We start from the raw sequence: 111767 nt of genomic DNA on the forward strand, positions 1-111767 counted from the left end.
GACAGCGCCTGACCCACGCCGGAGACCACGAAGAACACCGAGACCAGCAGCCCCAGTTCGGAATAGCTGTAGCCGAACTCCGCGATGAGGAACGGAAACAGCGGCGGCAGCAGCAGGTGAAAGAAGTGCGAGGAGCCGTGCGCAAGGCCGATCAGGCCAATGGTGCGCGCATCCTGGCGCAGGGTGGGGACAGCAGTCGTCATGGGCATGATCTTAGGCAAGGCAGCCGCGGCCGATATACGATAGTCGGCCAATTGCTGTCGCGATCATGCCAAGCCCGTCCCTTGCCCGCCCTGCCCCGCCGCCTGCCGAGCCCGTCGCGGCCAGCACCGCCGGCCGCGCCGCGCGGCCGGTGCGCGTGCTGTCGTACGTGGAGTCGCTCACGCCGCACCTGTTCGTGCCCAGCCGGGAGCGCCCCGTGCGCGCCAAGCACCGCGAACTGCGCGCCGACACACAGGTGCGCCCGCACAGCCATCCCTGGGCGCAGGTGGCCATCTCCACCACGGGCGTGCTGCGCCTGACGGTGCCGCGCGGCACCTACATCGTGCCGCCCTCGCGCGCGCTGTGGATCCCCCCGGGCGTGGAGCACGCCGTGACCATGGTGGAAGACGCCGACCTGCGCACGCTGTACTTCTACCAGCCGCCCGGGCGCTGCGGCCCCGCCGTCGCGCGCGCGCAGGAAGAGCCCTGGCGCCAGTGCCGCGTGCTGGAGGTGTCCGAGCTGCTGCGCGCCGTGGTGCGCGAGATGCCCACCGACCCCGACGACGGCGCCCCACCGCCGCCCGAGCTGCTGCACCGCGAGCGCCACCTGAGCGCGCTGATCCTGGACGAGTTGCGCCGTGCCAGCAGCGTGCGCCTGGGCGTGGACCTGCCGCGCGACAAGCGCCTGCGCCACCTGTGCGAGGCGGTGCTGGCCGATCCCACGCGCCACGACACGCTGGCCGACTGGGCGCGCGACACCGGCGCCAGCCCGCGCACGGTGGCGCGCCTCTTTCGCCAGGAGCTGGGCAGCACCTTCACGCAGTGGCGCCAACAGGTGATCCTGGCGCGCGCCGTGGCGCTGGCCGCGGGGCGCAAGCCCATCAACCAGATCGCGGCGGAACTGGGCTACAACAGCCCCAGTGCCTTCAGCGCCATGGTGCGGCGGGCCGTGGGGCTGGCGCCGGGACGCTTCCTGGGGTCGCCGTAGATCTCAAGGCAAATAGGGCTCCAGCGCTTATCCCATAAGCGCAAGCAGCTCTTTTTTCAGGAGCACTACGCAGACAGCATGCCCGTGGCGGCGGCCAGCCGGGCCAGCGTCCAGCCCCGGCCCAGCAGCAGGCGGCGCGTGGCCAGGGCTTCCTGCACCCGCGCATCCACCTGGCGGCCCAGGTAGCGCGGGGTCTTGTGCTGCAGGCAGACATAGCCCTGCGGGTAATCACGCCCCAGGCGCTGCCACAGCGCATGGGCCCCTGTGGACTGGCGCGCGCCGGACACCAGGCACTGCCCGCCGTCCAGCGCCCAGCGGTACACGGCCGTGGCAAGGCCCCGGCGCTGGTAGGCGGGCGCGTAGCGCGAATGCGGCGCGCGCAGGTGGCGGTCGGCGCGGCGGTTCAGTTCGACGAGGCGGTTGAAGACCGTGGTGCCCGCCAGGCACTGGCGCAGCGGGTCTTCGATGTAGACGTACAGCTCGCCATCGGCCACGCGGCTGCGCACAAAAAGGCCGGGGTGCCCCGGCAGCGGCGTGGAGGGCAGGCCATGCAGGGCGTCACCGGGAGAGTGCAGCCGCTGGTGCAGGGCCGAGAGTTCCTGCTCGATCGTGGCGTCGGGCGGGTCCACGTCGATGCGCAGCTCGGCGGGCTGCGCGAGGCGGCGCGCCTGGCGCCGGGAGACATCAAGAAAGGAGGAAAAAACGCCAGAAGCGTCGGGGGCGGGTGGCGGCTTGGGGCACGCCAGCCATGACGACCAGAACGGCGGCAGGGACAGGTACATGGAACTGCGGCAATAACAATGCGGCGCGCATGCTAGGCCACCGCGCGCCTGACGGCCAGCCCCGCCGGCGATACCGCACCCCGCGGGTGCGATACCGTGCCGTTCATGGTGTTTTCGGGCTATAGCCCTTGCAAGAAAAGCGCTGGCAGCTATGAATAACGAAGCACTTCCCCCATAAAGCGCCCACGAAAAAGCGGCCCGAAGGCCGCTTGCTTGCCGGGGGCCAAGCCCCTTGCGCCCCGCTCAGCGCGACAGCGCGCCGGCCGTGGCCGAGTCCAGGCGGCCGGTGACGGGCAGGCCCTGGGACTGCTGGAATTCGCGCAGCGCCTTGGCCGTTTTCGGGCCTGCGGAGCCGTCGGGCGTGCCGACGTTGTAGCCCATGGCGTTCAGGCGCTCCTGCGCCTCGCGCACCGACATGGCTGCGCCCGCCCTGGTTTGCGACGGAGCCGCCCCGCCGTCCACCGACAGCTTGCCGCCGCCGCCCAGGCCCTGGCCCTGCACCGACTGCGCCTTGTAGCTGCGCAGCGCCACAACCATTTGGTTGTAGGCATCCATGAACGCAGCGGTGATCACCTTGCCTTGCGCGGTGTTCTGGTAGCCCCCCAGGCCACCGCCGGCCGAGCCGCCGAACAGGCTGCCGAAGCCGGCAAAGTCGCTCTTGGAGGCGCTGCCTTCAGAGGCCGCCACCTGCACGCCCGAGCGGTTGTCCACCAGGGTCAGCATGGCGCTGGCCTCGCGCGTCTTCAGGCCGCCGCCGACGGCCGCCAGCGCACGGCCGCTGCCGCCGCCGATCAGGCCGCCCAGCACGCCGCCGATGGCGCCTGCGTCGTTGTTCGAGAAGATGATCTCGGGCGACAAGCCGTAGTCGGACGCCACCATCTGGCCCCGGCCAAAGTTGCTGCCGCCGCGCATCTCGCCGGAGCCCATGAGCTGGCGCTCGCGGTCCATGGCGCGCATGCCGGCTGCGCCGCGCTCCACCACGATGAAGCAGTTGGACTGCTGGATCAGCAGGCGCAGCAGGTTGGCCGTGGGGGGCAGCTTGTACTCGTTGCGCAGGATGGTGTACCAGCCGGCGTCCTGGTTCTCGACCAGCGACACGGTGCCCAGGGGCGACTGGCAGCGCTCCAGCTGGCCGCTCTCGTTGGCGGCGCTGCCGCCGGCGGCAGCGCCGGTGGCCACGGTCTTGGACTCGGCGCTGCCCATCCGCATGTTGGTGGTTTCGCAGCCGGTCAGGGCCAGGGCGGCGCAGGCGGCCGCCAGCAGCGTCAGTGGTTTACGGGACATAGCTTTCCTTCCTCTCTCTCTTTTCTTGCATTCCGGGGTGTGTGGACACGTCTCAACCGAGCGGTCTGCGCACCCGGTACAGGACCGGCGTGGCCGACGTGAATGCAAAATCATACCGATTCGGCAGTTTTTGCAACCGATGTTTGCAAGTTGTTTCGTTTTAGTGTGGCGCAGCACCGTCCCCCGGCAAAGGCAATTGGTAGATCCACACCGCATGGCCGGCGAAGGAATCCAGCCGCGCGCTGGGGCACACGCCCGGCACGGCGAACGCCAGACTCACGAGCCAGCTGCCCGGCGCCATCTCCGCGCGGGCCTTCGCGGCCACACGGGCCATGCTCTCGGGCCGCTGGAACACGTACACAAGGTCGTAACCGCCCCAGTCTGCGGCCCAGAGGTCACCGCGCCGCACGCGCGCCCAGGGGCAGCGCAGCCGGCACAGCAACGCCAAAGGTCCGCTCCACTCCAGGCCGTGCAGCCGCGCCTGCGGATAGGCCGCGCGCAGGGCCTTGAGGCCATCGCCCAGGCCGCAGCCGGCGTCCAGCACGGCAGCACCCGCGGGCAGCGGCGCGGCGTCCTGCAGGCCGTGCAGCGCACCCGGCGGGGTGGGAAACAGCGGCGCATCACGCCAGGCGTTGAGCGGATACACCAGCAGCAGCAGCGCCAGCGGCAGCAGCCAGCCCCAGGCCGGTAGCGCCACCGCGCCGCCCAGTGCCGCCGACAAGGGAAAGCCCAGCGCGATCAGGCCGCGGCGCCACCAGCCCTGCGCCAGCAGGCTGCCCGCCACACCCACGGCGCAGGCCAGCCCGAGCGCCGCCAGCGGGGCCACGCTGCCGCGCAAGCCCGCGAACAGCAGCCACGCCGCCGCCCACACCAGCACCGCCGGCAGCGGCCAGGGCAGGACGATGCGCCGCGGCGGCGGCGCGTGCAGATGATGGGGTCGGCGGGGCCGGCGCGGCATGGGCACGGGCCGCAACGATGCGGCGTCAGCCGCCCCGCAGGCGCTCGATGAGGCCGTTGAGCGCCTCCAGCGAGCCAAACTGGATGGCCAGCTCGCCCATCTCCTCAACCCGGCTGCCGCGCTTGACGCGCTTCTTGACGCGCACCTCGACCTCGGCCATGAGCAGGTCGGACAACTCTTCCTCCACGCGCTTGAGGTCGCGCGACTTGTCCTTCTTGGGCTTTTGCGGCGTGAGGGCGAACTCCGCACCCAGCTTCTTGACGAGGCTCTCGGCCTCGCGCACCGACAGCTTCTTCGCCGCGATCTGGTTGCCCGCGGTGATCTGCGCCGCGCGCTCCAGCGACAGCAACGCGCGCGCGTGGCCCATGTCGATGTCGCCGGCCATGAGCATGGTCTGCACCGGCTCGGCCAGGTTCAAAAGGCGCAGCAGGTTGCTCGCCGCGCTGCGCGAGCGCCCCACGGCCTGCGCCGCCTGTTCGTGGGTGAGGCCGAACTCGCGGATCAGGCGCTGCAGGCCCTGGGCCTCTTCCAGCGGGTTGAGGTCTTCGCGCTGGATGTTCTCGATGAGCGCCATGGCCGCGGCCGCCTCGTTGGGCACGTCGCGCACCAGCACCGGCACCTCGGCCAGGCCCGCCAGGCGCGAGGCGCGAAAGCGCCGCTCGCCCGCGATGATTTCGTACAACGGCCCACTGGCGCTGAGGGCACCCATCGCTGCCGAAGCCCCCTGCGATGCACGCTCCTGGCGGCGCTGTTGCGCCTGTTCGTCGTCAAGGCGACGCACAAGGATCGGCTGCATGATGCCCTGGGCCTTGATGGATTCGGCCAGTTCGTACAGCGCGCCCTCGTCCATGCGCGTGCGCGGCTGGTAGATGCCGGGCACGAGACGGTCCAGGGCCAGCGTGCTCACCGGCCCGTCTGCCGCACCCGCTGCGTTGGCGCCGGCGGGCGCCTTGTCGGCCACCTTGGGGCCCAGCAGTGCTTCCAGGCCGCGTCCCAGGCCCTTGGGTTTCTTGGTGACCATGTGTCTTCAGTCCTTGTTCATCAATGCGCGCAGCAGTGCGTGCCCTTCGGGCCAGTCGCCCAGGTCGGAATCGGCGTTGATATGGCCGCGGGGCCCAGAATCCACGAAGCGTGCGCCCCATGCACCGGCCAGCGTCTGCGCACGCTCAAAGCTGCAGTAGGGATCGTCCTGGCTGCCCACCAGCACGGCCGGAAAGGGCAGCACCTGGCGCGCGATGGGCGCCCAGCCGGGGATCTGCGCGGCCAAGTCGGGCCGCTCCACATCGCCCGGCGCCACCAGCAGGGCGCCGCGCACCTTGTGCGCGTGGCGGGTGTGCGCCGCCCACCAAGCGGTGAGGATGCACCCCAGGCTGTGTGCGGCCAGCACCACCTCGCCCGGCGCATCAGCCACGACCTCTTCCAGCCGCGCGGACCAGTCGCCGCGTAATGGACGCATCCAATCGTGCTGCTGCACGCGCTGGTAACCATGCAGCCGCTCCCACTCGGTTTGCCAGTGGCCGGGGCCGGAGTTCTGCCAGCCGGGCAGGAGGAGGATCTGCGAGGGATTCATGCGGCGTTACTATGATTTATATAGCTTATAGCGCTTATCCAATAAGCCTTGGAGTCTATTTTGACCTGTAAGACCTTGGCCAGGCATCACATGCGCTTCACGCGCTCCACCATCTCGCGCGCGAACTCCAGAAAAGCCTGGCTGCCCTTGGCCGCAGGATCGAACACCACGCCGGGCAAACCGTAGCTGGGCGCCTCGGCCAGGCGCACGTTGCGCGGGATCACGGTGTCGAACACCTTGTCGCCGAAGTGGTCCTTGAGCTGCTCGCTGACCTGGCTTTGCAGCGTGATGCGCGGGTCGAACATCACGCGCAGCAGGCCGATGATCTGCAGGTCGGGATTCAGGTTGGCATGCACCTGCTTGATGGTATTCACCAGATCGGTCAGGCCCTCCAGCGCGAAGTACTCGCACTGCATCGGCACGATGACGCCGTGGGCGCTGCACAGGCCGTTCAGCGTGAGCATGGACAGGGAGGGCGGGCAGTCGATGAGCACGAAGTCGTAGTCGGAGTCCACCGCCGCCAGGGCGGCTTTCAGGCGGCGTTCGCGCTGCTCCAGCGGCACCAGTTCCACCTCTGCCCCGGCGAGTTCGCGGTTGGCGCCCAGCACGCGGTAGCCGCACTGCTCCGACAGCACGGCGGCCTCCGGCACCGAGGCCGACTCCAGCAGCACGTCGTACACCGACAGCTCCAGCGCGCGCTTGTCCACGCCCGAGCCCATGGTGGCATTGCCCTGCGGGTCCAGGTCCACGAGCAGCACGCGCTGGCCGATCTTGGCCAGGCCCGCGGCCAGATTGACGGAAGTGGTGGTCTTGCCGACCCCACCCTTTTGGTTGGCAATGCAGAATATCTTGGCCATGCGGGGCAATTCGCTATTACTTGGAAATGGCCAGCTTGACGCCGAAGCCGATGAGGAACACGCCCGCCGTTTTCTCCAGCATGCGCGCCACCGTGGGGTTGGCGCGCATGCGCTCGGCCAGGAAGTGCGTGAGCAGCACCACAACCAGGCTGTACAGGAAGGTGAGCGTGGCGATGGTGGCAGCCATGGCGGCGAAGGTGACCAACCCGCGGTGCGTGGCCGGGTTCACGAACAGCGGGAAGAAGGCCATGTAGAACACGATGGCCTTGGGGTTGAGCAGCGTGATGACCGCCCCCTGGCGGAAGTAGTGGCGCGGCGCGATGTTCAGCACCGGCGCATCCCCCGGCTTGGCGGTGAGCATCTTGTAGCCCATCCAGCCCAGGTAGACGGCGCCCAGCCATTGCACGGCATGGAATGCTGCCGGATACGCTGCCAGCAGGCCCGCCACGCCCGCCACCGCCATCCACATGAGCACCTGGTCGGCGGCGATCACGCCCATGCAGGCGGCCATGCCGGCGCGCACACCGCCCTTGCCGGTGGAAGTGATGAGCGCCAGATTGCCCGGCCCCGGGATGGCGAGGAACAACACGATGGCGGCGACGAATGCGCCGTAGTCTGCAATGCCGAACATGGGAGCGCCTTGCGAAGCGGGAGGGGGCTTGAGTTTACGCGACGGGGCGCAGCCAGAGGATGCAGCGTTCGGCCTGCAGGCCCGGCACAGTGAGTTGTTCCACGTGAAACACGCTTACGTCCGCCGGTAGCGCGGCAATCTCGTCGTGCGGGTGCTTTCCCTTCATGGCCAGCCACACGCCGTGCGGTGCCAGTGCCTGGCGCGACCAGGCGGTGAAGTCCGCCAGCGCGGCAAAGGCGCGGCAACTGACCACATCGAACGGACCGGCCAGCGTTTCCACGCGCGCATGGATGCCATGCAGGTTGGACAGACCGAGGGTGCCCGCCGCCTGCTGGATGAACGCTGCTTTCTTGGCCACGGTGTCCACGCAACTCACATCCACTTCCGGGCAACAAATGGCGAACACCACGCCAGGCAGTCCCCCGCCTGATCCCACATCCAGCAGCCGTGCGCCCGGGCGGGCCGCACTGCCCTGCGCCCTATGCGCGACATGGCGGCGCAGCGGCGGGACGGCAGCCAGGCTGTCCAGCAGGTGGTGCGTGAGCATTTCCTGCGGATCGCGCACCGCCGTGAGGTTGTAGACCTTGTTCCACTTTTGCAGCAGCGCCAGGAAGTCCAATAGCTGTGTGATTTGCGCCTCCGACAGATCCAACCCCAAGGCGTTGGCGCCCTCACGCAGGGTGTGCTCAAGGCTTGTGTTCGACACCACGCTCATGCGACCGTCTCCATCCCATCCGCCGGCTGCGGGGCAAACCCTTTAAAACCGCCCTTCTTCAAGTGGACCATCAGCAGCGAGATCGCCGCCGGTGTCACCCCGGAAATGCGCGACGCCTGGCCCAACGTCTCCGGCCGGTGCTTCTGCAGTTTTTGCCGCACCTCGATCGACAAGGCCGCCACCTGCATGTAATCCAGATCTTCAGGCAGACGCAGCTTCTCGAAGTGCGCGGCGCGCTGCACCTCGTCCCGTTGGCGGTCGATATAGCCCGCGTACTTGGCGGCAATCTCGACCTGCTCGATCACGGGCGCGCTCAGCTCGCCCAACGTTTCACGTGAAACAGCCTCGCTTGCATACTTGCCGCCATCCATGGTCGTCAGTGCGTCATACCCCACGTCCGGACGGCGCAACAGGTCGAAGAGGTTGTATTCATGTTCGATGGCTTTACCCAGCACGCGCTCGGCCTCCACCGTGGGCAGGTTGCGCGGGTTCACCCATGTCGATTTCAAACGCTCTGTTTCACGTGAAACCGCATCGCGCTTGCGGCTAAAAGCGTCCCAGCGCGCATCATCCACCAAACCCATGCGACGCCCCGCATCGGTCAGGCGCATGTCGGCGTTGTCCTCGCGCAGCTGCAGGCGGAACTCGGCGCGGCTGGTGAACATGCGGTAGGGCTCGGTCACGCCCTTGGTGATCAGATCGTCCACCAACACGCCCAGATAGGCCTCGTCGCGCGCGGGCACCCAGGCACCCTCCCCTCGGCATTGCAGCGCGGCGTTGATACCGGCGAACAGGCCCTGCGCCGCCGCCTCCTCGTACCCTGTGGTGCCATTGATCTGGCCGGCGAAGAACAGGCCCTGGATCTGCCGCGTCTCGAAACTGCTCTTGAGCGAACGCGGGTCGAAGTAGTCGTACTCGATGGCGTAGCCCGGCCGCAGGATGTGCGCGTTCTCCAGGCCGCGCATCGAGCGCACCAGGTCGTACTGGATGTCGAACGGCAGGCTGGTGCTGATGCCGTTGGGGTAGAACTCGTGGGTGGTCAGCCCTTCCGGCTCCAGAAAGATCTGATGGCTTTCCTTGTCGGCAAAGCGGTTGATCTTGTCCTCCACGCTGGGGCAATAGCGCGGGCCCACGCCCTCGATCTTGCCGGTGAACATGGGACTGCGGTCAAAGCCGCTGCGGATGATCTCGTGCGTGCGCGCGTTGGTGTGCGTGATCCAGCAGGGCACCTGGCGCGGGTGCATGGCCGCCCCACCGTACGCATGCGCCATGAAGCTGAACACCGGCACAGCACCCTCGTTCACGCCGCCGGGCATGCCGTCGCCGGGCTGCTCCTCACACTGGCTGAAGTCGATGCTGCGCCCGTCGATGCGCGGCGGCGTGCCGGTCTTCAAGCGCCCCTGGGGCAGCTGCAGCTCCTTCAGGCGTGCCGACAGGCTTACGGCCGGCGGATCCCCCGCGCGGCCCGCTGCGTAGTTGTTCAGACCCACGTGGATCTTGCCGTCCAAGAAGGTGCCCGCCGTCAGCACCACCGTGCGACTGCGAAAGCGGATGCCCACCTGCGTGACGGCGCCCACCACGCGGTCGCCCTCCACCATCAGGTCGTCCACCGCCTGCTGGAACAACCACAGGTTGGGCTGGTTCTCCAGCATGCGGCGGATGGCCGCTTTGTAGAGGATGCGGTCGGCCTGCGCGCGCGTGGCGCGCACGGCCGGACCCTTGCTGCTGTTGAGAATGCGGAACTGGATGCCCGCCTCATCGGTCGCCAGCGCCATCGCGCCACCCAGCGCGTCCACCTCCTTCACCAGGTGGCCCTTGCCAATGCCGCCGATGCTGGGGTTGCAGCTCATCTGCCCCAGCGTCTCGATGTTGTGCGTGAGCAGCAGCGTGCGGCTGCCCATGCGTGCGGCGGCCAGCGCGGCCTCGGTGCCGGCATGGCCTCCGCCAACGACGATGACATCGAAATCCTGGGGGTACAACATGGTGGGGTGCTCCGGGCCCGCTGCGGCCCTGTCAAACGGTGAACAAGCCCGGCTTTCACGGCGCCGGTACCGCCCCCACCCTCGCGCCTGCGCTGCCGGCCCGGCGGGGAACCCGTGATTTTCCCATCTTTGCCACCCCGATGCGCAGCGGGGTTTGTTTCACGTGAAACCGCGCAGGAAAAGTGTGTCCAGGCTGTGCTCCAATCCCGCGCATGAAGTTCCTCGTGTTCGCGGGCAGCACCCGCACCCAATCATTCAACCGCCGCCTGGCCGCCGTGGCCGCACACATGGCGCGCGACGCCGGCGCCGAGGTCACGCTGCTGGAGCTGGCCGACTTCGACATCCCCCTCTACAACGCCGACCTGGAGACCGCGGGCACCCCGGCCGACGTGATCCGGCTGAAGGAAGTGCTGGACGCCCACCCCGCCTGGGTGATCTGCTCGCCCGAATACAACGGCAGCTACACCGGCCTGCTCAAGAACACCATCGACTGGGCCTCCAGCCCCGTGGCCGGACACGCGGAATGGAGTGATGGCACTCGCCCGTTCGCGGGCAAGGTGGTGGGGATGCTCAGCGCGTCCAACGGCGCACTGGGCGGCCTGCGGTCGCAAAGCCACCTGGCGCCGCTGCTGCTCAACCTGGAATGCTGGCTGGCGCCGCGCCATTTCGCGCTGCCGCGCGCGGCCAGTGCCTTCGACGCCCAGGGCCAGCTGGTCGACGCAAGCCAAGCCGCCCACGTGCGCGGCGTGGTGGAGCAGGTCCTGTGGGCTGCCGGGCGGCTGCACGGCACCGCGTGACAGAAGCAAAAACCGGTACCAGCGCATATCCAGCAAGCGCTGACAGCTATGAATTAAATAGCGCCATGGATTGCCGCCCCGGCTGCGGCGCCTGCTGCACGGCGCCGTCGATCTCCTCGCCCATTCCCGGCATGCCGCACGGCAAGCCGGCCGGCATGCGCTGCGTGCAACTGGACGACGACGCACGCTGCCGCATCTTCGGCCGGCCCGAGCGCCCCACGGTGTGCGCCTCGCTGCGGCCCAGCCCCGCCATGTGCGGCGACAGCCGCGCGCACGCGATGCGCTGGCTGGCGTTCATGGAACAGGCCACACAGCCGTCCACGCCCCGCTGAGGCCGCCTTGCCCCCAGGCGCAGCGCCGCGGGGAAACGCCCCCACAAAGGCCTTGGCATGGCAGACCCGCGCAGGTCGGCATAGAATGCGCTGCGGAGATTTTCTTCATCACTCTCTTGAAAGGACAAGACCGCATGAAGCTCTACTACTCCCCTGGCGCCTGCTCGCTCTCCCCGCACATCGTGCTGCACGAAACCGGCTTGGCCAACACCTCGGTGCTGGCCAGCACCAAGAGCCACAAGCTGCAGGACGGCACCGACTACTACACCATCAACCCCCTGGGCTACGTGCCGGTACTGGAGCTGGACGACGGCACGCGCCTGCGCGAAGGCCCCGCCATCGTGCAGTACCTGGCCGACCAGGCGCCGCACAAGAACCTCGCCCCCGCCAACGGCACGCTGGCGCGCTACCGTCTGCAGGAGTGGCTGACCTTCATCGGCACCGAGATCCACAAGGGCTTCACCCCCCTGTTCAAGCCCACCACCCCCGCAGACTACAAGTCCCTGGTGCATGAGCAACTGCTCAGCCGCCTCAAGTGGGTGGACGGCGAACTGGCCCACAAGCCCTACCTCATGGGCGAGCACTTCAGCGTGGCCGACGCCTACTTGTTCACAGTGACCAACTGGGCCCCCGCCGTGAACCTGGACATCTCCGCACTGAAGAACCTGGCGGCCTACCGCGAACGCATCGCCGCCCGCCCCGCCGTGCAGGCCGCCATGAAGGCCGAGGGCCTGCTCAAGTAAGGCCCACATGGCCGCGCCCGGCATCTGCGGGGCGCGGCTTGTGCGTGCCGGCGCCTCACCGCAAAAATCCCCCCGCGCGCCGCACGCCCGGCGCCATCCAGGGCCGCCAGCCGGCCCCACCGCCGTACCCCCTCCCTGTTTGACGTAGCACAGAACCCGTGGTTCTGCAGCGCCTGGGTGTACTGCACGCCCTGAGCGATACCGGTAACCTTTGATGCGTGCCGCACCTCCCGCGGTCCGCTTTGCAAGAAGGTACTGAAGTCGCATGACCACTCTGTTCGATCCCATCCAGGCCGGTGACCTGCACCTGGCCAACCGTATCGCCATGGCGCCGCTGACGCGCAACCGCTCGCCCCGGGCCGTGCCGCGCGACATCACCGCCACCTACTACGCCCAGCGCGCCAGCGCCGGCCTGCTGATCACCGAGGGCACGGCCATCACCCACCAGGGCCAGGGCTATGCCGATGTACCAGGGCTGTACGCCACCGAGCAGCTCGATGGCTGGAAGCGCGTCACCGCCGCCGTGCACGCACGCGGCGGCCGCATCGTGACCCAGCTCTGGCATGTAGGTCGCGTATCGCACCGCGCGCTGCAGCCGGGCGGCGCAGCCCCCGTGGCGCCCTCGCCCATCGTGGCCAAATCCAAGACCTATCTGGTCGACCCCGAGACCGGCGCCGGCCGGTTCGAGCCCACCTCCGAGCCGCGGGAGCTCGACGCCAGCGAACTGCCCGGCATCGTGCACGCCTTCGCCGCGGCGGCGCGCAATGCGGTGGAAACGGCAGGCTTTGACGGCGTGGAGATCCATGGCGCCAACGGCTACCTGCTGGACCAGTTCCTCAAGACCGGCGCCAACCAGCGCACGGACGACTACGGCGGCAGCATCGAAAACCGCGCCCGCCTCATGCTGGAGGTAACACGCGCCGTGGCCGATGCCGTAGGCCCGGGTCGGGTGGGCCTGCGCCTGTCGCCCGTCACGCCGGCGAACGACATCGTGGACGCCAACCCGCAGCCGCTCTACGAGTACCTGGCCCGCCAGCTTGCGCCGCTGGGCCTGGCCTATGTGCACGTGATCGAGGGAGCAACGGGCGGTCCGCGCGAGGTGGAAGGACGCCCATTCGACTACGCCGCCTTCAAGGCCGCCTACCGCGAGGCTGGCGGCCGGGGGGCATGGATGGTGAACAACGGCTACGACCGCGACATGGCCCAGGAGGCGCTGGCCAGCGGCCGCGCCGACATCGTGGCCTTTGGCCGCGCGTTCATCTCCAACCCCGACCTGGTGGAGCGCCTGCGGCGGGGCGCCCCGCTCAATGCCTGGGACAAAACCACGTTCTACGGCGGCGGCGAGCACGGCTACATCGACTACCCCGCGCTGGAGCAGGCCCCGGCCTGACGCAGGCGGCCCGCCAAGCATCACGCCCGGCGCCGGGCGTGATGCTTCATGGATGGATATAAAAAAAGGCTCCAGCGCTGATGGGCAAAGCGCTGGCCGCTATCAAAACAAAAGCGGGTACGCCCATGGACCCGCGGGCAGCAGGGAGACATGCATGGAGACACCGGCCGTCCTCGTCCTGGGCGCCGTCGTGGCGGGCTTCGTGCAAGGCCTGTCGGGCTTTGCGTTCAGCATGGTGGCCATGTCGTTCTGGGTCTGGGTGCTGGAGCCACACCTGGCGGCGGCGCTGGCGGTGTTCGGCTCGCTCACCGGCCAGGTGCTGGCTGCGGTGACCATGCGCCGCGGCTTCAATGCCCCCCTGCTGTGGCCGTTCATTCTGGGCGGTCTGGTGGGCGTGCCCGTGGGCGCCAGCCTGCTGCCCCACCTGAACGCCCATTGGTTCAAAGCACGCTGCTGGTGTGCTGGTGCCCCGCCATGCTGATGGCGCGCAGCCTGCCGCGGGTGCGTTGGGGCGGGCGCACGGCCGACGCCGTGGTGGGTCTGTGCGGCGGCGTGATGGGCGGCATTGGCGGCTTCACGGGCGTGCTGCCCACGCTGTGGTGCACGCTGCGCGGCCTGCCCAAGGACACCCAGCGCGCCGTGGTGCAGAACTTCAACCTGGCGATGCTGGCCGTGGCCATGGCCACCTATCTGGCCAAGGGTCTGGTCACGCGCGACATGCTGCCCGCCTTCGGCATCGTGGCTACGGCCGTGCTGGTGCCGGTGCTCCTGGGTACGCGGCTGTATATCGGCATCAGCGAGGTCCGCTTTCGCCAGATCGTGCTGGGCCTGCTCACGCTGTCGGGCGGTGCGCTGCTGGTGGCATCCGTGCCGCGCCTGCTGGCATCGGCATAAAAATCGGCTCCAACGCCCGCCCAGTAAGCGCTAGCAGCTACTTATTAAATAGCAATCTGCTAACTTCCTTGCGCGCCATCACAGGCCGCACAACCAAGGGGCAAAAAAAACGCACCCGAAGGTGCGCAAGGAGGGTTTGTTGAAAACTGGCGGCGGCGCCCGGCCGCCGCGTGCGTCATGCAGCGCTCAAGCGGCGCTCAGGCGCGGCGTGTCGCCGCCCCGCAGCGCGGGGGCCGGCGCGCCGGTGCGCGTGAAGGCCGCGGGCGCGTGGCCGTCGTCGGCCAACTGGAACTGGCTCACCACCTGCGACAGGCGGGCGGCCTGCTCGCGCAGCGACTCGGCCGCCGCGGCGGACTCTTCCACCAGCGCGGCGTTCTGCTGCGTCATGCGGTCGATCTCGCCCACGGAGGCGTTGACCTCGCCGATGCCGTCCGCCTGCTCGGAGGCGGCGGAGTTGATCTCGCCAATGATGTCGGTCACACGCTGCACGCTGGACACGATCTCCTGCATGGCCTTGCCGGCATCTTCCACATGGCGCACACCGCCGTCCACGGCCGTCACGCTGGAGCTGATCAGGCCCTTGATCTCGCTGGCTGCGGCCGCGCTGCGCTGTGCCAGGCTGCGCACCTCGCCCGCCACCACGGCAAAGCCGCGGCCCTGCTCGCCCGCGCGCGCGGCTTCCACGGCCGCGTTCAGCGCGAGGATGTTGGTCTGGAAGGCGATGGAGTCGATCAGGCCGATGATGTCGCCGATCTTGCGGCTGGAGGAGGAGATCTCGTGCATGCTGTTCACCGCCTGCTGCACCACCTGGCCACCGCGCGTGGCGATGCCCGAGGCCGAGGTGACGAGCTGGTTGGCCACCTGCGAGGACGACGCCGTCTGCTGCACCGTGGCGGTGAGCTGCGAGAGCGCGGCCACGGCTTCCTGTGCGTTGCTGGCGGTCTGCTCGGTGCGGGCGGACAGGTCCTGGTTGCCGGTGGCGATCTCCTGGCTGGCCGTGGCGATGTTGCTGCTCGCGTCGCGCACCTGCGCCACCATTGCGCCCAGGCCGTTTTGCATGTCCAGCAGCGCGCGCTGCAGGTCGGCCGCCTCGTCACGGCCTTCCACGTGGATGCGCTGAGACAGGTCGCCCCCGGCGATCGCCTGTGCCATCGCGCGGGCCACTTCCAGCGGGCGGCAGATGGACACCATGTTCAGCAGCGTGAGCGGCACCACCACCACCACAGTGATCAGCACCGCCAGGGCGAACAGCCACTTGGTCTGGTCGGTGACGCGGTCCTGGTGCGCAATGGCGCTGTCCACCTCGGCGGCCAGGCGCTTGTCCAGCGCGGCCACCTTGTCGGTGGCGATGTTGAACTGCTCCACCGCCTTGCCGCTCATGCGGTTGGCGATCGTGGCGGTGTCGTAGCCGCCGGCCTCCAGCTGACGTGCCACGTGCGCAAACTGCTCGCGGTAGGCCACCAGGTGCTTGGCGACGTCCTTCGCCTCGGCCAGGTCCTCGCCCTGCCAGATCTGGCCCAGCGTGGCCGTGACCTTGCCCGCACGGTCCAGCGACGCCAGCCACCGGTCGTGCGCGGCGCGCACCGACTCGGGGCGCTCGTAGTGGATGATCATGTCCTTCTCGTGCTGGCGGATCTCACCCATCTCGCTGCGCAACTGGCCCATCAGCTTCACCGCGGCATGCGGCTGGCTGATGAAGTCCTGGGCCAGCCCGTGGATGCGGAACATGCCCAGCATGCCGGCACCGCCCAGCAGGCCCAACAGGCCCAGTACCACGCCAATGGCGCCGATCATTCGCAGGCGGATCGTGAAGAGCCGCATGAGCGCGTAAATATTCATCACCGTTTCCTTGTCGTGTGCAGCCCCCGGCGGGCCACCCTCCCATGATGTGCGTCACGCAATCCGTCACCCTGTCAGGCGATGGCTTGCGCGTGACTTACGAAGAAGCCGCGCGCCAATATGCAACAAAACGTTGCAGTTTGCCAGAGAAATAAGAATCCTTTTGTCTCGTTTATCCCGCAATCACCCCCGCCAACGCTTGAGCAACAACGCATTCGTCATCACGCTGACCGAACTCAGCGCCATCGCGGCCCCCGCGACCACGGGACTCAGGTAGCCCAGCGCCGCCAGCGGAATACCGGCCACGTTATATGCAAAGGCCCAAAACAGGTTCTGGCGGATCTTGGCCACCGTGCGCCGCGAGATGTCCAGCGCCGCCGCCACCAGCTGCGGGTCCCCGCGCATCAGCGTGATGCCCGCCGCGTGCATGGCCACGTCGGTACCGTTGCCCATGGCCATGCCCACATCGGCCGCGGCCAGCGCGGGCGCGTCATTCACGCCGTCGCCCACCATGGCCACGACATGGCCCTGCGCCTTCAGCGCATTCACCGCCGCCGCCTTGTCGCCCGGCAGCACCTCGGCCATCACCTCGCCGGCCTCCGGCTGCAGGCCCAGGCGGCGGGCCATGGCCTCGGCCGCGCCGCGGTTGTCGCCAGAGATCATCACGCAGCGCACGCCCTGATCGCGCAGTTGCGCCAGTGCCTCGCGTGCGCCAGGCTTGGGCTCATCGCCAAAGGCCAGCAGCGCGCGCAAGACATAGTGCGCCCCCGCGCTCGGCACTATCGTGTCCTCGCTGCCCCCCAGGGGAGTGCTCGCGGCTTCGGGCGGCCGTGCGCCGCTCGGGTCCTGCGCGACCCGCTCGGCCACCGCGGACACGGTGGCGCCTTCGGCCTGCAGCGTGGCCGCACGATCGGCCAGCGGGCCCAGGTCCACGCCCAGCTCCTGCATCCAGCGCAGGCTGCCGACCAGATAGCTGCGCGCTGCCACCTCGCCCTCGGTGCCGCGGCCGGGCACGGCGCGCACTCCGTCGGGCGCAGGAACAGGCAGGCCACGCTCTTGGGCGGCGCTCACCACGGCGCGTGCGAGCGGGTGCTCACTGCCGCTCTGCACCGCGGCCACAGCCGACAGCAGTGCCGCCTCATCCACCCCTGGTTCCACGTGAAACGCCGTCAGGCGCGGGCGGCCCACGGTCAGCGTACCGGTCTTGTCAAAGGCCACGGTCTGCACGCGGTGGGCGGTTTCCAGCGCCTCCGCGTCCTTGATGAGGATGCCGTGCCTGGCCGCCACGCCGGTGCCCGCCATGATGGCCGCCGGCGTCGCCAGCCCCAGCGCACAGGGGCAGGCGATGACCAGCACCGCCACGGCATGGATCAGTGCAGCCTCCACGCCCGCGCCCGCCCACAGCCAGCCCAGCAGCGTGACGATGGCAATCGCCAGCACCACCGGCACGAAGACGGCCGACACCTTGTCCACCAGCCGCTGGATGGGCGCCTTGGCCGCCTGTGCCTCCTCCACCAGGCGGATGATGCGCGCGAGCACCGTCTCGCTCCCCACCGCCGTCACCTGCATCACGATGCGCCCATCGCCATTGATCGAGCCGCCGGTGAGCGCCCCGCCCTCCGGGCCATCGGCGCTGCGCGCCACGGGCAGCGGCTCGCCGGTCAGCATGGATTCGTCCACCTGCGTGTGCCCTTCCACCACCGTGCCGTCCACGGGGATGCGCTCGCCCGGGCGCACCACCAGCCGGTCACCCGCCATCACCTCGGCGATCGGCACGTCCACCTCGCCGTCCCGGCCCAGCAGGTGGGCCACCTCGGGGCGCAGCGCGTGCAGCGCGCGGATGGCGGCCGTGGTCTGGCGCTTGGCACGCGCTTCCAACCACTTGCCCAGCAGCACCAGCGTGATGACCACGGCCGATGCCTCGAAGTACAGGTGCGGCGTATGCCCCGCGCCATGGGTGGATTCGGCCGTGGCCCACAGCCACAGCGACAGGCCGTAGCCCGCGCTGGTGCCGATGGCCACCAGCAGGTCCATGTTGCCCGTGAGCGCCTTGGCGGCATGCCAGCCCGCCTTGTAAAAGCGCGCGCCCAGAATGAACTGCACCGGTGTGGCCAGGATGAACTGCACCCACGCCGGCAGCATCCAGTGCAAGCCGAACAGATCGCCCAGCATGGGCAGCACCAGCGGCGCCGATAGCAGCAACCCCACCGCCACCGGCGTGAAGCCTGCCCAGGGCGACTGCGCGCCCTCCTCACCCGCTTCCTGCTCCTCCACGCTGCGCGGCTCGTAGCCGGCATTGCGCACGGCGCGGCGTGCCAGCGCCTCTATGCCCCCGCCGCTGGCGGCGTCGAACACGATGTGCGCGCGCTCGGTCGCCAGGTTCACCGTGGCGTCCTGCACGCCCGGCACCTTGCGCAGCGCACGTTCCACCCGGCCCACGCAGCTCGCGCAGGTCATGCCGGCAATGCCCAGGTCCAGCGTGCCCGCGGGGGCGTCGCCCGATGCGGCAGGGGAAAGGGAAGCAGAAGTCATGAAAGCCACCTTGGAATCGATACAGGGCGCACCTTAAACCCTGACATGCTGGCAAGGTCAAGCGGTAGGCGCGTGTGTCCCCGCTTGACTTTGACACCATGTCAGGCTTCATGATGCAGCTGTCGGCCACCCGCTGGCCCGCAACCCATCCACCGCCCTTTGATCGAGAGGACCATCATGCAATACACATTTCAAGTCCAGGGAATGACCTGCGGCCACTGCGAACGCGCCGTGGTGCACGCCGTGCGCCAGGTCGACACCGACGCCCTCGTGAAGGTGGACCTGGCCACCGGCCAGGTCATCGTGGAGAGCGACAAGTCGCGCGAGGCGCTGGCCAACGCCATCCAGGAAGAAGGCTACAAGGTCGCCGCATGAGCACCGCGCCGCGGCGCCCCGCCCACCGCGGGCCCAGCGACGGCACCGGGCACGCGACCGCGCTGGACTGGCCCGTGGCCATCGGCACCGCCGCCGAGCGCGCGGGCGTCTCGGCGCGCATGCTGCGCCACTACGAATCGCTGGGCCTGCTGACCGGCGTGGCGCGCACCGACAGCGGCTACCGCCAGTACACCGAGGCCGATGTGCACACCCTGCGCTTCATCCGCCGCGCGCGCGACCTGGGCTTCTCGATGGAGGAGATCGCCACCCTGCTCGGCCTGTGGCAGGACAAGCAGCGCGCCAGCAGCCAGGTCAAACGCATCGCCCAGGCGCACATCGACAACCTGAGCGAGCGCATCGCCGCCATGCAGGCCATGCAGCGGAGCCTTCAGGCGCTGGTGCACTGCTGCCACGGCGACGACCGGCCGGACTGCCCGATCCTGGACGATCTGGCCATGGCCGGCATCCCGAATAGCGGCGCCGCCGACGTCGCTATTTAATTCATAGCTGCCAGCGCTTGTGAACAGGGCGCTGGATGCCTAAAACACCCCAAACCAACCCGCCGGCCGGGCCACAATGGCCGCCTTGACACACCCTGCAGGAGGCATGCCATGGCACACCCTTTCAAGGTGGGCGACCACGTCAGCTGGAACTCCGAGGCCGGCCGCGTCAGCGGGCGCATCACCGCCGTCCACACCCGCGCGCTGCAGTGGAAGGGCTACACCCACCACGCCAGCGCCGAAGAGCCGCAGTACGAGATCCAGAGCGACAAGACCGACCATGTCGCCCTGCACAAAGGCAGCGCGCTGCACCGCCTGGCCCGCTGAGCGGCACACGCCATGGCCGCGCCGCCGCTCTACACCATCGGGCACTCCACGCTGGCGGTGCAGGACTTCATCGCGCTGCTGCAGCGCGAAGGCGTGACACGGGTGATCGACGTGCGCGCCATCCCGCGCTCGCTGCGCCAGCCGCAATTCCACGAGGACCGGCTGCCCGGCGCGCTGGCCGCGCAGGGCATCGCCTACACCCACATGCCGGCGCTGGGCGGGCGCCGCCCTCTGCAGCGCGGCGTGCCGCCCACCACCAACGGCTACTGGGACAACCGCAGCTTCCACAACTACGCCGACTACGCGCTGCAGCCCGCCTTTCGCGCCGCGCTGGCCGCGCTGCGCACGGCCGCGGCACGCGAGCCCTGCGCCATCATGTGCGCCGAGGCCGTGTGGTGGCGCTGCCACCGCCGCATCATCACCGACCACGTGCTGGCCGCCGGCGGCGCGGTGCGCCACATCCTGGGCGCGCGCACCGAGAGTGCGACACTCACCCCGGCCGCGCAGGTCCACCCGGACGGTACGGTCACCTATCCACCTCCAACCACCGTATCTGCCCCATGACCCACCGCGAAGTCTTCATCGTCAGCACCGCCCGCACCGCCATCGGCACCTTCGGCGGCAGCCTGAAGGACGTGCCCAACACCCAGCTCGCCACCACCGCCGTGAAGGCCGCCATCGCGCGCGCCGGCATCGCGCCCGATGCCGTGGGCCACGTGGTCATGGGCAACGTGATCCCCACCGACACCAAGGACGCGTACCTGAGCCGCGTGGCGGCGATTGACGCTGGCTGCCCCATCGAGACGCCTGCCTTCAACGTCAACCGCCTGTGCGGCTCGGGCCTGCAGGCCATCGTCAGCGCGGCGCAGGCCATTGGCTATGGCGACTGCGACGTGGCCGTGGGCGGTGGCTCGGAATCCATGAGCCGCGGCCCCTACTTCGACCAGGGCGCGCGCTGGGGCCAGCGCATGGGCGACAGCAAGAGCATCGACTACATGCTCGGCATCCTGCACGACCCCTGGCAGAAGATGCACATGGGCATCACCGCCGAGAACGTGGCCGAGCGCTACCAAATTTCGCGCGAGATGCAGGACCAGCTCGCCCTGGCCAGCCAGCAGCGCGCCGCCGCCGCCATCGCCGCGGGTTACTTCCAGGAGCAGATCGTCCCGGTCGAAATCGCCACGCGCAAGGGCACCGTGCTGTTCCAGGAAGACGAGCATGTGCGCGCCGCCACCACGCTGGACGTGCTGGCCGGCATGAAGCCGGCGTTCAAGAAGGAAGGCGGCACGGTCACGGCCGGCAACGCCTCGGGCATCAACGACGGTGCCTCCGCCGTGGTGCTGGTGGCGGGCGACCGCCTGCAGGCGCTGAACGTGAAGCCCCTGGCGCGCCTGGTGGGCTATGCGCACGCTGGCGTGGACCCGGCCTACATGGGCATCGGCCCCGTGCCCGCCACACAGAAGGTGCTGCAGCGCACCGGCCTGAAGGTGCAGGACATGGACGTGATCGAGGCCAACGAGGCCTTCGCCGCCCAGGCCTGCGCCGTGGTGCAGGAGCTGGGCCTTCAGCCTTCCAAGGTCAACCCCAACGGCTCGGGCATTTCGCTGGGCCACCCCGTGGGTGCCACGGGCGCCATCATCACCACCAAGGCGATTGCCGAGCTGCACCGCACGGGCGGGCGCTACGCGCTGGTGACCATGTGCATCGGCGGCGGCCAGGGCATCGCGGCGATCTTCGAACGGGTTTGAGTCGTTCTGGCCTTCAGCGCTTGTCCATCAAGCGCTGCTAGCTCCTGATTGAGTAGAAACCAAACGATCCAACACCTTCCTCACGGCCGATCAGAACGCCGTCTGCACCTCTTGGAGCGGGCCAATGAACCAGCGGGTGCCCACCCACCAGCCACCCGGCGGGACCGGGTGGCTTTTTTTATGCCGCGGCTTCCGGCTTGTAGAACACCTCCACGCTGCCCTTGAGGGTGATGAGCAGCGGCCGGCCCTTGCGGTCCAGGGTCTTGCCGGCGGGCACCTTGATCCAGCCCTCGCTCACGCAGTACTCCTCCACGTCGACACGCTCCTTGCCGTTGAAGCGGATGCCGATGTCCGCCGCCTGCTGGAACACCGCCGCCACATGGTGCGGGCTGCGCGGGTCGATGGCCAGGCGGTCGGGCAAGGGGAGCAGGGCGGAGTCGGTCACAGGGAAAGGTCTCGGAAAGCAGTAAAGGGCCTGCATTGTCCCGCAATCCCGGGGCGGCTGTGGCCTGTATCGCGGTGCCACGGCTCCATCGCTCCTGAAAAAGGAGCTGCTAACGCTGTTTCAGCCTTCGCTTGCGCCGTTTTTGTTCGGCAGTCCTCCCCGGAAGGCCGCCTTGTGGATAAGTCTGCGGAGCGTTCTGGCACAACTGGCCAGTTATGCACAGGTGAGGGGCGCATCTGGGGCTTGTCCCCATTTGCGGTACAGCAGGCGCCTGCGGCCGTCCCCATGCTTTGGCGCAGCGCAAGTGCTTGATCTGTCAAACAAAAATCGGCTTGCCCACAGGCCGGGCCGCCCTCTACTACTACGACTATTCTTTATAAGAACTACAAAGAACAACCCGTGGCAAACCGCAGCGCCGCACAAAACCTCTTTCTCGGCCCCGGATTGAGGAGGCTTCGGCGTAAAAAAAGCGCCTTGTCAGGCGCTTTTTTTGGGAAAGAGGGAAGGTTGCGGTCAGCGCAGCAGCGCGTAGCCCACACCGATCGCGGCCAGCAGCCCCACGGCATCGGCCACCAGCGCGCAGGCCAGTGCGTGGCGTGTGTGCTTCACGCCTACGCTGCCGAAGTACACGGCCAGCACGTAGAAGGTGGTCTCGGTGGAGCCCTGCACGATGGCAGCCAGGCGCCCCACGAAGGAATCCACACCGTGCGTCTGCAGCACGTCGATCATCAAACCCCGTGCGCCGGCGCCCGAGAGCACCTTCATCAACCCCACGGGCAGGGCCGGCAGGAAGTCGGTGTTCCACCCCAGCGCCGCCACCCCCGCGCCGATGGCCGCCAGCAGCGCATCCATGCAGCCCGCGGCGCGGAACACGCCGATGGCCGCCAGGATGGCCACCAGGTACGGAATGATCTGCACCGCCACGCCAAAGCCCTCCTTGGCGCCGTCGATGAAGGCGTCGTACACGTTCACGCGGCGCCAGGCCCCGGCCAGCAGGAACAGCGCCACCACCCCCAGGATCACGCCCGCGCCGGTGGCTCCCGCAATCTGGGCGGCTTGCTCTGCGGGCAGTTGCGCCAGGCCCGCCACCGCCGCCGCCAGCACGCCGCCCACGGCCAGCAAAGGCAGCAGCAGGCGCGCGCGCCAGATCGGCAGGCGCTGAAAGAGCGCCACCGCCAGCACGCCCGCCAGCAGCGAGGCGAAGGTGACCAGCAGCGTGGGCAGGAAGATGTCGGCGGCGTTGAATCCCGCGCCCAGGCCCTGCTTCAGCGCCACGCTCTGGCGGATGGCGATGACGGACGTGGGGATCAGCGTCAGCCCCGCCGTGTTCATCACCACGAACATGATCTGCGCGTTGCTGGCCGTGCCCGCCGGTTCGCGGTTGAGCGTCTGCAACTCCTGCATGGCCTTGAGGCCCAGCGGCGTGGCCGCGTTGTCCAGCCCCAGCAGGTTGGCGCTGATGTTCATGGTCATCGCGCCCTGGGCGGGGTGGCCGGCGGGCACGCCGGGAAACAGCCGCGTGAGCAGCGGCCCGGCCAGGCGCGCCAGCAGCTCGACCATGCCCGCGCGCTCGCCCACGCGCATCAGGCCCAGCCACAGGGCCATGATGCCGGCCAGGCCCAGCGAGATCTCGAAGCCCGCGCGTGCGCCGTCGAACAGCGCCGTCAGCAGGGCCTGGAAGATGCCCGCTTCGCCCAGCAGCCAGCGCACCACGGCGGTGGCGAACGCCACGATGAAAAACCCCGTCCAGACCCAGTTGAGTGCCATGGAACTCGATGGTAGCGGCTGGCCCCATCCGTGCGCCGTGGCAGACTGCACCCCATGCCGCCCCCCACCCTGCTCGTTGCCGACGACCACCCGCTGTTCCGCGCGGCGCTGATCCAGGTGCTGCACGAGCGCTTTGCGCCGCTGCAGACGCTGGAGGCCGCCAGCGCCGCCACGCTGGGCCAGGCGCTGCAGGACCACCCCGAGGTGGAGCTGGTGCTGCTGGACCTGGCCATGCCCGGCGCGCGGGGCTTCTCGGCCCTACTGCACGTGCGCGGGGAGTACCCGCAGGTGCCGGTGGTGGTGATCTCGTCCAACGACCACCCGCGCGTGATCCGCCGTGCGCAGCAGTTCGGCGCGGCGGGGTTCATCCCCAAGTCGGCCCCGGCCGAGGACATGGGCGCGGCCATCCGGGCCGTGCTGGACGGCGGCAGCTGGTTTCCGCCCATGGCGGCCGAGCGCTCCGAGGCCGACGCCGCGCTGGCCGCCAAGCTCGCGCAGCTCACGCCGCAGCAGTTCCGCGTGCTGCTGTGCCTGGCCGATGGCCTGCTCAACAAGCAGATCGCGCATGAGCTGGGCCTGGCCGAGAACACCGTCAAGGTGCATGTGACGGCCATCCTGAAAAAGCTGGAGTGCTACAGCCGCACCCAGGCCGCGGTGCTGGTGAAAAGCCTGGAGACGGAGCCGGAAGCCGCGCCCTGAGCGCAGTACCCTGCCGGCACAAGTTTCAAGCCAAATCGGCCTCTAGCGCTTGTCTGACAAGCGCAAGCAGCTACTGTTTCCGTAGCATCATCTGGCTGATGAGCGCGCGCAGTGCGGACGGGCGCACGGGCTTGAGCAGGTAGCCCCAGCCGCGCTCGGCCGCCTGGCGGCGCAGGGTGCTGCTGCGCTCGGCCGTCACCAGCACCACCGACGGTGCCTGGCCCCACACGGTGCACAGCCGGTCGTACAGGTCGGGGCCGTGGAAGGGCCCCATGCGCACGTCCAGCAGCACCAGCTGTGGCGCGTTGCCGGGCGCGGCCAAGTCCAGGGCCGACTGCGGGCCGCCCGCCAAAGGCACTTCGCAGCCCCAGCGGCGCAGCAGCGCGCCGGTGGCCTCGCAACTGGGCGCGTCGTCATCGATGTACCAGGCCGTGGTGCCCTGCAGGGGCTGGTCGCCCTCGGGCGGGGCGGCTGCGCCCGCGGCGGCGGGGCGGGGTGCGGCGGCGGCATCGGCCAGCGGCACGCACACCCAGAACACGCTGCCGCGCCCCAGTTCGGAGCGCAGGCCAATCTCGTGCCCCAGCAGCTTGCCCAGGCGCTCGACGATGGCCAGCCCCAGGCCCGCACCCCGGTCGCCGTCCTGGCTGTGGCCCTCGCCCAGGCGGCGGAACTCCTCGAAGATCTCGCGCTGCAGGCTCTCGGGGATGCCGGGGCCCTGGTCGTGCACCTCGATGCGCAGGTACCGGCCGCGGCGCCGGCAGCCGATCAGCACGCGCCCGCGGGGCGTGTAGCGGATGGCGTTGGACACCAGGTTCTGCAGGATGCGCCGCAGCAGCGCCTCGTCGCTGCGCACCGCGTAGCGCGTGCCCACGGTGCGCAGGCGCAGGCCCCGGCTGGCGGCGATGATGCCGAAGTTGTGCTGCATCACCTGCAGCAGCGGGCCGAGCGCGAAGTCGCGCACATGCACTTCCAACTGGCCCGATTCCATGCGCGAGATGTCCAGCAGGCTGTTGAGGATGCCGTCCTGCGCGGCCAGCGCGCCGTCGATGCTGTCGGCCACCTGGCGTCCGGCGGCGTCGTGCAGGTGGCCGCGCAGCAGCGAGGCGAACATGCGCGCCGCATTCAGCGGTTGCAGCAGGTCGTGCACCGCGGCGGCCACAAAGCGGGTCTTGTAGCGGTTGGCGGCCTCGGCCTCGCGCCGGGCGGCGTCCAGATCGCGCGTGCGTTCGGCAATGCGCAGCTCCAGCGCGTCGGCCAGCGAGCGCAGCTCGCGCGCGGCGTTCTTGTAGCTGGTGATGTCGGCGTAGCTGGTCACGAAGCCGCCGTCGGGCAGCGGGTTGCCGCGGATCTCCAGCACCGTGCCGTCGCTCTTGGCGCTCTCATGCAGGTGGGGCTTGCCGCTGCGCAGGTGCTGCAGGCGCCGCTGGATGGCGTCCTCGGTGGGCGTGGCGCCCAGCAGGCCGCGGCGCGCGTTGTGGCGGATCAGCGCCTCCACCGGCGTGCCCACGCGCATCAGCTCGGGCGGAAAGCGAAACAGTTCCACGTAGCGCGAGTTCCACGCCACCAGGTTGAGGTCGCGGTCGATGACCACCACGCCCTGCGGCAGGTGCTGCAGGCTGCGCGACAGGCCGGTGTCAGCCTCGCGCGCGGCCTGCACGATGCCGTCCTGCGCGGTGCGCAGTTCCTGCGCGTGTTGGCGCAGCACGGTCTCCAGCTCCTGGCGGCTGCGCTGGCGCAGCAGGGCCAGGCGCTGCCGCTGGCGCACGAACAGCACCAGCAGTGCCAGGGCCAGCCACAGGCCCGCGGCCGCACCGGCCGCCCAGCGGCGGGCCTCGATGGCGCTGTCCGCGTGGTGCAGCAGGTGCAGTTGCCAGCCGGTGCCTGCCAGCTCCTGCGTGTGCCACAGCAGCGGGCCGGGCAAGGGGGGCTCCTGCGCGCGTGCCAGCACCGTGCCTTCGTCCACCCGCCGCTCGACCTGCAGGCCCAGCGGCGTGAGGGGCTGACCGGTGTACTGGCGCGTGGCCTCCAGCTCCTGGCGCGCCTGGGGCGTGAGGGGTACCAGCAGCCGGTAGCGCCAGGCGTCGCGGCTGGCGAGGAAGACCACGCCGTGCGCGTCCGAGGCCAGCACCACGTCGGGGCTCTGGCGCCATTCGCGCTCCAGCTCGGTCAGCAGGATCTTGATGGCCACCAGGCCCAATGTCTGCCCGTCATCACCGCGGATCGCCGTGGACAGGAAGTAGCCCGCCTCCCCCGTGGTCAGGCCGATGCCGTAGAACCGCCCGTGGCCCTGCGCCAGCGCCTGCTGCACGTAGGGGCGGAAGTGGTAGTCCTCTCCCACGTTGTTGGGGGTGTCGCGCCAGTTGCTGGCGGCGATGGCGCGGCCTTGCAGGTTGATGAGCGTGAGTGTGGACGAATGGCTGGCACCGTTGGCCTGCTCCAGCTTGCGGTTGAGCACGTCCACCTCGGCGGGCGTGAGCGGGTGGGTCAGTGCATCCCTCAGCTGCGCGTCCAGCGCCAGCACCTCGGGCAGGGTGCGAAAGCGGTCGATGCGCTGCTCCAGCGCCTGGCCGTACAGCGTGAGCTGGCGCCGCACCCCCTGGCTTTCGTCGTGCAGCGCACGGCGCTGCGCGTACTGGCTGGCCAATAGCATGCACACGGCCATGCCCGCCAGCACGAACAGTGCGACAAGCGCGGTGAGCAGCGGGCGGCGGCGGCGTAGCGGCATGGGCGGAGTGTCTCTGGGTTTGGTGTCCGTGGGCGGGGCGGGCGCGGCGTCTAATACCAATAGGTTATCGGCGTGGCGGCGATGCAGGGGTACAACCGCGGACTTCCAAAGATGCGCGGCATTGCACGGCCCTGGCGCGTCTTTTTTCGACCTCCGGAGACACGCCGCATGCATGCCATTTCCTCTGCCGCCCCCGCCCCGTCGGTGCGGCTTCCGTTCTATCGCCAACTGTATTTCCAGGTGGTGTTCGCCATCATCATCGGCGTGCTGCTGGGCCACTTCCAGCCCGAGTACGGCGCGGCGATGAAGCCGTTCGGCGATGCCTTCATCAAGCTCATCAAGATGATCATCGCGCCGGTGATCTTCCTGACCATCGTCACCGGCATCGCCAGCATGAGCCACCTGAGCGCCGTGGGCCGCGTGTTCGGCAAGGCCATGGCGTACTTCCTCACGTTCTCCACGCTGGCACTGGTCGTCGGCCTGGTGGTGGCCAACGTGATGCAGCCTGGCACGGGCATGCACATCAACGTGGCCGAGCTGGACCAGACCGCCGTCAAGGGCTACGTGAGCAAGTCGCACGAGATGACGCTCACCGGCTTCGCGCTGGACATCATTCCCAAGACGCTGATCAGCCCCTTCGTGGGCGACAACATCCTGCAGGTGCTGCTGGTGGCCGTGCTGTTCGGCGTGTCGCTGGCCATGGTGGGCGACGCCGGCAAGCCCATCCTGGACTTTCTGGACGGCCTGACCAAGCCCGTGTTCAAGCTGGTGAACATCGTCATGAAGGCCGCGCCCATCGGCGCCTTCGGCGCCATGGCGTTCACCATCGGCAAGTTTGGCCTGGGCTCGCTGGTGAACCTGGCCGAGCTGGTGCTCACCTTCTACATCACCTCGGCGGTGTTCGTGCTGGTGGTGCTGGGCGCGGTGGCACGGGCCTGCGGCTTCTCGGTGCTCAAGCTGATCCGCTACCTGAAGGCCGAGCTGCTGCTGGTGCTGGGCACCTCCTCGTCCGAGTCCGCCCTGCCCTCGCTGATGGAAAAGATGGAGAAGGCCGGCTGTGCTAAGTCCGTGGTGGGCCTGGTGGTGCCCACGGGCTACTCGTTTAACCTGGACGGCACCAACATCTACATGACGCTGGCTGCGCTGTTCATCGCGCAGGCCACCGACACGCACCTCACGCTGGGCCACCAGATCGCGCTGCTGCTGGTGGCGATGCTGTCGTCCAAGGGCGCGGCCGGCGTGACCGGCGCGGGTTTCATCACCCTGGCCGCCACCCTGGCAGTGGTGCCCGAGGTGCCGGTGGCCGGCATGGCGCTGATCCTGGGCGTGGACCGCTTCATGAGCGAGTGCCGCTCGCTCACCAACTTCATCGGCAACGCCGTGGCCACAGTGGTGGTGTCGCGCTGGGAAAACGCGCTGGATGCCGACCGCCTGCACCGCGTGCTGGACGGGGAGGCCGAGTTCCTGCCCGAGCCCGAACGGGCGGTGGAACCCGTCGTGCTGGCCCGCCACCGGGCCTGATCCGGCAGCGGCCTTCAAGCCAGGCCCCAAGCCCATGCACCGGCAACGGCGCGTGGGCTTTTTTTTCGTCAGAACGGCGCGTCGTCGTCGGGGCCGCTGGCCGCGGCATGCAAGGCCCCGGCGGTTGGTGCGGGGGCGGCAGCAGCGCCACCCAGGCTCGTGCGCCCCTCGCCGCCCAGCGCCGCGATCAGGTCGGGAATCAGCTGCGACAGCTCGCCCGTGGCGATCGCCACGTCGGCATCGAAGCCGCCATCGTCCTGCGTCTGGCCCTCGAACACCGTGTCCAGGAACGCCACCTTCTTGAGCTGCAGCCCCTCGGTCAGCACGAAGCTCACGCGGTCGTCCCAGCTCATGGCGAGCTTAGTGGGCAGCTTGCCCGCCTCGATGTGGCCCTGCACTTCCTCGATGTCCAGCGGGTGGCGGGCGTAGCGAACCACGGCCTTGGTCTCGTCGGGCGCCTTCAGCTCGCACTCGCGGTCGATGGAAAAGCCCGCCGGCGGCTCCTGCTCCTTGAGCCACAGCGCCATCGCCGCCTGGGGGCTGGTCTGCGTGTCCAGCAGCGCCAGCGACAGGCCGGGCAGGTGCTCCACCAGCAGGCTCACCACCTCGTCGGCACGGCCTTGGGCGCCCGTGTCCAGCACCAGCAAGTGCGCCTGTGGGTCGATCCATACCCAGGTGCCGCCCTGCTTGGTGAAGGCCATGGGCAGCAGGTCCAGCTTGGCCTCTTCCTTGAGCTCCTTGGTTTCCTTCTTGCCGGGCTTGCGGCCGGTCTGCTGCTCGATCTGCGCGGCCTTTTCCTTCACCTTGCGCGCCAACACGGTGGCCGGGAGCATCTTGGCTTCCCATTGGAAGCGCAGCATCCAGTGGCCGCCCACGCTCTCGGCCAGCAGCCCGTGGGCCTCGCCGCGCGGGGGCACCCAGCCGCTGGACTTTTCCTGCGTGGCGCCGCACTCCTGGAAGGGCGCCTTGGCCAGCGCTTCCTCCAGCTGGGTCAGCTCCACCTGCCATTCGGGGGCAATGCGGTACACGATCATGTTCTTGAACACGGGGAGATTCCTTTTGAAATGCCGGCCCCGCGCCAGGGCTGCACGACGGGCGGGGCGGTGAATGGTCCTGATTTGATAGCTGTCAGCGCTTATTGGATAAGCGCTGGAGGCACTTTTTGCATAAAACGACTGTAGCCGGCATGGTGGCGCATGCCGGGTGAATAGCCGAACTTTACACAGGCGCAGAATTCGCTCACGGGCGCGTTACACACGCGGCGCACACTGCTTTGCAAGCGCAGGGTGCAGTGTCCCCCATTCGGGTGGACCACCAGGCGCCCATCACTTCCTGTGTGAAGCAAGAAAGGAAACACCATGGCCCGTTTCAAGATCACCCAGCGCCTGGCCGCCACCGCCGTGGCGGCCGCTGTGCTCGCCGGCATGGCTGTGCCCACCCTGGCGCAACCCGGCCCCGGCCCAGCCGCCACCGAGCAAGGCGCATCCCAGGCGCAGCAGCGTCCGCGCCAGCGCGCCCTGACGCCCGAGCAGCGCGAGCAGTACATGGCCCAGCGCGCCGAGGCGTTCAAGCGCAAGCTGCAGCTCACGCCCGAGCAGGAGCCCGCATGGAACAGCTTTCTGCAGTCCATGAAGCCCGACGCCGACGCACGCAAGGCGCGGCTGGATTGGCAAGGCATGGACCAGCTCACCACGCCCGAGCGCATCGACCGCATGCGCGCGTTGCGCTCCCAGCGCGCGGCCGAGATGGACCGCCGCGGCGACGCCGTCAAGGCCTTCTATGGCACGCTGACGCCGGCGCAGCAAAAGACCTTCGACGCCGAAGGCAAGCGCATGTACCGCCACTGGGGCGGCGACCACCCCATGGGCAAGCGCTGGGGCAAGGACGGTGCGCGGGGCGACTTCCGCGGTGACGGTCGCGGCATGCGCCACCAAGGCCCTGGCCCGGGCGCAGGCGCTGCTCCCGGCGCGCCGCTGACGCCGCAGTAAGCCGGCCCAGGGCCGGGTGCGCATCCGCTGCGCCGGCCGCGGGCTGCGGGCTGCGGCTCCGGCCTACAGGGCGGCTGGGCAGTGGGGGGCTGCAGGGGTTATATAGTTATATATTCAGGTAACAACAACACCTCGCAACCATGCCTACCATCGCCCGCCGCAGCGCCTTTTTCCGGCGCACCGCCCTTCTCTCCCCGGTGCCTTTTCTCGCGGCCGCCGCCGCGTGCCTCACGGCCCCACCGGCCCTGGCGCAGCCGTCAGAGGACCGGGCCTACGCCCCTTCGGTCTACGTGCAGGGCGAATGGGCGCGGCGCCAGACGGATGCCATCACCATCGGCGCCACCCTGCCCTGGGGCACCTGGCGCCGCCCGCTGTGGGGCGGCGAGCTGCGCGGCCATTGGGATGTTTCACTCAGCCGCTGGTCCTTTGACGGCATCGGCGGGCACAACAGCGCGGTGGTGGTGGGCGTGGCGCCCACGCTGCGCCTGCGCCCCGACGAGGGCCGTTCCCCCTGGTTCTGGGAGGCCGGCATCGGTGCCACCGTGGCCAGCCACCGCTACCGCGTGCAGGACCATGAGTTCAGCACCCGCTTCAACTTTGCCTCGCACCTGGGCCTGGGGCGCAATTTCGGCGCACAGCGCCAGCATGAGCTGATGCTGAGCGTGCAGCACTTGTCCAACGCCAGCATCAAGAGCCCGAACCCCGGGGAGAACTTCCTGCAACTGCGCTACGCGTTGCACTTCTGAGCGGACTGTGGACAAGCCTGGGGATGCGGCGCTGGTCATCTGCGCCTTGTCCACAGCACCCGTCCCACCGGCGCAGTTGTACCCATTTCAGGCCGGACTTGACCCGGTGCCGGGACACAGACTTTGCAGTAGCGCAAGTACGCGCCGCCATTCAGAAAAAGCGGCTTGTCCACAAAATGGCGCGGGCTCTACTACTACCACTATGAAGTAATAGACACATTCATGAATAACCGGAGCGATGGCCGCGTGGGTCAGGCCGTCGGCCGGTGTGCTTCATTATTGATAGCTGCCAGCGCTTGCCCATCAAGCGCCAGCAGCCATTTTTCCTGCAAGCCGGGTTATTTGGCCAAGCCAAGCTTTTCGATGATGACCTTTTCGGTCTTCATGGTGTCCAGCGCGTACTGCTTGTAGGTGGCGCTGTCCATGTAGTAGGTGTCCATGTCGAACTTCGCCAGGGACTCCTTGTAGTTGGGCATCTCCATGGCCTTCTTGAAGGCGTCGTGCAGCACCTGGGTGATCTTCGGGTCTGTGCCCTTGGGCACCACCAGGCCGAACGGCGAGGTCTGCACCAGGTTGATGCCCACTTCCTTGAGCGTGGGCACGTTGGGGAAGCGGGCCGAGCGCTTGTCCCCCCAGACCGACAGCACGCGCAGCTTGCCCTGCTCCACGTACGGCGCCCAGCCGGGCGTGTCGGCAATCGACATCACATGCCCGCCCAGCACGGCCTGCAGCGACTCGGAGTTGCCCTTGTAGGGAATGTGGTTCAGCGTCACGCCGGCCTGCAGGGCGATGTTCTCCATCGTCAGGTGCAACGTGGTCAGCGCACCGGGCGTGCCGTAGTTCAGCTTGCCGGGGTTGTTCTTGGCGTAGGCGATGTAGTCCTGCATGGACTTGATGGGCGAGTCCGCGGGCACCACCAGGCCGAAGGCGTAGCCCGCCAGGCCGATCACGTATTGCAGGTCGGTGGCCGGGTTCCAGTTGATCTTCTGCGTGTAGGGCAGGCGGAACACCGGCAGCGGCACCTGTGCGAGCGTGTAGCCGTCGGCCGGGGTGCTCTGCATCATCTGCGCGGGCAGCACGCCGCCGGCGCCGGGCTTGTTCTCGATGATCACGGGCTGGCCCAGGATCTTGGAGGCGTTCTCCGCCAGCACGCGGAACGGCACATCGGTCGAGCCGCCGGCGGTGAAGCCGATCAGCACCTTGATCGGGCGGCTGGGAAAGCGCTCGGGTTGCGCCAGCGCGGGGCCGGCCACGCAGCCGGCGGCCAGCAGCAGGGACAGGGTGCAGCGGTTGAGCAAAGCATGGGTCATGGAGGGAGTCCTTGGGTCTATGGCCTCCGGCGCTGCGATCAACCCGCTGTGCAGGCCGTGTGCTGTGGAGGCCTTCAGGTAGCGTGGTTTCTCTGTGCGAAATTCATGGAGGCACGGGAGAAGTGGCGTGATTTCAGTATCCCCCTGATGAAAAACCCTTCTCGCTAGGGAAATCCATGAGTCGGTGCAGAAAAGTTGCGATGAAATAATTCCGCTAAGAGAAATTTACCTGGAGAGTGGGAATGGCGCGCACACGGAACATCGACTTCGACGAAGGCGCGGACAGCCGGCGATTCGTGACCGCGCTGGCCCGGGGGCTGGACGTGCTGGCGTGCTTCCAGGTGGACGAAAAATGGCTCACCAATGCCGAGATCGCCGCGCGCACCGGCCTGCCCAAGCCAACGGTGGTGCGCCTGGCCTACACGCTGTGCGTGCTGGGCTACCTGCGCCATTCGCGCGACAGCGGCAAGTACGCGCTGGGCGACAGCCTGGCGGCACTGGGCATCACCATGGTGTCCAACCTGCGGCTGCGGCGCATTGCACGGCCCTACATGCAGGACTTCGCGGACCGCTACGACATCTCGGTGTCGCTGGGCATCCGCAACGGGCTGTCGGTGCTGTACGTGGAAAACTGCCGCTCGGGCACGCCGCTGTCGCTGGGACTGGACCTCGGCGCGCGCCTTCCGGTGGCGGAGACGGCCATGGGCCACGCCTTGCTGGCCGTGATGGAGCCGCGCGAGCGCGAGCGGCTGCTGGCCGATATCCGCCAGGCCGAAGGCGAGCGCTGGCCGCAATTGCGCCAGGCCATCGAGACCGGGTGTGCCCACTGGCGGGCGCGCGGCTTCACGGTGGTGGTGCGCGACTGGCAGACAGACATCGCGGGCGTGGGCGCCGCCATCCGCCAGCCCGACGGCCGCGTGATCAGCTTCAACGCAGGCGGCTCGGCCAGCAAGTTCCCGCGCGCGCTGCTGGAGCAGGAGATCGGCCCGCAGTTCGCGCGCATGGTCAAGGGGCTGGAGCCGTTCGTGCGCAGCGAGGAAGCGTAAGCTATCGATTAGATAGCTGTCAGCGCTTGCTGGACAAGCGTTACAGGCCAATTGGGCTTAAAGAGGCGGCGTGCGGGCTGCGGCGATGTGGTCGTGCAGCAATTGCTCCAGCAGGTCCAGCGGCAGCGGCCGGCTGAAAAAGTAACCCTGGTACACCGCGCAGCCGGCGTGCGCCAGCCAGTCGCGCTGCGCGCTGGTCTCCACGCCCTCGGCGATCACCTCCAGGCCCAGGCTGGCGGCCAGGCCGATGATGGTGCGCACGATGGCCGCGTCGTTGGGGTCCGTGAGCAGGTCGCGCACGAAGCTCTGGTCGATCTTGAGCTGCCCGAGCGGCATGCGCTTGAGGTAGGCCAGTGACGAGTAGCCGGTGCCGAAGTCGTCCAGCGAAAAGCCCACGCCCAGCGCGCGCAGCGCCGCCATGGTGGCAATGGTGGCGGCCAAGTCTTCCACCAGCAGGCTCTCGGTCAGCTCCAGCTTGAGCTGGGAGGCCGGCGCGCCGGTGGCGGCCAGCACGCCCGCCACGTCGTCCACGAAACCCGCATCGCGGAACTGGCGCGAGCTCACGTTCACTGCCATGGTCAGCGGCGCCAGCGCCGGCACCCGCTGCCAATCGGCCAGCACCGAGCACGCCGTGTGCAGCACCCAGTGCCCCAGCGGCAGCACCAGGCCGGTCTCCTCGGCCAGCGGAATGAACTGCCCGGGCGACACCATGCCGCGCCGCGGGTGCGCCCAGCGCAGCAACGCCTCCACGCCCACGATCGCGCCCCGCGCATTGATCTGCGGCTGGTAGTGCAGCAGAAACTCTTTCTGCGCCAGCGCGTTGCGCAGGTCCGCCTCGAGCGAGGCACGCTCGGCCACGGCATGCTGCATGCTCGGGTTGAAAAAGCGCAGCGTGTTGCGTCCCGCGGTCTTGGCCTGGTACATCGCCAGGTCGGCCTGCTTGAGCAGTTCGCCCACCGTGGTGGGCGCGTGGTTGAACAGCGCAATGCCGATGCTGGGCGTGCTGCGGTACTGGTACCCGGTGAGCGCATAGGGGGCGCTGAGCACGGCGAGGATCTTCTCGCCCACGGCGCCCGCCTGCTCCGCCAGCGAGTCGCTGTGCGCGCTGAGCTGCTCCACCAGCACCACGAATTCGTCGCCGCCCAGGCGCGCCACCGTGTCTGCGCTGCGCACGCAGGTGTTCAGCCGCTGCGCCACGATCTGCAGCAGCTCGTCCCCCTGGTCATGGCCCAGCGTGTCGTTGAGGGTCTTGAAGTTGTCCAGGTCGATGAACAGCAGCGCCCCGCCCTGCTCCAGGCGCTGCGCCTTGGCCAGGGCCTGGTCCACGCGGTCCAGCAGCTGCACGCGGTTGGGCAGGTGGGTGAGCGGGTCGAAGAAGGCCAGGCGCTGGATCTCGCGCTCCTGGTGCTTGCGCGTGCCGATGTCGGCGTTGATCGCGAGGACCGACTCGGGCTCGCCACGGTCGTTGCGCACCAGCGTCCAGCGGCCCTCGGCTTCGAGGGTGCGGCCCGCGCGGTCGCACTGCAGGATCTCGCCGCTCCACACGCCGTGCTGCATCACCTGCTGGGTGGCGCGCAGGAAGTCCTCCGGGTTCTGGTACAGCAGCGTGGCGATGGAGCGGCCGAGGACCTCCTCGCGCGACCAGCCGTACATGCGCTCTGCGCCCTCGTTCCAGAACGTGATGCGGTGCTCCAGGTCGCGCACGATGATGGCGTCGCGCGCCTTGTCCAGCAGCGATGCCTGCTGGCGGATGCGCTGGTCGTCCGTCTGGCGCTGCAGTTCCGCGGCCGCGCGCGCGGCGAAGATCTGCAGCGTGTTGCTGACGAACCGGCTGCGCTCCAGCGCCTGGCGGAACACCACGAAGATCATGCCGATGGGCGTGCCGTCGCTGGCCGTGAGCTGCTGGCCCACGTAGCTGCGCGCGCCCGTGCGCGCGAGCACCGGAGCCCGCGGGAACCGCTCGCGCGCACGGTCGCGGATGACCAGCGAGCGCTGGGTCAGCAGCCGCTCGCTCGGCGTGCCTTCCAGTACGTACTCGGCATTGGGCTGGGCCACGCCATCGACCACGTGCGACGCGCGGCCGGGATGGCGCAGCGGGAAGGAACGAGAGGCGGCCTGGGCCATGGCGCGCGTCAGGAGCCGCCCAGGCTGGCACCGGCCAAGGGGCTCGGCGGTGGCGCGGCGGGGTGTCGGAAGAACATGGCGGACGCTTCTGGCCCGAAAGGCGGGCGGATGTGACTGATGGTACATGGGCGCCCTCCTTCTTTTCGGCCGCGACGGCGCCGGAGCGTGTCAGCCGCGCGTGCGGCGTTCGCGCACGGCCGCAGCCAGCTGCTGCAGTACCGGCACGGTCTGTGCGAAGCTGATGCAAGCGTCGGTGACCGACACGCCGGGTGTGAGCGGCTGGCCGTCCACGATGTCCTGGCGGCCCTCCTGCAGGTGGCTCTCGATCATCACGCCGGTGATGCGTGCATCGCCCGCGGCGATCTGCTGGGCCACGTCCTGTGCCACGTCGATCTGGCGGCGGTGCTGCTTGCTGCTGTTGGCATGCGACAGGTCGATCATCACCTGCGGGCGCTGGCCGGCCTTCTCCAGCATCGCGCAGGCGGCCTGCACGTCGGCCGCGCCGTAGTTCGGGGCCTTGCCGCCGCGCAGGATCACATGGCAGTCGTGGTTGCCGCGCGTCTCGAAGATCGCCGCCTGCCCCATCTTGGTCATACCCATGAAGGCATGCGGTGCCTGCGCGGCCTGGATGGCGTCGGCCGCCACCTTCACGCCGCCATCCGTGCCGTTCTTGAAGCCCACGGGGCAGGACAGGCCGCTGGCCAGTTGCCGGTGGCTCTGGCTTTCGGTGGTGCGCGCGCCGATGGCGCCCCAGCTCACCAGGTCGCTGATGAACTGCGGCGACAGCAGGTCCAGGAATTCCGTGCCCACGGGCAGGCCCAGCGCCAGCACGTCCAGCAGCAATGCGCGGGCGCGCTCCAGGCCTTCGTTGATGGCGAAGCTGCCGTCCAGGTGCGGGTCGTTGATGTAGCCCTTCCAGCCCACGGTGGTGCGGGGCTTCTCGAAGTACACGCGCATCACGATGAGCAGGTCCTGCGCCAGCGCATCCGCCTGCTCCTTCAACAGGCGCGCGTACTCCATGGCCTGGTCATGGTCGTGGATGGAGCACGGCCCCACCACGACGATGAGGCGGTCGTCCTGCCCGTGCAGCACGCGCGAGATGGCCACGCGGCTGCTTTCCACCAGCGTCTGCGCCGCCTCGGGCGCGGGCTGCCATTCCTGCAGCAGCGCGGGCGTGATGAGCGGGCGCACGGCTTTGATGCGCAGGTCGTCGATGCGCGTGGTGTCGTGGGTGGTGAGCGGGGATGCGAGGCGTTCGGTCAGGGTCATGGTGCCCCGATTGTCGCGCTACCCGCGTGAGCGCCTGTCCTGGGAGTCCGCCGCCCTGCCCCGGCGGCAGGTGGCGGTGAAGGAAGGTAACACCGCCTGTGGCCGCCGCAAGTGGCGCCGTGGAAGTTCAGGGGCGCCGGAAGCTCGCGAACTGTTGCGACCAGTAGCGCGACTTCAGGTGGTCCAGGCGCACAGTGCCGCCGCTGGACGGCGCATGTACGAAGCGCCCCTCCCCCACGTAAATGCCGGCATGCGTGGGCCGGCCGCGGCCGAACACCACCAGGTCGCCCGTGCGCAGCTCGTCCGCGTCGATGGACTGGCCGAAGCCGCTCAACTGGGCCACCGTGCGCGGCGGGGCCACGCCCGCGCGGCTGGTGTACACGTAGCCGATGAGGCCGCTGCAGTCAAAGCCGCTGTCGGGCGTATTGCCGCCGTAGCGGTAGGGCGTGCCCACCAGTCCCAGGGCATGGATGGCGATGTCGCTCGACTGCTCGGGCGACAGGCGGGAATAGGCGGCGTTGCGCGAGGCAGACGTGGGCGGCGTGGTGCCGCAGCCCGCCACCAGCAGGCTGGCCGCGAGCGTCAGGACGGGAAGGGCAAAGGCGCGCATGGGGGTCAAGCGTAGCAGCCGCGGCGCGATGGCGCAGCCAACACCCCGCGCCCGAACGCGCTTTCTCCTACTTTTGCAACGTTTTTTGGGGTCATTTTTTGCACTTTTCTCGGGGCGCCTCGCCGTGGGTGCATGCGCGAAGGGTGTGGGGCGCGATTGCAGCGACTGAGCCGTGCAGTACAAAAATTTGTACTAGTACAAACAATACAATGTGTGCATGCCATCGTTGTCTGTAGAAGGAAGCAATGCCAAAGACATTGCGGCAAGCCTTGAATATGCCATGCGCCGCGGCGCTCTGCCAAGCGGCGCCGCCCTGCCCTCGGTGCGCCATCTGGCCGCAGAACTGGGGGTGAATCCCAACACCGTCGCCGCCGCCTATGCGCGGTTGCGCAGCGCGGGCCGCGTGGTCACTGCGGGGCGCCGCGGCACCCGCGTAGCGGGCGAGCCGCCCCGCCCTGCCCCTTCGTTCGCTCCGCCCGAGGGCCTGCGCGACCTGGCCAGCGGCCAGCCCGATCCTGCGCTGCTGCCGCGTCCCCGCGGCGCGGCCTGGGCCGCTGCGCTGGGGCAGCCGGCAGCGGTGCCGCATGCGCCGCAAGCGGTTGCGGAGGCGCTGCTGTCGCAGGCGCGCCCCTGGCTGGAGAGCCAGGGCCTGCCTGGCGATGCCGTGGGGGTCTTCTCGGGTGCGCTGGATGCGATCGAGCGCGCCCTGCGCCAGCATGCGCGCCCCGGCGACCGCGTGGCGGTGGAAGACCCGGGCTGGCCACCGCTGCTGGCGCTGCTGCACAGCCTGCGCCTGCAGCCCGTACCTCTGGCCGTGGACGCGCAGGGGCTGTGCGTGCCGGCAGCGGGCGTGTTGGCGCAGTGCTGCGCCGTGGTGGTTACGCCGCGCGCGCACAACCCCACGGGCGTGGCCCTGGGTGCGGCCCGGTGGAAGGCGCTGCGCCGCCAATTGCGGGCCCATCCGCACACGCTGCTGATCCTGGATGACCATTGGGGCCTGCTGAGCCACGCCCCCCTGGCGATGGCCGGGGCCCTGCCGCCGCTGTGGCTGCATGTGCTGAGTGTGAGCAAGGCGTTGGGCGCAGACTGCCGCGTGGCCCTGGCCGCGGGCACGCCGGCGCTGGTGCAGGGCATGTGCGCACACCAGGCGCTGGGGCCGCGCTGGGTCAGCCACTGGTTGCAGGGGCTGGTGGCGCAGTTGTGGCGGCAGGCGGCGCAGGGACGTGCGCGGGGCTCATGGCGCCATGCCGCGGCCCAGTACGCGGCCCGCCGCGCGGCGCTGGCGGACGCGCTGCGCGGCCACGGGGTGGCGGCGCCCTGGCTGGAAGGCGAGGGCCTGCACGCCTGGGTTCCCGTGTCCGACGAAGCCGCGGCGGTGCAGGCCCTGGCGGCCGCGGGCTGGGCGGTGCAGGTGGGCGCGCCGCTGCGGCTGCACAGCGGGCCGGGTGTGCGCATCAGCCTGGGCGCCGTGGGCGTGCGCGATATGGGCCGGCTGGCGCGCGACCTGGCAGGGGCGCTGCGGCCTGCGGTCCGGGCGGTGTTTTAACGAACGCGAGCGCGCCGCGAATACGGCAGCGCTCCCGTGCTGCACGCCGCCCGTGGGGGGGAATATTGTCAACGTCCGCTTCTTGAAATCTCGCTTCTTGCGGAGGGAGGCGGTCCTTGGAACTGCCGCCACGTGGTCTGTGGTTGGCCTCTTTGCGGGCGACGAGCTAAGGGTTAAGGGCTACCTGTGTCGGGGCACGCCGCGGCTTGCGGCGCCCGCTCTCCGCTCCAGCAACGCGCGCTGGCAAGACAGACGCTCCTCGCGCAAACTGCCCCCGCGCGGGTTGGGCGCGCCGTCAATCCAGCGACAGCTCGCGGTGCTCGCCCAGCGGCTTGGGCTGCTCGCCGGTCAACGCGGCGGTGGCCAGTTGGTAGAGCTGGGAGAGCTTGCTGTCCTTCACGTCCCAGTATTCCGCATGCTCGATGCGGACGGCCAGCAGCACCAAGTTGGGGTCTGTGGGACCGTCGGGGAACCAGGCCTTGGCCAGCGGCGTCCACAATGCTTCCTTGCGCGCGGGGTCCTCGATGAAACCGGCCGTGCCCGACAGCGACACGTAGCAGTCTTCGCCCGGGTCGGCGTAGCTCAAATGCACCTGGCTGTCGGCCTGCAGGCGGCTGTGCAACTCGCTGCCGCGCGGGATGAAGAAGAACAGCTGGGACTGCGCATCGATGTCCTTGTTGAGCGTGGTCAGCGGGTGGGCATGCAGCCGGCCGTCGGCTGCGCGGTGGGCGAGCATGGCAAAGCGGATGTCCTTGATGCGGTTCCACAGCGTGGCGTGGGGGGAATCGTCGGGCATGGACATGGGAGAACCTCCGTGGGATGTAGGTAGGACGCAACGGCGCGGTGCGTCACGCACGCGCCGGGACGGGCATGCAACGCACTGTAGGGTGCGCTCGGGGTGCGCGGCGTCGGCCCCGGTCACGCCTGGATGTGCGCGCAATCCGACGCGCGGTATGAGTGGGAGAAGGATGAAAAATGCCCTGTAGCGCCCGCAACAAGGGCGGGGCAGCTACCCCATTTGCAACGCCGTTGGCGGCTGTTCGGCTGGCGCGGCCTGGCGGTGGTGCTGCAGCAGCTTGCCGATGGCAGGGCGTGCGCAGCGCTGCAACTGCATCAGCAGCGCGTGGTCCGGCCAGGCCAGGCCGAAGCGCTGGCACAGGTCGCTCTGCATGCAGGCCAGCAGCGCAGCGGCCATTTCCGCATCGGCCAGCGCGCGGTGGGCGCGGCCGGCGCGCGGCAGGCCGAGGTGGTCTGTGAGGCGGCCCAGGCTGTGGCTGGGCGCATCGGGGTACACGCGGCGCGACAGCAGCACGGTGCAGGCGAACGGATGGGGCGCGGCGAGCCCGGCGTACTGCAATTCGGCCTGCCAGAACTTGCGGTCGAATGCCGCGTTGTGGGCCACCATGGGCGCGTCGCCCACGAAGCGCGCGGCCTCGCGCATGACTGCGGCGGCATCGGGGGCGGCCTCCACCATGGCATTCGTGATGCCGGTGAGCTGCGTGATGAAGGGCGGGATCCGCACGCCCGTGCGCATCAGGCTCTGGTAGCGGTCCACCACGCGGTCGCCTTCCATGAGCACGATGGCCACCTCGGTGGCGCGTGCACCCTGGGCAGGCATCATGCCGGTGGTTTCGAAATCGATGACGGCGATGGGGGCGGACGGCATGCGGGACGGCAGGAAACCGGCCCCGCGCACCCCGTGCGATAGGCACGGGCCACCGGCACCGGTGCGTAATCGTAGCCGCCACGCACGAAGCGCCGCCGCCCCCAAAAGTGGGGGTGTCGGGCCAAGCAGGCCCCTGAAGGCCGGGCTCAGCCCGCGCCGCCTTGGTTCTTGCTGCCGCGGCGCGACTGCGCCTGGTTGCCGCTGCCCACCTGGTCCGTGCGGTCGCTGCGGCTGTCGGGCGTGCGACGCGCCTGGTTCAGGGCCGTGGGGGGCTGGTGCCCCTGCTGGTTGTGGTCGTTGGCCACCTTGTCGGTGGCGCCAGAGTTGTCGTTGGTGCGCTTCATGGCGGGCCTTTCAGAGATCGGTCCAGTCCACTCTAGGCAGCACGGCAGAGCGCGGGCGTCGGCGATGGGCCTGCCCGCCTGTGGGACGCGGCCCGACAGGCGATGCGGGAAGGGGTTAATGGTCCAATCGGGCTCCAGCGCTTATCCAGCAAGCGCCACCAGCTATACCAATAGGAGCAATCGGTCACCCTGCGGCCCGGCGCGCCAGCGTGAACGGCGGCAAGCCCTGCAGCAGCCGCTGGCCGTAGCCGGTGCGCACCAGGCGCTTGTCGTAGCAATACACGTGCGCGCGGTCTTCCTCGGTGCGGATGGCCCGGCCCACCCACTGCGCCAGGCGGATGGCGGTGGCCGGCACCACCAGTTCGCTGAACGGGTCGCGACCGGCGCCGCGCAGCCATTCGGCGCGGGCCTCGCCCACGGGGTCGTCGGGCGGGGCGAAGGGCAGCTTGGTGATGAAGAGCGATTCGCACAGCCTGCCGGGCAGGTCCAGCCCCTCGCCGAAGGATTGCATGCCGAAGATGATGGAGGGCTGGCCTTCGGCCACGCGCTCGCGGTGGCGGGCCAGCAGCTGTGGGCGGGGCAGGGTGTTCTGCACCAGCACGGCGCTGCGCATGGCGGTGGGCAGCATGTCCACGGCCTGGCGCATCTGCTCGCGCGAGGTGAACAGCACCAGCGCGCCAGCCTCGACCAGGGCCAGGTCGGACAGCAGCGCGTCCACCATCTCGGCGGTGAAGGCCTGCGCATCGCGCGGCTCGGCGCGGGTCTCGGTGGCCACCAGCGTGCCCTGCAGCGCGTAGTCGAACGGGCTGGGCACGGCCAGCGTGGTCACGGCTTCGTCGCCGAACAGGCCCGACTCGCGCAGGAAGAAGTCGAACTGCCCGCAACTGGTGAGTGTGGCCGAGGTCAGCACCGCGCCGCGCACGGCGGACCACAGGTGGTTGCGCAACGTATTGCCCGGCAGCACGGGGCTGGCATGCGCGCGCACGACGATGAAGTCGCCCTCGACCTCCAGCGTGAACCACTTGGCGGCCGGCACCGCGCCCTCGGGCGCGTCCTGCAGCAGCAACTGGGCGCCCGCGTGCACGGCCTCCAGCCGCGGCGCCAGCACGCCGATCTGCGCATACAGCTGCGACAGGCGCCGCGCCTCATCGGGCTTGTCGCGCATTTCGCTGCGCAGGGCCTTGGAAATGGCGCGCAGGGCGTTCAGGAAGCCCTCGGCGTGGTGCGCGGCCTGGCTGAAGGGCTCCACCAACGCTTCGGGCAGCACACCGCCGGCCACGCGGGCGCGCGTGGGCAGGCTGGATGCGAACTGGCGGCGCCCCGGCACGGGCGCACGCAGTTGCTCGCCATACACGTCCATCACCAGGCGCGCGGCATCCTGCAGCGCGGCGCGCAGGCGCGCGGCGTGGTTGGGAATGTCGGCAATTTCCTCGACCTCCACCAGCTGGCCGATGCGCAGCGCGCGGCTGGCCAGGCGGTCGATCCAGGTCAGGCGCGAGAGGTCGGCCTCGCAGGCGAACTGGTCGAGCGCGGTGGCGGGCAGGTGGTGGGCCTCGTCGATCACCAGCAGGCAGTTGTCCAGCTCGGGCAGCAGACGCGCGCCCAGGGACGACAGCAGCAGGTCGTGGTTGGCCACGATGACCTGCGCGGCCACGAGCTGCTTGCGCCGCTCGTAGTAGGTGCACTGGTTGAACACCGGGCAGTGCTTGCCGGTGCAGGAACTGGCCTCGGCCGCCACGGGACTCCAGGCCTCGGGCTCGGGCGGCGTAGCGAGCGTGTCGCGGTCGCCGTCCCATTCGCTGGTCGCCAGCGCGTCGGCCATGCTGGCGTAGAACTTCATGCGCGCCTCGGACTCGTGGCGCGGGCGCTTGCCGCGCCGCTCGGCCTCCTCGTCGGCGAACAGGTCGTCGTCGGGCAGGTCGCCGTCGGGCAGGTCGCCGTCACCGCCCGGGCCGGCCGCGCCGCCGCCGGCCAGGCGCTCCAGCTTGAGCTTGCACACATAGCGCCCGCGTCCCTTGGCCAGCGCGAACTGGAAGGGTTGCTCCATGCGCGCGGCCAGGGCCGGCAGATCCTTGTGCACCAGTTGCTCCTGCAGCGCCACGGTGGCGGTGGAGATCAGCACCCGCGTGCCGCGCGCCAGCGCCATCGCGATCGCGGGCACGCTGTAGGCCAGCGACTTGCCCACGCCCGTGCCGGCCTGCACCACGGCAATCGCGCGCTGGGGCAGGGCATCGTCGTCCTCCAGCTTGCCCAGCTGCGCCTGGCTGAAGGTCTGGGCCACCTGCTCGGCCATGCGCCGCTGGCCCTCGCGCACGCGAAAGCCGGCCGTGGATTGGACCACCGCCTCGAACGATTGCAGGGCCTGGGCGGCCCACTCTGTGGAAGACATGGAAGGGGAGATCAGGCGCGGGGCCGGCTTTGCGGGGCGTGCCACTGTAAATGCATAAGGGGTATCTATTTAGCTCCAGTGACGTGAGAATAGCTGGATGGAAACCCAGATGCTAACGCCAACTCCTGGAGGGGACTACCCCCGCACCTGGAACGAATTTCTTGACTGGTTTGCCACCGAAGAGGCTTGCCAGGCGTTCCTGGAGAAGCTTCGGTGGCCCCAAGGCTTCGTCTGCCCGCGTTGCGGCAACGCTGGCGATGTGTACCGCGCCAGCCGCACCCGCCTGATGTGCCGCTCATGCCAGTACCAAGGCACAGTGACATCTGGAACCATCTTTGACAAGACGCGCACACCGCTGCGTGTCTGGCTGGCTGCAGCTTGGTACCTGACCAATCAGAAACAAGGCGTGAGCGCCCTGGGGCTGCAGCGCGTATTGGGTTTGGGGAGCTACCAGACCGCCTGGACCATGCTGCACCGGTTTCGACGTGCCATGGTCCGCCCGGGCCGGGACAAGCTCAAGGGGCTTGTGGAGGTGGATGAAACGTACCTGTCCATCACGGATCGCAAGAATCCCGCCACCCCTGCAGGGCGCAAGAGCAGCACCACCAAAGTGTTGATGGTCATGGCGGTGGAGATCGTGGAGCCCAAGGGGTTTGGGCGCATCCGGTTACGCCGCATTGACCGAGACGCCGCCACCCACGTAATCCCCTTTGTGCAGGAGGTGGTCGAGCCTGGAGCCCAGGTACGCACGGATGGTTCGGCGGCATACCGCGCTCTGGGAGAACTGGGTTACACCCACCAGCGCACCGTCATGCTCGGCTCAGGCGTACCTGCCCATGTCTCCATGGCGGGAGTGCACCGGGTCGCCTCACTGGTACAGCGCTGGGTGCTGGGAACACATCATGGCTCTGTACAGCCAGACCACCTGGACGCCTATCTCGATGAATTCGTGTTCCGTTTCAACCGGCGCACATCCAGCTCACGCGGGATGCTGTTTTACCGCTTGCTGCAGCAAGCGGTGGTTACGCCGCCAGTGACGTATGGGGATGTCGTGAGCAAGAACACCGGGGAGAGCCAATCGGATACCATTGCTGGATGAAATCACAGTATCAATGGGGCTGCTGGAGCTAAATAGATACCCCTTAAATGCATCCAGGCATGTTAGCCGAAGCGGGTTGGGCACTGCTCAGGGCCGGCTATACACCCCTGGCCGTGCCCCCCAGGTGATGCGTGGTCGCCCGTGCGCCCAACGCTGATGCCGTCGTCCGCTCCCGGCCTACGCGGAACCGGGCGGGGTCTGCCTAGCATGGGGCGATCTGCCTTGCAGGCAAACGAGAGGTTCCCCATGCCATCCCATCGCGATACCCCGTCCCCTTCCAATGCCCCGGGCGCCGCGCCGCCGTCGCCGGGCGAGCACACCGATGTCCACGAACAGGGCGTGGACCTGCAGACCCCGCCCCAGCAGGAACGCGCCGCCGGCACCCCCGCCGCGCCCAAGCTGCCGCACGAGCGGGACCAGTCCGTCACCATGACCGGCGGCGAGCGCCATCCCGAGGTCGAGCAAGCCCACCGCGACATGGAACGCGGCCTGCAAGACACCGACCGTGGGCCGCCCGCCGACCGCACCTATCGCAAGCTCAAGGACTCGAAATAGCTATTAAAAACGTAGCTGTCAGCGCTTGATGGTAAAGCGCTAGAACCTGTTTTTATTGTTCATCCGTGGGAGCGCTGCACAGCTCCACGCGCAGCCGCCGCACCTGCGCACCCGTGTACGCCTGCAAATGCGCCGTGGCCTGTGCGGCCAGCGCATCGGGCGTCGGCGCGGTGAGCAGCAGCAACTCGGGCGCTCCGCCCGGGGTGACGGGTGCCGCCCACGTGCGGCGCCGCACCCTGACGCCATCGCGCGCCAGCGCCCGTAGCACTGCCGTTTCGCACAGGGCCGCACCGGGCAGCAGGCGCAGCAGGTGCGGCGTCTTCACTGGGGCCATCGGCAGTACGGCGGGGGCGTTGCCCGCGCGGCGGTGGGTGCCCAGTGTGGGCACGCCAGGGCCCGTGGGTGCCGGGGAAGAAACGGCCGGCAGGCGCGCCAGGTCGATCAGGTCCGCCAGCACGGCGCTCGCCGTGGGCTCGCTGCCGGCGCCCGCGCCGCTGAAAAAGGCGCTGCCGGCCGCGTCGCCGTGCACCAGCAGCCCGTTGGTCGCGCCGTCCAGCAGCGCCAGCGGGTGCCGCGCGGGCACCAGGGCCGGGTGCACGCGCAGCTGGATGGCCACGCGGCCCTCGCACTCCTGCTGCTCGGCCACGGCCAGCAGCTTGACGGCGTAGCCCAGATGCGCGGCGGCGGCCACGTCGCCCCGCTGCAGGTCGCGGATGCCCTCGACATGCACGGCGTCCAGCCGCACCGGCATGCCGAACGCGTTGGCGGCCAGCAGCGCCAGCTTGTGCGCGGCGTCGGTGCCGTCCACGTCGAAGGCCGGATCGGCCTCGGCATAGCCCAGTGCCTGGGCTTCGGTGAGCGCGGCGGCAAAGCCGAGGCCCGCCGCCTGCATGCGCGTGAGGATGTAGTTGCTGGTGCCGTTGAGCACGCCTGCCAGCGCGGTGATGCGGTTGGCCGCCAGCCCTTCGCGCAGCGCCTTGATCACGGGTACGCTGCCGGCCACGGCCGCTTCATAGGCCAGCACCCGGCCGTGGCGCGCGGCAGTCTGCGCCAGCGCCTCGCCGTGCGTGGCCAGCAGGGCCTTGTTGGCGGTCACCACATGCTTGCCATGCACCAGCGCGGCCTGCACCCAGTCGCGTGCGGCGCCGGTGCCGCCGGCCAGCTCCAGCACCACGTCCACACCGGGGTCGGCGGCCAGTTGCAGCGGGTCGGCCAGCAGGCGCACGCCGGGCGCGCCGTCCAGCGCCGCAGCGGCACGCGCGGTGTTGCGCGCGGCGACCGCGACGATCTCGATGGCGCGCCCGGCGCGTGCGTTGATGAGGTCCTGGTTGCGCCGCAGCACCCGCCACACGCCGCTGCCCACGGTGCCGGTGCCGATCATGCCCACGCGCAGGGCAGGGGGCGGGGCCGGGGCGCGGCGCGCACTGGCGTGCACCTCGGGTGAGGGGCTGAGCTGGGGTTCTACGAACATGTCTTTCTCCAAACACGGGCTGCAAAAGCCCACAAAAAAACCCAGCGACCGGGGCTGGGTTTCGTTCGGAGGGGGAAGAAGACACCAGGGGGCCGCCGGTGCGGCCACCCTGCGCGTGCGCTAGGTCGCCGCGGTGGTCATGGTGGTAATCATTCGTGCGTTCACGCCCGATGCGCAGGCCCGCGCCGCGCCGGTGGCGGGGGTGCGTGGGTCAGAGCAAAGCAGTGTGAACAGCATGCGTGCAGTGTAGCGCAGGTGACGGTGCGGCGTGATTTGCTCTTGATTTGATAGCTTCTAGCGCTTGATGGATAAGCGCTAGAGACGGTTTTGGTTTGAATGCCTCGGGATGGGAATCAGCAGCCCACGGCCTGGCCGTCGCGCCGGTGGTCGGAGCCCGCGGCGTAGGCGAAGCCGGTGCCGGGCGTGGCCTCCAGCCGGCGGATGATCTGTGCGCTGCCGAATTCCAGGCTGCCGGGCGCGGCCACCTGCGGGTCGTGGCCCAGGGCGCGCAGGCCGTCGACCACGGCGGCGGGCACGGTGTGCTCCAGCGTCAGCGCGCCCGCGTCGTTGATGCGCCAGCGCGGCGCGTCGGAGCAGGCCTGGGGGTTCAGGCCCTCCACGGCCTCGCGCAGCACCATCTGCACATGGCCCTGGGCCTGCATGTTGCCGCCCATCACGCCAAAGGCCATGTGGGGCTGGCCGCCGCGCGTGACGAAGGCCGGGATGATGCTGTGCATGGGCCGCTTGCCGCCCGCCACCTGGTTGGGGTGGCCCGGCGTGGTGACGAAGCCCATGCCGCGGTTGTGCAGCGCGATGCCCGTGCCCGGCACCACCACGCCCGAGCCGAAGCCCTTGAAGTTGGACTGGATGAACGACACCATGCGCCCCTCGCTGTCGGCTGTGCACAGGTACACCGTGCCGCCGCTGCCGGGCTGGCCGGCGGGGTACTGGCCGGCGCGCTGCGGGTCGATGAGTGCGGCGCGCTGGCGCAGGTAGGCCGGGTCCAGCAGCTGCGCGGGGGTGAGGCGCATGTGGGCCGGGTCGGCCACGTGGGCGTACAGGTCGGCAAAGGCCACGCGCATGGCCTCGATCTCCAGGTGCATGCGCGCGGCCGAGCCCGCTGCGGTGCTGCGGTAGGGCAGATGCTCCAGCAGGCCCAGCGCCATCAGCGCGGCGATGCCCTGGCCGTTGGGCGGGATCTCATGCACCGTGCGGTCGCCAAAGGGCACGCTGATGGGCTGCACCCATTCCACGGCGTGCGCGGCCAGGTCCTCCAGCGCCAGGCCGGCGCCGTGCTGGCGCGCGTAGTCGGCCATGGCCTGCGCCAGCCGGCCGCGGTAGAACGACGCGCCGCGCGTGCGGGCGATGTCCGCCAGCGTGTCCGCCTGGTCGGCAAAGCGCCAGATCTCGCCCGCCTGCGGCGCGCGTCCGCCGGGCGTGAAGGCCTCGAAGCCCGGCTGGCCCTTGAGGTCGATGGCCGCCTGCGCCCACTGGCGCGCGATCACCGGGCTGACGGGAAAGCCGTCGCGCGCGTGGCGGATGGCGTCGTTGAACAGGTCTTCGAAGGGCAGGGCGCCAAAGCGCTCGGACAGTGCCACCCAGCCCGCCACGCCGCCGGGCGTGGTCACCGTGTCCCAGCCGATGCGCGGCATTTGCGGCAGGTGGGCAAAGAGCTCGGCCGACCAGGCGCGCGGCGCGCGGCCCGAGGCGTTCAGCCCGTGCAGCGCGGCGCCGTCCCACACCAGCGCGAAGGCGTCGCCGCCAATCCCGTTCATCACCGGCTCCACCACCGTGAGCGTGATGGCCGCGGCCAGGGCCGCGTCGATCGCATTGCCGCCGCGCGCAAACGCCGCCGCGCCGGCCTGCGCGGCCAGCGGCTGGGAGGTGGAGACCACGTTGCGCGCCAGCACGGGTTGGCGGCCGGAGGGGTAGGGGAGTTGCCAAGTCATGGAAGCCGATCTGGAAGGGGAAGGAATGCCGGGTCGATTGTGCCGCCGTGAAGGCGCCGCCCTACTGCGTGGAATTGCGCACCATGCGGATCGCATCGAACGGGCAGCGCAGCGCACACAGCGCGCAGCCGGTGCAACCCGGCGCGTCATGCAGCACCGAGCGTTTGGGGCCGAAGCGCTCCGGTCCCTGCACCTGCAGCGACAGCACATGCGGCGGGCACACGCCCACGCACCAGCCGCAGCCGGTGCAGCGCTGCGGGTCGATCGCGGGCAGGGCCTTGCGCGGGGCGGTCATCGGCGCAGCATGCCACGGCGGGCGCTACAGTGCGGGGCTTATGGCTGAATCCGCTGCTTCCATCACCCGCCACCTGCGCATCCACGGCCTGGTGCAGGGCGTGTACTACCGCAAGTCCATGACCGAAGCCGCGCGCCGCCTGGGCGTGCAGGGCTGGGTGCGCAACCGCCAGGACGGCACCGTGGAAGCGCTGGCCAGCGGCGCCGCGCCGGCCGTGCAGGCGCTGATCGACTGGGCCCACGAGGGTCCGCCCGCCGCGCGGGTGGAGCGTGTGGAGGTGGGAGAGGCGCCCGCCTGCGACGCCCAAGGGTTTGAGCAGCGCCAGACGGTTTAAGCCAAATCGGCCTCTAGCGCTTATCCAGCAAGCGCTAGCAGCTATGAAAACAGGAGCTTGCCGGCGGCGGCCGTTCCCGACTGGGCGTCAGGCGAGCTGCCGCAGCAATTCCAGCGCGCCGGCCGGTGCCCGCTCCTTGGCGCCGTTGATGAAGTACACGAATACGTCGCGCGGCCGCTCGCCGCCGGTCCAGGCGCGCACACCGGCGGCCCATTGCGCGATGGCCTCGGGCGTGTAGCCGGTGGGAATACCGGCCTGGCTGCGCATCAGCCGAAGGTAGGCAAAGTCGGCCTCGGCGTCGGCCATCGCGGGGAATTTCTCGGAGTCCGTGCACACCGGCACGCAGCCGTAGCGGCGTGCCAGGGCGATGAAGGCCGGCGTGGCAAAGCTCTCGTGCCGCACGTCCAGCGCATGGCGCAGGCGGCGCCCATCCACTTCGCGCGGCAGCAGCGCCAGGAAGGCCTCGAAGTCCGCTTCCTCGAACCGCTTGCTGGGCATGAACTGCCAGACGATGGGGCCGAGCTTGCCCTGCAACTGCGCAATGCCGCTGCCCACGAAGCGCGCGATCGCATCACCCGCCGTGGCCAGCACCCGGCGGTGCGTCACCAGCCGGTGGGCCTTGAGCGAGAACATGAAGCCGTCGGGCGTTTCGTCGTGCCACTTGGCGAAGGTGGCGGGCCGGAAGGTGCTGTAGAACGTGCCGTTGACCTCGATGGCCGTGAGCTGGCGGCTGGCGTAATGCAGTTCCTTGGCCTGCGCCAGGCCCGGCGGGTAGAAACTGCCGCGCCAGGGCGCGAAGGTCCAGCCGCCGATGCCGACGCGGATGTGCGGGCGGCCGGTGGCGCTGTCCACGGCAGCGCCGCTCACTGCACCAGCGTGGCGCTGAGCGTGATCTCCGGCACCGCGGCCAGTGCCTTGGACAAGGGGCAGTTGGCCTTGGCGTCGGCGGCCAGCTTCTGGAAGGTGGCCTCGTCCATACCCGGCACCTTGGCCTTCAGCGTGAGCGCGATGCGGTCGATGAGAAAACCCTCGCCCTGCTGGGTCAGACGCACGCTGGCCGTGGTGTCGACGCGCTCGGTGACGAAGCCGGCCTTGTCCGCCGCGAACGAGAAGGCCATCGTGAAGCAGGCGGCATGCGCCGCGCCCAGGATTTCCTCGGGATTGGTGCCCTTGCGGTCGTCGCCAAAGCGGCTGGCAAAGCCATAGGGGTACTTCTGCAGCGCTTCGGTCTCGGTGCTGATCTGGCCCTGGCCGGCCTTGCCGCCGCCTTCCCAGTGAACGCTGGCCTTCTTCTCGGACATGGGAACCTCCACAGTGTGCAAAGACGCTCATGACACCATGCCGCGCGCGCGGCGCAGGTGGGCGGCCGCTGGCTTGCGGCGTGGGCCGCGTCCTACAGCGTGGTGGTCAGCCGCGGCGCTGCCGCTCGCGCGCGCCGTAGGCGCAGTAGCCGGGCTTGGGGCTTTTCTTCTGCGGGTGCAGGCGGCAGGTCTCGGGCCGCTGCTCGTACACCGTACACAGGCGCGTGGCGGCGTCCAGGAACTGGCAGTCGCCGTTGGCGCGCCGCGCCAGGGTGAAGAGGGTGTTCTTGTGGTTGAAGTGGTCGATCAGCCGCGCCTTCTGAAGCCGTTTGGCGATGTGGCGGGGCTCTTCATGCTCGGCCTCGAAGGCGTCCACCAGGCCCAGGCGCACCAGGTCGGACAGCTGCACCTCCAGCGGCATGGTGCAGCAGTTGGCCGCGCAGCTCTCGCACAGGCCCGCGCGGTAGCGGGTCCAGGTGTCGACGCGGTCCACGTCGACGATGGCGATGGGGGATCTCATGGTGCGGGCGTGCAGGGCTGCGGGGCCAGCGGCTGCGCCTGCGCTGCCAGCGCATGCAGCTCGTCGCCCGTGAGGCGGTAGCGGATCCATTCGCTCTGCGGGCGCGCGCCCAGGCTGTCGTACAGCGCGATGGAGGGTGTGTTCCAGTCCAGCACGCTCCACTCGAAGCGCCCGCAGTCGTGGTCCACGGCGATGCGGGCCAGTTGCCGCAGCAGCGCCATGCCTGCGCCCTTGCCGCGGTGCTCTGGCGAGACGTACAGGTCTTCCAGGTACAGGCCGTGGCGGCCCTGCCAGGTGGAGTAGTTGAAGAAGTACACCGCGAAGCCCACGGCGGTGCCGCCGGCCTCGCAGATCAGGCCGTGCACCTTGGGGTTGGCGCAGAACAGCGTGCGGTGCACGTGCGCGGGCGTGGCCAGCGCCTCATGCTCCGCTTTTTCATAGATCGCCAGTTCTCGCACGAAGTGCAAGATCAGATCGGTGTCGTCAATGGTGGCGGGGCGGATGGTCAAGACGGTCATAACTGCCAACGGCTTTGGTGCAGTAGAAGTTCATTAAAAACGCAATGGTGTGAAGGGCTGCAACCGATGCATTGCTGCCGGTTGCTTTTTGATAGCCATGACCTGCCATGCAGCGGTGGTGTTCTTCACGGTAGACAATAACAACTCAAACGCTGAAATTCCTCAAAAAATGATCGATTGGGTCCCTGTAGTCTTCATCACGTTCAAGGTGCTCGTCTTCGGCACGTGCATGTTCTTTGCCATCAAATGGCATTACGACCAGGGGAACAAGGGAACGGACAGGCGCGCGCTGCTGCGCACGAGTGGCAAGGTCGTTGCCGTTTTCATGCTGGCGCTGCTGGCGGTGTTGCTCTTCACCTTCGGCCTTTCCAAGATGCTCGGTATGGATTTGCGCCTTCCGTGACGGCAACGACTGGCATGGCAGTCGGGATTGCCTTGCGGGGTGACCGATAAAAACGTCTTGTCTCCAGCGATGAAAAGCCATGGATGTTGGTCCATGGCTTTTTCTCACTGACGGCGCCCCAATCGTCGGGGGATGGGCCCTTTACAGCAACGATCAAACGTCGATGTTGCCCGCGCGCAGCGCATTGGTCTCGATGAAGTCGCGGCGCGGCTCGACCTCGTCGCCCATGAGCATGGTGAACACGCGATCGGCCTCGATGGCGTCGTCGATCTGCACGCGCAGCAGGCGGCGCACCTCGGGGTCCATGGTGGTTTCCCACAGCTGCTCGGGGTTCATCTCGCCCAGGCCCTTGTAGCGCTGGCGGCTGGTGGTGCGCTCGGCTTCGCTGATCAGCCAGGCCATGGCCTGGCGGAAGTCGCCCACCTTTTCCTCCTTGGCCTTCTCGCCCTCGCCGCGCGTGACCTTGGCGCCTTCCTGGATCAGCCCGCGGAAGCTCTCGGCGGCCTGGGCCAGGGCGGCGTAGTCGTCGCCGGCCACGAAGTCCTGCGTGATCAGGCTGCTCTTGATGTTGCCATGGTGGTGGCGGCTGATGCGCAGGATGGGCTTGTCGGTGCGCGGGTCGATCTCGCCCGCCACATCGGCGGGCACGCCGTTGGTGTTGAGCTCGCGCAGCTTGGCCTGCAGCTGCACGGCGCTGGCCTCGGCGTCCTGCAGGGTGTCCAGGTTGAAGACCACGCCGTCGGCCACGGCGCGCAGCGCCTCGGCATCCATGAAGGCGGACAGGCGCGCGATCACCTGCTCGGCATACTGGTGCGTGCGCGCCAGCTGGGCCAGTTCGTCGCCGGCCAGCGTGCGGGGCTGGTTGCCGCCGGTGGTGATGCTGGCGTGGTTCAGCGCCACGCGCAGCAGGAAGGTGTCCAGCGCCGCGGCGTCTTTCAGGTACAGCTCTTCCTTGCCGTTCTTCACCTTGTACAGCGGCGGCTGGGCGATGTAGATGTGGCCGCGCTCCACCAGCTCGGGCATCTGGCGGTAGAAGAAGGTCAGCAGCAGCGTGCGGATGTGGGCGCCGTCCACGTCCGCGTCGGTCATGATGATGATGCGGTGGTAGCGCAGCTTGGCGACGTCGAAGTCGTCAGCGCCGCTCTTGCCCGATTCCACGGCGGCCTTGCCGATGCCGGTGCCCAGGGCGGTGATGAGGGTGACGATTTCGTTGCTGGACAGCAGCTTCTCGTAGCGCGCCTTCTCCACGTTCAGGATCTTGCCGCGCAGCGGCAGGATGGCCTGGAACTTGCGGTCGCGCCCTTGCTTGGCGGAGCCGCCGGCGGAGTCGCCCTCGACGATGTAGATCTCGCACAGCGCCGGGTCTTTTTCCTGGCAGTCGGCCAGCTTGCCGGGCAGGCCCATGCCGTCCAGCACGCCTTTGCGGCGTGTCATCTCGCGTGCCTTGCGCGCGGCCTCGCGGGCGCGGGCGGCCTCGACGATCTTGCCGCAGAGGATCTTCGCGTCGTTCGGTTTTTCTTCCAGATAGTCGGTGAGCGCCTTGGCGACGATGTCCTCGACCGGCGCGCGCACTTCGGAGCTGACCAGCTTGTCCTTGGTCTGGCTGCTGAACTTGGGTTCGGGCACCTTCACGCTCAGTACGCAGCACAGGCCTTCGCGCATGTCGTCGCCGCTGACCTCGACCTTGGCCTTCTTGGCCAGCTCGTTCTGCTCGATGTACTTGCCGATCACGCGCGTCATCGCCGCGCGCAGGCCGGTCAGGTGCGTGCCGCCATCACGCTGCGGGATGTTGTTGGTGAAACAGAGGACTTGCTCGTTGTAGCCGTCGTTCCACTGCATGGCTACTTCGACGCCAATCTCGGTGCCGGGGATGCCGCCGTAGGTCTCGGCCGGGCGCGCGCCCGTGGCGTGGAAGGCCGTGGGATGCAGCACCTTCTTGGTGCCGTTGATGAATTCCACAAAGCCCTTGACGCCACCGGCGCCCGAGAAGTCGTCTTCCTTGCCGGTGCGCTCGTCGATCAGGCGGATGCGCACGCCGTTGTTCAGGAAGGACAGTTCGCGCAGGCGCTTGGCCAGGATCTCGTAATGGAAGTCGTTGTTTTCCTTGAAGATCTCGGTGTCGGGCAGAAAGCGCACCTCGGTGCCGCGCTTTTCCGTGGGGCCGATGACCTTCATGGGCGAGACCTCGACCCCGTCCACGACCTCGATGAGGCGGTTCTGCACCACGCCCTGGGCGAATTCAAGCTGGTGTGTCTGCCCGTCGCGGCGCACGGTCAGGCGCAGCTTCTTGGACAGCGCGTTCACGCAGGACACGCCCACGCCGTGCAGGCCGCCCGAGACCTTGTAGCTGTTCTGGTTGAACTTGCCGCCGGCGTGCAGCTCGGTCAGGGCGATCTCGGCGGCCGAGCGCTTGGGCTCGTGCTTGTCGTCCATCTTCACGCCGGTGGGAATGCCGCGGCCGTTGTCCACCACGCTGATGGAGTTGTCGGTGTGGATGGTGACGACGATGTCGTCGCAGTGGCCGGCCAGGGCCTCGTCGATGGAGTTGTCCACCACCTCGAAGACCAGGTGGTGCAGGCCTGTGCCGTCCGACGTATCGCCGATGTACATGCCCGGACGCTTGCGCACGGCCTCCAGGCCCTCCAGGATCTGGATGGCGCCCTCGCCGTAGCCGTCGCTGCCGGCGACCGATGCGACGGGCTGCTCGGCCGGGGCGGAAATGGGCTGTTCGGGGGCGGGCTGCGATTGCTCTGCGGTCATGAAAGGGCTGCCTTCGGTCCAGGCGCACCGGCACGGCGTGCCGGCGGCCTTATAGGAATCAAATGTGCCGCTAGCGCCCATCCATCAAGCGCTAACAGCTATCAAAATAATAGTATGTCAGATGCGCATGGGCATCACGACGTACTTGAAGTGCTCGTTGTCGGGGATGGTCATCAACGCGGAGCTGTTGCCGTCGGCCAGGTCGACCTTCACCATGTCCTGGCCCATGTTGGCCAGGGCGTCGATGAGGTAGCTGACGTTGAAGCCGATCTCGATGGCGTCGCCGCCGTAGTCGATGTCCAGCTCGTCCACCGCCTCTTCCTGCTCGGCGTTGTTCGACGCCACACGCAGCAGGCCGGGTTCAATGTTCAGGCGCACGCCCTTGAACTTGTCGCTGGTCATGATGGCCGTGCGCTGCAGGCTGGCCAGCAGCGGGGCGCGGCCCAGGGTCACGCTGTTGTGGTGGTTCTTGGGAATCACGCGGTTGTAGTCGGGGAACTTGCCCTCCACCAGCTTGGTGACGAACTCCATGCCGCCGAAGCTGAACTTGGCCTGGTTGTTGGCGAACTGCATCTCGATGGCGCCGTCGGCATCCGACAGCAGACGCTGCAGCTCCAGCACGGTCTTGCGCGGCAAGATGACCTCCTGCTTGGGCACTTCCACGTCCAGCTGCGCGCTGGCGAACGCCAGGCGGTGGCCGTCGGTGGCGACCAGCGAGAGCGTCGTGCCCTCGGCCACGAACAGGATGCCGTTCAGGTAGTAGCGGATGTCCTGCACTGCCATGGCGAACGACACCTGCCCCAGCAGGCTCTTCAGGACCTTCTGCGGCACGCTGAAGGCGGGGCCGAAGCTGGCGGCTTCCTGCACCAGCGGGAAGTCCTCGGCCGGCAGCGTCTGCAGCGTGAATCGGCTCTTGCCGCCCTTCAGGATCAGCTTGGACTGGCTGGACTCCAGGCTCACCGTCTGGTCGGAGGGCATGGTCTTCAGGATGTCGATGAGCTTGCGCGCACCCACCGTGGTGGTGAAGTCGCCCGTGTCGCCGCCCAGCTCGGCCGTGGTGCGGATCTGGATCTCCAGGTCGCTGGTGGTGAGCTGGATGGCATTGCCCGTCTTGCGCAGCAGCACGTTGGCCAGGATGGGCAGCGTGTGGCGGCGCTCGACGATGCCGGCAACCGATTGCAGAACGGCGAGAACCTTGTCTTGTGTGGCCTTCAGGACAATCATGTCGTCAACCTTTGGTGGTTTTTGGGGATAGGTGCGCAGACGGCGGCATGGGCAGTGCCCCCTCCCGGGCCGTCCAACGCGCCATTTTGCCCGCGAACGGGCGTGCTTTTGCGGGGGGCGGTCCTTTTCGCTCCATGGGGCGCGTCAACCCTTCAGCGTCTGCTCCAGCACGTGCAGCTGCTGGTTGAGTTCGGTGAGTTGCTGGCGTTCGGCGCCAATCTTGCGCACCGCGTGCAGCACCGTGGTGTGGTCGCGCCCGCCGAACAGCTCGCCGATCTCGGGCAGGCTCTTTTGCGTGAGCTCCTTGGCCAGGTACATGGCGATCTGCCGCGGGCGGGCGATGCTGGCCGGGCGCTTCTTGCTGTACATGTCCGCGACCTTGATCTTGTAATAGTCGGCCACGGTCTTCTGGATGTTTTCCACCGAGATCTGCCGGTTTTGGATCGACAGCAGGTCGCGCAGCGCTTCGCGCGCGAGTTGGATGGAAACTTCCTTCTGGTTGAAGCGGCTGTAGGCCAGGATCTTGCGCAGCGCGCCTTCGAGTTCGCGCACGTTGGAGCGCACATTCTTGGCCACGAAGAAGGCCACCTCTTCGGGCATCTCCGACCCTTCAGCGCGCGCCTTGTTGATCAGGATGGCCACGCGCATTTCCAGCTCGGGCGGCTCGATCGCCACCGTCAGCCCAGAGTCGAAACGCGAGACCAGCCGCTCGTGGATGTTGGCCAGACCCTTGGGATAGGTGTCCGAAGTCATCACGATGTGGCTCTTCTTGGCCAGCAGCGCCTCGAAGGCGTTGAAAAATTCTTCCTGCGTGCGGTCCTTGTTGGCAAAGAATTGCACGTCGTCGATCAACAGCAGATCGAGCGAGTGGTAGCGCTCCTTGAAGTCGTCGAAGGTACGGCGCTGGTATGACTTGACCACATCCGAGACGAACTGCTCCGCATGGATGTAGAGAACCTTGGCGTCGGGACGGTCCTGCAGCAGCTTGTTGCCCACGGCATGCACCAGGTGGGTCTTGCCCAAGCCCACGCCGCCATAGATGAACAGCGGGTTGTACAGGTGACCGGGCGAGCCGGCCACGTGCATCGCCGCCGAGCGCGCCATGCGGTTGGCCGTGCCCTCCACCAACGTCTCGAAGGTCAACGCCGGGTTCAGGCGCGTGCGGAAGGCGCCGGCAGGCGCCTCGTCGGTGGAGGGTTGGGCGGACGGTGCATCGCCGGTGGCGGGGGTCTCTGGCGCCGTGGGACGGACGTAAGTCCTGACAACGGATTCCCGCTGAGCAAGCGCTAACTCCAGTGTGACCGGTTGGCCGTACAGACCTTCCAGCAAGGCCGAGATGCGGCCGGCATACTGCGCGCGGATCCAGTCGAGCTTGAAGCGGTTGGCCACCAGCAGGGTGACCTTGGAAAAATCGGGGGCGACCTGGGCCACCAGCGGCTTGATCCAGGTGTTGAACTGCTGTTCCGGGAGGTCCTGCGCCAGCTGTTCGGCGCAGGCCTGCCACAGACCCTGGCCGGCGCTGGCGCCGTCGCTGTCGTGGCTGGAGGAGTGAAGTCCCTCGTTCATTTCAGGTGATTCTTGTTGTGGATAGGAGGAACGCTACAAGGCCCGCGATTCTAGCTTGTCAAGGAGTTATCCACAATCTGAGCGAGGCGGTAAGGGGGCATGTGCGGGCGTACATGCACTGGACTGCAAAGTAAGCCGAGACGCCCCAGGCATTGCCAGGATTCACCGAGCCTGCAATAATCCGCGGTTTCCCTGAATGGTGTTCAGGGTGATTAAGCCCGGGCGGCTGCTTTTCGCGCATTCCATGCAGGATGCAGCAGGCCCGGCGGGTGCTGCCGATCGAAGCCGCGCCCGTAACTGAACCTTCAAGGATCGAGAACATGAAACGTACTTACCAGCCCTCCAAGACGCGCCGTGCGCGCACCCATGGCTTCCTCGTGCGCATGAAGACGCGCGGCGGCCGTGCCGTCATCAACGCTCGCCGCGCCAAGGGCCGCAAGCGTCTGGCCGTCTGAGGCCGGGCCGCTCGGCTTTCGGCCGCTTACGGGTTTGCACCGCCAGTTCCCTGCCGGGGACGCTGCACCCATGCATCGGCTGAAAACGCGCCCCCAGTTCCAGGCAGCCATGGCGGGAGGCACCGTCTCCCGCACGGCGCACTTCGCACTGCACCGGTTGGGTTTGCCGCCGGTGGCAACCGATGGAGTTCCGCCAGCCACAGGGCCCGATTCCTCGCCGAAGGCGCAGGGATCGCAGGCCCTGTTTCTCGTGGGGGGGCAGGCGGGCGGCGTGTGGCTGGGCGCCATGGTGCCCAAGCGCTGGGCCCGCCGCGCAGTCACGCGCAACACCATCAAGCGCCAGATCTACGCCGTGGCCAGCGGGTTCGAGGCGCGCATGCCCAGCGGCGCGCACGTGGTGCGCCTGCGCATGGGCTTTGATCGCAAGCAGTTCGTGAGCGCCACCTCCGAGGCTTTGAAGCAGGCCGTGCGCGCCGAACTGGAACAGCTCTTTGCCGCGGCCGAACGCCGCAGTAGGGTGGCCGCGACAGGGGCGCGACCATGATGCGCGCGCTGCTCATGGGGCTGGTGCGCGGCTACCGGCTGCTGCTAAGTCCCTGGATCGGGTCGGCCTGTCGCTTCGAGCCCACCTGCTCGGTGTACTCTCTGCAGGCGCTGGAGCAACATGGTGCCGCGGCCGGCAGCTACCTGACCGTGCGCCGCCTGGCGCGCTGCCATCCCTGGTGCGAGGGCGGGCTGGACCCCGTGCCGCAGGAGCTGCCGCGCGGCATGCGCCTGTTTTCACGGCTCACGCCTTCCGACGACACTCCCTCTTCCTCACGTAAGAAGACTTCATGAACGACATCCGCCGCACCATCCTGTGGGTGATCTTTGGCTTTTCCATGGTTCTGCTGTGGGACAAGTGGCAGATCCACAACGGCAACAAGGCCACCTTCTTCCCCACGCCGCCGACGCAGACGGCCAGCACGCCCGCGGTAGCGGCCTCCGGCGCTGGCGCTGCCGACGTGCCGGTGGCCGCCGCCAGCGCCACGCCGGGCGCGGCGCCGCAGCTGCCCGCAGGCGCCAGCGTGCCGCCTGCCGCCGCCATCCCGCGCAAGCGTGTGACGGTGAGCACCGACGTGCTGCGCCTGAGCTTTGACTCCGAAGGCGGTTCGCTGGTCCACGGAGAGCTGCTGCAATATCCCGAGATGGAGGACAAGACCAAGCCCTTCCTGCTGCTGGACGAGAGCGCTTCGCGTGTCTATGTCGCGCAGACGGGCCTCATCGGCAACGGTGCCGGCGGCGCCTTCCCCACGCACAAGACCCCCATGGCGGTCGTGCCCGGTCCGCGCGAACTGCAGGACGGCCAGAACGAGCTGACCGTGCGTTTCGAGTCGGCCGACATGGGCGGCGTGAAGCTGGTCAAGACCTGGACGCTCAAGCGCGGCGCCTACGACGTGGCCGTGAAGCACGAGGTGGTCAACACGGGCACGGCCCCGGTATCGCCCCAGCTGTACCTGCAGTTGGCGCGCGATGGCAACAAGCCGGCGGGCGAGTCGTCGTTCTACTCCACGTTCACCGGTCCGGCCGTGTACACCGAGGCGAAGAAGTACCACAAGGTGGAGTTCAAGGACATCGAGAACGGCAAGGCCGAGATCGACAAGTCTTCCAGCAACGGCTACGTGGCCATGGTGCAGCACTACTTCGCCACCGCGTGGCTGCTGGGCGACGGTGTGCAGCGCGACAACTTCGTGCGCAAGGTGGACACCAACCTGTACTCGGTGGGCATGATCACGCCGCTGGGCGAGATCGCCCCCGGCCAGTCGAAGGCCGTGGACGCGCGCCTGTTCGCCGGCCCGCAGATCGAGACGCTGCTGGAAAAGCTGGCCCCGGGCCTGGAGCTGGTCAAGGACTATGGCTGGCTGACCATCCTGGCCAAGCCGCTGTACTGGCTGCTGGACCAGTTGCACAAGGTGATCGCCAACTGGGGCTGGTCCATCGTGGCGCTGGTGTTCCTGTTGAAGATCGCGTTCTACTGGCTCAACGCCAAGGCCTATGCCAGCATGGCCAAGATGAAGGCCATCAACCCGCGCATCATGGAAATGCGCGAGCGCCTGAAGGACAAGCCCCAGCAGATGCAGCAGGAGATGATGCGCATCTACCGCGAGGAGAAGGTCAACCCCATGGGCGGCTGCCTGCCCATCATGATCCAGATCCCGGTGTTCATCGCGCTGTACTGGGTGCTGCTGTCCAGCGTGGAGATGCGCAATGCGCCGTGGATCGGCTGGATCAAGGACCTGTCCTCGCCCGACCCATTCTTCATCCTGCCGCTCCTGATGACGCTCTCGTCGCTGCTGCAGACGGCGCTGAACCCCGCGCCGCCGGACCCGATGCAGGCCAAGATGATGTGGCTGATGCCGCTGATGTTCAGCGTGATGTTCTTCTTCTTCCCGGCCGGCCTGGTGCTGTACTGGCTGACGAACAACATCCTGTCGATCGCGCAGCAGTGGATCATCAACACCCGCATGGGCGTGCCGCCGCAGTTCAACCTGCCCAAGTTCCGCTGACGGAGCGCGGCCTTCCCGGCCGCAATCCCCTGCTCCCCGCAACGGCCGCTCAGCGGCCGTTGTTGTTTTCGGTACGATGATTGCTACTACGTGATCCGGTAGTAACCATCAACACACAGGAGCCAGACGGATGATTCAACGTACCACCTTCAAACTGGGCTTGCTGGGGGCCGCCGTGCTCGTGGCCATGGGCACCGCCCACGCCGCCACCATGCGCTGGGCCGGCGCCAACGACATCCTCACCGTGGACCCCCACGCGCAGAACCACCAGACCACGCACGCCTTCCTGCAGCAGGTGTACGAGAGCCTGGTGCGCTATGACGACAAGTACCAGATCGAGCCCGCGTTGGCCACCAAGTGGACGCAGGTCTCCCCCACACAGGTGCGTTTTGAACTGCGCAAGGGCGTGAAATTCCACGATGGTGCGCCATTCACGGCCGATGACGTGGTGTTCTCGCTCACGCGTGCCGGCACGGCGCCGTCCAACATGATGTCCGCGGTGCAGAGCGTCAAGGAAGTCAAGAAGGTGGACGAGCACACGGTGGACGTGTTCCTCAAGGGCCCCAATCCCATCCTGCTGCGCGAGCTGACCGAGGCGCGCATCATGAACAAGGCCTGGGCCGAGAAGCACAACTCGGTGAAGTCGCAAGACTACGCGGGCAAGGAAGAGAACTACGCCTCGCGCAACGCCAACGGCACGGGCCCCTTCGTCATGGTGGGCTGGCAGCCGGACGTGAAGGTCACGCTCAAGAAGAACCCCAACTGGTGGGACAAGCCCAAGGGCAACATCGACGAGGTGGTGTTCACCCCCATCAAGTCGGCCGCCACGCGCTCGGCCGCGCTGATCTCGGGGCAGGTGGACTTCGTGGTCGACCCGCCGCCGCAGGATCTGGCGCGCATGAAGGCCAACCCCGACATCAAGCTCATCGAAGGGGCCGAGAACCGCACCATCTACCTGGGCCTGGACCAGTTCCGCGACGAGCTGCCCGGCGCGGGCACGGCCGGCAAGAACCCGCTCAAGGACAAGCGCGTGCGCCAGGCGCTGTACCAGGCCATCGACTCTGCGGGCCTGCACAGCCGCACCATGCGCAACCTGTCGGTGCCTGCGGGCACCATGATCGCTCCCATGGTGCATGGCTGGACCAAGCAACTGGACGAGCGTGCCGCCAAGTACGACGTGGAGGCCGCCAAGAAGCTGCTGGCCGACGCCGGCTACCCGAACGGCTTCTCGCTCAAGCTCGACTGCCCGAATGACCGCTACGTGAATGACGAGGCCATCTGCCAGGCCGTTACCGCCATGTGGACGCGCATCGGCGTCAAGACCAACCTGCAAACTGCGCCCATGGCGCAGTTCGTCACCCGCGTGATGAACAACGACGTGAGCGCCTACCTGTTCGGCTGGGGCGTGGCCACGTTCGACGCGCTGTATTCGCTGGACTCGCTGATGTCCACCAAGGACGGCAAGACCTCGGCTGGCGTCTACAACGGCGGGCGCTTTTCCGACGCCAAGCTCGACGGCATGATCCAGCAGATCAAGGTCGAGATGGATGCCCCCAAGCGCGACGCGCTGATCAACGACGCGCTCAAGCTGGTCAAGGACGAGTACTACTACCTGCCGCTGCACCACCAGATCCGCCCCTGGGCGATGCGCAAGAACGTGGACACGCCGCATCGCGCGGACGATCGCCCGATGCCGAACTGGACCACGATCAAGTAGGCCGGTTCTCCGTCCCGCTTCCCCCATCCCAAGGCCCGCTCTGCGGGCCTTTTTGCTGGGCCAATCCCTGGAAATACGGGTTTCCACCAGTCCGCAAGGCCCGCCCGGCGCTTGAATGATTGAATTTTTTCTTTAGGATTCGCGTCTGTAAATTTTTTATCAACACCGCATTCCTCCGCCATGCCCAAGCCCGCGCCAGCCAGCCCGCAGCAGGTCTCGATCGCCACGCGCATCGCGCAGGCGCGCATGCAGCTCACGCCCTCGCACCAGCAGATCGCGGACTACGTGCTCAAGCGCCCCCTGCAGGCGGCCACCATGCCCATCGACGAGCTGGCGGCGGCGGTGGGCGTGTCGGTGGCAACGGCCAACCGCTTCGCGCGCGCCATCGGGCTGGACGGCTACCCCATGCTGCGCGCCGAGCTGGTCAAGGGCTTCGAGGCCATGTTGGCGCCCGTGGAGAAGATGCGCGTGCGCCTGGAAAAGCCCGGCAGCGCGCATGACGCCTTCGTGGCGGTGCTCGACGAGAGCCAGAACAACATCGCCGCCACGCGCGCCGCGCTCGACCCCTCGGCCTGTGCGGCTGCGGTGCAGGCCGTCGCGGCGGCGCGGCGCATCTACGTGCTCGGCTATGGCGCCTCGGGCTGGCTGGCCGGCCTGCTGGCGCGCGGGCTCGACATGCACTGCGAGAACGTGCACCTGCTCTCCAGCGTCGCCGGCGCCACCGACGGCGCGCGCCAGCTGCCGCGCATGGGGGCGCAGGACCTGTTCATCGTCATCAGCTTCCCGCGCTACCTGCGCGACAGCGTGGCGCTGACGCGCGCGGCGCACGAGCGCGGCGTCCCCGTCCTGGCGCTGACCGACGGCGCGCACTCGCCACTCGCGCCGTTTGCGCGCCACTGCCTGTTCGCCAAGGCCGAGAGCTACCACGCGGTGAATTCCGAGACCACGGTGCTCGCGCTGATCGAGGCCCTGATCAGCGCCGTCGCGCTGCACACGCGCGACACGGTGCAGAACGCCACGCGCATGACCGAGGCCGTGCTGCCCTGGCTGCACGGCGCGGGCCGCGCCGGCGCGGCCAATCCCGCGCCCACTCCTGCCGAATCTTCCGAATGAAGACCATGCCCCATGCAGCACGCGCCGCCGTGCCCGTCATCGCCATCCACGGCGGCGCCGGCACGCTCCTGCGCAGCCACATCAGCCCCGCGCAGGAGCGCGCCTACCACGCCGCGCTGCAGGACGTATTGCGCGCCGGACAGGCCGTGCTGGCCGGCGGCGGCACGGCGCTCGATGCGGTGTGCGTGGCCGTGCAGGCGCTCGAGGACTGCCCGCTGTTCAACGCCGGCCATGGCGCGGTGTTCACGGCCGACGCCACGCACGAGCTCGACGCCGCCGTGATGGACGGCGCCACGCTGGCCGCCGGGGCCGTGGCGGGCGTGGCCCGCGTGCGCAACCCGGTGCTGGCCGCGCGCGAGGTGCTGCGCGACGGCCGGCATGTGCTGATGATCGGCGCCGGCGCCGAGCGCCTGGCGCAATCGGCCGGCCTTGCGACGGTGCAGCCCGGCTACTTTTCCACCGAGGCGCGCCTGGCCCAGCTGCGCGCGGCCCAGGGCGGCGGCGCCGGCGCGGTGCTGGACCACGACGGCGCCGCCGCGCTGGCCGCGCGCGCCCAGGAGGGGCCGCTGGACGAGGGCCGCAAGATGGGCACGGTGGGCGCGGTGGCGCTCGACGCGCAGGGCCACCTGGCGGCGGCCACCTCCACCGGCGGCATGACCAACAAGCGCCCGGGCCGCGTGGGCGACAGCCCGCTGATCGGCGCCGGCACCTATGCCGACGACCGCACGGCCGCCGTGTCCTGCACCGGCCATGGCGAGAGCTTCATCCGCGTGGCCGCCGCGCACGACGTCTGCGCGCGCATGGCCTACGGCGGGCAGGCGCTGCAAGAGGCGAGCGACGCCGTGGTGCACCAGGCGCTGGCCGCCATCGGCGGCACGGGCGGGCTGATCGCCGTCGACCGCCTGGGCAACGTGTGCCTGCCCTTCAACACCGAGGGCATGTACCGCGGCCTGGCGCGCGTGGGCCAGGCGCCCGAATCCTTCATCTACCGCTGACCGGGGCCATCCTGCCATGACGACCCATTCCCCCCATGCCGCCGCGCCCCTGCAGCTGCCCGAGCAGCGCGTGCTGGCCGTGAGCGCGCTGAGCGTGCGCTTTGCCACCTCCGAGCGCACCGTGGATGCCGTGCGCGATCTCTCCTTCCACGTGGACCGGGGCGAGACCCTGGCCATCGTGGGCGAGTCGGGCTCGGGCAAGTCCGTCACCTCGCTGGCGCTGATGCGCCTGGTGGAGCATGGCGGCGGCAGGATCATCGGCGGCTCGGCGTTCCTGCGCCGGCGCGGCGGCCAGGTGCTGGACGTGGCCCGGGCGACGCAGGCACAGATGCGCGACGTGCGCGGCGCCGACGTGGCCATGATCTTCCAGGAGCCCATGACCTCGCTGAACCCGGTGTTCACCGCGGGCGAGCAGATCGCCGAATCCATCCGCGTGCACCAGGGCATGGACCGCGCCGGCGCGCGCGCCGAGGCGCTGCGCATGCTCGAACTGGTGCGCATCCCCGAGGCGAGGAACGTGCTCGACCGCTTCCCGCACCAGCTCTCGGGCGGCATGCGCCAGCGCGTGATGATCGCCATGGCGCTGTCGTGCAAGCCCCAGCTCCTGATCGCCGACGAGCCCACCACGGCGCTGGACGTGACCATCCAGGCGCAGATCCTGCAGCTCATCCGCCAGCTGCAGGACGAGATGCACATGGGCGTGATCTTCATCACCCACGACATGGGCGTGGTGGCCGAGGTGGCCGACCGCGTGCTCGTCATGTACCGCGGCGACAAGGTGGAGGAGGGCGCGTCCGAACAGCTGTTCGCCGCACCCCAGCATGCCTACACGCGCGCGCTGCTGTCGGCCGTGCCCAAGCTGGGTGCGATGCAGGGCACCGACCTGCCGCGCCCGTTCGACCTGCTGCGCGTCGATGGCACCACCACGGTGGGCGAATCCACGCCCGTCGACACCCGCCCGGCCGACGCCCAGCCCATCCTGCGCGTGAAGAACCTCATCACGCGCTTCGACCTGCGCTCGGGCCTGCTCAACAGGGTCACGCGCCGCGTGCACGCGGTGGAGCAGGTGAGCTTCGACCTCTACCCCGGCGAGACGCTGGCGTTGGTGGGCGAATCGGGCTGCGGCAAGTCCACCACCGGGCGCTCGCTGCTGCGCCTGGTGGAGAGCCAGAGCGGCGCCATCGAGTTCGGCGGGCGCAACATCCTCGACCTGCCGCGCAGCGAGGTGCAGGCGCTGCGCCGCGACATCCAGTTCATCTTCCAGGATCCGTTCGCGTCGCTGGACCCGCGCCTGACGGTGGGCTTCTCGATCATGGAGCCGCTGCTGGTGCACAGGATCGGCACGCGCGAGGAGGCCCAGGCCCGCGTGGACTGGCTGCTGGAGAAGGTGGGCCTGCCGCGCGAGCACGCGCAGCGCTACCCGCACGAGTTCTCGGGCGGCCAGCGCCAGCGCATCGCCATCGCCCGCGCGCTGGCGCTCAACCCCAAGGTGGTGGTGGCCGACGAATCCGTGTCGGCGCTGGACGTGTCCATCCAGGCGCAGATCGTGAATCTGATGCTCGACCTGCAGCGCGAGCTGGGCGTGGCCTTCCTGTTCATCTCGCACGACATGGCCGTGGTCGAGCGCATCAGCCACCGCGTGGCGGTGATGTACCTGGGCCGCATCGTCGAGATCGGGCCGCGCCGCGCGATCTTCGAGAACCCCCAGCACCCCTACACCCGCAAGCTGATGGCCGCCGTGCCCATTGCCGACCCGGCGCGCCGGCACTTGAAGCGCGCGCTGCTCGAAGGCGAGATCCCCAGCCCCATCCGCCCCGTGGGCGACGAGCCCGTGGTGCCGCCCATGGTGCAGGTGGGCCCCGGCCATTTCGTGGCGCCCGCCACGGTGTGAATTTGAATGAAATCGGCCTCCAGCCCTTATGCAGCAAGCGCTGGAAGCTATCTTTCTTGAAGTAGTCCCGTTTCCCCCTCACTGGAGTTCACCCATGAAGAAAACCGCTTCCACCCGCCGCACGGCCCAGGCCCTGCTGGCCCTGGCCGCCTTCGCCGCATCCGGCTCCGTGCTGGCCGCGGGCAACGCCGTGCTGGCCATCTACCAGCAGCCCGAGACGCTGGACCCGTACAACACCAACACGACCATCACCACGGCCGTCACCAAGACCTTCTACGAAGGGCTGTTCGCGTTCGACAAGGACCTGAAGATCAAGAACGTGCTGGCCGAGAGCTACGACGTGTCCAAGGACGGCCTGGTCTACACCTTCAAGCTGCGCCAGGGCGTGAAGTTCCACGACGGCACCGACTTCAACGCCGCCGCGGCCAAGGCCAACTTCGACCGCGTGATGGACCCCGCCAACCGCCTGCTGCGCGCCAACCAGTTCAACCGCGTCGCCAAGGTCGAGGCCGTGAACCCACAGACCCTGCGCATCACGCTGAAGGAGCCCTTTGGCCCCTTCATCAACGCGCTGGCCCACGCATCGGCCGCCATCATCTCGCCCGCCGCGCTCACGAAGTGGGGCAGCAAGGACATCGCCTTCCACCCCGTGGGCACGGGCCCGTTCGAGTTCGTCGAGTGGAAGCAGACCGAGGCCATCGTGGGCAAGAAGTTCGCCGGCTACTGGAAGCAGGGCTACCCCAAGGTGGACCAGGTGACCTGGAAGCCCGTGACCGAGAACAACACCCGCGCCGCCATGCTGCAGACGGGCGAGGCCGACTTCGCCTTCACGCTGCCCTATGAGCAGATCGCCACGCTCAAGAAGAGCGACAAGGTGGAGGTGGTGTCCCGGCCGTCCATCATCCAGCGCTTCCTGACGTTCAACATGCTGCAGAAGCCCTTCGACAATCCCAAGGTGCGCGAGGCCATCGGCTACGCCATCAACAAGGAAGCGCTGGCCAAGGTGGCCTTCAGCGGCCACGCCTTCCCCGCCCAGGGCTTCGTGCCGCAGGGCGTGGAATACGCGCTGAAGATGCAGCCCATCCCCTACAACGTGGCCAAGGCCAAGGAGCTGCTCAAGGAAGCGGGCTACCCCAACGGCTTCGAGTCCACGCTGTGGAGCGGCTACAACAACACCACCAGCCAGAAGGTGATCCAGTTCATCCAGCAGCAGCTGCAGCAGGTCGGTATCAAGGTGTCGGTGGAGGCGCTGGAGCCCGGCAAGCGCGTGGAGCTGGTCGATTCCTGGCCCGACCCCAAGACCGCCAAGGCGCGCCTGTACTACATCGGCTGGTCGTCCTCCACGGGCGAGGCCGACTGGGCGCTGCGCCCGCTGTTCTCCACCGAGTCCTGGTCGCCCAAGCTGGCGAACTATGCCTTCTACAGCAACCCCGTGGTCGATGAGTCCATCGCCAAGGCGCTGCTGACCACCAACGGCGCCGAGCGCGCCGCGCTCTACAAGACCGCGCAGGAGCAGCTCGCCAAGGACCTGCCGCGCATTCCGCTGGTGACGGAGGACGTGCTCTACGCCCACTCCAAGCGCCTGTCGGGCGTCTACGTGATGCCCGACGGCAACATCAACAGCGACGAGATCGCGCTGAAGTAAGGCACTGCCTTAACCCGGCCCTCTCCCGCGTGCGGGAGAGGGGGCGAATCCCTCATCCATCACACCCATGCTGAACTACTTCCTCAAACGATTGCTGGGGCTGCTGCCCACGCTGCTGATCGTTGCGGTACTGGTGTTCCTGTTCGTCCACATGCTGCCCGGCGACCCCGCGCGCCTGGCCGCGGGCCAGGACGCCGACGAGGCCACGATCGCGCTCGTGCGCCAGGAGCTGGGCCTGGACAAGCCGCTGCCCGAGCAGTTCGTGCACTTCTTCTCGCGCATGGTGCAGGGTGACTTCGGCCTCTCGATGCGCACGCGCCGCCCGGTGTCGGCCGAGATCGGCGAGCGCTTCATGCCCACGCTGCTGCTCACCATCAGCAGCATGGTCTGGTCCGTCATCTTCGGCATGGGCATAGGCATCGCCTCGGCCGTGTACCGCAACAAGTGGCCCGACCGGCTGGGCATGACGCTGGCGGTCTCGGGCATCTCGTTCCCCGCGTTCGCGCTGGGCATGATGCTGATGCAGGTCTTCTCGGTTCAGCTCGGCTGGCTGCCCACAGTGGGGGCCGATTCGTGGCGCCACTACATCCTTCCGTCGATCACGCTGGGCGCGGCCGTGGCGGCGGTGATGGCGCGCTTCACGCGCGCGTCGTTCGTCGAGGTGGTGCAGGAGGACTTCGTGCGCACCGCGCGCGCCAAGGGGCTGAACGAGCGCGTGGTGGTGCTCAAGCACTGCCTGCGCAACGCGCTGATCCCGGTGGTCACGATGATGGGCCTGCAGTTCGGCTTCCTGCTGGGCGGCTCCATCGTGGTGGAGGCGGTGTTCAACTGGCCCGGCCTGGGCCGCCTGCTGGTGGACGCGGTGACCGCGCGCGACTACCCCGTCATCCAGACGCTGGTGCTGCTGTTCTCGCTGGAATTCATCCTCATCAACCTGGTGGTGGATGTGCTCTACGGCTTCATCAACCCGACGATCCGCTACAAGTGAAAAAGAAGAAAGAGGCCCGGCGATGACCACAACCTCCCTCTCCTCTCCCGCCGCCGCCGCGCCCGGGAAGGTGCGCACGCCCTGGCGCGAGTTCTGGCGCAAGTTCAAGAAGCAGCACGTGGCCGTGGCCGCGCTGGTCTTCGTGGCGCTGCTGGTGCTGGTGGCCGTGCTGGCGCCCTGGATCGTGCCGTTCGACGCCGAGAACTACTTCGACTACGACCGCCTGAACGAAGGGCCGTCGGCCCTGCACTGGTTCGGCGTCGATCCGCTGGGGCGCGACATCTTCAGCCGCATCCTGATGGGCGCGCGCATCTCGCTGGCGGCGGGCTTCCTGTCGGTGGCCATAGGCTGCGCAATCGGCACCACGCTGGGGCTGCTGGCGGGCTATTACGAAGGCTGGTGGGACCGCATCGTGATGCGCATCTCCGACGTGCTGTTCGCCTTCCCCGGCATCCTGCTGGCGCTGGGCGTGGTGGCCATCCTGGGCAGCAGCATGACCAACGTGGTCGTCGCCGTCGCCGTGTTCAGCGTGCCGGCGTTCGCGCGCCTGGTGCGCGGCAACACGCTGGTGCTCAAGCACATGACCTACATCGAGTCGGCGCAGAGCATCGGCGCGAGCGACTTCACCATCATCGTGCGCCACATCCTGCCGGGCACGATCTCGTCCATCGTCGTCTACTTCACGATGCGCGTGGGCACCTCCATCATCACGGCGGCCAGCCTGTCCTTCCTGGGCATGGGCGCGCAGCCGCCCACGCCCGAGTGGGGCGCCATGCTCAACGAGGCGCGCGCCGACATGGTCAACGCGCCGCACGTGGCGCTGTTCCCCAGCTTGGCGATCTTCTTCACCGTGCTGGCATTCAACCTGCTGGGCGACGGCCTGCGCGACGCGCTCGACCCCAAGATCGACCGCCAGACATGATGGACCAGCCCCCCCGCATCGGCCTGCTGGACGCCGGCGCGCGCGATGCGATCACCGACGTGGCCGGCGTCACCGTGGGCCACGCCACGCTCGCGGACGGCGGCGTGCAGACCGGCGTCACCGTCATCCACCCGCACGCGCGCGACCCGTTCCTGCACAAGGCGCCGGCCGCCGTCGCCGTCATCAACGGCTTCGGCAAGAGCGTGGGCCTGGTGCAGCTGGCCGAGCTGGGCCAGCTGGAGACGCCGGTCGCGCTGACCAATACCTTCTCGGTGCCCGCCGTCGCCCAGGCGCAGATCGCGCGCTGCTGCGCCGCCAACCCCGAGGTGGGGCGCGCCTGGTCCACGGTGAACCCGCTCGTGCTCGAATGCAACGACGGCTATCTCAACGACATCCAGCGCATGGCCGTCACGGCGCGGCACTACGACCTGGCCTGCGCCAGCGCGGGCGTGGAGGTGGCGCAGGGCGCGGTGGGCGCAGGGCGCGGCATGTCCAGCTTCCAGCTCAAGGGCGGCATCGGCACGGCGTCGCGCCAGGCGCTGCTCTGCGGCGGCGCGCGCTACACCGTGGGCGCGCTGGTGCTGGCCAACTACGGCGTGCAGGCCAACCTGGTGTGGGGCGGCCAGCCCCTGGGCCGGCGCCTGGCGGCGCGGCAGCCGGCGCGCAGCGAGCCGGAGAAGGGCTCGATCATCATGGTGCTGGCCACCGACGCGCCGCTGGACGCGCGCCAGCTCAAGCGCCTGGCGCTGCGCGCCGCGGCGGGCCTGGCGCGCACCGGGTCGGTCTACGGCCACGGCAGCGGCGACATCGCGCTGGCGTTCTCCACGGCCTACACCCTGCCGCACCTGCCCGCCGAGCCCATGCCCGCCGTGGCCCTGGTGCACGAGGCGCTGCTCGACCCCTTGTTCCAGGCGGGCGCCGACAGCGTGGAGCAGGCCATCGTGCACGCGCTGTGGCACGCGCAGGCCGTCACCGGCCGCGACGGCCACCGCCGCGACGCGCTGCGCCCGCTGCTGCAAGCTATGAATAAATGAGCTGCCGGCGCAGTCGCAGAAAGCGTTACAAGCCATTTTGACTCTTAATCACGAAGGAAGGCCATGAAGATCCTGGTTTCCGTGGACATCGAGGGCGTGGCCGGCGTCTACCACCCCGAGCAGACGCGCGCCGGCAACCCCGAGTACGAGCGCGCGCGCCGCCTGATGGCGGCCGAGGCCAACGCCGCCATCGCCGGCGCGTTCGACGCCGGCGCCGGCGAGGTCTACGTCAACGACTCGCACGGGAGCTTCCGCAACATGCCGCCCGACCTGCTGGACGCGCGCGCCCAGGCCATCCAGGGCAAGCCGCGCTACCTGAGCATGGTGGCCGGCGTGGAGCTGGGCGTGGACGGCCTGGTGTGCATCGGCTACCACGCGCGCTCCAAGGGGCGCGGCATCCTGGCGCACACCATCAACAGCTTCGCCTTCGCGCGCGTGCGCTTCAACGGCCAGGAGCTGGGCGAGCTGGGCATCTACGGGCTGCTGGCCGGCCAGTACGGCGTGCCGGTGATCGCCGCCTCGGGCGACGACGCCTTCATCGCCGAATACCGGGCGCTGCTGCCCGCCACGCGCTTCATCGAGGTCAAGCGCGCCACCGGTTTCGGCAGCGGTACCAGCCTGTCGCCCGAGGCCGCCTGCGCCGCCATCCGCGCCGGCGTGGCCGAGGCCGTTCCCCAGGCGCGCGCCACCGCGCCGCTGGCCATGGCCGGCCCCATCGCCGTCGAACTGCAGACGCAGACGCCGGCGCTGGCCGACCTGTTCTGCCAGTGGCCCACGCTCGTGCGCACCGACGGCGACGCGCTGCGCTTCGACGCGCCGGACGTGGAAGCCGCGGTGCGCATGCTCAACTGCCTGTCGGCCATGTCCAGCATGTTGAGATGAGACAACCCTCTGAGCGGCTTCGCCGCTCCATGCTGCCGCCGGAGACAGCAGCCCTTCAGGCACGTCCAAGCCTGCGCAGGCAGGCTTGGGGCCGCGGCCCTCAGCCCCTTCTCTCACGCCTCGCGTGGGAAGGGGGACGCCGCCCGTGCGGCGGGGCGGCCCTTGCACGGCGGCCCTCGCCTGGGGCGCGCCAGTTTCATGGGCTGCAGCACAATGAATCACTGAAATGAACACACATCCCGCCCCCCAGCCCGTGGGCATCCTGGCCGGCATGGGCCCGGCCGCCGGCGTGGACTTCGCGCGCCTGTTCGTCGCCGCCTGCGAGGACTGGCTGCGCAGCCACGGCCACGCCGTGTGCGACCAGGCCTATCCCGCGCACTGGATGGCGCAGCTGCCCATTCCCGACCGCACGCGCGCCCTCACCGACGGCGCGGCGCCCCAGCCGCTCGAAGCCATGGCGCAGGGCCTGGCGCAGCTGGCCGGCCTGGGCGCGCGCGCCGTGGCCATGCCCTGCAACACCGCCCATGCCTGGCATGCGGCCCTGCAGGAGCGCGTGCCCCAGGTCGAGCTGCTGCACATGCCGCGCGAGACGGCGGCCGCGCTGCGCGCGCAGGGCCAGGAGCGCGTGGCCTTGCTCGCCACCGAGGGCAGCTACCGCATCGGCCTGTACGAGCAGGCCTTCGCGGCGCAGGGCATCGCCTGCGTGCTGCCCGATGCAAAGGCGCGGCAATGGCTGATGCAGGGCATCTACGACGGCGTCAAGGCCGGCGACATGGCGCTGGCGCAGCAGCGCTTCGTCGCCGTGGGGCAGGCGCTGCGCGCGCAGCATGGCGACATTGCGCTGGCCATGGCCTGCACCGAAATCCCGCTGGCCCTGCCGCAGGCGCCCGAGGCGCAGGACTGGACGCTGATCGACCCCGCGGCCATTCTTGCGCGCGCGTTGGCGCGCCGCGCCTACGGCGCCTAGGCGGGTAGGGTGACGCCGCATGCGCCTGCGCCACATCGAAGTCTTCAACGCCGTCATGCTCACGGGCAGCGTGAGCGCGGCGGCGCGCCTGATGAACGTCACCCAGCCGGCCGTCAGCCGCATCCTGGCTCATGCCGAGCTGCAGCTCGGGTTTGCGCTGTTCCAGCGCGTCAAGGGCCGGCTCGTGCCCACGCAGGAGGCGCAGACCCTGTACCCGCAGGTGCAGCAGCTGTTCGCCCAGCTCGATGAGGTGCAGCGCCTGGCCGCCAGCCTGAAGAACCCGCAGCGCTGCGACGAGCTGCGCATCCTCACGGTGTTCGCGCTCAGCGTCGAGCTGCTGCCGCGCGCGCTGCGCGCGTTCCGCGCCCAGTATCCGGGCGTGGCCGTCACCATCGACGCACTGCATTCGCCGCAGATCGTCGCGGCGCTGCTGCGCCAGGAGGCCGACCTGGGCTTCGTCTTCACCGCCGCCGCCCACCCCTCGCTGGTGCAGGAGCACCTGGCCGACGCGCACATGCTGTGCGTGGCCCCGCGCGGCATGCTGCCTCCGGCGCTGGTGGCGGGCGGGCGCATCGGGCTGTCCGACCTTGCGCAGCAGCCCCTGGTGCGCCTGGCGGCCAGCGACCCCATAGGCACCCTGGTGAACCATGCCTGCAGGGAGGCCGAGGTCAGCCTGCAGGCCCCCTACACGGTGCAGACCTACCACGCGGCGCTGGCGCTGGCCCACCATGGCCAGGCCTGCGCCCTGGTCGATGCCTGCACGGCCGCCTCGGCCGAGCGCGACAAGGTCGACGTGCTGGCCGTGCAGCCGCCCATCGCCGTGCCCGTGCAGGCGCTGCGCCCGGCGCACCGCCCGGCCTCGCTGCTGGCGGAGGCCATGCTGGGCTGCATGCGCACGGTGGTCGTCCAGGCGCTGACTGAATGACGCTCAGCCGGCTAGTGTAGTGTTTGATTCTTAATGAAACTTAATTGAGCAACCACGCTCCAATGCTCTACTACGGTTTGCATTGGAGTGAAAAATTGCGAGTTGCCCCGACGATTGTGTTGACGGATGAAGAGGAAAGCGAGCTGAGCCGGCTGGCGCGCTCCAAGCGCACCAGCGTCAGATTGGCCCAGCGCGCCCAGATCGTGCTGCTGGCCGCGCAGGGGCTGCAAAACAAGGATATTGCCGAGCAGCTTGGCATTGGGCGCGTGCAGGTGGCGCGCTGGCGTGAACGCTACCTGCAATTGGGGCTGCAAGGTATCGAGCGCGACTTGCCGCGCGGCGCACCGCCGGTGAAGGTGGATGTGGCCAAGCTTGTGAAGCTAACCACACAGACCAAGCCCGAGGCGGCCACGCACTGGAGCACGCGCACGATGGCCGCTGAGTTGGGCGTCAGCGCCAGCACCGTGATGCGCCATTGGCAGGCCCACGGTCTCAAGCCTCACATCGTGCGCGGCTTCAAGGTCTCGCGCGATCCGCAGTTCGTGCAAAAGCTCGAAGACATCGTGGGGCTTTACATGTCGCCGCCCGAGCATGCGCTGGTGCTGTGCTGCGACGAAAAGAGCCAGGTGCAGGCGCTGGACCGAACGCAGCCCGGGCTGCCGCTCAAGAAGGGGCGCGCGGCCACCATGACGCACGACTACAAGCGCAACGGCACAACCACCTTGTTCGCTGCGCTCAACGTGCTCAACGGTCAGGTCATCGGCCAGTGCCAGCAGCGCCACACCCACATCGAGTGGCTGAAGTTCCTGCGTCAAATCAATCGGGAGACGCCCAAGGACAAGACGCTGCATCTGATCGCCGACAACTACGCCACGCACAAGCATCCAGCTGTGCAGGAGTGGCTGGCCAAGCACCCCAGATTCAACATGCACTTCACGCCGACCTCGGCATCGTGGCTGAACATGGTCGAGCGCTTCTTTCGCGACATCTCCGAGAACCGGCTACGCCGCGGGGTGTTCACCAGCGTGCCCGAACTCGTCTCGGCCATCGATGAGTACATCGCGCATCACAACACCAACCCCAAGCCGTTCATCTGGACCAAGAACGCTCGCGACATCCTGCAAAAGGTCATCCGCGCCAATAGCCGATTAAGTTCCAAACAGAATGCAACACTACACTAGGGCCTGTCATCGAATGATTTCCCCACGCGCTGCCCCCGTAATGCGGATGGATGCGCGAAGCGCGGCGCAGCCAATAGCCGTAGCTATTGGCAAGCCGTGCGACAAAGCAGACGCCGCATTACGGGGGCAGCCCGAAGGGAAAGGCAGCCGGGCGGCGCATTGCGTCGTTGCGGCTCGCTTGCGTAGCCGAGCTACGCGGCACTCGCCACGCCTGGCACTGCACCGCCCGGCTGCCTTTCGCGTGGGGAAATCATTCGATGACAGGCCCTAGCGCCTCGGCCACGGCAGCGGCCGTGCCGAAGGCCAGCGTGAAGCCCAGCGCGCCGTGCCCGGTGTTGAGCAGCAGGTTGGCGGGCGCGCGCGCGTGGCGCCCCACCACGGGCAGGCCGGTGGGCGTGGCCGGGCGCAGGCCGGCCCAGGGCTGCAGGTCGCGCCCCATGCCGCTGTGCGGGAACAGGGCGCGCGTGGCGGCGCACAGGCTGTCGATGCGCGCCTGCGGTATGTCCATGCCGTAGCCCACGAGCTCGGCCATGCCCGCCACGCGCATGCGCCGGCCCAGGCGCGCGAACACCACCTTGCGGGCGGCATCGGTCACGCTCACGCGGGGCGCCGTGCCGGGCTCGGCGGCGGCATCGAAGGTGATGCTGTAGCCCTTGAGCGGATAGACCGGCAGCGCAAACCCCAGGGTGCGCGCCAGCGCGTGGCTGCCGCTGCCCAGCGCGAGCACGAAGGCGTCGGCCTCGATGGCGCCCGCATCGGTCCGCGCCGCGGCGATGCGCCCTGCGGACCGGGTGAACGCCGTGATCCTCGTGTCCAGCACGAAGCGCACGCCGCGCGCCTGCAGCAGGGCATGCAGCCCCTGGCAGACCTGCAGGCAGTCGGCCGCGCATTCGCCGGGCGTGTGGATGGCGCCCGCGATCCGCGCCGCGTAGTGCGCGAGCGCCGGCTCTATCTCCACGCAGCGCGCGGGCGTGACGGCCTCCTGCTCGCAGCCCCAGGCGCGCTGCAGCTCCAGCTGGCGCCGCGCGTCGTCCAGCGAGGCCTGGGTCGCATACAGCACCAGCTTGCCCGTGCGCGAGAAGTCGCACGCCAGCCGCTCGGCGGCCAGCATGCGCTCGAAGCCCTGGCGGCTGCGCGCGGCCAGGGCCAGCAGCGTGGCCGTGCCGTGCTCGGAGGCGCGGCGGTTGCAGGCGCGCAGGAAATCCAGCCCCCAGCGCCACTGGTGCGGGTCCCACCGCGGGTGCAGCTTGAGCGGCGAATCGGGCGACAGCAGCAGCTTGGGCAGCTGCGCCCAGATGCCGGGGTCGGCCAGGGGCTGCACGTAGCTGTAGCTCAGCTGGGCGCCGTTGCCCCCGCTGGCGCCCGCGCCGGGCCGGGCCTGGTCGACCACGGTGACCTGCATTCCCTGGCGCTGGAGCTCGTAGGCCGTCGCCAGGCCCACGATGCCCGCGCCCATGACACATACATGCATTGAAAAACTCGGCAGATTGCGGATCGCCCCAATGTAGGGCGCGCGCCGGCGATTGAACAATGCCAATGCAGGCGCGGGGCATGACGGAAAGTTATGCGTGGGCCGCGGCAGCAGTGCATAACTTTTGCACATACCCCCTGCCACGAAAGGCATTGTTCAAGCGGGCGCGGGCTTTCTACAGTACCGTCGTGACTTGCGTGGCAACCGCAACCACGACTTCGATAAAGCAAAGGAAACACCATGAAACACAGCACCATCCTGGCCGCGGCGCTGGCCGCCTGCGCCCTGGCCGGCACCGCCGCCCAGGCCGACACCCTCAAGAAGATCGCCGACACGGGCAAGATCACCGTGGCCTACCGCGAATCCTCGGTGCCGTTCAGCTACCTCGCGGGCTCGGGCGGCCCGGTGGGGTTCGCGGTGGAGATCACCAACGCCATCGTCGATGCCGTGAAGAAGCAGCTGAACAAGCCGGGCCTGAAGGTGGACATGCAGGCCGTGACCTCGCAGAACCGCATCCCGCTGCTGCAGAACGGCACCATCGACATCGAGTGCGGATCGACAACCAACAACTCGGCGCGCGGCAAGGACGTGCAGTTCGCCATCAATCACTTCTATACCGGCACGCGCCTGCTCGTGAAGAAGAATTCCGGCATCAAGAACTGGGCCGACCTGGCGAAGAAGAAGGTGTCCAGCACCACGGGCACGACCAACGCCCAGGTGATACGCAAGTACAGCAAGGACAACAACCTGGACTTCGACATCGTGCTCGGCAAGGACCATGACGACTCCATGCTGCTCGTGGACGCCGGCCGCGCCGAGGCGTTCGCCATGGACGACATCCTGTTGTTCGGCCTGAAGAACAACGCGCGCAACCCCGCCGACTGGGACGTGGTGGGCGACGCGCTGCAGGTCGAGCCCTACGCCTGCATGATGCGCAAGGACGATCCGCAGTTCCAGAAGCTGGTCAACGGCGTGATCGGCGGCATGATGAAGTCGGGCGAGTTCGAGAGGCTCTACACCAAGTGGTTCATGTCGCCGATCCCGCCCAAGGGCCAGGTGATCGGCCTGCCCATGAGCCAGGAGCTCAAGGACAACCTCACGGCGCAAAGCGACAAGCCCGCCATGTGAGTCCAGGCGGGCGGCGCGGGGCGTGCGCCAGCGTCAATAATGCGGCGCTCGGATCACTGCCCTGCTGAAAGCCCCGCCCATGCTCGCCCGCCACCAGGACCCCATCGCCGCCATCGCCACCGCCCCCGGGCGCGGGGCCGTGGGCATCGTGCGCGTGTCGGGCCGGGGCCTCGCGCCCTTCGTGCAGGGCCTGCTCGGGCGCGCGCTGCAGCCCCGCCAGGCGCATTACCTGCCCTTTCCCGATGCCGCGGGCCAGCCCATCGACCAGGGCCTGGCGCTGTTCTTCCCCGCGCCGCACAGCTACACGGGCGAGGACGTGCTGGAACTGCAGGCCCACGGCGGCCCCGTGGTGCTGCAGCTGCTGCTGGCGCGCTGCCTGGAGGCGGCGCAGGGCCTGCTGCCGCGCCTGCGCCTGGCCGAGCCGGGCGAGTTCACCGAGCGCGCTTTCCTCAACGACAAGATCGACCTGGCCCAGGCCGAGGCCATCGCCGACCTGATAGACGCCAGCACGGAGGCGGCCGCGCGCGGCGCCAGCCGCTCGCTGTCGGGCGACTTCTCGCGCGAGATCCACACGCTGCGCGACGCACTGGTGCACCTGCGCATGCTGGTGGAGGCGACGCTGGACTTTCCTGAAGAGGAAATCGACTTCCTGCGCAAGGCAGACGCGCGCGGGCAGCTATCGAATTTGCAGCAATCGCTGGCCCGCGTGATGCAGCGTGCCAGCCAGGGCGCGTTGCTGCGCGAGGGTATCAAGGTGGTGATCGCCGGGCAGCCCAACGCGGGCAAGAGCTCGCTGCTGAACGCGCTGGCAGGGGCGGAACTGGCCATCGTCACGCCGATCGCCGGCACCACGCGCGACAAGGTGCAGCAGACCATCCAGATCGAGGGCGTGCCGCTGCACGTGATCGACACGGCGGGCCTGCGCGAAAGCGACGACGAGGTCGAGCGCATCGGCATCGCCCGCGCCTGGGACGAGATCGCGGGCGCCGACGCGGTGCTGTTCCTGCACGACCTCACGCGCTGGGGCAGTGCGCAGTACCAGGACGACGACGCCGCCATTGCGCACACGCTCTCCAACCGGCTGCCCGCGGGCGTGCCGGTGGTCGACGTCTGGAACAAGGCCGACGCCGCCCCGCAGGCGGCGGCGCCTGCGCGCGAGGGTGAGAGCCAGGCGGTGCTGCTGTCCGCGCGCACCGGCCAGGGGCTGGATACGCTGCGTCGGCAATTGCTGCAAATCGCGGGTTGGCAGTCGGCTGCGGAGGGCGTGTACATCGCCCGCGCGCGCCACATCGAAGCCTTGCGCGCCGTGGACGCCCACCTCATGGAGGCGGCCGCGCAACTGGAAAGCGACGGGCCGGCGCTGGACCTGCTGGCCGAGGAGCTGCGCCTGGCGCAAAACGCCCTCAACACCATCACGGGCGAGTTCACGTCCGACGATCTGCTCGGTGTCATCTTCTCCAGCTTCTGCATCGGCAAATAGCCGGCTCGGCGGGCGCGCAACGCCATGTGTAAGTAAGGGTAATGAGTGCTTGTGCAGATGACGGCGGCGCGTTACCGTTCGCGCCCGATGAATGCCATCCCCGCTCCCTCCTCCAAAGTCGACCTTTCGGGTCTGATCCAGGCCATCACCCACGCGACGGCGGACGACAGCATGAACAACGTGCTCACCGCCGAGCAGTGGGATTGGCTGTCCGCCTACCTGTTGCCCATCAGCATCCCCTCGGGACAGGTGCTGTTTGCCAAGGGCACCAACGACCGCACCTTGTACCTGGTGGAAAGCGGCTCGCTCAGCGTGCACTTCGAGGACGAGAAGCAGCGGCTGCGCCTGGCCATCGTCGGCCCCGGCTCGATGGTGGGCGAGGGGGCGTTCTTTTCCCATCAGCCCCGCAGCGCCACGGTGCAGGCGGGCGCACCGAGCAAGCTCTGGAGCCTGCCCGCTCTGCGCTTTACGGAACTTTGCAATCGCCAACCGGCGGTAGCGCTGCACATGGCGATGGCGGCCGGCGCCGTGCTGGCCAAGCGCCTGGGCAACCGCCGCCGCCGCATTGCGGCGACCTGAGCACGGCGCGCGAGCGCCACGCTTTGTGACCACAGCGCCCATCGCGGCGCGGCCGACCCTGCAACTGTCACGCCTCGGCCGAGGCGCGCGCAGTACACTTGCCGACGTTTTTTGAGCGCTTCTTCGCGAAGGCAAGCATGTCATTGTTCAGCTGGTTCACCCGCAAATCCAAGCCTCCGGTCGCGCGTGCGCGCCCTGCACCCGCCGCTGCTGCCCAGACCAACGGCGCGGCCCCGGCGCGCGCAGGCAAACCCCTGCTGGAGCCCCAACCCGCCGCGGCCCCCGAGCCCGCCACAGGCCGCAAGAACGAACGCATGGAGCGCCGCGAGCTGCTGTACACCGTGGTGCGTGACGCCATGGTGCGTGCCGGCGTGCTGTCGGCGGGGTACAAGTTCAAGGTGCTGTCGCTGGACCAGCGTGGGGCGCAGTTCCTGGTGATGATGGACTTGGCGCCGGAGTATGGGCGGGACATGGCGCGGCTGGGCGAAATCGAAACCCTGGTGACGCAGACCGCCCGTTCTCGCTTCGACATCCTGGTGACTGCCGTGTATTGGCGCACCAACGACCAGATCAGCACGGGCGTGCAGGTGCGCACCCCGGCCGCCCAGGCGCCCGCGCCGCAGGCTTCTGCCACCCCCGCATCGCCCATCATTTCCGGGACGCCCCGGCCCGCCGCTGCCGCGTCGCAAGGAGCGGCACTACCCTCGCGTCCAGCGCCGCTGGTGCCACCCGCGCCCGCGCGCGCGGCGCCGCGGTTCGAGCCCATCGAGGCCGACGAGGTGGCGGCGTTCAAGCAGGCGCTCACCAGCGCTGTGGCGCGTGCGCCCGCGGCCGCGCCGGCCCTGGGTGTTACCACGCGCAGCGGCCCGCTGCTGCCGCCAAGCCCCGCGCCCACGGGGTTCGAGGACACTGTCATGCCGGGGCAGGACGGCCGGTCGTCCGACCTCAGCTCCACGCAATACGGCGACCTGCGCTGAAGAACCGGCTGCGGGGACTGCAGCAGCCCAGCGGTCTAGGGCCTGTTCACACTATTTTTGCCAGATGCGTTGCGATCAAAAAGGGCCAGGCGCAAGGCGCCAAACGAAGCTGGGGTGCTACCCCAGCGAGGCTTGGCAACGCCGCGAATGGCCCTTTTTGATCGCAACCCGGAGGGAACGGAGTGAAAACCGCGCCATTCGTCGTTGCCCTCCTAGCCAAGGCCCCGGCCTTGGCGTCGTCACGCGCCTAGATTGGCGCGGTTTTCACGCCATTCGCACTGGCAAAAATAGTGTGAACAGGCCCTAGTGGCCGCTGAAGTCCACCAGCGTGTACAGCGGCAGTCCGCTGGCACGCAGGCGTGCCGAGCCGCCGAGTTCCGGCAAATCCACGATGGCGGCGCCTTCCATGACGGTCGCGCCCAGTTTTTCCAGCAGTTTCTTGCCGGCCATCATCGTGCCGCCGGTGGCGATCAGGTCGTCGATCAGCAGCACCCGGTCGCCGGGCTGGACCGCGTCCGCGTGCAGTTCCACGGTCGCGCTGCCGTACTCGAGTTCGTAGGTTTCCTCGACGGTGGTGAAAGGCAGCTTGCCCTTCTTGCGGATGGGAACGAAGCCCACATTCAACTCATAGGCCACCACCGCGCCCAGGATGAAGCCGCGGGCGTCCAGTCCGGCCACCACGTCGGGGCGCAGCGCGCGGTCCATGTAGCGGTGCACGAAGGCGTCGATCAGCACGCGGAACACTTTGGGGTTTTGCAGCAGGGGCGTGATATCGCGGAACTGCACTCCCGGCGCGGGCCAGTCAGGGACGGTGCGGATGTGCTGGCGCAGGTAGTCGTTGACGCTAAGGGCTGTCATGGGTGGGGCAAAAGAGAGAACGATTCGGATGTGCAGACCCTGCCGGGCACCGCCAGGGCGCACAGTGTAATCAGCCGCGCAGCAGCTTCTCCTCTGCCAGGCCCAGGGCGGTGGGATGGCCGGACAGCACCAGCGTGTCGCCTTCGGCCAGGGGCGTGCGGTCGTCGGGCGGGGACATGGCGCCGCTGGCGCGACGCACGTTGACCAGACGCACGCCGATGCCATGCAGGGGTAGGTCGGCCAGCGGCTTCCCCACCACGGCGGCTCCCGCGGGCAGGGACAGGGAGTACAGCCGCTCCTGGTCGCGTTCGGACGGCGTGTCGTCGTCCGCCCCGTGGAAGTAGCCGCGCAGCAGGCCGTAACGTGCATCGCGCTGGTCTTGCACCAGGCGCAGCACGCGTCGCATGGGCACGCCCACCAACGCCAGTGCGTGGCTGGCCAGCATCAGCGAGCCCTCGATGGCCTCGGGCACCACCTCGGTGGCGCCGGCCTCCTGCAATTTCTCCAGTTGAGAGTCGTCCTGGGTGCGCACGACCACGGGGAGCTGTGGCGCGTGGGTGCGCGCATGGTGAATCACCTTGAGCGCGGCGGGAGTGTCCAGGTAGGTGACGACCAGGGCGGCCGCACGCGCCAGGCCCGCTGCCTTGAGCGCCTGCAGGCGCGTGGCGTCGCCGAACACGACCGAGTTGCCCGCGGCGGCGGCCTGCCGCACGCGGTCGGGGTCCAGGTCCAGCGCCATGTAGGCGATGCCTTCGCGCTCCAGCATGCGTGCCAGGTTCTGCCCCGAGCGGCCATAGCCGCAGATCAGCACGTGCCCGCTGGTGTTGATGGCCTGGCGCGCGATGGTGGTCACCTGCAGCGACTGCTGCAGCCAGTCGCTGGCCACCAGCTTCATGACGATGCGGTTGCTGTACTGGATGAGAAATGGCGTAGCCAGCATGGACAGCACCATGGCCGCCAGCACCGGGTTCATCAGTGCGGGCTGCAGCAGGCCGTGGACCTGCATGAGCGACAGCAACACGAAGCTGAACTCCCCTGCCTGCGCCACGTACAGCGCTGTACGCAGCGATACGCCCGTTGTCGTCCCCAACCCGCGGGCCAGCGCGACGATGATGGCCGTCTTGATCAGCAGCGGCGCGGCCAGCAACACAAGCACCAGCGACCAACGCTCCACCAGCACGTGCCAGTCGAGCATCATGCCCACCGTGATGAAGAACAACCCCAGCAGCACGTCGTGGAAGGGGCGGATGTCGGTGCCCACCTGGTGCCGGTATTCGGTCTCGGACACCAGCACGCCGGCGATGAAGGCGCCCAGGGCCAGCGAGAGGCCTGCCAGTTCGGTCAGCCAGGCCAGCCCCAGCGTGACCAGCAGCAGATTGAGCATGAACAGTTCGTCGCTCTTGCGCCGCGCCACCTGCGTGAGCCACCAGCGCATCACGCGCTGGCCGCCAACCAGCAGTACCGCCACGAGTACTGTGGCCTTCAGCAGGGCGACCGCCAGCGCCGTCAGCAGTTGCTCGGGCTCGGACCCCAGCGCAGGCACCAGCACCAGCATGGGAACCACGGCCAAATCCTGGAACAGCAAAATACCCAACACCCTGCGCCCATGCTCGCTCTCCAGCTCGCCGCGCTCGGACATCAGCTTCACGACGATCGCCGTACTGCTCATCGCCAGCGTACCGCCCAGCGCCAGTGCGGTCTGCCAGCCCATGTCCCACACGCCGCCGGTCAGCCGCGCCAGCAGCAGCAACCATGCGGAGAAGGCCGCCATGCACGCCAGCACCTGCAGCAGGCCCAGGCCGAACACGTGGCGGCGCATGGCGCGCAGCTTGGGCAGGTTGAACTCCAGCCCGATGGTGAACATCAGGAACACCACGCCGAATTCGCCCAGATGGCGCACGCCTTCGGAGTTCTGTGTCAGCGCCAGGGCATGCGGGCCGATGAGGATGCCGGCCGCCAGATAGCCCATCATGGGCGGCAGCCGCAGGCTGCGGCAGGCCACCACGCCCAGCACGGCGGCCAGCAGATACAGCAGCGTCAGGGCGAGCGAGGACATGCCCCATCCTAGCCGAGCCATGGGTGGGCGCGCCGATAGAATTCGCCCATGCCTACCGCCCCCGTTGCCCGCCCGTCCTTCAACGCCGAACAGGTCCTGCGCCTGGGCCGCGAAACCTTCCACATCGAGGCGGCCGCCCTGCAAGCAATGGGTGTGCGCCTGGATGGCGTCTTCGTGCAGGCGGTGCAGCTGCTGCTGGCCACGCCGGGGCGCGTGGTCGTGATGGGCATGGGCAAGAGCGGCCATGTGGGGCGCAAGATCGCCGCTACCTTGGCCTCCACCGGCACGCCCGCGTTCTTCGTGCACCCTGCCGAGGCCAGCCATGGCGACCTGGGCATGGTGACCAACGGCGACCTGGTGCTGGCGCTCTCCAACAGCGGCGAAAGCAGCGAGATCACCGTGCTGCTACCGGTGCTCAAGCGCCTGGGCGTCCCGCTGATCGCGATGACGGGCGGGCTGCAGTCCACCCTGGCGCGCCACGCGGACCTGGTGCTGGACTGCAGCGTGCAGCGCGAGGCCTGCCCGCTGAACCTGGCGCCTACCACCAGCACCACGGCGCAGCTGGCCATGGGTGACGCGCTGGCGGTGGCGCTGCTCGACGCGCGCGGCTTTCGCCCCGAGGATTTCGCGCGGTCGCACCCCGGCGGTGCGCTGGGCCGCAAGCTGCTGACCCATGTGCGCGACGTCATGCGCGCGGGCGCCGACGTGCCGCACGTACCGCCCGATGCCAATTTCAGCACCCTGATGCGCGAGATGAGCGCCAAGGGCGTGGGCGCCACCGCGGTGGTAGACGATGCGGGCCGGCCCGTGGGTATCTTCACGGACGGCGACCTGCGCCGGCGCATCGAGGCCGGCGTGGACCTGCGCGAGACGCGCGCCCAGGACGTCATGCATGCCAGCCCGCGCACCATTGCAGCCGATGCCCTGGCGGCCGATGCGGCGCAGGCCATGGAGCATCACTCGATCACCAGCGTGCTGGTCACGGACGACGACGGCGTGCTGGTGGGCGTGGTGCACATCGGCGACCTGATGCGAGCCAAGGTGATCTGATGTCCCCGTCCAACGCCACGCCGCTGCCCCCCCTGCAACCGGCCCTGCAGTTCGATCCGCAACTCCTGCTGCTGGCGCAGCCGGTGCGCGTCGCCTTCTTCGACGTGGATGGTGTGCTGACCGACGGCGGCCTGTATTTCTCTGAAGTGGGCGAGACCCTCAAGCGTTTTCATACGCTTGACGGACACGGCATCAAGCTGCTGCAGCAGGCGGGCATCACGCCCGCGGTGGTCACGGGGCGTGATTCACCGGCGCTGCGGCTGCGCCTGAAGGCGCTGGGGGTGATGCATGCGCGTTTCGGCACCGAGGACAAGCGCCCGGCGGCCGAGTCCATCCTGGCCGAGCTGGGCCTGTCGTGGCCGCAGGCCGCCGCCATCGGAGACGACTGGCCCGACCTGCCGGTGATGCGCCGTGTGGCCTTCGCCTGTGCGCCCGCGCAGGCCCACATCGAGGCCCGCGCCGTCGCCCACCATGTCACCGCCGCGCCGGGTGGCGCGGGTGCGGCGCGGGAGTTCTGCGACCTGCTGCTGGTCGCCAGTGGCCGTTACGCCGGTCTGTTGGCCGCGCACGCCGCATGACCTCACGCCTACACCTGGCGTGGGAACGCCTGTCGCTCTACCTGCCCGTGCTGCTCATGGGGCTGCTGGCGCTGGGCTCCTGGTGGCTGGTGCGCAACGCGCCGCGGCCGCAGCAGCCGGCGCAGGAGCGCCCCGTGAGCCACGAGCCCGACTACTACATGCGCGACTTCGCGGTCAAAAGCTTTGATGCCACGGGCCGACTGCAGAGCGAGATCCGCGGCACCCTGGCGCGCCACTACGCGGACAACGACACGCTGGAGATCGACCAGGCGCGCATGCGCTCGGTGAACGAGGAGGGGCGCGTCGTCACCGCCCGTGCGAATCGTGCCCTGTCCAACGGGGACGGCAGCGAGGTCCAACTCTACGGCAATGCCATCGTCACGCGCGAGGCGTCTGCCCCCGAAGGCCGCGCGCCAGTGCCGCGGCTGGAGTTCCAGGGGGAGTTCCTGCATGCATGGGTGAATGAAGAGCGCGTGCGCTCCGACCAGCCCGTGACACTCAAGCGCGGCGCCGACACGTTCACCGCCGACAGCATGGACTACGACAACCTGGAGCAGGTCATGCAACTGCGCGGCCGCGTGCGCGGCACGCTGATGCCCGCACCCGTGCGCCGTTGACCGAGATGTCACGTTCGGCTCCGCAAGATCGCCCGCTGGTGTTGATCACTGGAGCCTCCAGCGGCATCGGCCAGGCGCTGGCCGAGCGCTACCACCGGGCAGGGTGGCGGTTGGCCCTTGTGGCGCGGCGCGTGGATATGATCGAATCCTGGGTCATGGCAGTAGGGATAAGCGCGGGTAGCTATGAAATATATAGCGCAGATGTAGCGCAGCCTGACAGCGTCATCGCGGCGTGCCACGCTTGTCTGGAGCGCCAAGGGCTGCCCGATGTGGTGGTGGCCAACGCGGGAATCAGCGTCGGGGTGGACACGGCGCAGCGCGGCGACCTCGATGTCATGGCGCAGACCTTTGCGACCAACACCCTGGGCATGGCGGCCACCTTTCATCCGTTCATCGATGCGATGGTCCGCCGTGGCAGCGGCCGGCTGGTGGGAATCGGCAGCGTGGCGGGTATCCGGGGCCTGCCTGGCCATGGAGCTTATTGCGCGAGCAAGGCGGCGGTGATCAGCTACTGCGAGAGCCTGCGGGGGGAGTTGCGCGGCACCGGCGTGCAGGTGGTGACGATCTGCCCGGGCTATGTGGATACGCCGCTGACGCGGGAGAACCGGTATGCCATGCCCTTCCTGTTGCCGCCGCAGGCTTTTGCGGACCGCGCGTTCCGTGCCATTGAGGCGGGGGCGACATACCGGGTGATTCCCTGGCAGATGGGCGTAGTGGCCAAACTGCTGCGCATATTGCCGGATGCGTGGTTCGACCGGCTGCTGGCGGGACGGCCACGCAAGCATCGCGCGGGGCAGGGCCGATCTTCCAATCCCTGAGGCCTGGAAGGACAAAAGGCTCCCGAGGGAGCCTTGTGATGGTGGAGCGCGCTTTTACCCGCGCCTGCCAAAATCAATATCCGTTGTTGCCGCCACCGCCGTAGCCGCCACGGCCACCACCGCCGCCGCCACGTGGACCGGAGCCGTAGGGGCTGCGAAAGCCGCCTTCGCTGCGGCCACCACCACCGCCGCCGTAGCCGCCACCACCGCCACTGCGGCCGCCGCCGTAGCCGCCACCCCCACCAAAGCCGCCGCCACCGCTGCGGGGGGGGCGCGCTTCCATGGGGCGGGCTTCATTCACGACAATGCTGCGGCCGCCGAGGGACTGGCCGTTCATGCCATTGATGGCATCTTGGGCCTCGGCATCGCTGCCCATTTCCACGAAGCCAAAGCCTTTGGAGCGGCCGGTGTCGCGCTCCATCATGACCTTGGCGCTGGTCACCGCACCGAACTGGCTGAAGGCTTGCTCCAGATCTTGGTCACGCACCGAGTACGGCAGATTGCCGACGTACAGTTTGTTGCCCATTAAGGGACTCCTCAAAAACAATGGAATGAGCGACGGAGTCCCGAACCCGCAGCCAGTTAATCACAATGACGCCCTATGCGCGAAAACTGACGGATCACCGCAACCTCTACGAGGCAATACCCTCGTCAAAACATTATGCGCCAGAACCTTTGTAAAGATGCAAGGGGTTTTCAACGCACGTGTCGTCAATCTGACGCAAAAAAAAGAGCCCTAAGGCTCCTTTTTTTTGACTCAGCGGAATATCAATAGCTGGAGCGGCCGCCACCGTAGCCGCCGCCATAACCACCGCCACCGCCGCTGCGGCCACCGCCGTAGCCACCACCGCCACCAAAGCCGCCGCCGCTGCGGGGCGGGCGGGGTTCCATCGGACGGGCTTCGTTGACCACGAGGTCGCGGCCGCCGTAGTTCTGGCCATGCGCGCCCTGGATGGCGGCCTGGGCTTCAGCGTCGCTGCCCATTTCGACAAAGCCGAAACCCTTGGAGCGGCCGGTGTCGCGCTCCATCATGACCTTGGCGCTTTGCACGGCGCCGAATTGGCTGAAGGTCTGCTCCAGATCCTGGTCGCGGAAGGTATAGGGCAGGTTGCCCACGTAGAGTTTGTTGCCCATGATCGGACTCCTAGAAAAAACATGAAATGCGATGGAGCCCGACGCAATCAACAAACCTGTGACGACTTCAAAGACGCGAAACTGACCAGACACCGCAGCGTGCACTTCCGCATGGCAGAACTGCAGGGCCATTATCAAGCATTGCCATAACCCCAAGGATGTCGTAATTGCGCGCCAGCAACACTTTCCAGGGTAACTACTGTGTCTAGCTGGGCAAAAAGGTGCCTTCTTCCGCCGGATACAATCCTCCGCTGTCTTTGGGGAGTAGCCTGCCCCGCGCGAGTCCGCTGCGACTGCGACGCGAGAGGATGCATGCATCAACAGACTTGGGGCCCTTGGGCGCCATGGTGCATGGGACCCGCTGCCACAGCGGGTCGGGCGAGACCATTGACCGCGTACCGATCCATCAGGCCGGAGTCGGAGCGTGGTCAATGCTGTCCGATGTACTTCCGGCCGGAAATCTATTACGACCGCCCCATGGAAGCCTTCCTCGTCTCCACCGCCATCGTCACCCTTGCCGAGATGGGTGACAAGACCCAGCTGCTGTCGCTGGTGCTCGCCGCACGCTTTCGCAAGCCCTGGCCCATCGTGCTGGGCATTTTCGTGGCCACGCTGGCCAACCACGCGCTGGCAGGCGCGGTGGGGTCGTGGGTGACTACCGTGCTGGGGCCGCAGGTGCTGCGCTGGGTGCTGGGTCTTTCCTTCATTGCCATGGCGGTGTGGATGCTGATTCCCGACAAGCTGGACGACGACGGTGACGGTGCGGCGCCGCGCTTCGGCGTGTTCGGCACGACGCTGGTGGCGTTCTTCCTGGCCGAGATGGGCGACAAGACGCAGGTCGCCACCGTCATGCTGGCTGCGCAGTACAGCGCCTACTTCTGGGTCGTGGCGGGTACTACGCTGGGCATGATGCTGGCCAATGCGCCCGTGGTCTGGCTGGGGGATCGTCTGGTGAAGAAGGTGCCGATCCGCGTGGTGCACCTGGTGTCTGCGTTGATCTTCCTGGTCTTGGGCCTGCTGGCGCTGTTTGCGGGAGATGCGACGCCTTTGGCATAATGGCCCGCAGACGCGCCGATTTGCACCGCTTGCGGGCGCTTTACAAATCCAGCTAAAGACGTGACCGATCGACACGCCTGCCACCCCAGCACGCACCCGGACCCGGCCTCGTTGTTTAGCGAAGCCGGGTTTTTTCATGTCGTTCATCGCCACACCGCAAACCATGCACTTCGCCGAGCCCCTGCCGCTGCAGTCGGGGGCCTCGATCCGCGACTACACCTTGGCCTACGAGACCTACGGCACGCTCAACGCCGACCGCTCCAACGCCGTACTGGTATGCCATGCGCTCAATGCCTCACACCACGTCGCGGGCAGCTACGCAGGCCAGCCCAGGAGCGAGGGCTGGTGGGACAACATGATTGGGCCGGGCAAGTCTGTCGACACCAACCAGTTCTTCGTCATCGGCGTCAACAACCTGGGCTCGTGCTTCGGGTCCACGGGGCCCATGCACCGCCACCCGGACACGGGCGAGGTCTACGGTGCGGACTTCCCCGTCGTCACAGTGGAGGACTGGGTCGATGCGCAGGCGCGCCTGCTGGACCGCCTGGGCATCGCGCAACTGGCGGCGGTAATGGGCGGCAGCCTGGGCGGCATGCAAGCGCTTTCCTGGACGCTGCAGTACCCCGAACGCATGCGCCACGCCGTGGTCGTGGCCAGCGCCCCCAACCTCACGGCCGAGAACATCGCCTTCAACGAAGTGGCGCGCCGGGCCATCGTCACTGACCCGGACTTTCACGGCGGGCACTTCTACCGCCACGGCGTGATCCCCAAACGCGGGCTGCGCATCGCGCGCATGATCGGCCACATCACCTACCTGAGCGACGACGTGATGAACGAGAAGTTCGGGCGCCAGTTGCGCGAGGGCATGGACCTGAAATACAGCACGCAGGACATCGAGTTCCAGATCGAGAGCTACCTGCGCTACCAGGGCGACAAGTTCAGCGACTATTTCGACGCCAACACCTACCTGCTCATCACGCGTGCGCTCGACTACTTCGACCCCGCGCGCCAGCATGGCGGCAATCTGGCGCAGGCGCTGGCCGTGGCGCGTGCCAAGTTCCTGCTGGTGAGTTTCACCACCGACTGGCGCTTCTCGCCCCAGCGCAGCCGCGAGATCGTGCACGCGCTGCTGGAGAACCGCCGCGACGTGAGCTACGCCGAGATCGACGCCCCGCACGGGCATGATGCATTTTTGCTCGATGATCCGCGCTACATGGGCGTGGTGCGCTCTTATTTCGATGGTATTGCCAAGGGGCTGCAGGGAGGACAACCATGAGCGACCACGCCACCATGCAAGCCATTGCGCGCCTGGTGCCCGAAGGCGCGCGCGTGCTCGACCTGGGGTGCGGTGATGGCGCGATGCTGGACTACCTGCAGCGCGAACGCGGCTGCAGCGGCTACGGAATCGAGATCGCCGACGCCAACGTGCTCGCCTGCGTGCGCCGCGGCGTGAACGTGATCCAGCTCAATCTCGACGAGGGGCTGGCGATGTTCGGCGATAACAGCTTCGACGTGGTGCTGCAGATCGATACGCTGCAGCACCTGCGCAATGCCGAGGTGATGCTGCGCGAGACTGCGCGCGTGGGCAAGAGCGGCATCGTCGCCTTCCCCAATTTCGCACACTGGCCCAACCGCGTGTCGGTGCTGCGCGGGCGCATGCCCGTCACCCGGCGCCTGCCCTACCAGTGGTACGACACGCCCAACATCCGCGTGGGCACGTTCAAGGACTTCGAGGTGCTGGCGCACAAGAACAAGCTGCGCATCCTGGACGCCTTCGGCCTGCAGGACGGGCGCGAGGTGCGCTGGCTGCCCAATGCGCGTGCGGGCACGGCAGTGTTCCGTTTCGAGCACGACTGATCGCACCGTCCAGCCCGGCGCGCAGGGGACATTTCTCGCCGGCGGGGTTTTGCTATTATAATTGTAGCTGTTAGCGCTTGATGGATAAGCGCTAGAGGCCAAAATTCCTCTGTTCCCGATGCCGGGCCTCTGGGCGGGATGCGTGGTACGTGAGACCGCGTAAGGGATATTGTGAATAGATGTAACGGCAGGCCTGCCGTAGATTTCCAGACAGACCGGGACGACCCGGCGCACCCCTTTTTCTGGAGACATGCATGGCCGCCGTTTCGCTTGCCCACCATTCCGTTGCCCGCCGGGTCACGCTGACCGCCCTGGGGCTTGTGGCCCTGGTGCTGGTGGGCGTGGGGCTGGCCCTGGCGGTTCTGACCGAACGCAGCACGCGGGCGCAGCTGGTGCAGAGCATTGGCGGCACCACCCAGGCCGTCGCCCATTCGCTGGATGCGGCGGACAACACCAACCGTGAGCTGGTCCAGGCCACCATGCGCGGCTTTCGCCGCTACTTCGAGGCCACCATGCAACTCGACGAGGGCGCGGGGGAGCTGCGCAGCTTCGGCGCGCTGGTCAACGAGGACTACAGCGCGGTGGACAAGTTCGCCAACGAGACCGGCGGCGTGGCCACCGTGTTTGCGCGCAAGGGGGACGACTTCGTGCGCATCACCACCTCGGTGAAAGATGCGCAAGGCCAGCGCCAGCAGGGCACGCCGCTGGACCGTGCCGATCCTGCCTACGCGGCAGTCGCCAAGGGCGAGCCCTACACCGGCATCACCGTGGTCGCAGGCAAGCCCTACATGGGCCACTACCTGCCGGTCAAGGACACGGCAGGCAAGGTGGTGGCGCTGTTGTTCATCGGCAATGACGTCAGCATCTTCCACGCCATGCTGCAAAAGCAGGTGGAGCAGACACGCTTTTTCGAGCACGGCGGCGTGTACGTGATCAACCCCGGCGCCGGGCTGGAGCAGGCCGGCTTCGTGTACCACCCCACGGCGCGGGGCCAGCGGGTGCTGGAGGCCTTCCCCCAGTCACGGGCCTTCTTCGAGGCGTTGGTGGCTGCGCCAGAGGGCTTCGTGCGCGACGCGGCGGCGGTGTATTCGCCCGGCGCGCAGGACCCTTGGGCGCTGCTGCGCAAGACACAGGGCGGATGGTGGGTGGTTGCCGAGGTGCCGGACGCCGAGGCCATGGCCGGCCAGCGCCACGTCACCTGGGCCGTGTGGGGATTGATGGCATTGGCCGTCGGCTTGCTGGGCGTGGGTCTGTTCGTGATGCTGCGCCGCGGCGTCAGCCAGCCGCTCACCGGGCTCACGCAGGCCATCACGCTCGTCGCGCAAGGCGACCTGACGCAGAGCTTCGAGACCACGCGGCGCGACGAGATCGGCACGCTGGTGCGGGAAGTGGAAGGCATGCGCCTGCGCTACGTGCAGATGCTGCAAGAGGTGCGCACGGCTGTGGACAGCATCGACACCGCCAGCGCCGAGATCGCCAGCGGCAACCAGGACCTGTCGGCACGCACGGAGGCCACTGCCGGCAGCCTGGCGCAGACGGCGCAAAGCATGGACCAGCTCACGGCCACCGTGCGCCAGTCCGCCGATGCGGCCCACCAGGCCAACCAGCTCGCGGCCTCCGCCGCGCACGTGGCGGCCCGCGGCGGTCAGGTGGTGGGCGAGGTGGTGACCACCATGGACGACATCAACCAGAGCTCGCGCAAGATCGCCGACATCATCGGCGTGATCGACGGCATTGCCTTCCAGACCAACATCCTGGCGCTGAACGCCGCCGTGGAGGCTGCACGCGCCGGCGAACAGGGCCGCGGCTTTGCCGTGGTGGCGGGCGAGGTGCGCAGCCTGGCGGGCCGCAGCGCCGAGGCGGCGCGCGAGATCAAGCAGCTCATCCAGGCCTCGGTGGAGAAGGTGGAGACGGGCGCGCGCCTCGTGCAGGACGCCGGCAGCACCATGGGCGAGATCGTGGGCAGCGTGCAGCGCGTGGGCGACATCATTGGCGAGATCACGGCCGCAGCGTCCGAGCAGGCCGGCGGCATTGGCCAGGTCAACCAGGCCGTGGGCCAGCTGGACCAGATGACGCAGCAGAACGCCGCGCTGGTGGAGGAGTCCGCCGCCGCGCACAGCCTGCGCGAGCAGGCGGCGCGCCTGGCCGCGGCCGTGCAGGTGTTCAGGCTGGGGCCGGCCCTGGGCGACGCGTCCCTGATTGGGGCACCTGCGCATGCACCCGCGCCAATGGCTGAGGTGGCCGACCTGCGCGTGGGGGCCCTCGCGCTTACCTGAGTGCGGGCCTCGCCGGGGCGGGGCGGTTATCCTCGCGCGCTGCGCGCCTGGCTCGGGGCGCGTCCACCCTTGCCGTTTCCATGCCGTTCCTCGATGTGCCCACCATGCTGCTGATGACCGCGGCGGCTTCCCTCACCATGGCGGCATCCCTGGGCGCGGTGCGGCCGGGGCGCCGCGAGGGCATCAGCTTGTGGGCGCTGGGGCTGATGATGCACACCTCCACGTACGTGCTGTACGCCCTGCGCGGCCTGGTGTCCGACTGGGCCAGCATCGTCCTGGCCAACACGCTGCTGTCGGGCACGTTCGCCATGGTGCTGGCGGCCGTGCACCAGTTCCAGGGGCGGGAGTTGCCGTGGCGCCGCATGGCGGTGCCGGTCGCGGCGACAGCGCTGTTGTTTGCGTTCTTCATTGACGACTACCGCGCACGCATCGTCACGGCGGGCGTGGTGCCGCCGCTGCAGCTGGGCATGGTGCTGTGGTCCCTGTGGCGCGAGCGGCCGGCTGCGTCCCTGCGCGGCGCGACGCTGCTCAGCGTGGGCCTGGTGATGGAGGTACTGCTGCTGGGGGTGCGCGGAATGCTCGCAGCCACGCGCGACATACCGGCCGAGGGGCTGATGCAGGGCAACGCCATGCAGTCCATCACCTTCATGGCGGCCTTCGTGGTGGTGATCCTGAGTTCGCTGGGCTTCATCCTCATGGGCAAGGACCGCTCCGATGCCGACAATCGCTATTTCGCCGCGCACGATGCGCTCACGGGGCTGGTCAACCGCCGTTCGCTCATCATGGCGCTGGAGCGCGATGTGGCCCGCGCCGTGCGCCTGCGCGAGCCTTACGCGGTGATGCTGGTGGACATCGATCACTTCAAGTTCGTCAACGACAGCCATGGCCACCTGGCGGGCGACAGCGTGCTGCGCCATGTGGCGGACCTGCTGCGCACGCGCCTGCGGGCGCAGGACCTGGTGGGTCGCTACGGGGGTGAAGAATTCATGGTCCTGTTGCCGCACACCCCGCTCGGCGGGGCCCTGGAGCTTGCCGAGACGCTGCGCCGCGCCGTGGAGCGCTTGCCCTGTGTGGGCGGCGGCAAGGAGATACCGGTGACCGTGAGCATCGGCGTGTGCGGCGGGCCCCTGCAGCCCGCGGATGGCTGGGACAGGCTCGTTCAGGGGGGCCGACGAGGCGCTGTATGCAGCCAAGCTCGCCGGGCGCAACCGGGTGGAGTCCACGGCGCTGGCGGCACCGTGCCCCGCGCCCGTACCGGCGGTGGACTAGGGCCTGTTCACACTATTTTTGCCAGATGCGTTGCGATCAAAAAGGGCCAGGCGCAAGGCGCCAAACGAAGCTGGGGTGCTACCCCAGCGAGGCTTGGCAACGCCGCGAATGGCCCTTTTCGATCGCAACCCGGAGGGAACGGAGTGAAAACCGCGCCATTCGTCGTTGCCCTCCTAGCCAAGGCCCCGGCCTTGGCGTCGTCACGCGCCTAGTGTAGTGTTGCATTCTGTTTGGAACTTAATCGGCTATTGGCGCGGATGACCTTTTGCAGGATGTCGCGAGCGTTCTTGGTCCAGATGAACGGCTTGGGGTTGGTGTTGTGATGCGCGATGTACTCATCGATGGCCGAGACGAGTTCGGGCACGCTGGTGAACACCCCGCGGCGTAGCCGGTTCTCGGAGATGTCGCGAAAGAAGCGCTCGACCATGTTCAGCCACGATGCCGAGGTCGGCGTGAAGTGCATGTTGAATCTGGGGTGCTTGGCCAGCCACTCCTGCACAGCTGGATGCTTGTGCGTGGCGTAGTTGTCGGCGATCAGATGCAGCGTCTTGTCCTTGGGCGTCTCCCGATTGATTTGACGCAGGAACTTCAGCCACTCGATGTGGGTGTGGCGCTGCTGGCACTGGCCGATGACCTGACCGTTGAGCACGTTGAGCGCAGCGAACAAGGTGGTTGTGCCGTTGCGCTTGTAGTCGTGCGTCATGGTGGCCGCGCGCCCCTTCTTGAGCGGCAGCCCGGGCTGCGTTCGGTCCAGCGCCTGCACCTGGCTCTTTTCGTCGCAGCACAGCACCAGCGCATGCTCGGGCGGCGACATGTAAAGCCCCACGATGTCTTCGAGCTTTTGCACGAACTGCGGATCGCGCGAGACCTTGAAGCCGCGCACGATGTGAGGCTTGAGACCGTGGGCCTGCCAATGGCGCATCACGGTGCTGGCGCTGACGCCCAACTCAGCGGCCATCGTGCGCGTGCTCCAGTGCGTGGCCGCCTCGGGCTTGGTCTGTGTGGTTAGCTTCACAAGCTTGGCCACATCCACCTTCACCGGCGGTGCGCCGCGCGGCAAGTCGCGCTCGATACCTTGCAGCCCCAATTGCAGGTAGCGTTCACGCCAGCGCGCCACCTGCACGCGCCCAATGCCAAGCTGCTCGGCAATATCCTTGTTTTGCAGCCCCTGCGCGGCCAGCAGCACGATCTGGGCGCGCTGGGCCAATCTGACGCTGGTGCGCTTGGAGCGCGCCAGCCGGCTCAGCTCGCTTTCCTCTTCATCCGTCAACACAATCGTCGGGGCAACTCGCAATTTTTCACTCCAATGCAAACCGTAGTAGAGCATTGGAGCGTGGTTGCTCAATTAAGTTTCATTAAGAATCAAACACTACACTAGATTGGCGCGGTTTTCACGCCATTCGCACTGGCAAAAATAGTGTGAACAGGCCCTAATAGGGCGCCGTGCAGATCGCCGTCGCCGGGCGGCGGGTGTTGGCGTATCCTGCGCCTTTTGCGCACCGACAGAGGTTCCGCCATGAACGACCGCCTGCCCGCCGCCGCCCTGGATGCCGCACTCGCGCTGGAACGCGTGGGGCGGGTGTGGGACGAAGACATCCTGCGGCAGCTCACCGACTACATCCGCATTCCCGCCAAGTCACCGGGCTTTGCGCCCGACTGGCGCGAACAGGGCCACCTGGAGACCGTGCTGCGCAACGCCGCGCAGTGGGTCGAGGCCCAAAAGGTGGCGGGCCTGCAGTTGGAGATCGTGCGCCTGCCGGGGCGCACTCCGGTGCTGTTCTTCGAGGTGGCGGCCACCCAGCCGCGGTCCACGCAGACCGTGCTGATGTACGGCCACCTGGACAAGCAGCCCGAATTCGAGGGCTGGCGCAGCGACCTGGGCCCGTGGACACCCAAGTACGAGGACGGCAAGCTCTACGGCCGGGGCGGCGCCGACGACGGCTACGCGGTCTACGCCAGCGTGGCTGCGGTGCAGGAGCTCAAGCGCCAGAACGTGCCGCACCCGCGCATCGTGGGCCTGATCGAGACCTGCGAGGAGAGCGGCTCCGCCGACCTGCTGCCTTACATCGACGCGCTGAAGACCCGCCTGGGCGACGTGGCGCTGGTGATCTGTCTCGACTCGGGCGCGGGCAACTACGACCAGCTGTGGCTCACCACCAGCCTGCGCGGCATGGCCAGCGGCACGCTCAAGGTCCAGATCCTCACCGAGGGGGTGCACTCGGGCGACTCATCGGGTCTGGTGCCGTCGTCGTTTCGCATCATGCGCCAGGTGCTCGACCGGCTGGAGGACTCGGCCACGGGCCGCCTGCTGCCTGCGCACTTCCACTGCGAGGTGCCACCCGACCGCCTGGCGCAGGCGCGGGCCACCGCCGCCATCCTGGGCGAGGAGGTCTACAAGCGTTTCCCCTGGGCGCATGCCGATTGCGGTGGCAGCACGGTGTTTGCCCTGCCCACCACCACCGACCCGGTACAGGCGCTGCTCAAGCGCACCTGGGAGCCCACGCTCAGCGTGACGGGGGCCGAGGGCTTCCCCGCCCTCAAGGACGCGGGCAACGTGCTGCGCCCCTACACGGCCTTCAAGCTGTCGTTGCGCCTGCCGCCGCTGGTGGACGCCGCCGCCTGCCTGCAGGAGATGAAGGCCGTGCTGGAGGACAACGCACCCTACCAGGCCAAGGTCACCTTCGCCCCCGATGGCGCGGCCAGCGGCTGGAACGCCCCGGCCATCACGCCGTGGTTCGAGCAGGCGCTCAACGCCGCGAGCCAGGCGCACTTCGGCGCGCCTTGCGGCTACATCGGCCAGGGCGGCACGATTCCGCTCATGAACATGCTGAGCCGCGGTTTCCCGACGGCGCAGATGATGGTCTGCGGCGTGCTCGGCCCCAAGAGCAATGCCCACGGCCCCAACGAGTTCCTGCACGTGCCCTACGCCAAGAAGCTCACCGCGGCCGTGGCGCAGGTGATCGCCAGCATGCCGGCCTGAAAACGCGCACGGCCATGCAGGAACTGAGCGAACCCACGCTGCGCCCCTTCACCGCCAGCGACGGCGAGAACCTCGCCGTACAGGACTGGCCGCTGCCCGCGCAGGAGCGCCGCGGCGCCGTGCTGCTGGTGCACGGCCTGGGCGAGCACGCGGGGCGCTACGAGGCCCTGGCCCAGCGCCTGAACGGCTGGGGCTTCAGCGTGCGCGGCTACGACCACTACGGCCACGGCGACTCCGGCGGGCCGCGAGGCGGCCTCACCAGCGACCTGCGCCTGCTGGCCGACCTGGCGGACCTGGTGGACGCCACACGCACGCGGCTGCGGCCCTGCGAGCCGCTGGTGCTGCTGGGCCACAGCATGGGCGGGCTGGTGGCGGCGAGCTTCGTGGCGCGGGGCGTGCGCCCCGTGGATGCGCTGGTGCTCTCGTCGCCCGCGCTGGCCACTTTCATGAACCCGCTGCAAAAGCTGCTGCTGGCCACGCTGCCCCGGCTGGTGCCCAACCTGCGCGTGGGTAACGGCCTGAACCCTGAACACCTGTCGCACGACCCGGCCGTGGTGGCCGCCTACCGGGCCGACCGGCGTTGCCACGACCGCATCAGCGCGCGGTTGGCGCGCTTCATTGCCGATGCCGGCCCCGCCACGCTGGCGCGCGCCGCGCGCTGGACGGTTCCTACGCTGCTGCTGTGGGGCGAGGACGACCGCATCGTCAATCCCGCGGGCAGCCGTGCCTTCGGGGCAGCGGCGCCCCCGGCCGTGGTGCATGCCCAGGGTTTTGCAGGGCTGTACCACGAGATCTTCAACGAGCGCGACGCGGCGCCCGTGTTCGCGCAATTGGAATCGTGGCTGGAGCAGCGCTGCCCGGTGCGCCGGGTGCAGCCCGTGGCGGCTTGAGCCAAATCGGCCTGCAGCGCTTGTGTAGCAAGCGCTAGCAGCTACTTTTTTAGGAGTAAATCCGCCGTCAATGCGCCAGCAGCACGCGGTTGCGCCCCAGGCGCTTGGCGCCGTAGAGGGCCGCGTCCGCGCGCTGCAGCAGCGCGGCGGTGCTCTCGCCGGGGGCCAGTTCCGCCAGCCCGACCGACACCGTCAGAGACAGCTGCGTGCCGCCTGGCAGGGCCACAGGCGTGGCGGCCACGGTGGCGCGCACGCGCTCCAGCAGACGCGTGCCGTCCGCCGGGTGGGTATTGGCCATGAGCAGCAGGAACTCCTCGCCGCCCCAGCGCGCCAGGAGGTCGCTGGCCCGCACGCAGCCGTGCACCGTCTGCGCGAACGACTGCAGCGCCACGTCGCCGGCCGCATGGCCGTGCGTGTCGTTCACCGCCTTGAAATGGTCCAGGTCCAGCTGCGCCAGCAGCAGGGGCTGCCGGCTGCGCTGCGCGCGCGCATGCTCCAGCCGCATCATCTCCAGCATGTAGCGGCGGTTGGGCAGGCCTGTGAGCTCGTCGCGGATGGCCAGTTCGCGGATCTGCTCCACGGCGGCGGCCAGCTCGCGCTTTTGGCTGCGCAGACGGGCCCGCGCGCTGTGCACGCGCGTGGTGAGGAAGGTGCTGCTGGCCAACACCATCGCAATCATGACCAGGTAGGCCGCCGACAGCGCCGGGGGCTGGCTGTCGGGCGATAGCCAAGCCGGATGCCACCACTGCACCACGGCGCCCGCTGCACCAAAGGCCACCAGCCCGTAGAGCGCCACGCCCACCATCTGGCGGGGGGTGAGCCCGAAGACGCCGAACATCATGATGACCGCGAGAATGGGCGGCGCAATGCCGCGCGCGGGGCCGGCGATCACATAGGCCGCCGCGTTGCAGGCAATCGCATAGACGATCTGGAACAGCGTGAGCGACGGGTCGGCAAAGCGCCGGCTGGCGCCGCTGCGGATGAGCACGAACACCGTGGTGATGCCCGCGCCGCACGCCAGGGTCCACCAGTACACCGGCACGGGATCGGTCAGGCCGGCGGCGGCCACCAGGTGCATCGCCCCGATGCAGCCCAGCATCAGCAGCGCCGACACCCCCGCCATGGCCAGGCGGATGCGCTGATGGGGATCGGTCGTGATGAGTGCATCCAGCGTCCGCTGGGCAAGGCCGCGGCGGCCCGTGGCCTCCTGGTTCACGCAAGCTCCTTTTCTCAGAGGCGCGGGGCTGCGGACCGCGCACGCTGTATGGACTGTAGGCGGGCCGCGCGCGGTCTGAGAATAGGTAGTTGCCGTGAGCTGGAGGTCTGGCCTGCCAGGGGGGCGATGAGTTGTCCCGATGCCCTGTCGTGGGACCGCGTTGACGGGCGGTACCGGTCGCTGTGCGGTGCGGCGCCGGATGCGCTACAGCCAGAATTCCTGCTCAGCTTTGTGGCCTTGGGTTTGCAACGCGGTGCACAGGGTGCGCAGCGTGGCTGGCAGGTCGGGGTCGGCCTGCAGGCGCTGCAGCCAGGCATGGTCGTGTGCGCTCAGCGGGAGGCGCGGGGCCGCGCCCCAGTCCTGCGGCTGCATGCGGTGGGCCTGCCAAGGCAGGCCCACCGCATGCCACAGCGCACCTGCGGCCAGCGCGATGGCCACGCCCGCGGGGTCAGGGTCGCAGCTCACATCGGCTGGTGCGGGGGCTTGCTGTAGCAGCCACTGCATCGCCTCCCGCCAGCTCTGCGGCGGCTGGCCGGGCAGCCAGACCACGCAAGTGCCGGGCGCGGCCGCCACTGCCTGGCGCTCGAAGCTTGCACGGTTCTCGATCAGCCAGTAGCGGCGGGGCGCCCGCACCCTAGCCGGCGCGCCAAACAGGCGCGTGGGCAGGCCGCACAGGCCGGCAGCCGCCACATCGATGTAGCCCCCGGGCGTATTCAGAGTGAGCGAGCCGCCCAGCCACAACAGCGGCGCGAAGCGGGCGATGCCCAGCGCTTCCAGCGGCACATGGGCTTGCAGCCATTTCCATTCAGTCGGGGTGATGGCCTTGGTGGTGCCGCGCGCGTGCTGGGCGAAATCCTGGCGCAACCCGAAGCGCTGGTCGGCCTGCCAACTGGCCAAGGCTTGCAGCAACTGCAGGCGCGCCTGGCGCAGCGTCTCGCCCTGGCGGCTGTCCAGACAGTGGCGCACAGCGCTTTCTAGCCAGGGCTCCTGCTCGCCCAGGGCCTGCAGTTGTGCTGCCAACTGCTGGCGAGCGCTCTCGCGGGTGGCTGCGCTGCGCAGGCCCACGGCCTCCTGCAGCACGGCCACATCGCTCCACACGATGCGTTCGACGCGCCACTGGGCGTGGATGAAGCGTTCCTTGGTGTGCAGCGCACCGGCATGCAGCAGCAGATCCAGGAGACCCTCGGCCAGCTCCAGCCGCTGCGCGCCCGCAATGTCCAACAGGGACTGCCATTGGCGTTCTGCCGCGTCGGCGCGCAGCCAGTCGCACAAAAGGGCCTGTTGGGCGGGCCGCAACGTTGGCAGGCTCGTCCACGGTGCGCCGTGCCGCGTACGGCGACTGTGCCCGTTGGGTTGCGTGCGCGGGGCGGTCATGCGCTGAGGGGTTGGAGCTCCGGCACGCCGCGCCGCTTGGCCACGGCGATGGGCGGCGCCCAGCGGCTGCCGGCGGGCTTCTTGCTGGTCACGAGGGTGATCTCGGCGGGCTCGAACACCTCCAGGTTGTGCGTGATGGGCGTGGTCAGCACGTACTGCGCGCGCGTGCTGCGCAGGAAGTGGCCCACGAGCTGGATGTTGCGCACGTCCAGGTGGGCGAAGGGCTCGTCGATGAAGACGAAGCCGCCCGAGCCGCTTTCCTCGTCTTTCAGCAGGCCCACCAGCAGGATCAGCGACTTGATGACCTGCTGCCCGCCCGAGGCCTCGCCGTCGTTCAGCCCGATGCTGCCCTTGCCGTCGAAGGCGAAATGCACTTTCAGGCCCGCCTGGGCGAGCACGGTGTCGTCGTTCTCCAGCAGGGGGAGGTCGGCCGCCACTTCCACACCGGCCAGCTGGCCCAGCTCCTGGATGTTCTTGCGGTAGCGGCGCACCGTGCTGCGCAGCACCTCGATGTAGCTCTCGCGCGCGTTCAGCACCGCCGTGGCGGCCTGGGCGTTCTTGACCTGGTGGTCCGACAGGCTGGCCGCCTGCTCGCGCACCGTCACGTCCATGCGGCGGTGGCGTTCTTCCACGGTGGCGTCCTGCTCCCAGGTGCCTTGCTCCAGTTCCTGCTCCACGGCATGCAGGCGCAGCTTGGCCTGGGTGTCGTTCACGTATTCGTCGACCAGCGCGCCCATGGCGGCGGGCGTGATCCAGCGCGCCGGGAACTGCGCACGCTGGGCCTGGCTGCGGGCCACGGCCCCCTGTTGCTGGCGGCGGCGCGCGCTCCACTCCTGCGCGGCGCGCTCGCTGTCGCCGCGCGCGCGCTGCAGCTGCGCCTCCAGGCGCTTGTGCTCGTCGTTGAAGGCGCGGTGGCGGTCGTGGGCGCGTGTGGATTCCTGCTCCAGGCGCTGCCACAGCTGGGCCGCGGCCACGCGCGCCTGCTTGGCGGCGGGTAACTGCTCGCGCGCCTGGGCAAACTCGTCGCTGCGGCGCGCCAGCTCCTCGGCGGCGCTGTGGCCTTCCAGGGCGCGGCGGGTGTCGGTGATCTGGCGCTTGAGGGCCATGAGCTGGTCCAGCACGGGTGCCAGCTGCGCATCGATGCGGGCCAGGTCGCGCTCGGCCGCGCTGCGGCGTGCCTGCACGGCACTGGCGCCGAACTGGTGCTCATGCGCCTCCACCCACATGGAGCGCGCGCCGCGCCCGTCGTGCATGTAGGCGTGGGGCGTGATCCAGGTGCCGCCCAGCTTCTTGCCCTCGCGCGGGTCGGCCACGCAGCGCAGGTTCTGCAGTTGCTGCACCAGCCAACGCGGCACGGGCGCGGTGAAGCGCACATGCTCCAGCAGCGTGCCGCTCTCGCCCTTCAGCGCCACGCTGCCCGGCTCGACGATGTAGTGGCGGTAGCGCTCGCGCTCGCCCAGCTCCCAGGCCTCGGTCAGATCGTCCGCCTGGTCCAGCAGCACCACCCAGCGGTGGCCGCGCAGCACACCCTCGATGGCGGCGCGCCAGCGCTCGTCCTGCACTTCCACGGTTTCGGCGACGAAGCGGTGGCCGATGCCGGCGTTGGCCAGTTGTTTGCGAAAGCGCAGCACCTCGGGCGGCAGCGGCGGCAGGCTCTGGCCTTCGAGTGCGGCGAGCTGCGCGGCGGCCAGCTTGCGCCGCTGGGTGAGTTGGCTGCGCTCGTCCTGCAGGGCCGATTCCTGGTCCTGCAACTGGGCCAGGTGGGCCTGCAATTCGTCGGCATTGCTGCCCTTGTCCACCAGCGCCAGCAGCTCCTGCTCACGCTGGGCCAGCTTTTCCAGCGGGGCCTCGTGGCGTGTGGCCTCGTCCAGCTGCGTGCGCGCCTGGTCGCGCTCTGCGCGCAGCTGCTCGGCTTGCTGTTGCGCGCGCGTGCCTTCCTCCAGCAGGTGCAGCAGGCGCTTGTTCTGCACCGCCTGCTCCGCCAGGGCCGCACGGTGCTGGGCCTTCTGGCGGCGCAGCTCGCGCGACTGTTTGGTGAGCTGCTCGCGCTCGCCCCACCAGCCGAGCACGGGCAGCACCTCGGTGGCCAGGCGCTCGCGCTCGGCCAGGCGCATCTGCCAGGTCTTGTAGCTGGTCACGCGGTTGTGCAGTTCGGAGAGCTGCGCGCGGCTGTGGTCCAGCTCGCGCTCGGCCTGCGCCATCTCGCGCGCCAGCTGCTGCTGGTGCTCGCGCGCCTGGTCGTAGGCGTCCAGCACCTGCTGGTCGCCGAACACGTCGAACACCAGGCGCAGCAGCTCGCGCGGGCTGAATTCGCACAGCCGGTCGGTCTGGCCCTGCTCCAGCGAGAGCACGCGCGCAATCGCCGGCGACAGGCCGGCGGCGGCCAGCACGCGGCCCCAGGCCTCCACGCCCATGAAGCCCAGGTCCTTCTCGGGCATGTCCAGCAGCTGCTCGATGGAGACATCGCCCTCCACCAGGCAGTAGCGGCGCTGCCAGTCGCCCCCGTTCTTGTCGATACGGCAGGCCAGCGTGACCTGGTCGCTGTAGAGCAGGCGGCGCGCAAACGGGCGGCTGGAGCTTTGCCGGCCCTGCGGCCGGTTGTCCACCACGGCGCGCAGCCAGGCAGTCTGCGCGCCGGCGTGGCGCGCATAGGTGCGGTAGTCGCGCGGGGCCGAGCAGCGCAGGCCCAGCAGGGTGCGCATGGCGTCCAGCAGCGTGGTCTTGCCCGAGCCGTTGGGGCCGGCAATCGTGATGATGGAGCCGTCCAGCGGCAGGGCCACGCGCTGGCAGTAGTCCCAGTGAACGAGTTCCAGGGTTTGCAGGTGGAACATGGCGGTCAGTTCTCCTGCACCGTGGATGCTTCGTTATTCATAGCTTCTGGCGCTTGCTGTTCGGGCGTTAGAGGCTGATTTGGCTCGGATTCCGGCGCAGCCGCGCGCTCGCGTAGCAGTACGTCGGCCAGCGCGCCGTCCAGGATGCGCGGGGCGAGCACGTCGTAGTCCAGCAGCACGTCCAGCAGCGGCCCCTCGGCGATCTCGTCCTGGCGGCGCAGGATGAAGCCGTGGCGCTCCAGCAGCTTGAGGTTGGCGTCCAGGCGCAGCTTCTTGCCCAGCTGCGGGCCATAGTCCTCCAGCAGCGCCTTGTACGACAGCACGGGGCTGGCCACGCTGGCCTGGGGCAGGGGCTTGGCACCGGGGAAAAAGTCGTTCTGCCCCGCGTCGGCCTCCTGCACGCGGCTGGTCTGGCGCTCGCGCTTGGGCAACACGATGAGCGCCCACAGCACGATGAGCAGCGCCTGCGCGTCGCGCGGCAGCTCCAGGTTGTTGTTGGCGTTCAGGCCGGACTCGCCCATCACCCCGTTCTGCGCGGCGCTCAAGAGGGCCACGCTCACGTGGTCGGCGTAGATGCTGTCCATCCAGCGCAGGCCGGATTGGGCCAGGCGTTGCTCCACCTGGGCAAAGAGTTCGGCATCGACCAGCGCGCGCTTCACACGCGGGTGGCTGCGGGGCAGCCAGCGGCGCGTGAGCAGCTCGGCGATCAGCAGGGCGGCGTCATCCATTCTTCACTTCCTCGGTGCCCTGGGGGCTGTCGGGTTCGGCCGGTATCAGCCGGCCACGGCTGAGCAGCTCCACCTGGTGGTGGTCCAGCGGCTCGGCCTGCGGCTGCCATTCGATGCGCCACGGCTGGCGCGCCAGCTCGCCCGTCAGGCCCGGCAGCACGGCGGCCTGCGGATCGCCCAGCAGGGGCATGAGCTGGGCCTTGTAGGCCAGCTGCGCGTAGCGCGTGGCGCCGGGGCGCGGGCCCAGCAGGGCCTCGGCCGCGGTGCGGGCGGTATCGGCATGGCCGCCGTCGCGGGCCCATTCGGCGAGCAGCGCATTCAGGTCGCCCAGCTCGCGCGGCAGGGCCACGGCGGTCAGCGTGCCGGCGGGCGCGCTCTGCGCGTTGGGCAGGGCCTCGGCCAGCGCGGGCTGGGGGCGGTCGCGTTCGAACTCGGCCTCCACCACGTCCAGCAGCTCGTGCGGGGCCAGCGTGGCCAGTTGCGTGGGCAGGGCCACGGCGCCGTCCAGCAGGCGGTGCAGCTGCGGTGCGGCCTGCAGCCAGCGCTTCACGTCGGTGCTGGTGATGCCGGTGGTGCCCAACGTCACGCGCTGGCGGTCCACCTGCTGCAGCGCACGGTTGAACTGGCTGGCCATGGCCAGCAGGCGCGACTGCGCCTGGCCCAGGCCGCGCGCCGCGCGCTCCAGCAGCAGGTGGCCGTGGCTGTTGCCGATGATGGCGGTGATGGCATCGGAGGCGCGGTCGATGAGCTGGGCTGCGCGGTCGTAGCGCTTGCGCGCCTCGCGCAGGCGGAACTCTGAGCCGCTGGCGATGGCGTCGGCAAACTCGCCGTGCAGGCGCGCCAGTTGCGCCTGCAGCAGCTGCACCTGGCCCGCATCCACGCTGCCGAGCTGGTTGGCGCCCACCACCTGGCCCAGCAGGGCGGCGAGTTCGCCGCCGTCGGCGTTGTCGTCTTCGGGCGCGGGGCTGGTCAGCGGTGCCAGCAGGCCGGCCACGCGCTGGGCCAGCGCGGGCAGGTGGTAGCTGCGCTGGGTCTCGTCCCAGGCGAGCAGGCCCACGTCGCGCAGGCGCTTGAGCACCGTCTCCAGCGCTTCGGGGCGCAGCGCGTGAAAGAGTTCGTCGATGCGTTCGCGCGGCAGTTGCGCGTCGCCCTGCGCCGCCAGTTGCAGGAACACCCACACGCGCAGCTGCACCAGCGCCGCGGGGCCGTGGAACAGGCCGCTCAGCGCCTGCGTGAGCGGCTGCTGGCGCGACAGGTGCCACAGCAGCGGGGAGTCCTGCGCGGTATCGTCAAAACTGTAGGCGTCGCGAAAGAAGTCCGCGATGGCGCCCATGCCTAGGCCCATGCCTGCGCCCACGCCGTTGTCCAGCGCGTCATCGCCGACCTGCGGCGCCAGGTCGTCCGGGGCCAGTGCGCGCATCAGGCCAGCCCCAGCAGCGCCAGTGCCGCCACCGAGGCAGTTTCCGCCCGCAGCACGCGCGCGCCCAGGCTGGCCGGCGCAAAGCCCTGGGCCAGCGCGGCGTCTTCCTCCTGCGCGGTCAGGCCGCCCTCGGGGCCGTGCAGCACCCAGACGGCGCCGCCCTGGGCCGCGGCTTCCCGCAGCGGGCGGCTGCCGCTGCGCAGCGACAGCAGCAGGCGCGCCGCGTCGGGGGCGAGTGCGTCGGCAGGGGGCTGGCGCAGCCAGTCGGCCAGGGACAGCGGCGCGTGCACGGAGGGCACGCGGTTGCGCCCGCATTGCTCGCAGGCCGCCACGGCAATCGCCTGCCAGTGCTGCTGGCGCTTGGCGGCGCGCTCGCCGGACAGCTTGAGCACGCTGCGTGCCGCGGCAATCGGCTGGATGCTCGCGGCACCCAGCTCGGTGGCCTTTTCCACCAGCCAGTCCATGCGCTCGTTGGCGGGCATGCCCACCACCAGGTGCACGGCGCGCGCGGCCTCGCGCTCCACGGCGCTGTGGCTGCCGACCTGCACCTGCACATCGCTGCGGCCCATGTGGGTGACGGTGGCGCTCCACTCGCCGCCCTCGCCGTTGAACAGCGTGACCGCGTCGCCCGGCTGCAGGCGCAGCACCTGCACATGGCGCGCGGCCGTCGGCGGCAGCGTGAGCTGCGCATCAGCGGCCAGGGGCAGGGGGCAGTGAAAACGGGGCATATCTTTCAAAAATAGTAGCTGCCAGCGCTTGATGGACAAGCGCTGGAGGCCGATTTGGCTTGTAAACCTAGACGCGCCCGAAGGCGTAGCCCATGGCGGCCTGGGTGCCTTCCAGTTCGTCCACCAGCCGCAGCAGCGGCGACAGCTCGCGGTAGCGGCCGGCCGTCTGGCGGATGTAGGCGATAAAGCGCGGCGCGTCGGCCAGGTACTTGGGCTTGCCGTCGCGCAGCGTCAGGCGCGCGAAGATGCCGGCCACCTTCAGGTGGCGCTGCAGCGCCATGAAGTCCACCGCGCGGTAGAAGTCGCCGAAGTCCGCACCCCAGCCGCTGCCGCTCGCGGCGCCGAGAATGCCCGCACGCCGGGCCTTCTCCCAGTAACGCACGGTAATGTCGATGACGAAGTCTTCTTCCCAGCTGATGAAGGCGTCGCGCATCAGGCTGGCGATGTCATAGGTCACGGGGCCGTAGACCGCGTCCTGGAAGTCCAGCACGCCCAGGCGCTCGTCCGCACCCACCATCAGGTTGCGCATCATGAAGTCGCGGTGCACGTACACGCTGGGGGCCGCCAGGTTCTGCGCCACGATGGCGTCGAAGGCGCGGGCCAGCGTGGTTTGCTGAGCGTCGGTCAGCGTGGCCTGGCGGTGGCGGGCGATGTACCAGTCGGGAAAGAGCTGCAGCTCGCGGCGCAGCAGCGGCTCGTCGTAGGCCGGCAGCACACCGGGGCGCGAGGCGCGCTGCCAGTCGATGAGCAGGTCCACGGCCTGCAGGTACCAGGCGTGTGCGGCGGCCGGGTTGGCGGGGTCCAGGCGCTCGATGGCGGTCTGCGCGCCCAGGTCGGACAGCAGCATGAAACCGTGCGTTTCGTCCCAGGCCAGGATCTGAGGCACGCGCAGGCCGGCGGCCTGCAGCAGCGCCTGCACCTGCACGAACGGGCGGCAATCTTCCTTGTCGGGCGGCGCGTCCATGACGATGCGGCTGGTGCCATCAACAGCGTCCAGGCGCAGGTAGCGGCGAAAGCTCGCGTCCGCGGACGCCGGGCGCAGGGACTCGGGCCGCAACTGGAGCGAGGCGGCCAGCGGGGCCAGCCAGGCGTTGAAGGCTGCCTGGCGGGCCGGGTCGGTCCAATGCACGGCGCTCGCATGCACGGCGCCCGTATGCACGGCGCCCGTATGCACGGCGCCCGTGTGCACGGCGCCCGTGGCCGGCTCGGATGTGCCCGCCGGAGTGGGGGAAGAGGGGTGGCTCATGGATAATCGGATTCTACAAACCCGGCCTTCCCCGGCGGGGTGGCCCGCGGTGCCCGTGCCCAGCGGCCCGCCGTCCGTCGCAATCCATGGATCGTCTCCCCTTGCCCCACGCCCTGCACGTCCCGACGCACCGCCCATTCGCCGCGCACCTGCCTCCGCGCCGCATGCTGGCGCGGCTGGCGGCCCTGATGCTGTGCGGCGTGCCACTGGCCGTGCTGGCCCAGGCACAGCCCGCGGCGGACGCTGTCCCGACCGAGCCTGCGCCGGCGCTGCGCTCCAGCCCGCGCCTGCAGGAGGTGCTGCCCTACGGCATCCGCCAGCAACTGCCGGTGTTCGTGCGCGGAGACCGCGTGACGGGCCAACCGGACATCCAGGCCACGATCGAGGGCAACGCCGAGCTGCGCCGCGGCGACACGGTGGTGCATGCCGACCGCATGCAATACGACGTGGCCGATGACCGCGCGCGCGCCAGCGGCAACGTGCTCATCAACCGCGCGGGCAACCGGTATGAAGGCTCGCAGCTGGACCTGCGCGTGGAGGCCTTCACCGGCTTCTTCAGCGACGCGCGCTACCGCTTCCTGGAGACCGCGGCGCATGGCCAGGCCTCGCGCGTGGACTTCCTCGACCGCGACCGTTCCGTGGTGCACAACGCCACCTACACCACCTGCGAGCGCACCGACGAGGCCAGCTGGCAGCCCGACTGGATCCTGCGCGCCGAGCGCATCCACCTGGACCGCGTGGAGGACGTGGGCACGGCCGAGAATGGCGTGCTGGAGTTCAAGGGCGTGCCGGTGCTGCCGATTCCGCGCATCACCTTCCCGCTGTCGGACCGGCGCAAGTCCGGCCTGCTGCCGCCCACGCTCGGGCTGGACAGCGTCAGCGGCTTCGAGTACGCGCAGCCGTACTACTGGAACATCGCGCCCAACCGCGACGCCACCATCACGCCTACGGTCATGACGCGGCGCGGCGTGGCCCTGGGCACGGAGTTCCGCTACCTGGAGCCGCGCTACAGCGGCGAGCTGACGGCCGACTACATGCCCAACGACCGGCTGCGCGACCGCGACCGCTGGGCCTACGGCATCAAGCACCGCGCTACCTTTGACACGCCCGCAGGCGGCGTGGGACTGGGCATCGACATCAAGCGCGTGAGCGACGACAACTATTGGCGCGACTTCTCCCAGCGCAACAGTGGCCGCAGCGGCGTGAACGACCAGCTCACCCAGCGCCTGCTGCCGGGCGACGCGACGCTGAACTGGGCGCGCGGCGAGCATTCGCTGCTGCTGCGCACCCTCAAGTGGCAAACGCTGCAGGACGTGAACGCGCCCATCATCCCGCCCTACGACCGCATGCCGCAGCTGCGCTGGGAGTACCGGCCGCTGCAGCTGGCCGGCGGGCTGGATGCGAGTGTCGAGGCCGACTACACCAGCTTTCACGCCGACCGCGCCTACACCGGCCAGCCCAACGCCAAGCGCAGCTACACCATGGCGCAGGTCAGCCGGCCGTTCCTGGCGCCGGCGGGTTTCATCACACCGCGCGTGCAGCTGCACAGCACGCACTACGAGTTCGATGCGCCGCTGGCCAACGGCCAGCGCACCGCCAGCCGCACGCTGCCCACGTTCAGCCTGGACAGCGGCCTGGTGTTCGAGCGCGACGCCCGCTATTTCGGCCGCGACTTCCTGCAGACCCTGGAGCCGCGCGCCTTCTATACCTACACCCCGTACCGCGACCAGCGCCTGCTGCCGATCTACGACACCGCGGTGAACGACTTCAACTTCGCGTCGATCTACACCGAGAACGCCTTTGGCGGACAGGACCGGCTGGCCGACAACAACCTGCTCACGCTGGGCGTGACCACGCGCCTGCTCGACCCCGACACCGGCGCCGAGGCCGTGCGCTTCGGCGTGGCACAGCGCGTGCGCTTTTCCGACCAGGAAGTCACCATGCCCGGCGGCTCGCCGGTGAACGAGCGGCTGTCGGACGTGCTGCTGGGCGCGGGCATCAACTGGACGCCGCAGTGGGGCTTCGACTCCACGGTGCAATACAACCCCAAGACCGGCCGGTCCCTGCGCACCACGGTGGGGGCGCGCTATTCGCCCGGCAACTACCGCACGGTGAGCGCGGCCTACCGCATGCAGAAGGTCACCGGCCTGATCACCGAGCCCAGCGAGCAGATCGACGTGGGCTGGCAGTGGCCGCTCAACGACCTGTGGGGCGACCGCGGCGACAAGCCCTCCTCTGCCGGGGGGCGCTGGTACAGCGTGGGGCGGCTGAACTACAGCCTGCAGGACCGCAAACTGGTGGACACCGTGGTGGGCCTGGAGTACGAGAGCTGCTGCTGGATCGGCCGCGTGGTGCTGGAGCGCCTGCAGCGCAGCGTCACGTCGTCCAACACCCGGCTCATGTTCCAGATCGAATTCATCGGCTTCTCGCGCCTGTCGCTGGGCTCCAACCCGCTGTCCAGCCTCAAGCAGAATGTGCCGCGCTACCAGTTCCTGCGCGAAAGCGTGTCCACCCCCAGCCGCTTCACCCAGTACGATTGATCGCCTTGCGCGCCGCCCCGCTTTGGGGACGCGCCGCCTTGCACCATGAATTTGCACCACGCCATGAAACACCGTGCCTTGACCCTGGGCCTGGTCTGCCTGACCGCCGTCGCACCGCTGGTGCCCATGAGCGCCCATGCGCAGGGGCTGCGCCCATCGGCCTCCGGCCAGCCGCGCCTGCCCTCCGCAGCGACGCTGCTGCCGCCGGCCGGGGCGACGGCCTCCAACGCGCCGCGGCAGGCGGATTACATCGTCGCCGTGGTCAATTCCGAGCCCATCACCAACAACGAGGTGCGCCAGCGCACCGAGCGCGTGGTGCAGCAGATCGCCAGCCAGGGCGGCAAGGTTCCGCCGCAGGAGCTGCTGGCCAAGGAGGTGCTGGAGCGCCTGATCCTGGAGAAGATCCAGGTGCAGCAGGCCAAGGAGACCGGCATCAAGGTGGACGACTATGCCGTCAGCCAGGCCGAGCAGTCGGTGGCGCGGCAGAACAGCATCAGCGTGGACGAAATGCACCGGCGCCTGGCTGCCGATGGCATCAGCAAGGAGCGCTTTCGCGAAGAACTGCGCAACCAGCTGCTGGCGCTGCGCCTGCGCGAGCGCGACGTGGAGTCGCGCGTGCGTGTGAGCGACCTGGAGGTGGACCAGTACCTGCGCGAGCAGCGGCAGGCCGCCGGCCCGGGCAAGCTGGAACTCAACCTGGGCCACATCCTGGTGAAAGTGCCTGAGAACGCCGGCCCGGACGAGGTGGCCCAGCGCTCGGCGCGCGCACAGGAGGCGCTGGCCAAGGTGCAGGCGGGCGGCGACTTTGGCGCCGTGGCGCGCGAGTATTCCGATGCGCCCGAAGGCGCCAACGGCGGACTGCTGGGCCTGCGCCCGGCCGACCGCTATCCCGAGTTGTTCGTGAACGCCACGCAGCAAGCCAGCGTGGGCAGCGTGGTCGGCCCGGTGCGTTCGCCCGCGGGCTTTCACATCCTGAAGGTGGTGGACAAGACCCAGAGCGGCGTGCCCACCACGGCCGTGCAGAGCCACGCGCGCCACATTCTGCTGCGCACCAATGCCAACCTGTCGGAACGCCAGGCGGCCGAGCGGCTGGAGGATCTGCGCGATCGCGTCGCGCGCGGCGGCGCCGACTTCGCGGCGCTGGCACGCGAGTATTCGCAGGACGGCAGCGCCAAGGACGGCGGCGACCTGGGTTGGGCATCGCCCGGGCGCTACGTGCCCGAATTCGAAGAGGCGCTCAATGCCCTGCGCCCTGGCGAGATCAGCCGTCCCGTGGTGTCGCGCTTTGGGGTGCACCTGATCCAGCTGCTGGAGCGCCGCGAGGCCAAGCTCACCCAGCGCGAGCAGCGTGAAATGGTGCGCGACACCGTGCGCGAAAAGAAGCTCGACGAGGCCTTCGCCACCTGGATCCAGGAAGCCCGGGGTCGGGCCTACGTGGAATACCGCGACGCTCCGCAATGAAGCACATCCCGCGCAAGCGCTTCGGTCAGCACTTCCTGAGCGACCAGGGCATCATCGATGCGATCGTGCGCGCCATCGCGCCCGAGCCCGGGCAGCCCATGGTGGAGATCGGCCCGGGGCTGGCGGCGCTGACCCAGCCGCTGGTTGAACGCCTGGGCCGGCTCACAGTGGTCGAACTGGACCGCGACCTGGCCGCGCGGCTGCGTCAGCACGGGCAGCTCGATGTCATCGAGTCCGATGTGCTGAAAGTAGA

At 68.8% G+C, this 111767-nt stretch carries 99 protein-coding genes and 3 pseudogenes (2 of these 102 running past the window's edge); 55 read left to right on the forward strand and 47 right to left on the reverse strand.

Annotated elements, in window-relative coordinates; all coding sequences use genetic code 11:
- Positions 1-209, reverse strand: the beginning of a protein-coding gene (locus tag I3K84_RS12935) for an MFS transporter (RefSeq protein ID WP_019373989.1). The gene continues 1039 nt to the left of window position 1, outside the view; only the first 209 of its 1248 coding nucleotides appear in the window; the start codon lies at positions 207-209; its stop codon lies off the left edge, out of view.
- A gap of 59 nt (positions 210-268) precedes the next feature.
- On the opposite strand from I3K84_RS12935, the gene I3K84_RS12940 reads away from it, so the two are divergent.
- The gene (locus tag I3K84_RS12940) at positions 269-1189 is read left to right on the forward strand and encodes a helix-turn-helix domain-containing protein (protein ID WP_231403324.1); all 921 of its coding nucleotides are present in this window, start codon (positions 269-271) and stop codon (positions 1187-1189) included.
- 65 nt (positions 1190-1254) lie between these two features.
- On the opposite strand, the gene I3K84_RS12945 is transcribed toward I3K84_RS12940, so the two are convergent.
- The 9 genes from I3K84_RS12945 to mnmG form a co-directional block, all read right to left on the reverse strand.
- Complete coding sequence (locus I3K84_RS12945; protein WP_231403325.1) at positions 1255-1971, reverse strand: N-acetyltransferase; 717 nt, start codon at positions 1969-1971, stop codon at positions 1255-1257.
- 243 nt (positions 1972-2214) lie between these two features.
- Positions 2215-3255, reverse strand: coding sequence for a peptidoglycan-binding domain-containing protein (locus tag I3K84_RS12950; protein ID WP_196994696.1), 1041 nt, complete (start codon positions 3253-3255; stop codon positions 2215-2217).
- Positions 3256-3415: 160 nt separating this feature from the next.
- Positions 3416-4213, reverse strand: a complete 798-nt coding sequence (locus tag I3K84_RS12955; RefSeq protein ID WP_196994697.1) for a trans-aconitate 2-methyltransferase — start codon at positions 4211-4213, stop codon at positions 3416-3418.
- A 25-nt stretch (positions 4214-4238) separates the two neighbouring features.
- On the reverse strand, positions 4239-5234 hold the full coding sequence (locus I3K84_RS12960) for a ParB/RepB/Spo0J family partition protein (RefSeq protein ID WP_011803503.1): 996 nt from the start codon (positions 5232-5234) through the stop codon (positions 4239-4241).
- A gap of 6 nt (positions 5235-5240) precedes the next feature.
- Positions 5241-5783, reverse strand: coding sequence for an alpha/beta hydrolase (locus tag I3K84_RS12965; protein WP_088887981.1), 543 nt, complete (start codon positions 5781-5783; stop codon positions 5241-5243).
- A gap of 86 nt (positions 5784-5869) precedes the next feature.
- Entirely contained in the window at positions 5870-6640 is a 771-nt protein-coding gene (locus I3K84_RS12970) for a ParA family protein (RefSeq protein WP_011803501.1), read from the reverse strand.
- Positions 6641-6656: 16 nt separating this feature from the next.
- Positions 6657-7271, reverse strand: a complete 615-nt coding sequence (locus I3K84_RS12975; RefSeq protein ID WP_172204982.1) for a LysE family transporter — start codon at positions 7269-7271, stop codon at positions 6657-6659.
- Between the two features lie 34 nt (positions 7272-7305).
- On the reverse strand, positions 7306-7986 hold the full coding sequence (rsmG, locus tag I3K84_RS12980; RefSeq protein ID WP_196994698.1) for a 16S rRNA (guanine(527)-N(7))-methyltransferase RsmG: 681 nt from the start codon (positions 7984-7986) through the stop codon (positions 7306-7308).
- On the reverse strand, positions 7983-9968 hold the full coding sequence (gene mnmG / locus I3K84_RS12985) for a tRNA uridine-5-carboxymethylaminomethyl(34) synthesis enzyme MnmG (protein WP_196994699.1): 1986 nt from the start codon (positions 9966-9968) through the stop codon (positions 7983-7985). The genes rsmG and mnmG overlap by 4 nt, the downstream gene beginning before the upstream one ends.
- Before the next feature lie 212 nt (positions 9969-10180).
- Between mnmG and I3K84_RS12990 the strand changes: the two genes are divergently transcribed.
- From I3K84_RS12990 to I3K84_RS13010, 5 genes and pseudogenes are all read left to right on the forward strand, one after another.
- Complete coding sequence (locus I3K84_RS12990) at positions 10181-10765, forward strand: NADPH-dependent FMN reductase (RefSeq protein ID WP_012655161.1); 585 nt, start codon at positions 10181-10183, stop codon at positions 10763-10765.
- Between the two features lie 65 nt (positions 10766-10830).
- Positions 10831-11097 carry a YkgJ family cysteine cluster protein gene (locus tag I3K84_RS12995; RefSeq protein ID WP_041835834.1) on the forward strand — a complete coding sequence of 89 codons (267 nt, stop codon included), beginning with the start codon at positions 10831-10833 and terminating at the stop codon, positions 11095-11097.
- Between the two features lie 134 nt (positions 11098-11231).
- Entirely contained in the window at positions 11232-11840 is a 609-nt protein-coding gene (gene gstA / locus I3K84_RS13000; protein ID WP_172204970.1) for a glutathione transferase GstA, read from the forward strand.
- A 265-nt stretch (positions 11841-12105) separates the two neighbouring features.
- On the forward strand, positions 12106-13230 hold the full coding sequence (locus tag I3K84_RS13005) for an alkene reductase (RefSeq protein ID WP_196994700.1): 1125 nt from the start codon (positions 12106-12108) through the stop codon (positions 13228-13230).
- A 154-nt stretch (positions 13231-13384) separates the two neighbouring features.
- A pseudogene (locus I3K84_RS13010) lies at positions 13385-14124 on the forward strand (sulfite exporter TauE/SafE family protein).
- A 186-nt stretch (positions 14125-14310) separates the two neighbouring features.
- Here the strand turns inward: I3K84_RS13010 and I3K84_RS13015 are convergent.
- Together I3K84_RS13015 and I3K84_RS13020 are read right to left on the reverse strand one after the other, a co-directional pair.
- Positions 14311-15963 (reverse strand): methyl-accepting chemotaxis protein, encoded by a 1653-nt coding sequence (locus I3K84_RS13015; protein ID WP_196994701.1) that lies wholly within the window; start codon positions 15961-15963, stop codon positions 14311-14313.
- Between the two features lie 183 nt (positions 15964-16146).
- The gene (locus tag I3K84_RS13020) at positions 16147-18495 is read right to left on the reverse strand and encodes a cation-translocating P-type ATPase (protein ID WP_196994702.1); all 2349 of its coding nucleotides are present in this window, start codon (positions 18493-18495) and stop codon (positions 16147-16149) included.
- Positions 18496-18672: 177 nt separating this feature from the next.
- Here I3K84_RS13020 and I3K84_RS13025 point away from each other — a divergent pair, with 177 nt between their 5' ends.
- From I3K84_RS13025 to I3K84_RS13045, 5 genes are all read left to right on the forward strand, one after another.
- The gene (locus tag I3K84_RS13025) at positions 18673-18870 is read left to right on the forward strand and encodes a heavy-metal-associated domain-containing protein (RefSeq protein WP_012655153.1); all 198 of its coding nucleotides are present in this window, start codon (positions 18673-18675) and stop codon (positions 18868-18870) included.
- Positions 18867-19370 (forward strand): Cu(I)-responsive transcriptional regulator, encoded by a 504-nt coding sequence (gene cueR / locus I3K84_RS13030; protein WP_304511167.1) that lies wholly within the window; start codon positions 18867-18869, stop codon positions 19368-19370. Before I3K84_RS13025 ends, cueR begins: the two co-directional genes overlap by 4 nt.
- A 111-nt stretch (positions 19371-19481) precedes the next feature.
- The gene (locus I3K84_RS13035) at positions 19482-19697 is read left to right on the forward strand and encodes a DUF2945 domain-containing protein (protein WP_011803488.1); all 216 of its coding nucleotides are present in this window, start codon (positions 19482-19484) and stop codon (positions 19695-19697) included.
- 12 nt (positions 19698-19709) lie between these two features.
- Positions 19710-20261 carry a DUF488 family protein gene (locus I3K84_RS13040; RefSeq protein ID WP_047350749.1) on the forward strand — a complete coding sequence of 184 codons (552 nt, stop codon included), beginning with the start codon at positions 19710-19712 and terminating at the stop codon, positions 20259-20261.
- Entirely contained in the window at positions 20258-21445 is a 1188-nt protein-coding gene (locus I3K84_RS13045) for an acetyl-CoA C-acyltransferase family protein (protein ID WP_196994703.1), read from the forward strand. Before I3K84_RS13040 ends, I3K84_RS13045 begins: the two co-directional genes overlap by 4 nt.
- 178 nt (positions 21446-21623) lie before the next feature.
- Here the strand turns inward: I3K84_RS13045 and I3K84_RS13050 are convergent, their stop codons facing one another.
- Positions 21624-21926 carry a DUF3297 family protein gene (locus I3K84_RS13050; protein WP_012655148.1) on the reverse strand — a complete coding sequence of 101 codons (303 nt, stop codon included), beginning with the start codon at positions 21924-21926 and terminating at the stop codon, positions 21624-21626.
- A gap of 477 nt (positions 21927-22403) precedes the next feature.
- Entirely contained in the window at positions 22404-23657 is a 1254-nt protein-coding gene (locus tag I3K84_RS13055) for a nucleoside recognition domain-containing protein (RefSeq protein ID WP_172204954.1), read from the reverse strand.
- Between the two features lie 54 nt (positions 23658-23711).
- Between I3K84_RS13055 and I3K84_RS13060 the strand changes: the two genes are divergently transcribed.
- Positions 23712-24356, forward strand: a complete 645-nt coding sequence (locus I3K84_RS13060) for a response regulator transcription factor (RefSeq protein WP_011803483.1) — start codon at positions 23712-23714, stop codon at positions 24354-24356.
- A 70-nt stretch (positions 24357-24426) separates the two neighbouring features.
- On the opposite strand, the gene I3K84_RS13065 is transcribed toward I3K84_RS13060, so the two are convergent.
- Positions 24427-27081 carry a PAS-domain containing protein gene (locus tag I3K84_RS13065; protein ID WP_011803482.1) on the reverse strand — a complete coding sequence of 885 codons (2655 nt, stop codon included), beginning with the start codon at positions 27079-27081 and terminating at the stop codon, positions 24427-24429.
- Between the two features lie 168 nt (positions 27082-27249).
- Here I3K84_RS13065 and I3K84_RS13070 point away from each other — a divergent pair, with 168 nt between their 5' ends.
- Positions 27250-28602, forward strand: a complete 1353-nt coding sequence (locus I3K84_RS13070; RefSeq protein WP_011803481.1) for a dicarboxylate/amino acid:cation symporter — start codon at positions 27250-27252, stop codon at positions 28600-28602.
- A 68-nt stretch (positions 28603-28670) separates the two neighbouring features.
- On the opposite strand, the gene I3K84_RS13075 is transcribed toward I3K84_RS13070, so the two are convergent.
- Positions 28671-29648, reverse strand: a complete 978-nt coding sequence (locus tag I3K84_RS13075) for a recombination-associated protein RdgC (protein WP_011803480.1) — start codon at positions 29646-29648, stop codon at positions 28671-28673.
- Between the two features lie 312 nt (positions 29649-29960).
- Between I3K84_RS13075 and I3K84_RS13080 the strand changes: the two genes are divergently transcribed.
- Positions 29961-30590, forward strand: coding sequence for a Spy/CpxP family protein refolding chaperone (locus tag I3K84_RS13080; RefSeq protein ID WP_011803479.1), 630 nt, complete (start codon positions 29961-29963; stop codon positions 30588-30590).
- A 140-nt stretch (positions 30591-30730) separates the two neighbouring features.
- Positions 30731-31336 (forward strand): acyloxyacyl hydrolase, encoded by a 606-nt coding sequence (locus tag I3K84_RS13085; protein WP_172204951.1) that lies wholly within the window; start codon positions 30731-30733, stop codon positions 31334-31336.
- Positions 31337-31674: 338 nt separating this feature from the next.
- Here the strand turns inward: I3K84_RS13085 and I3K84_RS13090 are convergent, their stop codons facing one another.
- Positions 31675-32646 carry a tripartite tricarboxylate transporter substrate-binding protein gene (locus I3K84_RS13090; protein ID WP_196994704.1) on the reverse strand — a complete coding sequence of 324 codons (972 nt, stop codon included), beginning with the start codon at positions 32644-32646 and terminating at the stop codon, positions 31675-31677.
- A gap of 242 nt (positions 32647-32888) precedes the next feature.
- Here I3K84_RS13090 and I3K84_RS13095 point away from each other — a divergent pair, with 242 nt between their 5' ends.
- On the forward strand, positions 32889-33692 hold the full coding sequence (locus I3K84_RS13095; RefSeq protein WP_196994705.1) for an IclR family transcriptional regulator: 804 nt from the start codon (positions 32889-32891) through the stop codon (positions 33690-33692).
- Between the two features lie 57 nt (positions 33693-33749).
- On the opposite strand, the pseudogene I3K84_RS13100 reads toward I3K84_RS13095, so the two are convergent.
- From I3K84_RS13100 to I3K84_RS13110, 3 genes and pseudogenes are all read right to left on the reverse strand, one after another.
- Positions 33750-35765 (reverse strand): annotated as a pseudogene (locus tag I3K84_RS13100) (putative bifunctional diguanylate cyclase/phosphodiesterase); the annotation flags it as partial.
- A 219-nt stretch (positions 35766-35984) separates the two neighbouring features.
- Positions 35985-37085 carry a 3-deoxy-7-phosphoheptulonate synthase gene (locus I3K84_RS13105; protein ID WP_196994706.1) on the reverse strand — a complete coding sequence of 367 codons (1101 nt, stop codon included), beginning with the start codon at positions 37083-37085 and terminating at the stop codon, positions 35985-35987.
- A 127-nt stretch (positions 37086-37212) separates the two neighbouring features.
- Positions 37213-37695, reverse strand: coding sequence for a C40 family peptidase (locus I3K84_RS13110; RefSeq protein WP_196994707.1), 483 nt, complete (start codon positions 37693-37695; stop codon positions 37213-37215).
- 217 nt (positions 37696-37912) lie between these two features.
- Here I3K84_RS13110 and I3K84_RS13115 point away from each other — a divergent pair, with 217 nt between their 5' ends.
- Positions 37913-39241, forward strand: a complete 1329-nt coding sequence (locus tag I3K84_RS13115) for an aminotransferase class I/II-fold pyridoxal phosphate-dependent enzyme (RefSeq protein WP_196994708.1) — start codon at positions 37913-37915, stop codon at positions 39239-39241.
- Between the two features lie 295 nt (positions 39242-39536).
- Here the strand turns inward: I3K84_RS13115 and I3K84_RS13120 are convergent, their stop codons facing one another.
- The 4 genes from I3K84_RS13120 to dinG all read right to left on the reverse strand — a co-directional run bounded on the left by I3K84_RS13120 (position 39537) and on the right by dinG (position 43640).
- A complete protein-coding gene (locus I3K84_RS13120; protein ID WP_011807235.1) occupies positions 39537-40043 on the reverse strand; it encodes a pyridoxamine 5'-phosphate oxidase family protein in 507 nt (168 codons plus the stop codon).
- 207 nt (positions 40044-40250) lie between these two features.
- Positions 40251-40907: a PolC-type DNA polymerase III gene (locus I3K84_RS13125; protein WP_172204939.1), complete on the reverse strand. Its 657-nt coding sequence runs from the start codon at positions 40905-40907 to the stop codon at positions 40251-40253.
- A 146-nt stretch (positions 40908-41053) separates the two neighbouring features.
- The gene (locus tag I3K84_RS13130; protein ID WP_011807233.1) at positions 41054-41251 is read right to left on the reverse strand and encodes a hypothetical protein; all 198 of its coding nucleotides are present in this window, start codon (positions 41249-41251) and stop codon (positions 41054-41056) included.
- A 184-nt stretch (positions 41252-41435) separates the two neighbouring features.
- Complete coding sequence (dinG, locus tag I3K84_RS13135; RefSeq protein ID WP_196994709.1) at positions 41436-43640, reverse strand: ATP-dependent DNA helicase DinG; 2205 nt, start codon at positions 43638-43640, stop codon at positions 41436-41438.
- A 97-nt stretch (positions 43641-43737) separates the two neighbouring features.
- Between dinG and I3K84_RS13140 the strand changes: the two genes are divergently transcribed.
- Positions 43738-44739, forward strand: coding sequence for an IS1595-like element ISCsp2 family transposase (locus I3K84_RS13140; protein WP_011805635.1), 1002 nt, complete (start codon positions 43738-43740; stop codon positions 44737-44739).
- A 246-nt stretch (positions 44740-44985) separates the two neighbouring features.
- Positions 44986-45294 carry a hypothetical protein gene (locus I3K84_RS13145; protein WP_172204933.1) on the forward strand — a complete coding sequence of 103 codons (309 nt, stop codon included), beginning with the start codon at positions 44986-44988 and terminating at the stop codon, positions 45292-45294.
- Positions 45295-45346: 52 nt separating this feature from the next.
- Here I3K84_RS13145 and I3K84_RS13150 read toward each other — a convergent pair whose 3' ends face one another.
- From I3K84_RS13150 to I3K84_RS13160, 3 genes are all read right to left on the reverse strand, one after another.
- A complete protein-coding gene (locus tag I3K84_RS13150; protein WP_196994710.1) occupies positions 45347-46765 on the reverse strand; it encodes a homoserine dehydrogenase in 1419 nt (472 codons plus the stop codon).
- A 353-nt stretch (positions 46766-47118) separates the two neighbouring features.
- Positions 47119-48714 carry a gamma-glutamyltransferase family protein gene (locus I3K84_RS13155; RefSeq protein WP_196994711.1) on the reverse strand — a complete coding sequence of 532 codons (1596 nt, stop codon included), beginning with the start codon at positions 48712-48714 and terminating at the stop codon, positions 47119-47121.
- 61 nt (positions 48715-48775) lie between these two features.
- The gene (locus tag I3K84_RS13160) at positions 48776-49009 is read right to left on the reverse strand and encodes an ATP-binding protein (RefSeq protein ID WP_011807228.1); all 234 of its coding nucleotides are present in this window, start codon (positions 49007-49009) and stop codon (positions 48776-48778) included.
- A 40-nt stretch (positions 49010-49049) separates the two neighbouring features.
- Between I3K84_RS13160 and I3K84_RS13165 the strand changes: the two genes are divergently transcribed.
- On the forward strand, positions 49050-49343 hold the full coding sequence (locus I3K84_RS13165) for an acylphosphatase (RefSeq protein ID WP_196994712.1): 294 nt from the start codon (positions 49050-49052) through the stop codon (positions 49341-49343).
- A gap of 87 nt (positions 49344-49430) precedes the next feature.
- Here the strand turns inward: I3K84_RS13165 and I3K84_RS13170 are convergent, their stop codons facing one another.
- The 4 genes from I3K84_RS13170 to I3K84_RS13185 form a co-directional block, all read right to left on the reverse strand.
- Positions 49431-50210, reverse strand: coding sequence for a DUF72 domain-containing protein (locus I3K84_RS13170; protein WP_196994713.1), 780 nt, complete (start codon positions 50208-50210; stop codon positions 49431-49433).
- Positions 50207-50644, reverse strand: a complete 438-nt coding sequence (locus I3K84_RS13175; RefSeq protein WP_135148357.1) for an OsmC family protein — start codon at positions 50642-50644, stop codon at positions 50207-50209. The genes I3K84_RS13170 and I3K84_RS13175 overlap by 4 nt, the downstream gene beginning before the upstream one ends.
- 106 nt (positions 50645-50750) lie before the next feature.
- Positions 50751-51164: a YkgJ family cysteine cluster protein gene (locus I3K84_RS13180; protein ID WP_012655127.1), complete on the reverse strand. Its 414-nt coding sequence runs from the start codon at positions 51162-51164 to the stop codon at positions 50751-50753.
- The gene (locus tag I3K84_RS13185; RefSeq protein ID WP_196994714.1) at positions 51161-51682 is read right to left on the reverse strand and encodes a GNAT family N-acetyltransferase; all 522 of its coding nucleotides are present in this window, start codon (positions 51680-51682) and stop codon (positions 51161-51163) included. The genes I3K84_RS13180 and I3K84_RS13185 overlap by 4 nt, the downstream gene beginning before the upstream one ends.
- Before the next feature lie 169 nt (positions 51683-51851).
- Between I3K84_RS13185 and I3K84_RS13190 the strand changes: the two genes are divergently transcribed.
- On the forward strand, positions 51852-52085 hold the full coding sequence (locus tag I3K84_RS13190) for a hypothetical protein (protein ID WP_196996115.1): 234 nt from the start codon (positions 51852-51854) through the stop codon (positions 52083-52085).
- Between the two features lie 153 nt (positions 52086-52238).
- On the opposite strand, the gene gyrB is transcribed toward I3K84_RS13190, so the two are convergent.
- The 3 genes from gyrB to dnaA form a co-directional block, all read right to left on the reverse strand.
- Positions 52239-54845 carry a DNA topoisomerase (ATP-hydrolyzing) subunit B gene (gyrB, locus tag I3K84_RS13195; RefSeq protein WP_196994715.1) on the reverse strand — a complete coding sequence of 869 codons (2607 nt, stop codon included), beginning with the start codon at positions 54843-54845 and terminating at the stop codon, positions 52239-52241.
- Between the two features lie 117 nt (positions 54846-54962).
- Positions 54963-56069, reverse strand: coding sequence for a DNA polymerase III subunit beta (dnaN, locus tag I3K84_RS13200; protein WP_123675434.1), 1107 nt, complete (start codon positions 56067-56069; stop codon positions 54963-54965).
- Between the two features lie 144 nt (positions 56070-56213).
- Positions 56214-57635 (reverse strand): chromosomal replication initiator protein DnaA, encoded by a 1422-nt coding sequence (gene dnaA, locus I3K84_RS13205; RefSeq protein WP_088888008.1) that lies wholly within the window; start codon positions 57633-57635, stop codon positions 56214-56216.
- Between the two features lie 320 nt (positions 57636-57955).
- Here dnaA and rpmH point away from each other — a divergent pair, with 320 nt between their 5' ends.
- The 16 genes from rpmH to I3K84_RS13285 all read left to right on the forward strand — a co-directional run bounded on the left by rpmH (position 57956) and on the right by I3K84_RS13285 (position 74896).
- Complete coding sequence (gene rpmH, locus I3K84_RS13210) at positions 57956-58090, forward strand: 50S ribosomal protein L34 (protein ID WP_005798102.1); 135 nt, start codon at positions 57956-57958, stop codon at positions 58088-58090.
- Positions 58091-58160: 70 nt separating this feature from the next.
- Positions 58161-58634, forward strand: a complete 474-nt coding sequence (locus I3K84_RS13215; RefSeq protein WP_196994716.1) for a ribonuclease P protein component — start codon at positions 58161-58163, stop codon at positions 58632-58634.
- Positions 58631-58927: a membrane protein insertion efficiency factor YidD gene (yidD, locus tag I3K84_RS13220; RefSeq protein ID WP_011807217.1), complete on the forward strand. Its 297-nt coding sequence runs from the start codon at positions 58631-58633 to the stop codon at positions 58925-58927. Before I3K84_RS13215 ends, yidD begins: the two co-directional genes overlap by 4 nt.
- The gene (yidC, locus tag I3K84_RS13225) at positions 58924-60636 is read left to right on the forward strand and encodes a membrane protein insertase YidC (protein ID WP_196994717.1); all 1713 of its coding nucleotides are present in this window, start codon (positions 58924-58926) and stop codon (positions 60634-60636) included. Before yidD ends, yidC begins: the two co-directional genes overlap by 4 nt.
- Before the next feature lie 130 nt (positions 60637-60766).
- The gene (locus tag I3K84_RS13230; RefSeq protein ID WP_196994718.1) at positions 60767-62353 is read left to right on the forward strand and encodes an ABC transporter substrate-binding protein; all 1587 of its coding nucleotides are present in this window, start codon (positions 60767-60769) and stop codon (positions 62351-62353) included.
- 180 nt (positions 62354-62533) lie between these two features.
- Positions 62534-63466 (forward strand): MurR/RpiR family transcriptional regulator, encoded by a 933-nt coding sequence (locus I3K84_RS13235; RefSeq protein ID WP_196994719.1) that lies wholly within the window; start codon positions 62534-62536, stop codon positions 63464-63466.
- Entirely contained in the window at positions 63463-64461 is a 999-nt protein-coding gene (locus I3K84_RS13240) for an isoaspartyl peptidase/L-asparaginase family protein (RefSeq protein WP_196994720.1), read from the forward strand. The genes I3K84_RS13235 and I3K84_RS13240 overlap by 4 nt, the downstream gene beginning before the upstream one ends.
- 16 nt (positions 64462-64477) lie before the next feature.
- Positions 64478-66352 (forward strand): dipeptide ABC transporter ATP-binding protein, encoded by a 1875-nt coding sequence (locus I3K84_RS13245; protein WP_135148246.1) that lies wholly within the window; start codon positions 64478-64480, stop codon positions 66350-66352.
- 94 nt (positions 66353-66446) lie between these two features.
- Entirely contained in the window at positions 66447-67997 is a 1551-nt protein-coding gene (gene gsiB / locus I3K84_RS13250; RefSeq protein WP_094439726.1) for a glutathione ABC transporter substrate-binding protein GsiB, read from the forward strand.
- A gap of 67 nt (positions 67998-68064) precedes the next feature.
- The gene (gsiC, locus tag I3K84_RS13255; RefSeq protein ID WP_135148245.1) at positions 68065-68985 is read left to right on the forward strand and encodes a glutathione ABC transporter permease GsiC; all 921 of its coding nucleotides are present in this window, start codon (positions 68065-68067) and stop codon (positions 68983-68985) included.
- Positions 68986-69007: 22 nt separating this feature from the next.
- The gene (gsiD, locus tag I3K84_RS13260) at positions 69008-69907 is read left to right on the forward strand and encodes a glutathione ABC transporter permease GsiD (protein ID WP_094439722.1); all 900 of its coding nucleotides are present in this window, start codon (positions 69008-69010) and stop codon (positions 69905-69907) included.
- Positions 69904-70941 carry a P1 family peptidase gene (locus I3K84_RS13265; RefSeq protein WP_196994721.1) on the forward strand — a complete coding sequence of 346 codons (1038 nt, stop codon included), beginning with the start codon at positions 69904-69906 and terminating at the stop codon, positions 70939-70941. Before gsiD ends, I3K84_RS13265 begins: the two co-directional genes overlap by 4 nt.
- 63 nt (positions 70942-71004) lie before the next feature.
- Positions 71005-71823: a M55 family metallopeptidase gene (locus I3K84_RS13270; protein WP_196994722.1), complete on the forward strand. Its 819-nt coding sequence runs from the start codon at positions 71005-71007 to the stop codon at positions 71821-71823.
- A gap of 226 nt (positions 71824-72049) precedes the next feature.
- Positions 72050-72790, forward strand: a complete 741-nt coding sequence (locus I3K84_RS13275) for an aspartate/glutamate racemase family protein (RefSeq protein ID WP_094439716.1) — start codon at positions 72050-72052, stop codon at positions 72788-72790.
- A 19-nt stretch (positions 72791-72809) separates the two neighbouring features.
- The gene (locus I3K84_RS13280) at positions 72810-73715 is read left to right on the forward strand and encodes a LysR substrate-binding domain-containing protein (protein ID WP_196994723.1); all 906 of its coding nucleotides are present in this window, start codon (positions 72810-72812) and stop codon (positions 73713-73715) included.
- A 62-nt stretch (positions 73716-73777) separates the two neighbouring features.
- Positions 73778-74896 (forward strand): IS630 family transposase, encoded by a 1119-nt coding sequence (locus I3K84_RS13285; protein WP_231403305.1) that lies wholly within the window; start codon positions 73778-73780, stop codon positions 74894-74896.
- A gap of 250 nt (positions 74897-75146) precedes the next feature.
- Here I3K84_RS13285 and I3K84_RS13290 read toward each other — a convergent pair whose 3' ends face one another.
- Complete coding sequence (locus tag I3K84_RS13290) at positions 75147-76367, reverse strand: D-amino acid dehydrogenase (protein ID WP_196994724.1); 1221 nt, start codon at positions 76365-76367, stop codon at positions 75147-75149.
- Between the two features lie 240 nt (positions 76368-76607).
- On the opposite strand from I3K84_RS13290, the gene I3K84_RS13295 reads away from it, so the two are divergent.
- From I3K84_RS13295 to I3K84_RS13310, 4 genes are all read left to right on the forward strand, one after another.
- A complete protein-coding gene (locus I3K84_RS13295) occupies positions 76608-77495 on the forward strand; it encodes an amino acid ABC transporter substrate-binding protein (protein ID WP_196994725.1) in 888 nt (295 codons plus the stop codon).
- 79 nt (positions 77496-77574) lie between these two features.
- Complete coding sequence (gene mnmE / locus I3K84_RS13300) at positions 77575-78975, forward strand: tRNA uridine-5-carboxymethylaminomethyl(34) synthesis GTPase MnmE (protein ID WP_196994726.1); 1401 nt, start codon at positions 77575-77577, stop codon at positions 78973-78975.
- Positions 78976-79062: 87 nt separating this feature from the next.
- Positions 79063-79554, forward strand: a complete 492-nt coding sequence (locus I3K84_RS13305) for a Crp/Fnr family transcriptional regulator (RefSeq protein ID WP_041836137.1) — start codon at positions 79063-79065, stop codon at positions 79552-79554.
- 137 nt (positions 79555-79691) lie between these two features.
- Complete coding sequence (locus I3K84_RS13310) at positions 79692-80531, forward strand: hypothetical protein (protein WP_047349218.1); 840 nt, start codon at positions 79692-79694, stop codon at positions 80529-80531.
- 303 nt (positions 80532-80834) lie between these two features.
- Here the strand turns inward: I3K84_RS13310 and I3K84_RS13315 are convergent, their stop codons facing one another.
- Both I3K84_RS13315 and I3K84_RS13320 read right to left on the reverse strand, forming a co-directional pair.
- Positions 80835-81389 carry an adenine phosphoribosyltransferase gene (locus I3K84_RS13315; RefSeq protein ID WP_015914697.1) on the reverse strand — a complete coding sequence of 185 codons (555 nt, stop codon included), beginning with the start codon at positions 81387-81389 and terminating at the stop codon, positions 80835-80837.
- 70 nt (positions 81390-81459) lie between these two features.
- A complete protein-coding gene (locus I3K84_RS13320) occupies positions 81460-83445 on the reverse strand; it encodes a monovalent cation:proton antiporter family protein (protein ID WP_011807210.1) in 1986 nt (661 codons plus the stop codon).
- Positions 83446-83493: 48 nt separating this feature from the next.
- Between I3K84_RS13320 and I3K84_RS13325 the strand changes: the two genes are divergently transcribed.
- Genes I3K84_RS13325 through I3K84_RS13340 form a run of 4 tightly spaced genes read left to right on the forward strand, consistent with a single transcriptional unit; the run spans position 83494 to position 86508 of the window.
- Complete coding sequence (locus tag I3K84_RS13325; protein WP_196994727.1) at positions 83494-84495, forward strand: SIS domain-containing protein; 1002 nt, start codon at positions 83494-83496, stop codon at positions 84493-84495.
- Positions 84495-85073, forward strand: a complete 579-nt coding sequence (locus tag I3K84_RS13330; RefSeq protein ID WP_196994728.1) for an HAD family hydrolase — start codon at positions 84495-84497, stop codon at positions 85071-85073. Before I3K84_RS13325 ends, I3K84_RS13330 begins: the two co-directional genes overlap by 1 nt.
- Positions 85070-85690 (forward strand): LPS export ABC transporter periplasmic protein LptC, encoded by a 621-nt coding sequence (gene lptC / locus I3K84_RS13335; RefSeq protein ID WP_088888014.1) that lies wholly within the window; start codon positions 85070-85072, stop codon positions 85688-85690. The genes I3K84_RS13330 and lptC overlap by 4 nt, the downstream gene beginning before the upstream one ends.
- A 5-nt stretch (positions 85691-85695) precedes the next feature.
- Entirely contained in the window at positions 85696-86508 is an 813-nt protein-coding gene (locus tag I3K84_RS13340; protein ID WP_135147768.1) for an SDR family oxidoreductase, read from the forward strand.
- A 73-nt stretch (positions 86509-86581) separates the two neighbouring features.
- Here the strand turns inward: I3K84_RS13340 and I3K84_RS13345 are convergent, their stop codons facing one another.
- Entirely contained in the window at positions 86582-87034 is a 453-nt protein-coding gene (locus I3K84_RS13345; protein WP_196994729.1) for an RNA-binding protein, read from the reverse strand.
- A 242-nt stretch (positions 87035-87276) separates the two neighbouring features.
- Positions 87277-87642 (reverse strand): RNA-binding protein, encoded by a 366-nt coding sequence (locus I3K84_RS13350; protein WP_015914690.1) that lies wholly within the window; start codon positions 87640-87642, stop codon positions 87277-87279.
- Between the two features lie 477 nt (positions 87643-88119).
- Between I3K84_RS13350 and I3K84_RS13355 the strand changes: the two genes are divergently transcribed.
- The 5 genes and pseudogenes from I3K84_RS13355 to I3K84_RS13375 all read left to right on the forward strand — a co-directional run bounded on the left by I3K84_RS13355 (position 88120) and on the right by I3K84_RS13375 (position 94100).
- A complete protein-coding gene (locus I3K84_RS13355) occupies positions 88120-88698 on the forward strand; it encodes a TMEM165/GDT1 family protein (protein ID WP_015914689.1) in 579 nt (192 codons plus the stop codon).
- A gap of 136 nt (positions 88699-88834) precedes the next feature.
- The gene (locus tag I3K84_RS13360) at positions 88835-89974 is read left to right on the forward strand and encodes a homoserine O-acetyltransferase (protein WP_011807202.1); all 1140 of its coding nucleotides are present in this window, start codon (positions 88835-88837) and stop codon (positions 89972-89974) included.
- Complete coding sequence (gene metW, locus I3K84_RS13365) at positions 89971-90555, forward strand: methionine biosynthesis protein MetW (protein WP_011807201.1); 585 nt, start codon at positions 89971-89973, stop codon at positions 90553-90555. The genes I3K84_RS13360 and metW overlap by 4 nt, the downstream gene beginning before the upstream one ends.
- 254 nt (positions 90556-90809) lie before the next feature.
- Positions 90810-92831, forward strand: coding sequence for a methyl-accepting chemotaxis protein (locus I3K84_RS13370; RefSeq protein WP_196994730.1), 2022 nt, complete (start codon positions 90810-90812; stop codon positions 92829-92831).
- Between the two features lie 80 nt (positions 92832-92911).
- Positions 92912-94100, forward strand: a pseudogene (locus I3K84_RS13375) (diguanylate cyclase).
- Positions 94101-94308: 208 nt separating this feature from the next.
- On the opposite strand, the gene I3K84_RS13380 reads toward I3K84_RS13375, so the two are convergent.
- A complete protein-coding gene (locus tag I3K84_RS13380) occupies positions 94309-95427 on the reverse strand; it encodes an IS630 family transposase (protein ID WP_231403305.1) in 1119 nt (372 codons plus the stop codon).
- A 189-nt stretch (positions 95428-95616) separates the two neighbouring features.
- On the opposite strand from I3K84_RS13380, the gene I3K84_RS13385 reads away from it, so the two are divergent.
- On the forward strand, positions 95617-97080 hold the full coding sequence (locus tag I3K84_RS13385) for a M20 family metallopeptidase (RefSeq protein ID WP_015914685.1): 1464 nt from the start codon (positions 95617-95619) through the stop codon (positions 97078-97080).
- Between the two features lie 14 nt (positions 97081-97094).
- On the forward strand, positions 97095-97970 hold the full coding sequence (locus I3K84_RS13390) for an alpha/beta hydrolase (protein WP_196994731.1): 876 nt from the start codon (positions 97095-97097) through the stop codon (positions 97968-97970).
- Between the two features lie 67 nt (positions 97971-98037).
- On the opposite strand, the gene I3K84_RS13395 is transcribed toward I3K84_RS13390, so the two are convergent.
- The 7 genes from I3K84_RS13395 to I3K84_RS13425 all read right to left on the reverse strand — a co-directional run bounded on the left by I3K84_RS13395 (position 98038) and on the right by I3K84_RS13425 (position 107513).
- Positions 98038-99186: a sensor domain-containing diguanylate cyclase gene (locus I3K84_RS13395; RefSeq protein ID WP_231403327.1), complete on the reverse strand. Its 1149-nt coding sequence runs from the start codon at positions 99184-99186 to the stop codon at positions 98038-98040.
- A gap of 204 nt (positions 99187-99390) precedes the next feature.
- Positions 99391-100560 carry a hypothetical protein gene (locus I3K84_RS13400; RefSeq protein WP_196994732.1) on the reverse strand — a complete coding sequence of 390 codons (1170 nt, stop codon included), beginning with the start codon at positions 100558-100560 and terminating at the stop codon, positions 99391-99393.
- Complete coding sequence (locus I3K84_RS13405; RefSeq protein WP_196994733.1) at positions 100557-103391, reverse strand: ATP-binding protein; 2835 nt, start codon at positions 103389-103391, stop codon at positions 100557-100559. Before I3K84_RS13405 ends, I3K84_RS13400 begins: the two co-directional genes overlap by 4 nt.
- Positions 103392-103396: 5 nt before the next feature.
- The gene (locus I3K84_RS13410; RefSeq protein WP_196994734.1) at positions 103397-104119 is read right to left on the reverse strand and encodes a hypothetical protein; all 723 of its coding nucleotides are present in this window, start codon (positions 104117-104119) and stop codon (positions 103397-103399) included.
- Positions 104112-105539, reverse strand: a complete 1428-nt coding sequence (locus I3K84_RS13415; protein WP_196994735.1) for a hypothetical protein — start codon at positions 105537-105539, stop codon at positions 104112-104114. Before I3K84_RS13415 ends, I3K84_RS13410 begins: the two co-directional genes overlap by 8 nt.
- Entirely contained in the window at positions 105539-106267 is a 729-nt protein-coding gene (locus I3K84_RS13420; protein ID WP_172209066.1) for a 16S rRNA (uracil(1498)-N(3))-methyltransferase, read from the reverse strand. The genes I3K84_RS13415 and I3K84_RS13420 overlap by 1 nt, the downstream gene beginning before the upstream one ends.
- Before the next feature lie 67 nt (positions 106268-106334).
- Positions 106335-107513, reverse strand: a complete 1179-nt coding sequence (locus tag I3K84_RS13425) for an aminoglycoside phosphotransferase family protein (protein WP_231403328.1) — start codon at positions 107511-107513, stop codon at positions 106335-106337.
- Positions 107514-107599: 86 nt separating this feature from the next.
- Between I3K84_RS13425 and I3K84_RS13430 the strand changes: the two genes are divergently transcribed.
- The 3 genes from I3K84_RS13430 to rsmA all read left to right on the forward strand — a co-directional run.
- A complete protein-coding gene (locus I3K84_RS13430) occupies positions 107600-110053 on the forward strand; it encodes an LPS-assembly protein LptD (RefSeq protein ID WP_196994736.1) in 2454 nt (817 codons plus the stop codon).
- Positions 110054-110116: 63 nt separating this feature from the next.
- Entirely contained in the window at positions 110117-111514 is a 1398-nt protein-coding gene (locus I3K84_RS13435; RefSeq protein ID WP_370567743.1) for a peptidylprolyl isomerase, read from the forward strand.
- On the forward strand, positions 111511-111767 hold the start of the coding sequence (gene rsmA, locus I3K84_RS13440) for a 16S rRNA (adenine(1518)-N(6)/adenine(1519)-N(6))-dimethyltransferase RsmA (protein ID WP_011807187.1). It continues 505 nt past the right edge of the window; only the first 257 of its 762 coding nucleotides appear in the window; it begins with the start codon at positions 111511-111513; its stop codon lies off the right edge, out of view. The genes I3K84_RS13435 and rsmA overlap by 4 nt, the downstream gene beginning before the upstream one ends.

The sequence above is a fragment of the Diaphorobacter sp. JS3051 genome (genome assembly GCF_015832135.1).
GTDB lineage: Bacteria > Pseudomonadota > Gammaproteobacteria > Burkholderiales > Burkholderiaceae_C > Diaphorobacter > Diaphorobacter nitroreducens.

Excerpts from the sequence above, each read along its gene's own strand:
- gstA (WP_172204970.1), top strand. The coding sequence starts at position 11,232 with ATGAAGCTCTACTACTCCCCTGGCGCCTGCTCGCTCTCCCCGCACATC.
- I3K84_RS13435 (WP_370567743.1), top strand. The coding sequence starts at position 110,117 with ATGAAACACCGTGCCTTGACCCTGGGCCTGGTCTGCCTGACCGCCGTC.
- I3K84_RS13180 (WP_012655127.1), bottom strand. The coding sequence starts at position 51,164 with ATGAGATCCCCCATCGCCATCGTCGACGTGGACCGCGTCGACACCTGG.
- I3K84_RS13320 (WP_011807210.1), bottom strand. The coding sequence starts at position 83,445 with ATGTCCTCGCTCGCCCTGACGCTGCTGTATCTGCTGGCCGCCGTGCTG.
- mnmE (WP_196994726.1), top strand. The coding sequence starts at position 77,575 with ATGCTCGCCCGCCACCAGGACCCCATCGCCGCCATCGCCACCGCCCCC.
- yidD (WP_011807217.1), top strand. The coding sequence starts at position 58,631 with ATGATGCGCGCGCTGCTCATGGGGCTGGTGCGCGGCTACCGGCTGCTG.
- I3K84_RS13400 (WP_196994732.1), bottom strand. The coding sequence starts at position 100,560 with ATGACCGCCCCGCGCACGCAACCCAACGGGCACAGTCGCCGTACGCGG.
- I3K84_RS12960 (WP_011803503.1), bottom strand. The coding sequence starts at position 5,234 with ATGGTCACCAAGAAACCCAAGGGCCTGGGACGCGGCCTGGAAGCACTG.
- I3K84_RS13080 (WP_011803479.1), top strand. The coding sequence starts at position 29,961 with ATGGCCCGTTTCAAGATCACCCAGCGCCTGGCCGCCACCGCCGTGGCG.
- I3K84_RS13410 (WP_196994734.1), bottom strand. The coding sequence starts at position 104,119 with ATGGATGACGCCGCCCTGCTGATCGCCGAGCTGCTCACGCGCCGCTGG.
- metW (WP_011807201.1), top strand. The coding sequence starts at position 89,971 with ATGAGCGACCACGCCACCATGCAAGCCATTGCGCGCCTGGTGCCCGAA.
- I3K84_RS13015 (WP_196994701.1), bottom strand. The coding sequence starts at position 15,963 with ATGAATATTTACGCGCTCATGCGGCTCTTCACGATCCGCCTGCGAATG.
- I3K84_RS13340 (WP_135147768.1), top strand. The coding sequence starts at position 85,696 with ATGTCACGTTCGGCTCCGCAAGATCGCCCGCTGGTGTTGATCACTGGA.
- rsmG (WP_196994698.1), bottom strand. The coding sequence starts at position 7,986 with ATGAGCGTGGTGTCGAACACAAGCCTTGAGCACACCCTGCGTGAGGGC.
- rpmH (WP_005798102.1), top strand. The coding sequence starts at position 57,956 with ATGAAACGTACTTACCAGCCCTCCAAGACGCGCCGTGCGCGCACCCAT.
- I3K84_RS12940 (WP_231403324.1), top strand. The coding sequence starts at position 269 with ATGCCAAGCCCGTCCCTTGCCCGCCCTGCCCCGCCGCCTGCCGAGCCC.
- lptC (WP_088888014.1), top strand. The coding sequence starts at position 85,070 with ATGACCTCACGCCTACACCTGGCGTGGGAACGCCTGTCGCTCTACCTG.
- I3K84_RS13060 (WP_011803483.1), top strand. The coding sequence starts at position 23,712 with ATGCCGCCCCCCACCCTGCTCGTTGCCGACGACCACCCGCTGTTCCGC.
- I3K84_RS13325 (WP_196994727.1), top strand. The coding sequence starts at position 83,494 with ATGCCTACCGCCCCCGTTGCCCGCCCGTCCTTCAACGCCGAACAGGTC.
- dinG (WP_196994709.1), bottom strand. The coding sequence starts at position 43,640 with ATGTCTTCCACAGAGTGGGCCGCCCAGGCCCTGCAATCGTTCGAGGCG.
- gsiC (WP_135148245.1), top strand. The coding sequence starts at position 68,065 with ATGCTGAACTACTTCCTCAAACGATTGCTGGGGCTGCTGCCCACGCTG.
- I3K84_RS13285 (WP_231403305.1), top strand. The coding sequence starts at position 73,778 with ATGCTCTACTACGGTTTGCATTGGAGTGAAAAATTGCGAGTTGCCCCG.
- I3K84_RS13265 (WP_196994721.1), top strand. The coding sequence starts at position 69,904 with ATGATGGACCAGCCCCCCCGCATCGGCCTGCTGGACGCCGGCGCGCGC.
- dnaA (WP_088888008.1), bottom strand. The coding sequence starts at position 57,635 with ATGAACGAGGGACTTCACTCCTCCAGCCACGACAGCGACGGCGCCAGC.
- I3K84_RS13155 (WP_196994711.1), bottom strand. The coding sequence starts at position 48,714 with ATGACTTGGCAACTCCCCTACCCCTCCGGCCGCCAACCCGTGCTGGCG.
- dnaN (WP_123675434.1), bottom strand. The coding sequence starts at position 56,069 with ATGATTGTCCTGAAGGCCACACAAGACAAGGTTCTCGCCGTTCTGCAA.
- gsiB (WP_094439726.1), top strand. The coding sequence starts at position 66,447 with ATGAAGAAAACCGCTTCCACCCGCCGCACGGCCCAGGCCCTGCTGGCC.
- I3K84_RS13235 (WP_196994719.1), top strand. The coding sequence starts at position 62,534 with ATGCCCAAGCCCGCGCCAGCCAGCCCGCAGCAGGTCTCGATCGCCACG.
- I3K84_RS13280 (WP_196994723.1), top strand. The coding sequence starts at position 72,810 with ATGCGCCTGCGCCACATCGAAGTCTTCAACGCCGTCATGCTCACGGGC.
- I3K84_RS13415 (WP_196994735.1), bottom strand. The coding sequence starts at position 105,539 with ATGCGCGCACTGGCCCCGGACGACCTGGCGCCGCAGGTCGGCGATGAC.
- I3K84_RS13025 (WP_012655153.1), top strand. The coding sequence starts at position 18,673 with ATGCAATACACATTTCAAGTCCAGGGAATGACCTGCGGCCACTGCGAA.
- I3K84_RS13350 (WP_015914690.1), bottom strand. The coding sequence starts at position 87,642 with ATGGGCAACAAACTCTACGTGGGCAACCTGCCCTATACCTTCCGCGAC.
- I3K84_RS13190 (WP_196996115.1), top strand. The coding sequence starts at position 51,852 with ATGATCGATTGGGTCCCTGTAGTCTTCATCACGTTCAAGGTGCTCGTC.
- I3K84_RS12990 (WP_012655161.1), top strand. The coding sequence starts at position 10,181 with ATGAAGTTCCTCGTGTTCGCGGGCAGCACCCGCACCCAATCATTCAAC.
- I3K84_RS13405 (WP_196994733.1), bottom strand. The coding sequence starts at position 103,391 with ATGTTCCACCTGCAAACCCTGGAACTCGTTCACTGGGACTACTGCCAG.
- I3K84_RS13085 (WP_172204951.1), top strand. The coding sequence starts at position 30,731 with ATGCCTACCATCGCCCGCCGCAGCGCCTTTTTCCGGCGCACCGCCCTT.
- gsiD (WP_094439722.1), top strand. The coding sequence starts at position 69,008 with ATGACCACAACCTCCCTCTCCTCTCCCGCCGCCGCCGCGCCCGGGAAG.
- yidC (WP_196994717.1), top strand. The coding sequence starts at position 58,924 with ATGAACGACATCCGCCGCACCATCCTGTGGGTGATCTTTGGCTTTTCC.
- I3K84_RS13050 (WP_012655148.1), bottom strand. The coding sequence starts at position 21,926 with ATGCAGGCCCTTTACTGCTTTCCGAGACCTTTCCCTGTGACCGACTCC.
- I3K84_RS13035 (WP_011803488.1), top strand. The coding sequence starts at position 19,482 with ATGGCACACCCTTTCAAGGTGGGCGACCACGTCAGCTGGAACTCCGAG.
- I3K84_RS13095 (WP_196994705.1), top strand. The coding sequence starts at position 32,889 with ATGGCGCGCACACGGAACATCGACTTCGACGAAGGCGCGGACAGCCGG.
- I3K84_RS12970 (WP_011803501.1), bottom strand. The coding sequence starts at position 6,640 with ATGGCCAAGATATTCTGCATTGCCAACCAAAAGGGTGGGGTCGGCAAG.
- I3K84_RS13290 (WP_196994724.1), bottom strand. The coding sequence starts at position 76,367 with ATGCATGTATGTGTCATGGGCGCGGGCATCGTGGGCCTGGCGACGGCC.
- I3K84_RS13305 (WP_041836137.1), top strand. The coding sequence starts at position 79,063 with ATGAATGCCATCCCCGCTCCCTCCTCCAAAGTCGACCTTTCGGGTCTG.
- I3K84_RS12995 (WP_041835834.1), top strand. The coding sequence starts at position 10,831 with ATGGATTGCCGCCCCGGCTGCGGCGCCTGCTGCACGGCGCCGTCGATC.
- I3K84_RS13055 (WP_172204954.1), bottom strand. The coding sequence starts at position 23,657 with ATGGCACTCAACTGGGTCTGGACGGGGTTTTTCATCGTGGCGTTCGCC.
- gyrB (WP_196994715.1), bottom strand. The coding sequence starts at position 54,845 with ATGACCGCAGAGCAATCGCAGCCCGCCCCCGAACAGCCCATTTCCGCC.
- I3K84_RS13275 (WP_094439716.1), top strand. The coding sequence starts at position 72,050 with ATGAACACACATCCCGCCCCCCAGCCCGTGGGCATCCTGGCCGGCATG.
- I3K84_RS13315 (WP_015914697.1), bottom strand. The coding sequence starts at position 81,389 with ATGACAGCCCTTAGCGTCAACGACTACCTGCGCCAGCACATCCGCACC.
- I3K84_RS13240 (WP_196994720.1), top strand. The coding sequence starts at position 63,463 with ATGAAGACCATGCCCCATGCAGCACGCGCCGCCGTGCCCGTCATCGCC.
- I3K84_RS13040 (WP_047350749.1), top strand. The coding sequence starts at position 19,710 with ATGGCCGCGCCGCCGCTCTACACCATCGGGCACTCCACGCTGGCGGTG.
- I3K84_RS13115 (WP_196994708.1), top strand. The coding sequence starts at position 37,913 with ATGCCATCGTTGTCTGTAGAAGGAAGCAATGCCAAAGACATTGCGGCA.
- I3K84_RS13330 (WP_196994728.1), top strand. The coding sequence starts at position 84,495 with ATGTCCCCGTCCAACGCCACGCCGCTGCCCCCCCTGCAACCGGCCCTG.
- I3K84_RS13245 (WP_135148246.1), top strand. The coding sequence starts at position 64,478 with ATGACGACCCATTCCCCCCATGCCGCCGCGCCCCTGCAGCTGCCCGAG.
- I3K84_RS13020 (WP_196994702.1), bottom strand. The coding sequence starts at position 18,495 with ATGACTTCTGCTTCCCTTTCCCCTGCCGCATCGGGCGACGCCCCCGCG.
- mnmG (WP_196994699.1), bottom strand. The coding sequence starts at position 9,968 with ATGTTGTACCCCCAGGATTTCGATGTCATCGTCGTTGGCGGAGGCCAT.
- I3K84_RS13090 (WP_196994704.1), bottom strand. The coding sequence starts at position 32,646 with ATGACCCATGCTTTGCTCAACCGCTGCACCCTGTCCCTGCTGCTGGCC.
- I3K84_RS12950 (WP_196994696.1), bottom strand. The coding sequence starts at position 3,255 with ATGTCCCGTAAACCACTGACGCTGCTGGCGGCCGCCTGCGCCGCCCTG.
- I3K84_RS13105 (WP_196994706.1), bottom strand. The coding sequence starts at position 37,085 with ATGACCCTGACCGAACGCCTCGCATCCCCGCTCACCACCCACGACACC.
- I3K84_RS13390 (WP_196994731.1), top strand. The coding sequence starts at position 97,095 with ATGCAGGAACTGAGCGAACCCACGCTGCGCCCCTTCACCGCCAGCGAC.
- I3K84_RS13165 (WP_196994712.1), top strand. The coding sequence starts at position 49,050 with ATGGCTGAATCCGCTGCTTCCATCACCCGCCACCTGCGCATCCACGGC.
- I3K84_RS13175 (WP_135148357.1), bottom strand. The coding sequence starts at position 50,644 with ATGTCCGAGAAGAAGGCCAGCGTTCACTGGGAAGGCGGCGGCAAGGCC.
- I3K84_RS12975 (WP_172204982.1), bottom strand. The coding sequence starts at position 7,271 with ATGTTCGGCATTGCAGACTACGGCGCATTCGTCGCCGCCATCGTGTTG.
- I3K84_RS13005 (WP_196994700.1), top strand. The coding sequence starts at position 12,106 with ATGACCACTCTGTTCGATCCCATCCAGGCCGGTGACCTGCACCTGGCC.
- I3K84_RS13150 (WP_196994710.1), bottom strand. The coding sequence starts at position 46,765 with ATGTTCGTAGAACCCCAGCTCAGCCCCTCACCCGAGGTGCACGCCAGT.
- I3K84_RS13295 (WP_196994725.1), top strand. The coding sequence starts at position 76,608 with ATGAAACACAGCACCATCCTGGCCGCGGCGCTGGCCGCCTGCGCCCTG.
- I3K84_RS13430 (WP_196994736.1), top strand. The coding sequence starts at position 107,600 with ATGGATCGTCTCCCCTTGCCCCACGCCCTGCACGTCCCGACGCACCGC.
- I3K84_RS13370 (WP_196994730.1), top strand. The coding sequence starts at position 90,810 with ATGGCCGCCGTTTCGCTTGCCCACCATTCCGTTGCCCGCCGGGTCACG.
- I3K84_RS12965 (WP_088887981.1), bottom strand. The coding sequence starts at position 5,783 with ATGAATCCCTCGCAGATCCTCCTCCTGCCCGGCTGGCAGAACTCCGGC.
- I3K84_RS13110 (WP_196994707.1), bottom strand. The coding sequence starts at position 37,695 with ATGCGCGCCTTTGCCCTTCCCGTCCTGACGCTCGCGGCCAGCCTGCTG.
- I3K84_RS13065 (WP_011803482.1), bottom strand. The coding sequence starts at position 27,081 with ATGCCGCTACGCCGCCGCCGCCCGCTGCTCACCGCGCTTGTCGCACTG.
- I3K84_RS13360 (WP_011807202.1), top strand. The coding sequence starts at position 88,835 with ATGTCGTTCATCGCCACACCGCAAACCATGCACTTCGCCGAGCCCCTG.
- I3K84_RS13160 (WP_011807228.1), bottom strand. The coding sequence starts at position 49,009 with ATGACCGCCCCGCGCAAGGCCCTGCCCGCGATCGACCCGCAGCGCTGC.
- I3K84_RS13355 (WP_015914689.1), top strand. The coding sequence starts at position 88,120 with ATGGAAGCCTTCCTCGTCTCCACCGCCATCGTCACCCTTGCCGAGATG.
- I3K84_RS13045 (WP_196994703.1), top strand. The coding sequence starts at position 20,258 with ATGACCCACCGCGAAGTCTTCATCGTCAGCACCGCCCGCACCGCCATC.
- I3K84_RS13140 (WP_011805635.1), top strand. The coding sequence starts at position 43,738 with ATGGAAACCCAGATGCTAACGCCAACTCCTGGAGGGGACTACCCCCGC.
- I3K84_RS13310 (WP_047349218.1), top strand. The coding sequence starts at position 79,692 with ATGTCATTGTTCAGCTGGTTCACCCGCAAATCCAAGCCTCCGGTCGCG.
- I3K84_RS13125 (WP_172204939.1), bottom strand. The coding sequence starts at position 40,907 with ATGCCGTCCGCCCCCATCGCCGTCATCGATTTCGAAACCACCGGCATG.
- cueR (WP_304511167.1), top strand. The coding sequence starts at position 18,867 with ATGAGCACCGCGCCGCGGCGCCCCGCCCACCGCGGGCCCAGCGACGGC.
- I3K84_RS13145 (WP_172204933.1), top strand. The coding sequence starts at position 44,986 with ATGCCATCCCATCGCGATACCCCGTCCCCTTCCAATGCCCCGGGCGCC.
- I3K84_RS13185 (WP_196994714.1), bottom strand. The coding sequence starts at position 51,682 with ATGACCGTCTTGACCATCCGCCCCGCCACCATTGACGACACCGATCTG.
- I3K84_RS13380 (WP_231403305.1), bottom strand. The coding sequence starts at position 95,427 with ATGCTCTACTACGGTTTGCATTGGAGTGAAAAATTGCGAGTTGCCCCG.
- I3K84_RS12945 (WP_231403325.1), bottom strand. The coding sequence starts at position 1,971 with ATGTACCTGTCCCTGCCGCCGTTCTGGTCGTCATGGCTGGCGTGCCCC.
- I3K84_RS13215 (WP_196994716.1), top strand. The coding sequence starts at position 58,161 with ATGCATCGGCTGAAAACGCGCCCCCAGTTCCAGGCAGCCATGGCGGGA.
- I3K84_RS13345 (WP_196994729.1), bottom strand. The coding sequence starts at position 87,034 with ATGGGCAACAAACTGTACGTCGGCAATCTGCCGTACTCGGTGCGTGAC.
- I3K84_RS13385 (WP_015914685.1), top strand. The coding sequence starts at position 95,617 with ATGAACGACCGCCTGCCCGCCGCCGCCCTGGATGCCGCACTCGCGCTG.
- I3K84_RS12955 (WP_196994697.1), bottom strand. The coding sequence starts at position 4,213 with ATGCCGCGCCGGCCCCGCCGACCCCATCATCTGCACGCGCCGCCGCCG.
- I3K84_RS13230 (WP_196994718.1), top strand. The coding sequence starts at position 60,767 with ATGATTCAACGTACCACCTTCAAACTGGGCTTGCTGGGGGCCGCCGTG.
- I3K84_RS13420 (WP_172209066.1), bottom strand. The coding sequence starts at position 106,267 with ATGCCCCGTTTTCACTGCCCCCTGCCCCTGGCCGCTGATGCGCAGCTC.
- I3K84_RS13120 (WP_011807235.1), bottom strand. The coding sequence starts at position 40,043 with ATGTCCATGCCCGACGATTCCCCCCACGCCACGCTGTGGAACCGCATC.
- I3K84_RS13130 (WP_011807233.1), bottom strand. The coding sequence starts at position 41,251 with ATGAAGCGCACCAACGACAACTCTGGCGCCACCGACAAGGTGGCCAAC.
- I3K84_RS13425 (WP_231403328.1), bottom strand. The coding sequence starts at position 107,513 with ATGAGCCACCCCTCTTCCCCCACTCCGGCGGGCACATCCGAGCCGGCC.
- I3K84_RS13070 (WP_011803481.1), top strand. The coding sequence starts at position 27,250 with ATGCATGCCATTTCCTCTGCCGCCCCCGCCCCGTCGGTGCGGCTTCCG.
- I3K84_RS13270 (WP_196994722.1), top strand. The coding sequence starts at position 71,005 with ATGAAGATCCTGGTTTCCGTGGACATCGAGGGCGTGGCCGGCGTCTAC.